This window comes from Pseudomonas sp. ZL2, from assembly GCF_054788455.1.
On the sequence record NZ_JBGOGX010000005.1, the window covers coordinates 1 to 114,688 of the forward strand.

General features: G+C 62.3%; 101 protein-coding genes, 2 tRNA genes and 1 other RNA gene (1 of these 104 cut by a window edge). 44 read left to right on the top strand and 60 right to left on the bottom strand.

From position 1 onward, the window contains the following. Nucleotides 1-62: 62 nt before the first annotated feature. The 9 genes from msrQ to mrcB form a co-directional block, all read right to left on the bottom strand. Nucleotides 63-683, bottom strand: coding sequence for a protein-methionine-sulfoxide reductase heme-binding subunit MsrQ (gene msrQ / locus ABM562_RS07630; protein ID WP_115085265.1), 621 nt, complete (start codon nt 681-683; stop codon nt 63-65). Beyond that, nucleotides 683-1,696 carry a protein-methionine-sulfoxide reductase catalytic subunit MsrP gene (gene msrP, locus ABM562_RS07635; RefSeq protein WP_115085264.1) on the bottom strand — a complete coding sequence of 338 codons (1,014 nt, stop codon included), beginning with the start codon at nt 1,694-1,696 and terminating at the stop codon, nt 683-685. Before msrP ends, msrQ begins: the two co-directional genes overlap by 1 nt. A gap of 63 nt (nt 1,697-1,759) precedes the next feature. Next, nucleotides 1,760-2,617: a CDP-diacylglycerol--serine O-phosphatidyltransferase gene (gene pssA, locus ABM562_RS07640; protein WP_010223018.1), complete on the bottom strand. Its 858-nt coding sequence runs from the start codon at nt 2,615-2,617 to the stop codon at nt 1,760-1,762. Between the two features lie 146 nt (nt 2,618-2,763). After that, nucleotides 2,764-3,780, bottom strand: a complete 1,017-nt coding sequence (gene ilvC, locus ABM562_RS07645; RefSeq protein WP_045199667.1) for a ketol-acid reductoisomerase — start codon at nt 3,778-3,780, stop codon at nt 2,764-2,766. Nucleotides 3,781-3,830: 50 nt separating this feature from the next. Beyond that, nucleotides 3,831-4,322: an acetolactate synthase small subunit gene (gene ilvN / locus ABM562_RS07650; RefSeq protein ID WP_010223016.1), complete on the bottom strand. Its 492-nt coding sequence runs from the start codon at nt 4,320-4,322 to the stop codon at nt 3,831-3,833. Between the two features lie 2 nt (nt 4,323-4,324). Then, a complete protein-coding gene (locus tag ABM562_RS07655) occupies nt 4,325-6,049 on the bottom strand; it encodes an acetolactate synthase 3 large subunit (RefSeq protein ID WP_038999710.1) in 1,725 nt (574 codons plus the stop codon). Between the two features lie 422 nt (nt 6,050-6,471). Continuing rightward, entirely contained in the window at nt 6,472-6,801 is a 330-nt protein-coding gene (locus ABM562_RS07660; protein WP_134061352.1) for a YqcC family protein, read from the bottom strand. Continuing rightward, entirely contained in the window at nt 6,801-7,562 is a 762-nt protein-coding gene (locus ABM562_RS07665; RefSeq protein WP_460421334.1) for a hypothetical protein, read from the bottom strand. Before ABM562_RS07665 ends, ABM562_RS07660 begins: the two co-directional genes overlap by 1 nt. A 24-nt stretch (nt 7,563-7,586) precedes the next feature. Continuing rightward, nucleotides 7,587-9,908, bottom strand: a complete 2,322-nt coding sequence (mrcB, locus tag ABM562_RS07670; RefSeq protein WP_115085261.1) for a penicillin-binding protein 1B — start codon at nt 9,906-9,908, stop codon at nt 7,587-7,589. 116 nt (nt 9,909-10,024) lie between these two features. Between mrcB and ABM562_RS07675 the strand changes: the two genes are divergently transcribed. From ABM562_RS07675 to ABM562_RS07685, 3 genes are all read left to right on the top strand, one after another. Beyond that, on the top strand, nt 10,025-11,587 hold the full coding sequence (locus tag ABM562_RS07675) for a bifunctional aminoglycoside phosphotransferase/ATP-binding protein (protein ID WP_115085260.1): 1,563 nt from the start codon (nt 10,025-10,027) through the stop codon (nt 11,585-11,587). 104 nt (nt 11,588-11,691) lie between these two features. Continuing rightward, the gene (locus tag ABM562_RS07680; RefSeq protein WP_115085259.1) at nt 11,692-12,036 is read left to right on the top strand and encodes a pentapeptide repeat-containing protein; all 345 of its coding nucleotides are present in this window, start codon (nt 11,692-11,694) and stop codon (nt 12,034-12,036) included. Nucleotides 12,037-12,203: 167 nt separating this feature from the next. Beyond that, nucleotides 12,204-12,488 (top strand): TfoX/Sxy family protein, encoded by a 285-nt coding sequence (locus ABM562_RS07685; protein WP_115085258.1) that lies wholly within the window; start codon nt 12,204-12,206, stop codon nt 12,486-12,488. 169 nt (nt 12,489-12,657) lie between these two features. Here the strand turns inward: ABM562_RS07685 and ABM562_RS07690 are convergent, their stop codons facing one another. Genes ABM562_RS07690 through ABM562_RS07705 form a run of 4 tightly spaced genes read right to left on the bottom strand, consistent with a single transcriptional unit; the run spans nt 12,658 to nt 16,237 of the window. After that, nucleotides 12,658-13,557 (bottom strand): ChaN family lipoprotein, encoded by a 900-nt coding sequence (locus ABM562_RS07690; RefSeq protein WP_115085257.1) that lies wholly within the window; start codon nt 13,555-13,557, stop codon nt 12,658-12,660. 12 nt (nt 13,558-13,569) lie between these two features. After that, a complete protein-coding gene (locus ABM562_RS07695; RefSeq protein ID WP_134061350.1) occupies nt 13,570-14,337 on the bottom strand; it encodes a heme ABC transporter ATP-binding protein in 768 nt (255 codons plus the stop codon). Continuing rightward, nucleotides 14,337-15,320: a FecCD family ABC transporter permease gene (locus ABM562_RS07700; RefSeq protein WP_233674467.1), complete on the bottom strand. Its 984-nt coding sequence runs from the start codon at nt 15,318-15,320 to the stop codon at nt 14,337-14,339. Before ABM562_RS07700 ends, ABM562_RS07695 begins: the two co-directional genes overlap by 1 nt. 50 nt (nt 15,321-15,370) lie before the next feature. Next, nucleotides 15,371-16,237: a heme/hemin ABC transporter substrate-binding protein gene (locus tag ABM562_RS07705; RefSeq protein ID WP_115085254.1), complete on the bottom strand. Its 867-nt coding sequence runs from the start codon at nt 16,235-16,237 to the stop codon at nt 15,371-15,373. Nucleotides 16,238-16,390: 153 nt separating this feature from the next. Between ABM562_RS07705 and ABM562_RS07710 the strand changes: the two genes are divergently transcribed. Next, entirely contained in the window at nt 16,391-16,708 is a 318-nt protein-coding gene (locus tag ABM562_RS07710) for a Rieske (2Fe-2S) protein (protein WP_115085253.1), read from the top strand. On the opposite strand, the gene sfsA is transcribed toward ABM562_RS07710, so the two are convergent. Further along, nucleotides 16,698-17,411 (bottom strand): DNA/RNA nuclease SfsA, encoded by a 714-nt coding sequence (gene sfsA / locus ABM562_RS07715; protein WP_115085252.1) that lies wholly within the window; start codon nt 17,409-17,411, stop codon nt 16,698-16,700. The two genes, ABM562_RS07710 and sfsA, sit on opposite strands and share 11 nt — an antisense overlap. Continuing rightward, a complete protein-coding gene (locus ABM562_RS07720; RefSeq protein ID WP_115085251.1) occupies nt 17,411-18,583 on the bottom strand; it encodes a pyridoxal phosphate-dependent aminotransferase in 1,173 nt (390 codons plus the stop codon). The genes sfsA and ABM562_RS07720 overlap by 1 nt, the downstream gene beginning before the upstream one ends. Before the next feature lie 245 nt (nt 18,584-18,828). On the opposite strand from ABM562_RS07720, the gene dksA reads away from it, so the two are divergent. From dksA to ABM562_RS07795, 15 genes are all read left to right on the top strand, one after another. Next, complete coding sequence (dksA, locus tag ABM562_RS07725; protein ID WP_115085250.1) at nt 18,829-19,278, top strand: RNA polymerase-binding protein DksA; 450 nt, start codon at nt 18,829-18,831, stop codon at nt 19,276-19,278. A 78-nt stretch (nt 19,279-19,356) separates the two neighbouring features. Then, the gene (gene gluQRS, locus ABM562_RS07730) at nt 19,357-20,244 is read left to right on the top strand and encodes a tRNA glutamyl-Q(34) synthetase GluQRS (protein WP_115085273.1); all 888 of its coding nucleotides are present in this window, start codon (nt 19,357-19,359) and stop codon (nt 20,242-20,244) included. Between the two features lie 195 nt (nt 20,245-20,439). Then, on the top strand, nt 20,440-20,616 hold the full coding sequence (locus ABM562_RS07735) for a hypothetical protein (RefSeq protein WP_003250005.1): 177 nt from the start codon (nt 20,440-20,442) through the stop codon (nt 20,614-20,616). Continuing rightward, on the top strand, nt 20,600-23,554 hold the full coding sequence (locus ABM562_RS07740) for a sensor histidine kinase (RefSeq protein WP_166675635.1): 2,955 nt from the start codon (nt 20,600-20,602) through the stop codon (nt 23,552-23,554). The genes ABM562_RS07735 and ABM562_RS07740 overlap by 17 nt, the downstream gene beginning before the upstream one ends. Nucleotides 23,555-23,576: 22 nt before the next feature. Beyond that, nucleotides 23,577-25,016, top strand: a complete 1,440-nt coding sequence (locus tag ABM562_RS07745; RefSeq protein WP_115085249.1) for a sigma-54-dependent transcriptional regulator — start codon at nt 23,577-23,579, stop codon at nt 25,014-25,016. 708 nt (nt 25,017-25,724) lie between these two features. Continuing rightward, nucleotides 25,725-27,113, top strand: a complete 1,389-nt coding sequence (locus ABM562_RS07750; protein ID WP_460421340.1) for a polynucleotide adenylyltransferase PcnB — start codon at nt 25,725-25,727, stop codon at nt 27,111-27,113. Between the two features lie 3 nt (nt 27,114-27,116). Continuing rightward, a complete protein-coding gene (gene folK, locus ABM562_RS07755; RefSeq protein ID WP_134061344.1) occupies nt 27,117-27,593 on the top strand; it encodes a 2-amino-4-hydroxy-6-hydroxymethyldihydropteridine diphosphokinase in 477 nt (158 codons plus the stop codon). 252 nt (nt 27,594-27,845) lie between these two features. Further along, nucleotides 27,846-28,646: a 3-methyl-2-oxobutanoate hydroxymethyltransferase gene (panB, locus tag ABM562_RS07760; protein WP_115085246.1), complete on the top strand. Its 801-nt coding sequence runs from the start codon at nt 27,846-27,848 to the stop codon at nt 28,644-28,646. Beyond that, complete coding sequence (gene panC, locus ABM562_RS07765) at nt 28,643-29,500, top strand: pantoate--beta-alanine ligase (protein WP_115085245.1); 858 nt, start codon at nt 28,643-28,645, stop codon at nt 29,498-29,500. The genes panB and panC overlap by 4 nt, the downstream gene beginning before the upstream one ends. A 124-nt stretch (nt 29,501-29,624) precedes the next feature. Further along, complete coding sequence (gene pgi / locus ABM562_RS07770) at nt 29,625-31,289, top strand: glucose-6-phosphate isomerase (RefSeq protein ID WP_115085244.1); 1,665 nt, start codon at nt 29,625-29,627, stop codon at nt 31,287-31,289. A 91-nt stretch (nt 31,290-31,380) separates the two neighbouring features. Next, nucleotides 31,381-33,315 carry an acetate--CoA ligase gene (gene acs / locus ABM562_RS07775; RefSeq protein WP_460421342.1) on the top strand — a complete coding sequence of 645 codons (1,935 nt, stop codon included), beginning with the start codon at nt 31,381-31,383 and terminating at the stop codon, nt 33,313-33,315. Between the two features lie 39 nt (nt 33,316-33,354). Beyond that, nucleotides 33,355-34,224 (top strand): oxygenase MpaB family protein, encoded by an 870-nt coding sequence (locus ABM562_RS07780; RefSeq protein WP_115085242.1) that lies wholly within the window; start codon nt 33,355-33,357, stop codon nt 34,222-34,224. Between the two features lie 112 nt (nt 34,225-34,336). After that, nucleotides 34,337-35,515: an acetyl-CoA C-acetyltransferase gene (locus tag ABM562_RS07785; RefSeq protein WP_460421344.1), complete on the top strand. Its 1,179-nt coding sequence runs from the start codon at nt 34,337-34,339 to the stop codon at nt 35,513-35,515. Nucleotides 35,516-35,594: 79 nt separating this feature from the next. Beyond that, entirely contained in the window at nt 35,595-36,611 is a 1,017-nt protein-coding gene (locus tag ABM562_RS07790) for a class I SAM-dependent rRNA methyltransferase (RefSeq protein ID WP_460421346.1), read from the top strand. Between the two features lie 46 nt (nt 36,612-36,657). Then, nucleotides 36,658-39,639, top strand: coding sequence for a DUF748 domain-containing protein (locus ABM562_RS07795; protein ID WP_460421348.1), 2,982 nt, complete (start codon nt 36,658-36,660; stop codon nt 39,637-39,639). Nucleotides 39,640-39,782: 143 nt separating this feature from the next. Here the strand turns inward: ABM562_RS07795 and ABM562_RS07800 are convergent, their stop codons facing one another. The 16 genes from ABM562_RS07800 to rlmE form a co-directional block, all read right to left on the bottom strand. Continuing rightward, on the bottom strand, nt 39,783-40,133 hold the full coding sequence (locus tag ABM562_RS07800; protein WP_115085238.1) for a BON domain-containing protein: 351 nt from the start codon (nt 40,131-40,133) through the stop codon (nt 39,783-39,785). 258 nt (nt 40,134-40,391) lie between these two features. Continuing rightward, entirely contained in the window at nt 40,392-42,497 is a 2,106-nt protein-coding gene (gene pnp, locus ABM562_RS07805) for a polyribonucleotide nucleotidyltransferase (protein WP_038998668.1), read from the bottom strand. A gap of 250 nt (nt 42,498-42,747) precedes the next feature. After that, nucleotides 42,748-43,017 (bottom strand): 30S ribosomal protein S15, encoded by a 270-nt coding sequence (rpsO, locus tag ABM562_RS07810; RefSeq protein ID WP_010222985.1) that lies wholly within the window; start codon nt 43,015-43,017, stop codon nt 42,748-42,750. A 153-nt stretch (nt 43,018-43,170) separates the two neighbouring features. Continuing rightward, nucleotides 43,171-44,088, bottom strand: coding sequence for a tRNA pseudouridine(55) synthase TruB (gene truB / locus ABM562_RS07815; RefSeq protein WP_115085236.1), 918 nt, complete (start codon nt 44,086-44,088; stop codon nt 43,171-43,173). A 3-nt stretch (nt 44,089-44,091) separates the two neighbouring features. Then, a complete protein-coding gene (gene rbfA, locus ABM562_RS07820) occupies nt 44,092-44,493 on the bottom strand; it encodes a 30S ribosome-binding factor RbfA (RefSeq protein WP_010222983.1) in 402 nt (133 codons plus the stop codon). A gap of 121 nt (nt 44,494-44,614) precedes the next feature. Continuing rightward, the gene (gene infB / locus ABM562_RS07825) at nt 44,615-47,122 is read right to left on the bottom strand and encodes a translation initiation factor IF-2 (RefSeq protein WP_115085235.1); all 2,508 of its coding nucleotides are present in this window, start codon (nt 47,120-47,122) and stop codon (nt 44,615-44,617) included. A gap of 27 nt (nt 47,123-47,149) precedes the next feature. Next, the gene (gene nusA, locus ABM562_RS07830) at nt 47,150-48,631 is read right to left on the bottom strand and encodes a transcription termination factor NusA (RefSeq protein WP_010222981.1); all 1,482 of its coding nucleotides are present in this window, start codon (nt 48,629-48,631) and stop codon (nt 47,150-47,152) included. A gap of 59 nt (nt 48,632-48,690) precedes the next feature. Next, nucleotides 48,691-49,149: a ribosome maturation factor RimP gene (gene rimP / locus ABM562_RS07835; protein WP_038999709.1), complete on the bottom strand. Its 459-nt coding sequence runs from the start codon at nt 49,147-49,149 to the stop codon at nt 48,691-48,693. Between the two features lie 129 nt (nt 49,150-49,278). After that, nucleotides 49,279-49,355, bottom strand: a tRNA-Met gene (locus tag ABM562_RS07840). A 97-nt stretch (nt 49,356-49,452) separates the two neighbouring features. Beyond that, a tRNA-Leu gene (locus ABM562_RS07845) sits at nt 49,453-49,538 on the bottom strand. Between the two features lie 19 nt (nt 49,539-49,557). Further along, nucleotides 49,558-49,944 carry a preprotein translocase subunit SecG gene (gene secG / locus ABM562_RS07850; RefSeq protein WP_115085234.1) on the bottom strand — a complete coding sequence of 129 codons (387 nt, stop codon included), beginning with the start codon at nt 49,942-49,944 and terminating at the stop codon, nt 49,558-49,560. Between the two features lie 3 nt (nt 49,945-49,947). Beyond that, the gene (gene tpiA / locus ABM562_RS07855) at nt 49,948-50,703 is read right to left on the bottom strand and encodes a triose-phosphate isomerase (protein ID WP_010222978.1); all 756 of its coding nucleotides are present in this window, start codon (nt 50,701-50,703) and stop codon (nt 49,948-49,950) included. A 66-nt stretch (nt 50,704-50,769) separates the two neighbouring features. Continuing rightward, entirely contained in the window at nt 50,770-52,110 is a 1,341-nt protein-coding gene (glmM, locus tag ABM562_RS07860) for a phosphoglucosamine mutase (RefSeq protein ID WP_115085233.1), read from the bottom strand. 16 nt (nt 52,111-52,126) lie between these two features. Continuing rightward, on the bottom strand, nt 52,127-52,978 hold the full coding sequence (gene folP / locus ABM562_RS07865; protein ID WP_233674456.1) for a dihydropteroate synthase: 852 nt from the start codon (nt 52,976-52,978) through the stop codon (nt 52,127-52,129). A gap of 8 nt (nt 52,979-52,986) precedes the next feature. Beyond that, complete coding sequence (gene ftsH / locus ABM562_RS07870; RefSeq protein WP_115085231.1) at nt 52,987-54,894, bottom strand: ATP-dependent zinc metalloprotease FtsH; 1,908 nt, start codon at nt 54,892-54,894, stop codon at nt 52,987-52,989. Nucleotides 54,895-55,107: 213 nt separating this feature from the next. Continuing rightward, nucleotides 55,108-55,731, bottom strand: a complete 624-nt coding sequence (gene rlmE / locus ABM562_RS07875; RefSeq protein WP_010222974.1) for a 23S rRNA (uridine(2552)-2'-O)-methyltransferase RlmE — start codon at nt 55,729-55,731, stop codon at nt 55,108-55,110. Nucleotides 55,732-55,831: 100 nt separating this feature from the next. On the opposite strand from rlmE, the gene yhbY reads away from it, so the two are divergent. Then, nucleotides 55,832-56,140: a ribosome assembly RNA-binding protein YhbY gene (gene yhbY / locus ABM562_RS07880; RefSeq protein WP_038606752.1), complete on the top strand. Its 309-nt coding sequence runs from the start codon at nt 55,832-55,834 to the stop codon at nt 56,138-56,140. 12 nt (nt 56,141-56,152) lie between these two features. Here yhbY and ABM562_RS07885 read toward each other — a convergent pair whose 3' ends face one another. The 8 genes from ABM562_RS07885 to grpE form a co-directional block, all read right to left on the bottom strand. Beyond that, on the bottom strand, nt 56,153-56,548 hold the full coding sequence (locus ABM562_RS07885; RefSeq protein WP_115085271.1) for an MFS transporter: 396 nt from the start codon (nt 56,546-56,548) through the stop codon (nt 56,153-56,155). Nucleotides 56,549-56,576: 28 nt separating this feature from the next. Then, nucleotides 56,577-57,053 carry a transcription elongation factor GreA gene (greA, locus tag ABM562_RS07890; RefSeq protein ID WP_115085229.1) on the bottom strand — a complete coding sequence of 159 codons (477 nt, stop codon included), beginning with the start codon at nt 57,051-57,053 and terminating at the stop codon, nt 56,577-56,579. Beyond that, nucleotides 57,050-60,271 carry a carbamoyl-phosphate synthase large subunit gene (gene carB / locus ABM562_RS07895; protein ID WP_115085228.1) on the bottom strand — a complete coding sequence of 1,074 codons (3,222 nt, stop codon included), beginning with the start codon at nt 60,269-60,271 and terminating at the stop codon, nt 57,050-57,052. The genes greA and carB overlap by 4 nt, the downstream gene beginning before the upstream one ends. 106 nt (nt 60,272-60,377) lie before the next feature. Next, entirely contained in the window at nt 60,378-61,514 is a 1,137-nt protein-coding gene (gene carA, locus ABM562_RS07900) for a glutamine-hydrolyzing carbamoyl-phosphate synthase small subunit (RefSeq protein WP_115085227.1), read from the bottom strand. Between the two features lie 336 nt (nt 61,515-61,850). Continuing rightward, a complete protein-coding gene (gene dapB, locus ABM562_RS07905) occupies nt 61,851-62,654 on the bottom strand; it encodes a 4-hydroxy-tetrahydrodipicolinate reductase (RefSeq protein WP_115085226.1) in 804 nt (267 codons plus the stop codon). Between the two features lie 13 nt (nt 62,655-62,667). Then, nucleotides 62,668-63,792: a molecular chaperone DnaJ gene (gene dnaJ / locus ABM562_RS07910; protein ID WP_115085225.1), complete on the bottom strand. Its 1,125-nt coding sequence runs from the start codon at nt 63,790-63,792 to the stop codon at nt 62,668-62,670. A 210-nt stretch (nt 63,793-64,002) separates the two neighbouring features. After that, a complete protein-coding gene (gene dnaK / locus ABM562_RS07915; RefSeq protein WP_115085224.1) occupies nt 64,003-65,922 on the bottom strand; it encodes a molecular chaperone DnaK in 1,920 nt (639 codons plus the stop codon). Nucleotides 65,923-66,023: 101 nt separating this feature from the next. Then, on the bottom strand, nt 66,024-66,578 hold the full coding sequence (gene grpE, locus ABM562_RS07920; protein WP_115085223.1) for a nucleotide exchange factor GrpE: 555 nt from the start codon (nt 66,576-66,578) through the stop codon (nt 66,024-66,026). 231 nt (nt 66,579-66,809) lie between these two features. Here grpE and recN point away from each other — a divergent pair, with 231 nt between their 5' ends. Then, nucleotides 66,810-68,483: a DNA repair protein RecN gene (gene recN / locus ABM562_RS07925; protein ID WP_460421357.1), complete on the top strand. Its 1,674-nt coding sequence runs from the start codon at nt 66,810-66,812 to the stop codon at nt 68,481-68,483. 89 nt (nt 68,484-68,572) lie between these two features. Here the strand turns inward: recN and fur are convergent, their stop codons facing one another. After that, nucleotides 68,573-68,977, bottom strand: a complete 405-nt coding sequence (fur, locus tag ABM562_RS07930; protein ID WP_045199750.1) for a ferric iron uptake transcriptional regulator — start codon at nt 68,975-68,977, stop codon at nt 68,573-68,575. Nucleotides 68,978-69,074: 97 nt separating this feature from the next. On the opposite strand from fur, the gene ABM562_RS07935 reads away from it, so the two are divergent. Next, nucleotides 69,075-69,599: an outer membrane protein assembly factor BamE gene (locus tag ABM562_RS07935; protein WP_115085221.1), complete on the top strand. Its 525-nt coding sequence runs from the start codon at nt 69,075-69,077 to the stop codon at nt 69,597-69,599. Between the two features lie 57 nt (nt 69,600-69,656). Here ABM562_RS07935 and ABM562_RS07940 read toward each other — a convergent pair whose 3' ends face one another. Next, complete coding sequence (locus tag ABM562_RS07940; RefSeq protein ID WP_115085220.1) at nt 69,657-69,974, bottom strand: RnfH family protein; 318 nt, start codon at nt 69,972-69,974, stop codon at nt 69,657-69,659. Next, nucleotides 69,967-70,401, bottom strand: coding sequence for a type II toxin-antitoxin system RatA family toxin (locus ABM562_RS07945; protein ID WP_010222960.1), 435 nt, complete (start codon nt 70,399-70,401; stop codon nt 69,967-69,969). The genes ABM562_RS07940 and ABM562_RS07945 overlap by 8 nt, the downstream gene beginning before the upstream one ends. 161 nt (nt 70,402-70,562) lie before the next feature. On the opposite strand from ABM562_RS07945, the gene smpB reads away from it, so the two are divergent. Next, on the top strand, nt 70,563-71,045 hold the full coding sequence (gene smpB, locus ABM562_RS07950) for an SsrA-binding protein SmpB (RefSeq protein WP_010222959.1): 483 nt from the start codon (nt 70,563-70,565) through the stop codon (nt 71,043-71,045). A 68-nt stretch (nt 71,046-71,113) separates the two neighbouring features. Here smpB and ABM562_RS07955 read toward each other — a convergent pair whose 3' ends face one another. Then, nucleotides 71,114-71,881, bottom strand: coding sequence for a GntR family transcriptional regulator (locus ABM562_RS07955; RefSeq protein ID WP_115085219.1), 768 nt, complete (start codon nt 71,879-71,881; stop codon nt 71,114-71,116). Nucleotides 71,882-72,133: 252 nt separating this feature from the next. Between ABM562_RS07955 and ABM562_RS07960 the strand changes: the two genes are divergently transcribed. The 7 genes from ABM562_RS07960 to ABM562_RS07990 all read left to right on the top strand — a co-directional run bounded on the left by ABM562_RS07960 (nt 72,134) and on the right by ABM562_RS07990 (nt 80,198). Next, on the top strand, nt 72,134-73,801 hold the full coding sequence (locus ABM562_RS07960; RefSeq protein WP_460421361.1) for a lactate permease LctP family transporter: 1,668 nt from the start codon (nt 72,134-72,136) through the stop codon (nt 73,799-73,801). A 68-nt stretch (nt 73,802-73,869) separates the two neighbouring features. Continuing rightward, a complete protein-coding gene (gene lldD / locus ABM562_RS07965) occupies nt 73,870-75,015 on the top strand; it encodes an FMN-dependent L-lactate dehydrogenase LldD (RefSeq protein WP_346617130.1) in 1,146 nt (381 codons plus the stop codon). A gap of 78 nt (nt 75,016-75,093) precedes the next feature. After that, nucleotides 75,094-77,904: an FAD-binding and (Fe-S)-binding domain-containing protein gene (locus ABM562_RS07970; RefSeq protein ID WP_258578415.1), complete on the top strand. Its 2,811-nt coding sequence runs from the start codon at nt 75,094-75,096 to the stop codon at nt 77,902-77,904. Between the two features lie 73 nt (nt 77,905-77,977). Continuing rightward, the gene (locus tag ABM562_RS07975) at nt 77,978-78,256 is read left to right on the top strand and encodes a hypothetical protein (RefSeq protein WP_045199770.1); all 279 of its coding nucleotides are present in this window, start codon (nt 77,978-77,980) and stop codon (nt 78,254-78,256) included. 104 nt (nt 78,257-78,360) lie between these two features. Then, nucleotides 78,361-78,752, top strand: a transfer-messenger RNA (tmRNA) gene (ssrA, locus tag ABM562_RS07980). A gap of 222 nt (nt 78,753-78,974) precedes the next feature. Further along, entirely contained in the window at nt 78,975-79,754 is a 780-nt protein-coding gene (locus tag ABM562_RS07985) for a class I SAM-dependent methyltransferase (protein ID WP_258578416.1), read from the top strand. A gap of 33 nt (nt 79,755-79,787) precedes the next feature. Continuing rightward, the gene (locus ABM562_RS07990; protein WP_258578417.1) at nt 79,788-80,198 is read left to right on the top strand and encodes a DUF4952 domain-containing protein; all 411 of its coding nucleotides are present in this window, start codon (nt 79,788-79,790) and stop codon (nt 80,196-80,198) included. A 7-nt stretch (nt 80,199-80,205) separates the two neighbouring features. Here the strand turns inward: ABM562_RS07990 and ydiJ are convergent, their stop codons facing one another. After that, nucleotides 80,206-83,226 carry a D-2-hydroxyglutarate dehydrogenase YdiJ gene (gene ydiJ, locus ABM562_RS07995; protein ID WP_460421362.1) on the bottom strand — a complete coding sequence of 1,007 codons (3,021 nt, stop codon included), beginning with the start codon at nt 83,224-83,226 and terminating at the stop codon, nt 80,206-80,208. A 158-nt stretch (nt 83,227-83,384) separates the two neighbouring features. Here ydiJ and ABM562_RS08000 point away from each other — a divergent pair, with 158 nt between their 5' ends. Then, nucleotides 83,385-84,269, top strand: a complete 885-nt coding sequence (locus ABM562_RS08000; RefSeq protein ID WP_115085201.1) for a LysR substrate-binding domain-containing protein — start codon at nt 83,385-83,387, stop codon at nt 84,267-84,269. Nucleotides 84,270-84,278: 9 nt separating this feature from the next. On the opposite strand, the gene ABM562_RS08005 is transcribed toward ABM562_RS08000, so the two are convergent. After that, complete coding sequence (locus ABM562_RS08005) at nt 84,279-85,289, bottom strand: zinc-dependent alcohol dehydrogenase family protein (protein ID WP_115085200.1); 1,011 nt, start codon at nt 85,287-85,289, stop codon at nt 84,279-84,281. Nucleotides 85,290-85,429: 140 nt separating this feature from the next. On the opposite strand from ABM562_RS08005, the gene ABM562_RS08010 reads away from it, so the two are divergent. From ABM562_RS08010 to ABM562_RS08020, 3 genes are all read left to right on the top strand, one after another. Beyond that, complete coding sequence (locus ABM562_RS08010; RefSeq protein WP_115085199.1) at nt 85,430-85,930, top strand: sigma-70 family RNA polymerase sigma factor; 501 nt, start codon at nt 85,430-85,432, stop codon at nt 85,928-85,930. A 1-nt stretch (nt 85,931) separates the two neighbouring features. Further along, nucleotides 85,932-86,879 (top strand): FecR domain-containing protein, encoded by a 948-nt coding sequence (locus ABM562_RS08015; RefSeq protein WP_115085198.1) that lies wholly within the window; start codon nt 85,932-85,934, stop codon nt 86,877-86,879. 106 nt (nt 86,880-86,985) lie between these two features. Continuing rightward, on the top strand, nt 86,986-89,457 hold the full coding sequence (locus ABM562_RS08020) for a TonB-dependent siderophore receptor (RefSeq protein WP_460421364.1): 2,472 nt from the start codon (nt 86,986-86,988) through the stop codon (nt 89,455-89,457). Between the two features lie 83 nt (nt 89,458-89,540). Here the strand turns inward: ABM562_RS08020 and ABM562_RS08025 are convergent, their stop codons facing one another. From ABM562_RS08025 to ABM562_RS08035, 3 genes are all read right to left on the bottom strand, one after another. Next, complete coding sequence (locus ABM562_RS08025) at nt 89,541-90,134, bottom strand: HAD family hydrolase (protein ID WP_115085196.1); 594 nt, start codon at nt 90,132-90,134, stop codon at nt 89,541-89,543. Further along, nucleotides 90,131-91,000, bottom strand: a complete 870-nt coding sequence (tesB, locus tag ABM562_RS08030; protein ID WP_115085195.1) for an acyl-CoA thioesterase II — start codon at nt 90,998-91,000, stop codon at nt 90,131-90,133. Before tesB ends, ABM562_RS08025 begins: the two co-directional genes overlap by 4 nt. 77 nt (nt 91,001-91,077) lie before the next feature. After that, nucleotides 91,078-91,647 (bottom strand): GNAT family N-acetyltransferase, encoded by a 570-nt coding sequence (locus ABM562_RS08035; protein WP_115085194.1) that lies wholly within the window; start codon nt 91,645-91,647, stop codon nt 91,078-91,080. Between the two features lie 130 nt (nt 91,648-91,777). On the opposite strand from ABM562_RS08035, the gene ABM562_RS08040 reads away from it, so the two are divergent. Both ABM562_RS08040 and ABM562_RS08045 read left to right on the top strand, forming a co-directional pair. Further along, complete coding sequence (locus tag ABM562_RS08040) at nt 91,778-92,692, top strand: histone deacetylase family protein (protein ID WP_134061333.1); 915 nt, start codon at nt 91,778-91,780, stop codon at nt 92,690-92,692. A gap of 149 nt (nt 92,693-92,841) precedes the next feature. Continuing rightward, on the top strand, nt 92,842-94,077 hold the full coding sequence (locus ABM562_RS08045; protein ID WP_460421365.1) for a TIGR03862 family flavoprotein: 1,236 nt from the start codon (nt 92,842-92,844) through the stop codon (nt 94,075-94,077). Nucleotides 94,078-94,168: 91 nt separating this feature from the next. Here the strand turns inward: ABM562_RS08045 and ABM562_RS08050 are convergent, their stop codons facing one another. The 3 genes from ABM562_RS08050 to yedA all read right to left on the bottom strand — a co-directional run bounded on the left by ABM562_RS08050 (nt 94,169) and on the right by yedA (nt 97,460). Next, entirely contained in the window at nt 94,169-95,500 is a 1,332-nt protein-coding gene (locus tag ABM562_RS08050; RefSeq protein WP_115085192.1) for a DEAD/DEAH box helicase, read from the bottom strand. Nucleotides 95,501-95,574: 74 nt separating this feature from the next. After that, complete coding sequence (locus ABM562_RS08055; RefSeq protein WP_233674464.1) at nt 95,575-96,531, bottom strand: hypothetical protein; 957 nt, start codon at nt 96,529-96,531, stop codon at nt 95,575-95,577. Beyond that, a complete protein-coding gene (gene yedA, locus ABM562_RS08060) occupies nt 96,528-97,460 on the bottom strand; it encodes a drug/metabolite exporter YedA (RefSeq protein ID WP_115085190.1) in 933 nt (310 codons plus the stop codon). Before yedA ends, ABM562_RS08055 begins: the two co-directional genes overlap by 4 nt. A 153-nt stretch (nt 97,461-97,613) precedes the next feature. Here yedA and ABM562_RS08065 point away from each other — a divergent pair, with 153 nt between their 5' ends. Further along, nucleotides 97,614-98,072, top strand: a complete 459-nt coding sequence (locus ABM562_RS08065) for an Lrp/AsnC family transcriptional regulator (protein ID WP_115085189.1) — start codon at nt 97,614-97,616, stop codon at nt 98,070-98,072. Here ABM562_RS08065 and ABM562_RS08070 read toward each other — a convergent pair. The 3 genes from ABM562_RS08070 to ABM562_RS08080 form a co-directional block, all read right to left on the bottom strand. Beyond that, entirely contained in the window at nt 98,069-98,671 is a 603-nt protein-coding gene (locus tag ABM562_RS08070; protein ID WP_115085188.1) for a 3'-5' exonuclease, read from the bottom strand. The genes ABM562_RS08065 and ABM562_RS08070 overlap by 4 nt on opposite strands. Before the next feature lie 19 nt (nt 98,672-98,690). Then, nucleotides 98,691-99,170: a LabA-like NYN domain-containing protein gene (locus ABM562_RS08075; RefSeq protein WP_036996945.1), complete on the bottom strand. Its 480-nt coding sequence runs from the start codon at nt 99,168-99,170 to the stop codon at nt 98,691-98,693. Between the two features lie 101 nt (nt 99,171-99,271). After that, on the bottom strand, nt 99,272-100,018 hold the full coding sequence (locus tag ABM562_RS08080) for a DUF2076 domain-containing protein (protein WP_115085187.1): 747 nt from the start codon (nt 100,016-100,018) through the stop codon (nt 99,272-99,274). 153 nt (nt 100,019-100,171) lie between these two features. On the opposite strand from ABM562_RS08080, the gene ABM562_RS08085 reads away from it, so the two are divergent. Next, entirely contained in the window at nt 100,172-100,840 is a 669-nt protein-coding gene (locus ABM562_RS08085; protein WP_460421369.1) for a YciC family protein, read from the top strand. Nucleotides 100,841-100,902: 62 nt separating this feature from the next. Beyond that, the gene (locus tag ABM562_RS08090; protein WP_460421370.1) at nt 100,903-101,982 is read left to right on the top strand and encodes an endonuclease/exonuclease/phosphatase family protein; all 1,080 of its coding nucleotides are present in this window, start codon (nt 100,903-100,905) and stop codon (nt 101,980-101,982) included. Here ABM562_RS08090 and hrpB read toward each other — a convergent pair whose 3' ends face one another. Then, complete coding sequence (gene hrpB / locus ABM562_RS08095) at nt 101,983-104,508, bottom strand: ATP-dependent helicase HrpB (protein ID WP_460421372.1); 2,526 nt, start codon at nt 104,506-104,508, stop codon at nt 101,983-101,985. A gap of 118 nt (nt 104,509-104,626) precedes the next feature. On the opposite strand from hrpB, the gene ABM562_RS08100 reads away from it, so the two are divergent. After that, entirely contained in the window at nt 104,627-105,046 is a 420-nt protein-coding gene (locus ABM562_RS08100; RefSeq protein WP_115085184.1) for a polyribonucleotide nucleotidyltransferase, read from the top strand. Between the two features lie 25 nt (nt 105,047-105,071). Then, nucleotides 105,072-105,944: a cation diffusion facilitator family transporter gene (locus ABM562_RS08105; protein ID WP_134061329.1), complete on the top strand. Its 873-nt coding sequence runs from the start codon at nt 105,072-105,074 to the stop codon at nt 105,942-105,944. 97 nt (nt 105,945-106,041) lie between these two features. On the opposite strand, the gene ABM562_RS08110 is transcribed toward ABM562_RS08105, so the two are convergent. After that, nucleotides 106,042-106,791 (bottom strand): DUF6515 family protein, encoded by a 750-nt coding sequence (locus ABM562_RS08110; protein ID WP_115085182.1) that lies wholly within the window; start codon nt 106,789-106,791, stop codon nt 106,042-106,044. Nucleotides 106,792-107,201: 410 nt separating this feature from the next. Here ABM562_RS08110 and ABM562_RS08115 point away from each other — a divergent pair, with 410 nt between their 5' ends. Continuing rightward, complete coding sequence (locus ABM562_RS08115) at nt 107,202-107,678, top strand: Lrp/AsnC family transcriptional regulator (protein ID WP_115085181.1); 477 nt, start codon at nt 107,202-107,204, stop codon at nt 107,676-107,678. Nucleotides 107,679-107,733: 55 nt separating this feature from the next. Then, a complete protein-coding gene (locus tag ABM562_RS08120) occupies nt 107,734-107,937 on the top strand; it encodes a DUF2788 domain-containing protein (RefSeq protein ID WP_010222926.1) in 204 nt (67 codons plus the stop codon). Here ABM562_RS08120 and ABM562_RS08125 read toward each other — a convergent pair. From ABM562_RS08125 to ABM562_RS08140, 4 genes are all read right to left on the bottom strand, one after another. Beyond that, on the bottom strand, nt 107,934-108,500 hold the full coding sequence (locus tag ABM562_RS08125; RefSeq protein ID WP_167458859.1) for a pseudouridine synthase: 567 nt from the start codon (nt 108,498-108,500) through the stop codon (nt 107,934-107,936). The two genes, ABM562_RS08120 and ABM562_RS08125, sit on opposite strands and share 4 nt — an antisense overlap. A 69-nt stretch (nt 108,501-108,569) precedes the next feature. Continuing rightward, entirely contained in the window at nt 108,570-110,075 is a 1,506-nt protein-coding gene (amn, locus tag ABM562_RS08130) for an AMP nucleosidase (protein ID WP_115085179.1), read from the bottom strand. A 32-nt stretch (nt 110,076-110,107) separates the two neighbouring features. Continuing rightward, entirely contained in the window at nt 110,108-111,760 is a 1,653-nt protein-coding gene (locus ABM562_RS08135) for an acyl-CoA dehydrogenase family protein (protein ID WP_115085178.1), read from the bottom strand. A gap of 83 nt (nt 111,761-111,843) precedes the next feature. After that, complete coding sequence (locus tag ABM562_RS08140; RefSeq protein ID WP_460421375.1) at nt 111,844-113,835, bottom strand: sensor histidine kinase; 1,992 nt, start codon at nt 113,833-113,835, stop codon at nt 111,844-111,846. Nucleotides 113,836-114,098: 263 nt separating this feature from the next. Here ABM562_RS08140 and ABM562_RS08145 point away from each other — a divergent pair, with 263 nt between their 5' ends. Next, nucleotides 114,099-114,688 carry the 5' portion of a hydroxymethylpyrimidine/phosphomethylpyrimidine kinase gene (locus ABM562_RS08145; protein WP_115085176.1) on the top strand. The gene runs 208 nt beyond the window's last position, so the window shows 590 of its 798 coding nt (coding positions 1-590); its start codon is at nt 114,099-114,101; the stop codon falls past the right edge of the window.

The following is a 114,688-nucleotide window of genomic DNA, read 5'->3' on the forward strand; positions in this document are numbered from 1 at the left end:
TTCCGACTGCGCCGGAAGTGGGGCGAATTATAGACAGATCCACAGGGGCGTCAAGCACTTATTTAAGCTTTTGTTACAGGTGCCGTTTTACGCACTGCCAGGCGCGGGATTCGCCGCTCCAGCGCAGGAATACGCAAGGCCAACAGGAACAAGCCGATAGCAGCGTATATGACCCACTCTTTAAGGTCGGCGCGTACTACCCAGAGAAAGTGCAACAAGCCCAGCCCCAGAATCACGTAAACCAGTTTGTGCAACTTCTTCCAGCGCGCGCCGAGACGGCGCTGACTGTATCGATTGGAAGTGACCGCTAAAACCAGCAAGCCCAAAAAGCCCAGCATCCCGACAATGATGTAAGGACGCTTGCTTAGCTCAACCCCCAACTGCCCCCAGTCCAGCCCCAGGACGAAGAACATGTAGGCACTCAGGTGCAGCACTATATAAGCAAAGCACCACAGCCCCAGCTGGCGCCGCGAGACAATCCAGCCCGCCCAGCCGGTAAGGCGCTGCAAGGGCGTCATGCTCAGGGTTATCAATAGGAAGATCAAAGCCCCCAGCCCCAGGCGATCGACCAGGATCTTGCCCGGATCCGGCCCAAGGGCTTCCATGGCTGCTTCATACAACCACCATAGCGGCCAGACACTGGCCAAGATAAAGATGCCGAGCCTGAAGAGTGGATAACGCATCAGTAGTTCTTCCGCAGGTCGAGGCCGCTGTACAGCCCTGCCACTTCTTCGGCATAGCCATTAAACATCTGCGTGGGCCGCACATTGGGACTGAACAGGCCACTGGGCAGGCGCCGCTCACGGGCCTGGGTCCAGCGCGGGTGATCAACCTCGGGGTTCACGTTGGCGTAGAAGCCATATTCTTCTGGAGCAATCGCCTGCCAGGTGGTGCGCGGCTGCTCTTCGACCAGGCTGATGCGCACGATCGACTTGATGCTCTTGAAGCCGTACTTCCAAGGCACCACTAGACGCAACGGCGCACCGTTCTGGTTGGGCAGTTCGCGCCCGTACATGCCAACGGCGAGGATCGCCAGCGGGTTCATCGCCTCATCCAGGCGCAAGCCTTCTATATAAGGCCAGTCGATCAGGGCAAAGCTTGAGCGCTGACCAGGCATGCTCTTCGGGTCCTGCAGGGTTTCGAAGCGAATGAAACGGGCCTTGGAGGTTGGCTCGACCTGATCAAGCAGCGCCGATAAAGGAAAGCCCAGCCAGGGGATGACCATCGACCAGGCTTCCACGCAGCGCAGGCGATAGATGCGCTCCTCCAGTTGGTAGGGTTTCATGAAGTCTTCCAGGGCATAGCGCCCGGGCTTGCCTACTTCACCATCCACCACCACGGTCCAGGGCTCGGTTTTAAGGCTGCCGGCATTGGCCGCCGGATCGCCCTTGTCGGTGCCGAACTCATAGAAGTTGTTGTAGTGGGTGGCATCCTTGAACGGCGTGATCGCCTCCCCCGGCGCCGTCACTGCTTGCCACTTGGTAGCGACGAGCTTCTCGCTGAACCAGCCAGGCGCCCTGCCCGCCTCGACATCGGCATAGCGCGATGCGTCGGCAGCACTGGCCCACCGCGGCAGCGCGGTTGCCGCGATGGCAGCCAGCGACCCGCCGAGCATGGCGCGGCGCGAGACATAAAGGGATTCAGGGGTGACATCCGATTCTTTGCAATCGGAGGCTTTGGACAGCTTGATGAGCATGATGGCTCCGTAGAACTGGAGGACTGATGCACCAGTAGACTACGGAGCCCGAGCGAAATTACATCACTCGATGTTTTTGCGCCGACGCATGCGCAACAGGTATTGCACAGGGCCGGAGGCCGCATAGCCGAGGAACACCAGCAGCAGGATGCGCGGTGGATCACTGAAGACTACCGCGAACACCAGCACCACGGCGAGGATCGCTACGAACGGTACGCGTCCCTTGAGATCCAGTTCCTTGAAGCTGTTGTACTTGATGTTGCTGACCATCAGCATGCCGGCCGCAGCCACCAGCAGCGCCACCAGGAACGACAGTTTCGAACCCTGGATGCCGTAGTCGCTGAAGGCCCAGACGGTACCGGCCACCACACCGGCAGCAGCCGGGCTGGCCAGGCCGATGAAGTAGCGCTTGTCAGCCTTGCCGACCTGGGTGTTGAAGCGCGCCAGACGCAGCGCGGCGCCAGCTACATAGATGAAGGCGACCATCCAGCCGACCTTGCCCATGTCTCCCAGGGCCCAGCCAAAGGCCAGCAACGCCGGGGCGACACCGAAGGCGACCATGTCCGACAGCGAGTCGTACTCGGCACCAAATGCGCTCTGGGTGTTGGTCATGCGTGCCACACGGCCGTCCAGGCCATCGAGGACCATGGCGACGAAAATGGCGATAGCGGCGAAGGCGAAATACTTGCTCGCCTCACGTGGATCACCCGCGCTGAGGGCCGCCTGGGCACTCATGGAGTTGATGATCGAATAGAAACCGGCGAACAGGTTCGCAGTGGTGAACAGGTTGGGCAGCAGATAGATGCCGCGATGCCGAACCTTGCGTCCTTCGGCGTCATGCCCTTCTTCAACATGCTCATCGATCGGTAGCAGGCTTTCGGCGTCAGAGGCCTTGTTCGGCTCTTCGGGACGTTCGCTCATGGACATTACCTTGCAACGGTGTGGAAAGTTTCGACAGACGTCTGCGACGAGGGTTCGCCGACAAACGATGAAGCTTTATACCAGAAGCTGACCGCCTAAACGAAAAAACGCGGCCGAAGCCGCGTTTTCATCGCATCAGGACAAGATCAGTTCTTGGCCTTGTCGACGATTTTGTTCGCCGCGATCCAAGGCATCATCGAGCGCAGTTGCTCGCCGATGACTTCGATGCCGTGAGCAGCGTTGTTACGACGCTTGGCGGTCATCGAAGGATAGCCGGTGGCGCCTTCGCTGATGAACATCTTGGCGTACTCGCCGTCCTGGATGCGCTTCAGAGCGTTGCGCATGGCCTGACGGGATTCGGCGTTGATGACTTCAGGGCCGGTCACGTACTCGCCGTATTCGGCGTTGTTGGAGATCGAGTAGTTCATGTTGGCGATGCCGCCTTCGTACATGAGGTCAACGATCAGCTTCAGTTCGTGCAGGCACTCGAAGTAGGCCATCTCTGGCGCGTAGCCCGCTTCAACCAGGGTTTCGAAACCGGCTTTGACCAGCTCGACGGTACCACCGCACAGAACAGCCTGCTCGCCGAACAGGTCGGTTTCGGTCTCGTCCTTGAAGGTGGTTTCGATGATGCCGGTACGGCCGCCACCGACGCCAGCGGCATAGGACAGGGCAACGTTCTTGGCATTGCCGGAAGCATCCTGGTAGATCGCGATCAGGTCAGGGATACCGCCGCCTTTGACGAATTCGGAACGCACGGTGTGACCTGGCGCTTTTGGCGCGATCATGATCACGTCCAGGTCGGCGCGTGGGACAACCTGGTTGTAGTGGATGGCGAAACCGTGGGAGAAGGCCAGGGTGGCGCCCTTCTTGATGTTCGGCTCGACTTCGTTCTTGTACAGCTGGGACTGGAACTCGTCCGGGGTCAGGATCATGACCAGGTCGGCACCGGCAACAGCGGTCGCTACATCGGCAACTTTCAGGCCGTGAGCTTCGGCTTTGGCAACGGTGTTCGAACCTTTACGCAGACCGACAGTGACATCCACACCGGAGTCTTTCAGGTTGCACGCTTGAGCGTGGCCCTGGGAGCCGTAACCGATGATGGCAACTTTCTTGCCCTGGATGATGGAAAGGTCACAGTCTTTGTCGTAATAAACTTTCATGAAAATACCCCTGTTATCTCGGCCCATAGGGCCATCGCTAATTTTTTGAGTTAGATGCTGAGCACTTTGTCGCCACGGGCAATGCCGGTAACGCCGCTGCGCACTGTTTCGAGAATGGACGCGGTACCGATGGCCTGAATGAAGCTGTCAAGCTTGTCGCTGGCGCCAGTAAGCTGAACGGTATAGACGCTGCTGCTGACGTCGACGATCTGCCCACGATAGATATCGGTGGTGCGTTTGATCTCGGCACGCTGGGCGCCCGTGGCCTTGATCTTGACCAGCATCAGTTCACGTTCGATGTGCGCGCTTTCCGAGAGGTCGACCAGCTTGACGACTTCAACCAGCTTGTTCAGGTTTTTGGTGATCTGCTCGATCACCTCATCATGACCGACCGTGGTCAGCGTCAGACGCGACAGGGTCGGGTCTTCGGTTGGCGCCACCGTCAGGCTTTCGATGTTGTAGTTACGCTGCGAGAACAGACCAACCACGCGAGACAAGGCACCGGGTTCGTTTTCCAACAGCAGGGAAATAATGTGCCGCATGATTAGGTACGCTCCGTCTTGCTCAGCCACATATCGCGCATAGAGCCGTCTTTGATCTGCATCGGGTAGACGTGCTCGCTGTTGTCGACCTGGATATCGATGAACACCAGCCGGTCTTTCATGGCGAACGCTTCCTCGAGCTTGGGCTTGAGGTCTTTCAGGCTGGTGATGCGAATACCCACGTGACCATAGGCTTCGGCCAGCTTGACGAAGTCAGGCAGCGATTCCATGTAGGAGTGCGAGTGACGGCTGTTGTAGGCCATGTCCTGCCATTGGCGGACCATGCCCAAGACACCGTTGTTCAGGTTGACGATCTTCACCGGCAGGTCGTACTGCAGGCAGGTCGACAGCTCCTGGATGTTCATCTGGATGCTGCCCTCACCGGTAACGCAGGCAACGTCCTGGTCCGGGAAGTTCAGCTTGACGCCCATGGCCGCCGGGAAGCCGAAGCCCATGGTGCCCAGGCCACCGGAGTTGATCCAGCGGTTCGGCTTGTTGAAGCGGTAGTACTGCGCCGCGAACATCTGGTGCTGACCAACGTCGGAGGTAACAAAGGCATCGCCCTTGGTCACTTCGCAGAGGGTCTCGATCACGGTTTGCGGCTTGATCACGCTACCGTCGCCCTTGTCGTAAGGGAACATGTCGCGATCGCCACGCCATTCTTCGATCTGCTTCCACCAGGCATCCATAGCGGCCTTGTCCGGCTGCTCGCCGATTTCGCGCAAGGTCGCAACCATTTCGGTCAGTACGCTCTCGACCGGGCCAACAATCGGCACGTCGGCCTTGATGGTCTTGGAGATCGACGCCGGGTCGATGTCGATGTGGATAACCTTGGCGTTCGGGCAGAACTTGGCCGGGCCGTTGACCACGCGGTCGTCGAAACGCGCACCGACGGCGAAGATCACGTCAGCGTGGTGCATGGCCAGGTTGGCGGTGTAGCTGCCGTGCATGCCGAGCATGCCGAGGAACTGGCGGTCGGTACCCGGATAGCCACCCAGGCCCATCAAGGTGTTGGTGACCGGCAGGTTGAGCATCTGCGCAACTTCGGTCAGCGCGGCAGAGCCGCCGCCGAGGATCACGCCGCCACCGGCATAGACCACTGGGCGCTTGGCGGCCAGGAGCATCTCGGCAGCCTTGCGGATCTGCCCCGAGTGACCACGAACAGCCGGGCTGTAGGAACGCATCTTGACCTTTTTGGGGTAGACGTATTCGAACTTTTCCGCGGGGTTGGTCATGTCTTTGGGGATATCGACCACGACCGGGCCCGGGCGACCGGATTGCGCCAGATAGAAAGCTTTTTTCAGGACTTCAGGGATTTCCGAGGCGTGCTTGATCATGAAGCTGTGCTTCACGATCGGCCGGGAAATACCAATCATGTCGGTTTCCTGGAAGGCATCGGTACCGACCATGGTGCTAGGCACCTGACCGGAGAGGATGACCATCGGAATGGAGTCCATGTACGCGGTGGCAATACCGGTGATGGCATTGGTCGCGCCTGGACCAGAGGTCACCAGTACCACGCCGGCCTTGCCGGTGGCACGGGCATAACCGTCCGCCATATGGGTAGCTGCCTGCTCGTGACGAACCAGGATGTGGCTTACTTCCGGTTCTTTGAACAGGGCATCGTAAACATGAAGGAGAGCACCACCAGGGTACCCGTAGATGTGCTTAACGCCTTCGTCACGCAAAAAGCGGACGACCATCTCAGCGCCAGATAAAAGCTCCACGTTGTTCACCTCTAAAACGCCAGAATACCGTCCACGGTGGACGGGTCTTAATAGGTTTACTGCCAAGCAGAGCATGAGCGACGGAATCGCCGACTACGTCAGCACTGACTGAGCAAGTATTGGGAGCGCCCCAAAGTGTTGCGGGGTTTTCCCACCCAGCGCGAGGTAACGCGTTGCGGGGTGTAACAGGTCGGCGCGGGTATGCGCCTCATGATCTGCTTAGCGGGTCTGCTTCTGGCAGTCCCTCTACAGCGGAATCTGGATTCTTCTTTTTCGGCGCGCGCAAGTCAAGAAAAATTATTGCCAATTTCGCGCAAGGACGATCCGCAGCCACCACTAATGCCAGTGACAGCAGCAGAAAAACAAACAATACAAACAAAAAGAGCCACAATCTGTGGCTCCAAGGGTGAAAAGAGGGAAATTCAGGCAGAAGGACTGATCAATTGGTCAAACTCTGCTAGCAGCCTGCGTAGCTCGCGGCTTTGCTCCGGGCGATCGACGTATACCGTTTCAGCCATGACCAGGATGCCGGAGGCATTTGGCAACGGCAGGCCCTTTTCGAGAATCTCTTTCATTTTTGGCAGGAAGATCCACTGCAGCCACTGATCGAAGCTCATGCTGTCGACCGCGAACGGCACGCTGCTCGCCAACGCTTGAGGCGTCGGTGAAACATCACTCCACCAGCCTTGGGCATGGAGTTCATGCTCGATCAACAGCAGGTGATCGGCAATATCGAGAATGCGTGGATCCATTACAGGTTGACCTGGGCTTTCTGCCGGGCCAGCGCTGCGCCTGCCGAATCACCCTGTTTTTCGCGCGACTGGGCAATGATGTTCCACAGCCCGGCCTGCAGGTCGGGGCGACCGTTGGCGTAGGTCAGCGCGCGGCGCGCCAGTTGCTCGGACTGCGCGGCATCGCCTTGAGCCAGGCGCACCTGGGCCAGACGGTAAAGCACTTGCGGCTCGCGTGGCGCGATGCGCTGGGCACGCTCCAGGCTCGACGAGGCGCCGTTGTAGTCGCCACCGGTCTGTTGCTGCTGGGCGGTGGTCAACAGCGCCAGTACCGGGCCGTCGAGCTGTTCGTCAGCCGAGAGGCCGCCGCTGGCTGCACTGGCGCGCGGAATACCGCTCGGCGCGCTGGGCGCAGTGGTGCTCGGCATGGTGTAGCTGCCGGCATTGGTCGAGCTGCTGTCGAACGGCGCCGAGCTGCTCGGGCCCGGGGTAATCGGGCCGGTGCTGATCGGCGCGGCACCGGTGGACGCTGGGAAAGTCTGGATCGGTGTGGCGCCGGAACCTTGCGGGACCATGACCATCACCCCGGAATCCTGCGGCACGGCCTGAGCCTGACGCGTCCCGCCATTGACCTGCGCAGGCGCACCACGGTTAGCCGTGACCCGCTCGCTGTTGGAAACCCGGGTACTGGAATCGACCACGGGAATGGAGCCGCGCGGATTGCTGGCGCAGCCGTTGAGCAAAGCCAGCGCCGTCAAGGCTGGAAACCACCACTTGTTCACTTCACACCCTCTTTAGGCTAGTGCTTAATTCATCCAACCCTTGACCCAGTCCATGACGGACTCGGCGGGATCCGGCTCGCCGCCACAGGCGGGCCCAGCCGGCGGTTCACTACCGCGAATATACGGCATCTGCACGGCGCCCGGGCAACTGGCATCCGAGCCCTGGCCGCTATGCGGATCGATCCAGGCCTGAACCACGTTATCGGGCAGCGGCATGTCCAGCGGCAAGGGGTCAGCCTTGCGCATGAAGCTGGTCCAGACCTGCAGCGCGCCGGTAGCACCCGTGAACGGTGTTTTACCGTTGTCATCGCGCCCCAGCCAGACCACCGCCAGCAAGTCCTGGCTGAAACCTGCGAACCAGCTGTCACGCGAATCGTTACTGGTACCGGTCTTGCCCGCCAGGTTCAACGAGCTTGGCAGCACACTGTAGACCGAACGCCCGGTACCTTCGCGCATCACCCGCTGCATGGCGTTCTGCACCAGATAGATGGCGCCCGGATCGAAGGTTTGCTGGATCTGGAACGGATAACGCTTGAGCGGCTCGCCTTCGGCGGTCAGCACGCTGCGAATACCGCGCATCGGTGTATTGAAACCACCGTTGGCCAGGGTCTGGTACATGGTCGCGACCTGCATCGGCGACATGCCGCCAGCCCCGAGCATCATCGACGGGAACGCCGGCCAGTCGACGTTCACGCCTAACCGGCCAATAGTCTTGAGCACGTTTGGCACGCCCAGTTCCAGGCCCAGCTTGGCGGTCGACAGGTTGTAGGAGTTGGCCAGGCCCTGGTACAGATAAATCGTACCGTGGGAGCGGCGGTCATAGTTCTGCGGCCGCCACACCTGGCCATCGGCGCCTTTGATCGAGAACGGCTCGTCCTGCACCCAACTGGTCAGGGTGTACTTGCTCGGTTTTTCCAGGGCGGTCAGGTATACCGCCGGCTTGACCAGCGAGCCGATCGGCCGCACCGCATCGATAGCGCGGTTGAAACCGGCGAAACCGGCCTGACGGCTGCCGATCAGGGCCTGGACTTCACCGGTTTCCGGGTTGGTCACGACCATTGCCGCTTCGACTTCATCGGCACCCTTGCGCCCGGCCAGGCGCTTGAAGGTCTCGCCCATGGCCGCTTCCGACTTCATCTGCAGGATCGGATCGAAGCTGGTGAAAATGCGCAGGCCTTCTTCGGTCAAGTCTTCATCACGGTAGTCCTGGCGCAGCTGGCGTTTGACCAGGTCGAGGAAGCCCGGGTACGAACTGTCGGCCAGGCTGCCGCGCTTGGTCACGCCCAATGGCATCTTCTTCGCCGCTTCCACCGCTTCCGGGGTTGCCACGCCCTGCTCGGCCAGCAGGTCGAGTACCAGGTTACGCCGCACCGTCGCCCGCTCCGGGTAACGCCGCGGGTTGTAATAGGAAGGGCCCTTGACCATACCGACCAGCAAGGCAATCTGGTGCAGCTTGAGTTCCGACAGCGGCTGGCTGAAGAAGAACTGGCTGGCCAGGCCGAAGCCGTGCACCGCGCGCTGACCGTCCTGGCCGACGAACACTTCGTTGAGGTAGGCCTCGAGGATTTCGCGCTTGTCGTAATGCAACTCGAGCAGCAAGGCCATCATCGCTTCATTGAGCTTGCGGCTGAGGCTGCGTTCGTTGGTCAGGTAGAAGTTCTTCACCAACTGTTGGGTCAGGGTACTGCCGCCCTGGCGCATGGCGCCGGACGAGGTGTTGACCCACACCGCCCGGGCAATCGACTTGGGCGACACACCGAAGTGGTGATAGAAGTCACGGTCTTCCACCGCCACCAGGGTTTCCAGCAGGTACGGCGGCACCTGGTCGATCTTGATCAGGATGCGGTCTTCGAGGTTTTTCGGGTACAGGCCGCCGATCAGCAGCGGCTCGAGGCGCACCACGTCGAGCTTCGAGCCGTTGGCGCCACTCAAGCCGGCTACATAGTCACCGGAGAAACGCACGCGCACCGCTTGCGCCGTTTCCATGCCTTCATAGAACTGGAAGCCGCGAGTATTCAGATCAACGGTATTGCCATTGACTGCAGCCGCGCCCGGGCCATTGGCAACGCTTTCGCGGCGATATCCGAGGGCATCGAGTTCGATGAGGAAGTCGGCCTTGCTCAGTTTCTGGCCGACGAACAGCTCCAGCGGCCGGGCATACACCTTGGCCGGGATAGTCCAGCGCTTGCCGGAGAATTTCTCCTGGACCACGGCGTCGAGGTAAATGGCATAGCCCGCCACCAGCACAAAGCCGACCAGGCTGAGCTTCAAGGCCCAGCCCAGCCAGGCACGCGAGCGGCCAGACGGGCGTTTTTTAGCGGTACGGGGGGATCGGGATCGAGTCATGGCGGCGGATTATACGCACTTTATCGCACATCGACAGGCGCCCTCCGGCGGTTTGCACCAGCCACGCTTGCAGCCATAATGGCCCATTCGAATCTCCCGACCCAGAAGGATCGCCCGTGAGCCAAGCCTTGATTACAGCCCTGCAGAACCCCGCCCTGTTCCCTCACCCAGTGACGGCGTTTCAGGTTATCGAGACGCATATCTCCTGGGTGCTGCTCACCGGTGAATATGCCTACAAAATCAAGAAGCCGATGAACTTTGGCTTCCTCGACTTCACCGAGCTGTCGCAGCGCGCGCACTTCTGCGCCGAAGAGCTGCGCCTGAACCAGCGCCTGACCGACGGCTTGTATCTGGAAGTGCTGCCGATCACCGGCAGCGCCGAAGCACCGCAACTGGGTGGCGAAGGCGAGCCGATCGAATACGCGCTGAAGATGCGCCAGTTCCCTCAGAGCCAGATGCTCAGCACCCTGCAGGCCAACAGCGAACTGACCGCCGCGCACATCGACCAGATGGCCGAGCAGATCGCCCGCTTCCACCTGGCGGCGCCAAAAGTTGCCGTGGAGCATCCACTGGGCACGCCAGACAGCGTCATGGCCCCGGTCGAGCAGAACTTCGAGCAGATTCGCCCGTTCCTTTCCGACAAGGCCGACCTGCAGCAACTGGATGCCCTGCAAGCCTGGGCCCAGGACAGCTTCAAACGCCTGAATCGCCTGCTTGAGCAACGCAAGGCAGAAGGTTTCATCCGCGAATGCCACGGTGATATCCACCTGGGCAACGCCACCCTGATCGATGGCAAGGTGGTGATTTTCGACTGCATCGAGTTCAACGAACCGTTCCGCCTGACCGACGTTTATGCCGACGCCGCATTCCTGGCCATGGACCTCGAAGACCGCGGCCTGAAATCGCTGTCGCGCCGCTTCATCAGCCAGTACCTGGAACTGACCGGTGACTACGCCGGCTTGGAACTGCTGAACTTCTACAAGGCTTATCGTGCACTGGTGCGGGCCAAGGTCGCCCTGTTCAGCATGCCGGCCAACGCCGATGCCGTGCAGCGCGCCACTACCCTGCGCACCTATCGCAACTATGCCAACCTGGCAGAGAGCTACAGCGCCATCCCTTCGCGGTTTCTGGCCATCACCCACGGCGTTTCCGCTGTCGGCAAGAGCCACGTGGCCATGCGCCTGGTCGATGCCCTGGGCGCCATTCGCCTGCGTTCGGACGTCGAGCGCAAGCGCATGTTCGGTGAGCAAGCCAGCGCCAATGCCGGCCAGCTGCAAGCCGGCATCTACAGCGAAGACGCCAGCCAGGCCACCTACCAACGCCTGCACCAAATGGCCGAAACCATCCTGCGCGCCGGCTTCCCGGTGGTGATCGACGCCACCTACCTCAAGCAAGACCAGCGCCAGGCCGCCGCCGGGGTCGCCAGCGAAACCGGCGTGCCGTTCCTGATCCTCGACTGCAACGCGCCGGATGCGGTGATCGCCAGCTGGCTGGCCAAGCGTCAGGCCGATCAAAACGATCCGTCGGATGCCACCCTGGAGGTGGTCAAGGCCCAGCAAGCCAGCCGTGACCCGCTCAGCGCCGAAGAGCTGCTGCAAAGCAAGCGCGTGGAAACCAACGAAAGCGGTAGCCTCGACCTGCTGGTCAAGCAGATCCGTCAGCGCCTGCCAGGGCTCTGAAGCCTCCCGGGACGTGAAGTAGTCGACACTTCACGCTTGATTCCGGGCGCCTCCGCAATGATGGCCCTATAGTGTCACCATCAGGGCAAACAAGGAGGCGCCTCATGAATCAGCCACGGCAACTGGACAGCGCGCTATATGCGTTGGTGCATGACGAACAGATCGCCAGCTTCAATCGCGAGAAACCCAAGGACGGCGCCGTCGACTTTCGTGGCGGTGATTTCCGCGGACTCGACCTGCGTGAACTGGACACCAGCGGCATCGACTTCACCGATGCCTACTTCCGCGCCTCCGACCTGCGCGGCCTGGACCTGCGCTACAACGGCCTGGAAGGCGCCAGCCTTGCCCATGCGCAGATTTCCGGCACCTACTTCCCCAGCGAACTGAGCGCCGACGAGATCCTGATGTCGGTCAATTTCGGCACCCGCCTGCGTTACCGCACACGCTGACAGCAACGAGTGAAACGCCCGCCGGCTGTGGCCTGGCGGGCAGCTTTCGGCTACCCGTCGGCACATGGATGGCAAAACGCCGCGTATTTTCCAAGTGCCGCTACACTCCTCATTGACCTGCCGCGATTCCTTAATCAAGACCCGTTCAGCCGTCGCAAGGAGGCTTGATGAACGATGAACTCCAGCATCTGAAAAATCTTGGCAAGACTTCTGCGCAGTGGCTGCATGCGGTCGGCATCCACAGTGCTTCGGATTTACGCCGACTGGGTGCGGTGACTGCCTACAAGGCCGTGCGCAGCCGCGGCTTCAGGGCTTCGAAGGTGCTGCTCTACGCAATTGAAGGCGCCTTGCTCGACGTGCACTGGAACGATATTCCGGCCGAGCGCAAGGAAGCCCTGAACCAGCAACTCGACGGCAAAACTGCCGTACAGAAAAATAATCGGGAATATTGAGTCAGGACGCTTGACTACGAAATGAGAATCGTTATGATTATCACAACTGGTCGCGAGACTGGTTGGGTAACCTGAAAGCCCCTGGTTCGGACTCTCAGATTATCTCCTCATCAGGCTAATCACGGTTATTGACCCGGCACTTTGCCGGGTCTTTTTTTGCCTGGGGTTTTTACCCGCCTTTGCGCATCTGCGCGCAGTAGTCCTGCTCCGGCAAAGCCGGGGTGTACCAGACATAATCGGCCATTTGCGCATCAACCACCTGCCCCACCTCAGCGAGCATCAGTACCTGCGTGGTGCCTTCAGCACCCAGATCGGCAAGGTGCAAGGGCACGCCGATGTCCTTGCGCACGTGATAACCGCCGGCCAACAGCAACGCCGGTTGTGGTGCGGCCAGCAGGCGCTCGGCGATGCGTCGGTCGCGCTGTTGCTGAACCGCCAGCATGGCCGGCAACTGGCTTTCGGGCAGCAGGCCGCAATGGGATTCCCTGACTTGCTCCAGCAGCACGGCTTGTACCTTGGCTGCTGCCGAGCGCGGCCCCTTCAACGCTGGCGGCTGGCGATAGATCCTGCGCACTTCGTCGTGGTCGAGGTTGGCGGCCAGTAACGAGTACGGTTGCCCCAGGGCTTCATGGACAATCGGCCCGTACAAGGCCCAATCCCAGCCATCCTGCCAGCCCAGCGCCTTGGGCAGGTCCTGCGGGCGTGTTTGCTGCTGTTTCAGTGCATCGACCTGGCCTTGCTGCACCGGCTGCAGCATCTCCAGCAGCAGGCTGCCCTGCGGCCGTTGCGCGTCCAGTGCGCGCAGCAGCCAGAGCTGCAGGGCATGGTGATCGGGGTTGTCGTGTTTCTCGCCAACCAGCAGCCGTTGAGCCTGCGCGAGCCGCTCCAGCAGTTGCGCGGGCGTCAGCAGCCGGCCGCTGCTCAGTTCACGGATGTGCCCAAGCTCGGCATGCTCACGGCCTTCGGGGCTTTGCCAGGCTGGCAAAGGCGGTGCCTCGGCTCGGGACTGGCAGCCGGCGAGCCCCCAGACCAGCAACAGCAATAACGCGGGCAACCGGGGACGACGCATGGGGCAGTTCTCCTAACGGGCGATGATCAGCGGGTGCCCCCGCTCGGGATGAGGCTGTACCAGCACATCGATGCCGAACACCGCCTTGAGGGAATCGGGGCGCAACACCTGCTGCGGGGTATCCAGGGCGTGGGCGCGGCCCTGTTCGAGCAGCAGGATACGGTCACAGTAGCGCGCCGCCAGGTTCAGGTCATGGAGGATGACCATCACCGCCGCACCACGATCAGCGAACTCGCGGACCGCTTGCAAGGTGGTGTGCTGGTGCAGTGGGTCGAGCATCGAGGTCGGCTCGTCAAGCAGCAGGATTCGCCCGTCCTCCCCTGGCCACAGCTGCGCCAGCACCCGCGCCAGGTGCACGCGCTGACGCTCGCCGCCGGAGAGTGCCAGATAGCTGCGCCCGATCAGATGGCCGGCATCCGCCGCCTGCAGGGCCGCGTCGATGATCTGCTGGTCACGTTCGAGGCCGGTTTTATGCGGCAAACGGCCCATGCCGACCACCTCTTCAACCTTGAAGGCAAAACCCAGGCTGGAGACTTGCGGCAACACCGCCAGGCGCTGGGCGCGCTGCTGGCCTGGCCAGTCGGACAGGCCTCGGTCATCCAGGGTCACCCGCCCCTGGCTGGCATTCAGCTCGCCGCACATCACCCCGAGCAGGCTGCTTTTGCCCGCGCCGTTGGGACCCAGAACCCCAAGTACCTGGCCGGGTTGCAGCGCCAGGCTGATATCGCTCAGGACCTGGTTCGCGCCACGGCGCAGGGACAGGTTCTCGACTCGCAGCATCAGGCACGCCCTCGCAACAGCAGATAAAGGAAGAACGGCGCACCAATGAACGCGGTGACGATACCGATCGGCAGCTCCGCAGGCGCCAGCGCCAAACGGGCGATCAGGTCGGCGAACAGCAACAGCGAAGCGCCAGCCAACAGCGAGGCCGGTAACAGCACGCGGTGATCAGGCCCGGCCAGCAAGCGCACCAGATGCGGCACCACCAGGCCGATAAAGCCGATCAGCCCCGCCGCCGCTACCGCCGCGCCAACCCCCAAGGCGGTACAGAACACCAGTTCGCGCTTGAGCTTCTCGACCTCGATGCCCAGGTGCCGCGCTTCGGATTCGCCCAGCAACAAGGCATTCAAGGCCTGAGCCCGGCGCGGCAGCCACAGTGAGACCACCACGGCGACCAGCACCAGTGGCCAGAGGCGCAGATAACTGGCGCCATTGAGGCTGCCCAGGTTCCAGAACGTCAGGGTGCGCAAGGTGGCGTCATCGGCCAGGTAAGTGAACAGCCCCACGGCCGCGCCGGCCAGGGCGGTCAAGGCGATACCGGCAAGGAGCATGGTCGCTACGTTGGTCTGACCATCACGTCGGCCCAGGCGGTACACCAGCGCGGTCACCCCGAGGCCACCGAGAAACGCACACAGCGATAACAAATAAGGAGCGAATAGCTCGGGAATACCGCCCATCCATGAGCCGCCAACAATCGCCACCGCCGCACCGAGCGCGGCGCCAGCGGACACGCCGACCAGGCCAGGGTCGGCCAGCGGGTTGCGAAACAGCCCCTGCATCGCCACCCCGGACAGCGCCAGCACGGCGCCCACGGTCAGCCCGAGCAAAGTCCGCGGCAAACGAATCTGGCCGAGGATCAGCTCGGCCTGCTCCAGCCCTTCCCCGGCCACCGGCAACCCGATCAGCCGGGCGCCGGCGCGCAGGGTATCGATCAGTGGCAGGCTGACCGGTCCCAGCGCCAGCGACAACCAGATCGCCAGCAGGCACAGCAGCGTCAGGGTGACGAACAGCGTGCGCGGTTTGACCAGCCGGTTCATTGCGCGGTCGGGTAGAAGGCTTGGGAAAGGCTCTGCAAGGTAGACGGCAGACGCGGACCGAGACCACCAACCAGCAGGGTCGGGTCCAGCTCGATCATGCGCTTGTTACGTGCGGCACGCGAAGCATTCAGGGCGGGGTTTTCCTTGAGCAATGCCTGCAAGGCCTGGTCACCGCTCAGACTACGGTCGGCGAATACCAGCACATCGGGATCGAGGGCCGCCAAGGCCTCTACGGAGAAGTTCTTGTAGCCTTCGTTGTCAGCCAGGTTGCGCGCACCGGCCTGCTTGAGCAACCAGTCGCCGGCAGTGCCTTTGCCGGCAATCATTGGTTTGGAGCCGGCATGGCCGACCAGCAGGATCACGCCCGGGGCGGCTTGGCTGTTTTGCAGTTGCTTGATCTTGCCCTGCAGGGCATCGAGTTGCTGACGGTACTCGGCGAACAGTTGCTGGGCTTGTTGCTCATTGCCGAGCAAGCGGCCCAGTTGCTGCAGATTGGTTTCGACTGCGCCAAGGTCGGCCTTGCTCGAAAGCAGTTCGACCTTGACCCCGGCCCCGCGGATTTGCGCGAGCACCGGCGGCGGGCCCATTTCTTCAGTGCCCACCAGCACATCCGGACGCAGGCTCAGCACCCCTTCGGCGGACAGCTGGCGCTGATAACCGATACTCGGCAACGCCTTGAGCGATTGCGGATGCTGGCTGGTGGTATCGACCCCGACCAGCTTCTGCTCGCCGCCCAGCGCCGCCACCCACTCGCTCAGTGCCCCACCGGCGCTGACCCAGCGCTGCGGCAACGTGTCGGCCTGGGCCAAGGTGTTGAACACAAGACCGGCACATAGGGCGATCAGGCGGGCACGTGGGCGCATAACAGGCTTCCTTGAATGAGGAGGAGCGGCAATCCGGGTGGATAATGCCGGGGACGCACGGTATAAAGCGTCCGATACGGCTGACGCAGGCAATTTGATAATTATTTGCATTTGCACGTCAAGCCGTCACTGTGACTTCGAGTAACCCTCACCATGCATTTTCTTTGTCGTTCCGAACACCTGGGCGAAGGCCAGAGCCGAGGCTTCAGTGTCGATGACCTCGGGATTTTCGCGGTTCGGCGCGCAGGCACGGTCTACCTGTACCGCAATTACTGCCCCCATCGCGGGATCCCGTTGAACTGGGAGCCTGACGCCTTTCTCGACAGCAGCGCCAGCCTGATCGCCTGCGGGCGCCACGGCGCGCTGTTTCTGATCGAGTCCGGCGAATGCGTGGCGGGCCCCTGCGAGGGCGAGCAACTGACTGCCCTGGACTGCCGCGAAGACAGCCAGGGCATCTGGTTTATCGACTGAGCAACACCGGTAACGGCCGATCGATATAGACCTGTTCGCCATCGATCCGCGTGCCGTAGGCTAGCACCTCGACGCCATCGGCCACCGCAGCGCGCAGCGCCTCGGCATAGGCACTGTCGATCTCGTCGGCCGGGCGTACGGCTTCGACACCGCTGAGGTTCACGCAATATAGCTGCACCGCGCGCACACCCTGGCGTGCCAGGGTTGCCAGCTCACGCAGGTGCTTGGCGCCGCGCTGGGTCACCGCATCGGGGAAGGCGGCCACGCTGGAGTCATCAAAGCCCAGGGTCACGCTCTTGACCTCGACATAGGCCGGACCGTCAGCAAACTCCAGGCGAAAATCCACCCGGCTGCGTTCTTCACCGTAGGCCACCTCGCGCTTGAGCCCGGTAAATCCGGCCAGCTCGCTGATGACGCCGGCACGCAAGGCCTCTTCTACCAGGGCGTTGGCCCGCCCGGTGTTGACACAGGCCAGGCGCCCTTGCGGCGTTTCGCTGATTTCCCAGGTACCGGGCAGCTTGCGCTTGGGATCGTTGGAGCGGCTGAACCAGACCTGGCCGCCCTCGACCATGCAATTGAACATCGAACCGGTGTTGGGGCAGTGAATGGTCATCTGCTCGCCGTTGGCCAGTTCGATGTCGGCCAGGAAGCGCTTGTAGCGACGCAGTAAGCGTGCGGTTTCAAGTGTTGGAGAAAAACGCATCAGCCTTGCCAGCTCCGCAGTCCACGGGCAATCCGCTCAACCGCTTCCTGCAAGCGCGGCAAGCTCTGGGTGTAGGCAAAGCGCACATGGTGCCCGGCCTGGTGACGGCCAAAATCCAGGCCCGGGGTAAAGGCCACATGCTCGGTTTCGAGGAAGTGCCGGCAGAAGGCGAAGGCATCACCGCCAAAAGCGCTGATGTCGGCATACAGATAGAAGGCACCCTGAGGCTCGACGGCGATCTGGAAACCCAACCCGCGCAATGCGGGCAGGAGGAAGTCGCGACGACGGGCGAACTCGGCACGGCGCTCTTCGAGGATCGCCAGGGTAGCTGGCTGGAAGCACGCCAGCGCTGCATGCTGGGCCATGCTTGGCGCGCTGATGTAGAGGTTTTGCGCGAGTTTTTCCAGGTCAGCCACTGCTGCCGGTGGCGCCACCAGCCAACCCAGGCGCCAACCGGTCATGCCGAAATACTTGGAAAAACTATTAAGGACGAACGCCTCGTCGTCGACTTCCAGCACACTTGGCGCATCCATGCCGTAGGTCAGGCCGTGGTAGATCTCGTCCACCACCAGGTGACCCTTGCGCGCGCGGGTAGCGGCCGACAGGCCGGCAAGCTGGTCGCGATCGAGCACCGTCCCCGTCGGGTTGGCAGGTGACGCCACCAGGGCGCCGACGGTGTCCTGGTCCCAGTAGCGCTCGACCAGATCGGCGCTCAATTGATAATTCACCTCTGGCCCCACCGGCACCAGTTGCGCAGCACCTTCGACCAGGCGCAGGAAATGCCGGTTGCACGGGTAACCCGGGTCGGCCAGCAGCCAGTGCTTGCCCGGGTCGACCAACAGGCTTGCGGCCAGCAGCAAGGCGCCGGAACCACCCGGAGTGATGAGGATGCGCTGCGGGTCGATGCTCAGCCCGTAGCGCTGCTGATAGAACCCGGCAATCGCCTCACGCAGCGCCGGCAGCCCGCGGGCGGCGGTATAACGGGTATGCCCCTGGGCCAGTGCGGCCTGGCCGGCCTCGACGATCGGCGCGGCGGTGGTGAAATCCGGTTCGCCGATTTCCAGATGGATCACGTCGCAGCCGCTCGCCTGCAGCTCGTTGGCGCGGGCCAGCAGGGCCATCACGTGGAAAGGTTCGATGGCGCGGCTGCGCGCACTGTAGGGCTGGGCCATTAGCCTTCTCTCAAAAGGGTCTAGAATAATGATTCTACTCATGCACTGGGTCGAACGTGTGGCAAAAGCTGTGGTCCACTGCAAAGATCGTCAAGGCCTGGCACAGTTGTCCCGGCCTTGACAACCGGGAGTAGCGTACCCCGATTCGATCTGGTAAGTTCGGCGGCTCGCAGTCGCAGGGCCGGCGGGCGCCGGAGATGGAGCAGCCTGCGCAATGGATTAGAAGAGTGAGAGGCGGTCTATTCATGTCCACCCAAGAAAAGCAACAAAGTCAGTCAGTTCTTGTTCATGGCGTCGAACCCTATAAAGAGACAAAGGGTGAGGAATACATGAGCAAAGCCATGCGCGACCACTTCACCAAGCTCCTCAATGGCTGGAAGAAAGAGCTGATGATCAGCGTGGACAACACCGTTGACCACATGAAGGATGAAGCGGCCAACTTCCCTGACCCAGCCGACCGTGCCAGCCAGGAAGAAGAATTCGCCCTGGAACTGCGCAACCGTGACCGTGAGCGCAAGCTGATCAAGAAGATCGACAAGACGCTGCAGCTGATCGTCGATGAAGAATACGGCTGGTGCGAAAAATGCGGTGTCGAAATCGGCCTGCGTCGCCTCGAAGCGCGCCCGACCGCCGACATGTGCTACGACTGCAAGACCTTGGCGGAAATCAAGGAAAAACAGGTCGGCAAAGCCTGACCTGACCAGAACGGGGCGCTCAAGGCGCCCCGTTTCATTTATGGCTATACGTATTCCTCTGCAGTTGCGTCCATGAGCATGAACAACCCTCGCTACATCGGGCGCTTCGCCCCTACCCCCAGTGGTTTCCTGCACTTCGGCTCGCTGGTCGCCGCCCTGGCCTCATGGCTGGACGCGCGTGCGGTCGGCGGCACCTGGCTGGTGCGCATGGAAGACATCGACCCGCCCCGCGAAGCCCCCGGCGCCCAGGCAGCGATCCTCAACACCCTGGAAAGCTACGGCCTGGAATGGGATGGCGAGGTGGTGTACCAGAGCCAGCGCCACGAGGCCTATGCCGAAGTGATCGAACGCCTGTTCCGTCAGGGTCTGGCCTATGCCTGCACCTGCTCGCGCAAGCAGCTCGAAGGCTATCACGGCGTTTACCCGGGCCTGTGCCGCAACGCCGGGCACGGCTGCGAGGACGCGGCCATCCGCGTACGGGTGCCAGAGCTGGCCTACCATTTCGATGACCGGGTCCAGGGCCGTTTCGAACAGCATCTGGGCCGCGAGGTCGGCGACTTTGTCATTCGCCGCCGCGATGGCCTGTACGCTTATCAACTGGCCGTGGTGCTGGATGACGCCTGGCAAGGGGTGACCGATATCGTCCGCGGCGCCGACCTGCTCGACAACACTCCACGCCAGCTGTACCTGCAAGAATTGCTGGGGCTGTCGCAACCGCGTTACCTGCATGTGCCACTGATCGTGCAGCCGGACGGACACAAGCTGGGCAAGTCCTACCGTTCACCGCCACTGGCCGCCGAGCAGGCGACGCCCTTGCTGCTGCGGGCATTGCGCGCGCTGGGCCAGGCGACCGAAGCGGGCATGGAGCAAGGCACCCCGGGCGAAGTGCTGGCGCATGCCGCACTGCACTGGAACCCCGACGCCCTGCCCCGACGCCTGAGCGTGCCCGAGGCCGACCTGCACTGACCCTTGCAGGAGCGGCGGTGCCCCGCGATGAGGGCAATCCGCACTTGATCGCGGGGCAAGCCCGCTCCTACCAGTCATGCAGAAAGCCTAGTAAATTCAATTCTTTGGCAAAAACGCACAAGCCCGTTACCATCGCCGCAGCCATTTGCGCCAATAATAAGTCCAAGCCGCAGCGCCCTAACCTTTGAGGCCAGCATGTATATCTATCGTTTGGTCCTGCTTCTGGTCGTGGGGATCTACCTGTTCTCCCCGGCCATCATGGACTGGTGGATCGAGCCAACCGGTGCCTGGTATCGCCCTTACCTGCTCTGGCTGATCCTGATCGTCGTGACCTTTATCCTGCAGAGCCAACGTGATGCCGATGAGCTTTAGCCTGACCCAGATGATCCTGATCAGCGCCGCCTACCTGCTGGTGCTGTTCGGCGTGGCCTGGGTCAGCGAACGCGGGATGATCCCGCGCTCGATCATCCGCCACCCGCTGACCTACACCCTGTCGCTGGGCGTCTATGCCAGTGCCTGGGCCTTTTATGGCTCGGTGGGCCTGGCCTACCAGTACGGCTACGGCTTTCTCGCCTGTTACCTCGGGGTGTCCGGGGCCTTCCTGCTGGCGCCGGTGCTGCTGTACCCGATCCTGAAGATCACCCGTACCTATCAATTGTCGTCGCTGGCCGACCTGATCGCCTTCCGCTTTCGCAGCACCTGGGCCGGGGCGCTCACCACCATCTTCATGTTGATTGGCGTACTGCCGTTGCTGGCGCTGCAGATCCAGGCGGTGGCTGACTCGATCAGTATTCTTACCGGCGAGCCGGTCAAGGCGCGGGTCGCCTTTGCCTTTTGCGCGCTGATCACCCTGTTCACCATCTTCTTTGGCTCGCGGCACATCGCCACCCGGGAGAAACACGAAGGCCTGGTGTTTGCCATTGCCTTCGAGTCGGTGATCAAGCTGCTGGCCCTGGGCGGTATCGGCCTTTATGCGCTGTACGGCGTCTTCGGCGGTCCGCATGAACTGGAAGTCTGGTTGTTGCAGAACCAGACCGCCCTCGCCGCCTTGCACACACCGTTGCAGGAAGGCCCATGGCGCACCCTGCTGCTGGTGTTCTTCGCCTCGGCCATCGTCATGCCGCACATGTATCACATGGCATTTACCGAGAACCTCAATCCGCGCTCGCTGGTCAGCGCCAGCTGGGGCCTGCCGCTGTTCCTGCTGCTGATGAGCCTGGCCGTGCCGCTGATTCTCTGGGCCGGCCTGAAAATGGGCGCCAGCACCAGCCCGGAATACTTCACCCTGGGCCTGGGCATCGCCGCCAACAACCAGGCGCTGGCGTTACTGGCCTATATCGGCGGGCTATCGGCCTCCAGCGGGCTGATCATCGTCACCACCCTGGCACTTTCGGGCATGGCCCTGAACCACCTGGTGCTGCCGCTGTACCAGCCACCGGCCGAGGGCAATATCTATCGCTGGCTGAAGTGGACCCGCCGGGCGCTGATCGTCGCCATCATCGCCGCCGGTTTCGGCTTCTACCTGACTCTGGGCAGCCAGCAGGACCTGGCCAACCTCGGTATCGTCGCCTTCGTCGCCACCCTGCAGTTCCTGCCAGGGGTGCTCTCGGTGCTGTACTGGCCGACCGCCAACCGCCGCGGCTTCATTGCCGGGCTGCTGGCAGGGATCCTGGTGTGGATGGTGACCATGCTGTTGCCGCTGGTGGGCAACCTGCAGGGCTTCTACATTCCGCTGCTGAACATGATCTATGTGCTCGACGACACCAGTTGGCACATGGCCGCAATCGCATCACTGGCAGCCAACGTGCTGCTGTTCACCCTGATCTCGCTGTTCACCAACGCCAGCAGTGAAGAAGTCAGCGCGGCCGAGGCCTGTGCGGTAGATAACGTGCGTCGCCCGCAACGCCGCGAGCTGCACGCCGCCTCGCCCCAGGAGTTCGCTACCCAGCTGGCCAAGCCCCTGGGTGCCAAGGCCGCACAGAAGGAAGTGGAACAGGCCCTGCGCGACCTCTACCTGCCGTTCGACGAGCGCCGCCCTTATGCCCTGCGCCGCCTGCGCGACCGCATCGAGGCCAACCTGTCAGGGCTGATGGGCCCGAGCGTGGCCCAGGACATGGTCGAGACCTTCCTGCCCTACAAGTCCGGTAACGAAAACTACGTTACCGAGGACATCCACTTCATCGAAAGCCGCCTGGAAGACTACCACTCGCGCCTGACTGGCCTGGCCGCCGAGCTCGACGCCCTGCGCCGTTACCACCGCCAGACCCTGCAAGAGTTGCCGATGGGTGTTTGCTCGCTGGCCAAGGACCAGGAAATCCTGATGTGGAACAAGGCCATGGAAGAGCTCACCGGCATCCCCGCCAAGCGCGTGGTCGGCTCGCGCCTGACCACCATCGGCGAACCCTGGCGCGGCCTGCTGCTGGGCTTCATCAACGTGCCCGACGAACACCTGCATAAGCAACGCCTGGGCCTGGACGGCCAGACCCGCTGGCTGAACCTGCACAAGGCGGCCATCGACGAGCCGCTGGCACCGGGTAACAGTGGCCTGGTGCTGCTGGTCGAAGACCTCACCGAAACCCAGGCCCTGGAAGACAAGCTGGTGCACTCCGAGCGCCTGGCCAGCATCGGCCGCCTGGCCGCCGGGGTTGCCCACGAGATCGGCAACCCGGTCACCGGTATCGCCTGCCTGGCGCAAAACCTGCGCGAAGAGCGCGAAGAGGATGGCGAAATCACCGAGCTGAGCAGCCAGATCCTGGAGCAGACCAAACGCATCTCGCGCATCGTCCAGTCGTTGATGAGCTTTGCCCATGCCGGCAGCCACCAGCACAGCGATGAGCCGGTGTGCCTGGCCGAAGTGGCCCAGGATGCCATCGGTCTGCTGGCCTTGAACCGGCGCAATTTCGAAGTACAGTTCTTCAACCTGTGCGACCCGGAACACTGGGTCGAGGGCGACCCGCAACGCCTGGCCCAGGTGCTGATCAACCTGCTGTCCAACGCCCGCGACGCCTCCCCGCCCGGCAGCGCCGTACGGGTCAAGAGCGAAGCCAGCGAACATACCGTCGACCTGATCGTCGAGGATGAAGGCAGCGGTATCCCGAAAAACATCATGGATCGTCTGTTCGAACCCTTCTTCACTACCAAGGACCCGGGCGAAGGTACCGGACTGGGGCTTGCTCTGGTCTATTCCATCGTGGAAGAGCATTATGGACAAATCACCATCGACAGCCCGGCCGATAGCCAGAGCCAACGTGGCACCCGGATCCGAGTGACCCTGCCGCGCCATGTCGTAGCGACGTCCGCTGTGAACTGAGACCGTCGAGAGAATTGAATCAATGCCGCATATTCTGATCGTCGAAGACGAAACCATTATCCGCTCGGCGTTGCGCCGATTGCTTGAGCGCAACCAGTACCAGGTCAGCGAGGCCGGCTCGGTGCAGGAAGCCCAGGAACGCTTCAGCATTGCGACCTTCGACCTGATTGTCAGCGACCTGCGCCTGCCGGGCGCGCCTGGCACCGAACTGATCAAGCTCGGCCAGGGCACGCCGGTACTGATCATGACCAGTTACGCGAGCCTGCGTTCTGCCGTCGACTCGATGAAAATGGGTGCGGTGGACTACATCGCCAAGCCATTCGATCACGACGAAATGCTGCAGGCCGTGGCCCGCATCCTGCGCGACCGGCAGAACGCGCCCGCCGCGCCCGCTGAACGGGGCAACGGCAAGTCTGCAGGTGGCGACAAGGCCGCGGCCAGCAATGCGGCCAATGGCGAGATCGGCATCATCGGCTCCTGCCCACCGATGCAAGACCTGTACAGCAAGATCCGCAAGGTCGCCCCAACAGACTCCAATGTGCTGATCCAGGGCGAATCGGGAACCGGTAAAGAGCTGGTGGCCCGCGCCCTGCACAACCTCTCGCGGCGGGCCAAGGCACCGATGATCTCGGTGAACTGTGCGGCCATCCCGGAAACCCTGATCGAGTCGGAACTGTTCGGCCACGAAAAAGGCGCCTTTACCGGTGCCAGTGCCGGACGTGCCGGTCTGGTCGAAGCCGCCGATGGCGGTACGCTGTTCCTCGACGAGATCGGCGAACTGCCACTCGAAGCCCAGGCGCGCCTGTTGCGCGTGCTGCAGGAAGGCGAAATCCGCCGGGTCGGTTCGGTGCAATCGCAAAAGGTCGATGTGCGCCTGATCGCCGCGACCCACCGCGACCTGAAGAACCTGGCCAAGGTCGGCCAGTTCCGTGAAGACCTTTATTACCGCCTGCACGTCATCGCCCTCAAGTTGCCGGCCTTGCGCGAGCGCGGTGCCGACGTCAACGAGATCGCCAATGCCTTCCTCGCCCGCCAGAGTGCGCGGGTCGGGCGCAACGACCTGCGCTTCGCCCACGACGCTGAGCAAGCCATTCGGCACTACTCCTGGCCAGGTAACGTGCGCGAACTGGAGAACGCCGTGGAGCGTGCGGTGATCCTGTGCGAGAGCCCGGAAATTTCTGCCGACCTGCTGGGCATCGACATCGAACTCAGTGACCTGGTAGACGACGATCCGTTTGCCGGCCTGCCGGGTACCGGCAGCAACGCCAGCAACACCAGCCACGAGCCGACCGAAGATCTGTCACTGGAAGATTACTTCCAGCATTTCGTCCTCGAGCACCAGGACCACATGACCGAGACCGAGCTTGCACGCAAGCTTGGGGTCAGTCGCAAGTGCCTGTGGGAGCGTCGTCAGCGCCTGGGTATTCCGCGACGCAAGAGTGGCGCCACCAGCGAAAGCTGAGCCGTTTCAGCAGGTTGTGCGGGTGCGCGGCGGTAACACCGTCACCTTGCGACAAACTGTTACCGCAACATGAAGTCGTAACAAAAACCGGGGCTTAAGGTAACGAAGCCCCGGTTTTTTTTCGCCCTCCAGGCCGTCAAAAAACGCTTCAACCCCTTGTTTTACTGGGGTTTGCAAAAGTTGGCACGGCACCTGCTATATGTTTGGTACAAGAACAATAACAAGCACTGCAAAAGACAATAAAAATAAGACGAATCGGCTCACGCACAATAAGAACAAGACGGCGGAGGCGCAGCTAACTGATTCTTTTGGAGAGGAGTTGTATTTGGGGCTTGCCCCACAACCAGGCAGAGAACAATAAAAACTGCACTCAAGCAGGGCCTGAACTGGTTGGATCGCATGATCATTGCAACCTCAGCGACCAAAGCAATCCGTTTGCTCTTGATCCCGATTAGGGAGACCGCCCACAAGCTTTTTTTGTGGGCAGGGCACTCAACAAAAACAAGAAGCCCGGCAAAAAAACAATAAGAGCACGCAACTACTTCTTGGGGAGCTTCGGCTCCCCTTGTAGTTTCTGCCCGCCCCAGCCTGTCCGTGCGTCGTCCGACGCGACCGCCTACACCATCCTCCGAGTAAATGCTAGAATCCCCGCCCATCATGCGGCCATTCTTCGTTTTTGGCCGAACATTCCTTCAAACAGTGCATCCCATGCTGAAGAAGCTGTTCCAGTCATTCCGTCCTACCATGCGTGGCCAGCACCATATTCGCACCACGCCCGAAGTGATCAATAGTGGTCAACATTCGCTGCAACGCGGCCAGTTCAGTCGCCATGCGGTGAACATCGTCGAGCGCCTGCAAAACGCTGGCTACCAGGCCTACCTGGTCGGTGGCTGCGTGCGGGACCAACTTCTGGGCATCACCCCCAAGGATTTCGACGTCGCCACCAGCGCCACCCCTGAACAGGTCCGCGCCGAATTTCGTAACGCCCGTATCATCGGTCGCCGTTTCAAACTGGTTCACATCCATTTCGGGCGTGAAATCATCGAAGTCGCCACCTTCCGCGCCAACCACCCGGAAAGCGAAGAAGAGAACAGCCACACCTCGTCGCGTAACGAGAGTGGGCGGATCCTGCGCGACAATGTCTACGGCACCCTGGAAGAAGACGCGCAGCGCCGCGACTTCACCATCAACGCCTTGTATTACGATCCGGTCAGCGAGCGCATCCTCGATTACGCCAACGGCGTGCACGACATCCGCAACCGCCTGATCCGCCTGATCGGCGACCCGACCCAGCGCTATCAGGAAGACCCGGTACGCATGCTGCGTGCCGTGCGTTTCGCCGCCAAGCTCAATTTCGGCATCGAGAAGCACACCGTGCAGCCGATTCGCCAGCTGGCGCCGATGCTGCGCGAGATCCCCGCGGCGCGCCTGTTCGAAGAGTCGCTCAAGCTGTTCCTCTCCGGGCAGGCTGCCGACACCTTCGAAATGCTCGTCGACCTGGAGCTGTTCGACCCTCTGTTCCCGGCCAGTGCCGAGGCGCTCGAAGAGCATCCGACCTACACCCACACCTTGATCAGCCAGGCATTGATCAATACCGACCTGCGCGTCAGGCAGGGCAAGCCGGTAACCCCGGCCTTCCTGTTCGCCGCCATGCTCTGGCCGGCGCTGCCGGGTCGCGCCCTGCGCCTGCAAAGCCGTGGCATGCCGCCGATCCCGGCAATGAATGAAGCCGCTCACGAGCTGATCGCCGAGCAGTGCCAGCGCATCGCTATCCCCAAGCGCTTCACCATGCCGATTCGCGAGATCTGGGACATGCAGGAGCGCCTGCCACGGCGCAGCGGCAAGCGTGCCGACCTGTTGCTCGACAACCCGCGCTTCCGCGCCGGTTACGACTTCCTGCTGCTGCGTGAAAGCGCTGGCGAAGAAACCGATGGCCTTGGCCAGTGGTGGACCGATTATCAGGACTGCAACGACAGCGAGCGCCGCGACATGATCCGCGAGCTGGGCAACCGCGATGAAGGCGCCGGTGCCGGCCCGCGCAAACGCAAGCGTAGCCCGAGCAAGCGCAAGCGTGCCGACGGCGCAGCAGGCGAGTAACACATGATCCGCGCCTACATTGGCCTGGGCAGCAACCTGGCCGATCCCGAGCAACAACTGCGCAGCGCCGTCGAGGCGCTGGGGCAGTTGCATGAAAGCGCCCTGGCCGGGGTTTCGGCCTTCTACACCAGCGACTCGCTGTCGCCCGGCCAGCCGCGCTACACCAATGCCGTGGCGGCGCTGGAGACCACCCTGGCGCCGCTCGACCTGCTCGATGCGCTGCAGGCCATCGAGGCCGATCAGGGCCGCGAGCGCAAGGAGCGCTGGGGCCCGCGCACCCTCGACCTGGACATCCTGCTGTACGGCGACCAGGTCATCGATGTGCCGCGCCTGAAAGTGCCGCATTACCACATGCAGGCCCGACCGTTCGTCCTTTACCCACTGGCCGAACTGGTACCCGAAGACTTCTGCCTGGCCGATCAGCGGCCCCTGTCCCAATTACTGGCAGATTGCCCGTTCGTCGGTCTGGAACGCCTGTAACCGGGCGATCCCCCAGCCGGTAACGCCCGTAACAGCGCATTAGTAACAATGCGGTAACAGGGTAATTGACTTCAGCCCCCTCGCTCACGACTATAGGCGTCCCGTGGCGCCCCGAGCGCCGCAAAAAGGCGTATATAGGCCTGGAACAGGTCGTATTTCAAACACCACGATCGATGATGTGCTGTTCCAGAAGATGAATACACGCGTTGTACGCAGTCGTTTTTCACAGCGCCTGAACGAGGATTCCTTTTCATGCCAGAAGTAACCCTGACCACCCTGCAGAGCCTCAAGGCCAAGGGTGAGAAAATAACCATGCTGACCTGCTACGACGCGACCTTTGCCCAGGCCGCCAGCCGGGCCGGCGTGGAAGTATTGCTGGTGGGTGACTCCCTGGGCATGGTCCTGCAAGGCCATGACAGCACCTTGCCGGTATCCAATGCCGAGATGGCCTACCACACCGCCTGCGTCAAACGCGGCAACGAAGGTGCGCTGATTCTCGCCGACCTGCCGTTCATGGCCTGCGCCACCACCGAGCAGGCGTTCGCCAACAGCGGCGCGCTTATGCAGGCTGGTGCGCACATGGTCAAGGTCGAAGGCGCCGCCTGGCTGGCGGAAACCATCCGCCTGCTGGCCGAGCGTGGCGTGCCGGTCTGTGCCCATATGGGCCTGACCCCGCAGACCGTGAATATTCTCGGTGGCTACAAGGTTCAAGGCCGCCAGGAAAACCAGGCTCGGCAGATGCGCGCCGACGCCATCGCCCTGGAGCAGGCCGGTGCGGCCATGCTGCTGCTCGAATGCGTACCGACCGAGCTGGCCGCGGAAATCACCCAGGCGGTGAGCATCCCGGTGATCGGCATCGGCGCCGGCAGCGCCACCGACGGCCAGGTGCTGGTGTTGCATGACATGCTCGGCCTGTCGCTGACCGGCCGGGTACCGAAGTTCGTGAAGAACTTCATGGCCGGCCAGAGCGACATTCAAGGCGCGCTCAAGGCTTATGTAGCCGCGGTCAAGGATGTCAGCTTCCCCGGCAGCGAACACGGGTTCAGTGCATGAATACAGTCAAGACCGTCCGCGAACTGCGCGCCGCCGTGGCGCGGGCGCGCAGTGAAGGCAAACGCATCGGCTTCGTGCCGACCATGGGCAACCTGCACAGCGGCCATGCCGCGCTGGTGACCAAAGCCGCGCAACGGGTCGATTTCGTTGTCGCCAGCATCTTCGTCAACCCGCTGCAGTTCGGCCCCAGCGAAGACCTCGACAAGTACCCGCGAACCCTCGCCGCCGACCAGGAGAAACTGCTCCAGGCCGGCTGCCACCTGCTGTTCGCCCCGACCGTCGAGGAGATGTACCCGGACGGCATGGCCGGGCAGACCCGGGTCAGTGTCCCGCAGCTTTCCGACGGGCTTTGCGGTGCCAGCCGCCCGGGCCATTTCGAAGGCGTGGCGACGGTGGTCAGCAAGCTGTTCAATATGGTCCAGCCAGACCTGGCCGTGTTCGGTCAGAAGGACTTCCAGCAGTTGGCGGTGATTCGCGCGCTGGTACGTGACCTGAACATGCCGATCCAGATCATCGGCGAGCCGACCGTGCGCGCCGAAGACGGCCTGGCGCTGTCGTCGCGCAACGGTTACCTGAGCGACGAACAGCGCGCCACGGCGCCAGCGTTGTATCGGGTGCTGAGCCAGATGGCCGCCGCGATTGAGCAGGGTGAACGCAACTATCCGGCGTTGATCGCCAATGGTCAGCAACAACTGAGCGCGGCAGGTTTTCGCCCGGACTACCTGGAAATTCGCCAGGCCCTGAGCCTGCGTCCGGCAGCGTCTGAAGACCGCGATCTGGTGATCCTGGTGGCCGCCTTCCTGGGTGCCACCCGCCTGATCGACAACCTGCACCTGAATCTCGACGACAAGTAAAACGGTCGCCCGCTGGGGACACTCCCTGTAACGCAGGTTGCATGCCTATAATTGGCATCAGCCTGCAAACAGGATGCTTTTTCCAGTGTCCAAGGCAGCTCACGCAATAAGGAAACCTGCAGCGATGGCGTACTACCGCACTCCTCATGATGTCACCGCCCTGCCCGCCTGGCAGGCGCTCCAGCAGCACCGCGAAGCCATGCAGGACTTCAGCATGCGCGACGCGTTCAATGCCGAGCCAAAACGCTTCGAACAGTTTTCCCTGAGTACCTGCGGGCTGTTCCTCGATTACTCGAAAAACCTGATCAACGGCCAGAGCCGTGATCTGCTGGTCAATCTGGCCAACGAGGTCGGCCTGCAAGAGGCAATCAAGGCGCTGTTCGCCGGTGAGATCCTCAACGCCTCCGAAGGCCGCCCGGCGCTGCACACCGCCCTGCGCCGTCCGGTTGGCGACAAGCTGAGCGTCAACGGCGTCAACGTGATGCCCGAGGTGCACAAGGTGCTTAACCAGGTGACCGAACTGGTTGGCCGCATCCATGACGGCCTGTGGCGCGGCTACAGCGAAAAGCCGATCACCGACGTGGTCAACATCGGCATCGGCGGTTCGTTCCTCGGCCCCGAGCTGGTCTCCGAAGCGCTGCTGCCTTACGCCCAGCGCGGCGTGCGCTGCCATTACCTGGCAAACATCGACGGCAGCGAGTTCCACGAGCTGTCGGCCAAGCTGCGTGCCGAAACCACGCTGTTCATCGTCTCGTCCAAGTCGTTCAACACCCTGGAAACCCTGAAGAACGCCCAGGCGGCCCGCGCCTGGTACCTCGCCCAGGGTGGCTCGGAAGCCGAGCTGTACAAGCACTTCATCGCCGTATCCAGCAACAAGGCCGCTGCGGTGGCCTTCGGCATTCGTGAAGAAAACATCTTCCCGATGTGGGACTGGGTCGGCGGGCGTTACTCGCTGTGGTCGGCCATCGGCCTGCCGATTGCACTGGCCATTGGTACTGCCAACTTCAAGGAACTGCTGTCCGGTGCCTACACCATGGACCAGCACTTCCAGAACGCGCCATTCGAACAGAACATGCCGGTGCTGCTGGCCTTGCTGGGCGTCTGGTACGGTAACTTCTGGGGCGCGCAGAGCCATGCGATCCTGCCGTACGACCATTACCTGCGTAACATCACCAAGCACCTGCAACAGCTGGACATGGAATCCAACGGCAAGAGCGTCCGCCAGGACGGCACGCCGGTCAACCACGACACCGGCCCGGTGATCTGGGGTGGCGTGGGTTGTAACGGTCAGCATGCCTACCACCAGTTGCTGCACCAGGGCACCCAGCTGATTCCCGCCGACTTCATCGTCCCGGTGGTCAGCTTCAACCCGGTCGCCGACCATCACCAGTGGCTGTACGCCAACTGCCTGTCGCAGAGCCAGGCGCTGATGCTCGGCAAGACCCGCAGCGAGGCCGAAACCGAACTGCGCGACAAGGGCATGGCCGAAGCCGATATCCAGAAGCTGGCGCCACACAAGGTGATCCCGGGTAACCGCCCGAGCAACACCCTGGTGGTCGAGCGCATCAGCCCGCGGCGCCTCGGCGCACTGGTGGCGATGTACGAACACAAGGTGTTCGTGCAGAGCGTTATCTGGGGCATCAACGCCTTCGACCAGTGGGGCGTGGAGCTGGGCAAGGAGCTGGGCAAGGGTGTGTACCAGCGCCTGACCGGCGGCATCGAAGAGCCTGCCGAGGACGCTTCGACCCAGGGCCTGATCAACTTCTTCCGCAGCCGTCACCGCGGTTGATCGCCTGCGCTGCCCCTGGCCGAACGAACACGGCCAGGGGCAGCGGCTACACTGTCCTGACAAAAACAATCCGTCAGAACAGGACCCCGCCATGTTCGATATCAGCGACTTTCCCCAAGCCGATGCCGTCAGCAAAGCGGCGCAACTGAGCCAGACCGACTATCAGCGCCTGTACCGCCAGTCCATCGATGACCCGGATGCCTTCTGGCCCGAACAAGCCAAGGCCCTGGACTGGATCGAGCCCTGGAGCCAGATCCAGCAGAGCGACATGAAGACCGGCCAGGCCGCCTGGTTCAAAGGTGCGCAACTCAATGTCAGCTACAACTGCATCGACCGTCACCTGGCCACCCGGGGCGATCAGCCGGCGATCATTCGTGAGGGCGACAACCCCACCGATTCCAGTGTCATCACCTACCGCGAACTGCACCAGCAGGTCTGCCGCCTGGCCAATGTACTCAAGCAGCGTGGGGTAAAAAAAGGCGACCGGGTGTGCATCTATATGCCCATGGTTCCGGAAGCGGCCTACGCCATGCTCGCCTGCAGCCGCATCGGCGCCATTCACTCGGTGGTGTTCGGCGGCTTCTCGCCGGATGCGTTGCGCGACCGGATTCTCGACGCCGATTGCCGCACACTGATCACCGCCGACGAGGGTGTTCGCGGCGGCAAGAGCGTGCCGCTGAAGAACAACATCGACAAGGCCCTGCTCAGTTGCCCGGATGTCGGTACGGTGGTGGTGATCAAGCGCACCGGTGGCAAGATCGACTGGCGTGAAGGCCGCGATATCTGGTACCACGAAGCAATCAAATCGGTAGGTGACCAATGCCCACCCGAGCCGATGGATGCCGAAGACCCGCTGTTCATCCTCTACACCTCCGGCAGCACTGGCAAACCCAAGGGCGTGCTGCACACCACCGCGGGTTACCTGCTGCAAGCGGCGCTGACCTTCAAGACCGTGTTCGATTACCGCGAGGGCGAGGTGTTCTGGTGCACTGCCGATGTTGGCTGGGTGACCGGTCACAGCTATATCGTCTACGGGCCGCTGGCCAACGGCGCGATCACCCTGATGTTCGAAGGCGTGCCCAACTACCCGGATACCTCGCGCTTCTGGCAGGTGGTCGACAAGCACCAGGTAAACATCTTCTACACCGCGCCCACCGCCCTGCGTGCGCTGATGCGTGAAGGCCCGGGCCCGCTGGCGAGCACCTCACGCAAGAGCCTGCGCCTGCTCGGCAGCGTTGGCGAGCCGATCAACCCGGAAGCCTGGGAATGGTATTTCGAGGCCGTGGGCGAAAAACGCTGCCCCATCGTCGATACCTGGTGGCAGACCGAAACTGGCGGCATCATGATCAGCCCACTGGTCGGCACCCGGCGGGTCAAACCCGGCTGCGCCACCCAACCGATGTTCGGCGTGCAGCCGGTGTTACTGGACGACAAGGGCAAGCTGATTGAAGGCCCCGGCAGCGGCATGCTGGCGATCAAGGCCAGCTGGCCCGGACAGATCCGCAGCGTGTACGGCGACCCGCAACGAATGATCGATACCTACTTCAAGCCACTGCCGGGTTACTACTTCACCGGCGACGGCGCGCGCCGCGACGAGGACGGTGACCTGTGGATAACCGGACGGATCGATGACGTGATCAACGTCTCCGGCCACCGCATCGGCACCGCCGAAGTCGAAAGCGCCCTGGTGCTGCACGACAGCATCGCCGAAGCGGCCGTTGTCGGGTACCCTCACGATCTCAAGGGGCAAGGCATCTATGCCTTTGTCACGCCCATGAACGGGGTGACCCCGGACGACAGGCTCAAGCAGGAATTACTGGCCCTGGTCAGCAAGGAGATCGGCAGTTTTGCCAAACCCGAGCTGATCCAGTGGGCGCCGGCGCTGCCCAAGACCCGCTCAGGCAAGATCATGCGGCGCATTCTGCGCAAGATCGCCTGCAACGAGCTCGACAGCCTCGGCGATACCTCGACCCTGGCCGATCCGAGCGTGGTCCAGGGCTTGATCGACAAACGCCTGAACACTTAAGCGGCAGCGCTGTTTGGCTGCCTTGCAGACAAGGTAACCATGGAAGCGATTCGCCGCCGTATCGAAACCCAGGTGATGAGCCTGACCGGCTTGTCCCTGGGGCAACTTGACCTGGAAAACCCCAAGGGTGACCCTGGGCTGTTCGGCCCGGGCAGCATCAGCTGGCGCGTGCATGGCGACTTCCCCAGCATGCTGATCGGCGGCATCAGTGCCCTGCTCCTGCAACTGCTGCACCCGCTGGCGCTGGCCGGCGTGTGGGATCACTCCAACTTTCGCCAGGACCTGCTCGGCCGCCTGCGCCGCACCAGCCAGTTCATCTCCGGCACCACCTTCGGCTCGACTCAAGATGCCAACTGGCTGATCGAAAAAGTACGCACCATTCACTTGCAGGTGGTCGGTAGCGCCGCCGATGGCCGGCCTTATGCTGCCAGCGATCCAGACTTGCTGACCTGGGTGCATGTGGCCGAGGTCAGCAGCTTCCTGGCAGCACACATGCGCTACCGCAACCCGCACCTGCCGATCGCCGATCAGGATGCCTACTACGCCGAGATCGCCCTGATCGCCGAACGCCTGGGCGCCCGCAACGTACCGCGTTCGCGCCAGCAGATTGCCGACTACCTGCAGGCCATGCGCCCCCAACTTATCTGCGACACCCGCAGCCATGAGGTAGTACAGGTGCTGCTCGACGCGCCGGCGCCCAGCCGCCTGGCCCAACCGGTAGGCGCCTTGATGCTGCGAGCCGGAATTGACTTGCTGCCCGAATGGGCCAGCACCATGCTCGAGCTGAGCCAGAACCCGCTGCAGCGCCGGCTGATCCGCCTGGGCATCAACAGCACCGCACCGGTCCTGCGCTGGGCCATGCGCGATGGCTCGGCCCATCGTGCACGGCGACGCATGGGTATCGCCTGAGCAGTGCGCCAATAGCCCTCGCCCGGCCATCTATGCCACCATGCGGGTCTAGCCAGGCCCTGGGACCTGAACCGTTCTGACGCCAAATCCAATAAGAATGAGGAGCCGCGCCATGCAAGATGTCGTAATCGTTGCCGCCACCCGGACCGCCGTGGGTAGCTACCAAGGGGCATTGGCCAACATTCCCGCCGTCGACCTTGGCGCCGCGGTGATCCGCCAGCTGCTGACCCAGACCGGCATCGATGCCGAACTGGTCGACGAAGTCATTCTCGGCCAGGTGCTCACCGCCGGCGCAGGGCAGAACCCGGCGCGCCAGGCCGCGATCAAGGCCGGCCTGCCCCATGCCGTCCCTGCCATGACCCTGAACAAGGTCTGCGGTTCGGGCCTCAAGGCCCTGCACCTGGCGACCCAGGCGATTCGCTGCGGCGACGCCGAGGTGATCATCGCCGGCGGCCAGGAAAACATGAGCCTGGCCAACTACGTCATGCCCGGTGCCCGCACCGGCCTGCGCATGGGTCACAGCACCCTGATCGACAGCATGATCAGCGATGGCTTGTGGGATGCGTTCAACGACTATCACATGGGCATCACCGCCGAGAACCTGGTGGAAAAGTACGGCATCAGCCGTGAAGAACAGGACGCCTTCGCCGCCGCTTCGCAGCAAAAGGCGGTGGCTGCCATCGAAGCCCGGCGTTTCGTCGACGAAATCACCCCGATCCTGATCCCCCAGCGTAAAGGCGAGCCGGTTGCCTTCGCTACCGACGAACAACCACGCGCCGGCACTACTGCCGATTCGCTGGGCAAGCTCAAGCCGGCGTTCAAGAAGGACGGCACGGTAACAGCCGGCAACGCCTCGTCGCTCAACGACGGTGCGGCAGCAGTACTATTGATGAGCGCGGCCAAGGCGCAGCAGCTGGGCCTGCCGATCCTGGCGCGCATCAAGGCTTACGCCAACGCCGGGGTCGATCCGGCGATCATGGGTATCGGCCCGGTCAGCGCCACCCGCCGCTGCCTGGAAAAAGCCGGTTGGCAGCTGAGCGAGCTTGATCTGATCGAAGCCAACGAAGCGTTCGCCGCCCAGGCCCTGTCGGTGGGCAAGGAGCTGGGCTGGGACGCCAGCAAGGTCAACGTCAACGGCGGTGCCATCGCTCTGGGCCATCCGATCGGCGCCTCGGGTTGCCGGGTGCTGGTGACCTTGCTGCATGAAATGATCAAGCGTGATGTCAGCAAGGGCTTGGCTACCCTGTGCATCGGCGGCGGTCAGGGCGTGGCCCTGGCGATCGAACGCTGATCACCGCGGGAGGGGCTGCAACGGCCCCTCCCCTGGCTTGAACTGATAAACTGCACGTCCGCAAACCAAGGCCACGTGCATGTCCCTCTTGAATCAGGCGCTGCGCGCCGCCCTCGACGCCCGCCAGGGCCTTCTCGCCGAACTGCATGCCCAGGGCACCGACTGCTATCGCCTGTTCCATGGCAGCCAGGAGGGCGCCAGCGGCCTGACCATCGACCGCTACGGCCCGCAGCTGCTGGTGCAGAGTTTCCACCAGACCCTCGAGACCAGCGCCTTGCTGGAGCTGCACGCGGCAGTGCAAACGCACCTGGGCCAGGACCTGCTGCTGGTCTACAACGACCGCTCCCAGGGCAACAGCCGCATCGACCGCCGCGATCCGGTGTATCAGGCCAGCGAAGCCGCGCTGGCCGATCATGTCGGTCACGAATGGGGTCTGAACTACCGGGTGCGTGGCCGCCATGCCGGGCAGGACCCGCTGCTGTTCCTCGACCTGCGCAACGCCCGTGGCTGGGTCAAGCAACACAGTGCCGGCAAAAGCGTGCTGAACCTGTTCGCCTATACTTGCGGCGTCGGCCTCAGCGCCGCAGCGGGTGGTGCCCGCGAGGTGTGCAACCTGGACTTTGCCGAAGGCAACCTGGCCGTGGGCAAGGAGAACGGCGCGCTCAACCCGCAACTGCTGCCGATGGGTTTTATCCAGTCCGATTACTTCCCGGCGATCCGTCAATTTGCCGGCCTGCCGGTCAGCCAGCGCCGCGGCCACAAGCTGCCGCCGTATCCGCGCCTGAAGCAGCGCCAGTTCGACCTGGTGTTCCTCGACCCGCCAGCCTGGGCCAAGAGCGCCTTCGGCACCGTCGACCTGCTGCGCGACTACCAGAGCCTGCTCAAGCCGGCCCTGTTGAGCACCGCCGACGATGGCGTGCTGATCTGCTGTAACAACCTGGCAAAGGTCAATCTCGACGACTGGCGCGAGCAGGTGCTGCGCTGCGCCGACAAGGCCGGGCGCCCGGTACGCGACTGGCAGGTGCTCAAACCCGACGGCGACTTTCCGTCGCAGGATGGGCAGCCTCCACTGAAGACCTTGATTCTTCAGCTCTGAAACAAATATCCGTTAATTTTCGGGGTAGCTTCGGAACCGTTTTTACGTGCCATACTCCAACCACCTCCGTTCGAGACAGACGACGCCACACATGCCCAAAGGATTGAAACGCGCCCTCGGCGCCATGCTGGCCGCAGTGGCCTTGTACAGCCTGCTAGGCTTTCTGATTCTCCCAGGGGTTGCCCTGCGTATCGCCAATCAGCAACTGGCCAATTACGCCACGGTGCCGGCGCACCTGCAGCGGATCGAACTCAACCCGTTCAGCTTCGAACTGACCCTGTGGGGCCTGCAGATCGGCGAGCCGGGCAAGGAGCAGGTCGGCTTCGAACGCCTGTACGCCAACCTGCAGCTCGACAGCCTGTGGAGCGGTGCCCTGCACCTGGACGGGGTCGAACTGGACAAGGCGCGGACCGAGCTGCTGTTCGCCAAGGACGGCAGCCTCAACCTCACTCAGTTGTTCAAGCTGCCACCGAGCGAGCCCAAGCCTGAAGAGCCCGCCAGCGATCCGTTCCCGCTGCGCATCGGCAGCATCAAGCTCAGCGAAGGCTACCTGCACTTCCAGGACCTGCGCCCGAGCGAGCCGATCGAGTTCCTCTACGACTCGATGAACCTGGAGCTGAAGAACCTCAGCACCCTGCCCGACGACAGCGCCGACATGACCCTGGTCGCAGTAGGCCCCGGTGGCGGCCGCATCGACTGGAGCGGTACGTTCAGCGTGGTACCCCTCGCCTCCGAAGGCACCTTGAAAGTCACCGACGGCAAGATGAAGGCCTTCTGGCCCTATGTTCGCGATGCAGTGCCGCTGGTACTGGAAGACGGCGTGGTCAGCCTCGATACCCGCTACAAGCTGAACCTGTCCAAGGAAACCGAGCTGCTGCTGGACAACACCTCGGTGAGCATCGCGCCCTTTGCCATCAAGGCCCCGGATGGCCGTCCGCTGGCCCGCCTGGCGCGTCTGGATGTCAGTGAAACCTCGATCGACCTGGCCAAGCAACTGGTAACCGTCGGCAAGATCCGCAGCGACAAGCTCGAAACCTGGGCAGCAGTGGAGTCCGACGGCCAGCTCGACTGGCAGAAATTGTTCGCCAGCCAGCCGGCCAAGGCCACGCCAAAAGAGAAAGCCGAACCTGCCGCCGCCGAGCCGGATACCAAGGAGAAAGCCGCCGCCGAAGCGCCGAGCAAGCCATGGCAGGTGCTGCTCAAGGACGTGCAACTGCGCAATTACCAGGTGCACCTGGCCGATCGCTCGCAGAAAGAGCCAGTGGCCCTGGATGTCGGCCCGCTGAACCTCGACCTGCAGAATTTCGACAGCCTCAACCAGTCGCCCTTCACCCTCAAGCTCGATACCGGCGTGGGTAAACAAGGCAAGCTGCAGGCCGCCGGTGAAGTAAACCTGGCGCCCGTTACCGCCAAGCTCAAGGTCAATACCCAGGACATCGACCTGCGCGTCGCCCAGGCCTATATCAGCCCGTACATCCGCCTGGAACTACGCAGCGGCATGCTCGGCAGCGACCTCAACGTCGACCTCAAGAGCATCGAGCCGCTGGCCTTCAGCATCGATGGCAAGGCCCAGGTCAACCAGTTGCACACCCTGGACACCATCAAGGACCGTGACTTCGTCAAATGGCAGCAGCTGAACCTCGACGCCTTGTCGTACCGCCACGGTGACGCCCTGACCATTGGCAAGGTGACCCTCAAGCAACCCTATGCGCGCTTCATGATCAACGAGGACCGCACCACCAACGTCGATGACCTGCTGATCCCGCAACCGGCCACCGCGCAATCCAGGGCGCCCAGCAAAGCCAAGGCCCCGGCCGAGAAGCCACTGGGTATCCGCATCGGTGCAATCGACATCAACGACGGTTCGGCCAACTTTGCCGACTTCAGCCTGACGCCGAACTTCGCTACTGCCATCCAGCAGCTCAACGGCCAGATCGGCACCATCGACAATCGTCAGCCGAAACCTGCCAAGGTCGACATCAAGGGCAAGGTCGATCGCTATGCACCCGTGACCATCAAAGGCTCGCTGAACCCCTTCGACCCGATGGCCGCGCTGGACATCGCGACCAGCTTCAAACGCGTCGAGCTGACCACCCTGACCCCTTATTCAGGCAAGTTTGCAGGTTTCCGCATCCGCAAGGGCCGGCTCAACATCGACCTGCATTACGTGATCACCCAGGGCAAGCTCAAGGCCGAGAACAAAGTGGTGGTCGAGCAGCTGCAATTGGGGGAGAAGGTCGACAGCCCGGATGCGGTGGACCTGCCGATTCGCCTGGCAGTCGCCCTGCTCAAGGATACCGACGGCAAGATTTCCATTGAGCTGCCAGTGACCGGCGACCTCAACGACCCGCAGTTCAGCGTCATGCCGATCGTCTGGCAGACCCTGCGCAACCTGGTGCTGCGTGCGGCCCAGGCGCCCTTCAAGTTCATTGGCGGGCTGGTCAGCGGCGGCGACTCCCAGGACCTGGGTAACGTGGCCTTCGCCGCCGGCTCCAGTGACCTGGGCCCGGATGCGCAAAGCGCTCTGGACAAGCTGGCGACGGCGCTCAAGGAACGCCCGGCCCTGCGCCTGGAGATCGAAGGCACCAGCGCCCAGAGCAGCGATGGGCCGCTGATTGCCCAGCAGCGCCTGGAGCGTGAGTACCAGAGCACCTACTACAAGATCCTCCAGCGCCGCGGTGACAAGGTGCCAGCACAGGCCTCCGACCTGAAGGTCCCGGATGGCGACAAGCCGGCCATGCTCGAAGGCATCTACCGTACCCGGATGAAGAAACAGCCACCGACGGAATGGGAACAGCTGGACCGCGAGCAGCGCACTACCCAGTTGCGCGATGCAGTGCTCAAGTCCTGGGGCGAAAGCGCCCTGCTGCTGCGCCAGTTGGGTCAGGCCAGGGCCAGCAGTATCAAGGACTACCTGGTGGACAAAGGCCAGTTGGCTGATGACCGGGTGTATTTCGTCGATGCCAGCCTGGGCCAGGCTGAGGCGGATGGGCGGGTGATCTCGCCACTGCATCTGGACGCGGAGTGAAGTAGGCCCTTATCGCCGGGCAAGCCCGTTCCCACAAACCGCCCCCAAAAAGAAGCCCCGGCAACCAGTGCCGGGGCTTTGAGTGACCAAGTCCTTTTGGTCGTTCGCATGAACCTGAAAGGTCAGCGAGTCGGAACAAACTATTAATTGGTTTTCAGGCCATCAGCCGAGACGGCTTGAACGCCTTTGATCTTCTTGGCGATAGCGACCGCCATGTCTTTCTGCGAATCCGTCACGGCAACATCGGAAGACAGGGAGACCACGCCTTTGTTGGTTTCGACCTTGATGTCGGTGCCTGGGATGCCTTTCTCGGTCATCAGGTCAGCTTTGACCTTGGTGGTGATCCAGGTGTCGGAGGTCGCTTCTTTTGCTTTGGTAACTTCACCAGCAGCAACGGTCAGCGGAGCCTGGGAAGGCTGTTGGGCAAATGCCGCGTTAGCCATGGTCAGGGTCAGGGCGGTGGCAGTAGCGGCAGCAATAGCGAACTTCTTCATACGAGACACTCCTGTTTTTCGAAAAGTCTGCGCCGTCAGTCCTGGCAGCAGGGGTATGAATACTGTTGCAGGGCCTGTGCCAGCTTTTGCTATTAATTTTTCCCTTATAAATCAGATACTTGTACAAACAGGCAAACACCTGAATCGTGCATTTTGCAAGCAGTGACAAAATCCTGCATGCAAGATGCAAGTCCGCAAGACATTGTGCGCAGGCACAAAAAAAGGACCCCGAGGGGTCCTTCTTCTTAAGCTGCGTGCTTAGACGCCGGATGCCTTGGCAGCGGCAACGTCCTTGATCGACAGCTTGATACGGCCGCGGTTGTCCACGTCCAGTACCAGTACTTCAACTTCCTGACCTTCTTTGAGGATGTCGGTCACTTTCTCGACGCGAGCATCGCTCAGCATGGAGATGTGAACCAGACCGTCCTTGCCAGGCAGGATGTTGACGAAGGCACCGAAGTCGACAATGCGCTCGACCTTACCGACGTAGATCTTGCCGATCTCGGCCTCGGCAGTGATGCTCAGAACGCGCTGACGAGCAGCTTCAGCGGCGTCTTTGGTCTCACCGAAGATCTTGATCGAACCGTCATCTTCGATGTCGATCGAAGCCTTGGTTTCTTCGCAGATGGCACGGATGGTCGCGCCGCCTTTACCGATGACGTCACGGATCTTGTCGGTGTCGATCTTCATGGCGATCATGGTCGGAGCGTTTTCCGACAGTTCGCTACGGGACTGACCAATGATCTGGTTCATCTGGCCGAGGATGTTCAGACGCGCTTCCAGGGCTTGGCCCAGGGCGATTTCCATGATCTCTTCGGTGATACCGTTGATCTTGATGTCCATCTGCAGCGCGGTAACACCCTTGGCGGTACCGGCTACCTTGAAGTCCATGTCGCCCAGGTGGTCTTCGTCACCGAGGATGTCGGTCAGAATGGCGAATTTCTCACCTTCTTTAACCAGACCCATGGCGATACCGGCAACCGGCGCCTTCATCGGTACACCGGCGTCCATCAGTGCCAGGGAAGCACCACAGACCGAAGCCATGGAGCTGGAACCGTTGGATTCGGTGATTTCCGATACGACGCGGATGGTGTACGGGAACACGTCAGCGGCAGGCAGCATGGCCTGAACCGAACGGCGGGCCAGACGGCCGTGACCGATTTCGCGACGGCCAGCACCGCCCATGCGGCCACACTCGCCCACCGAGAACGGCGGGAAGTTGTAGTGCAGCATGAAGGGGTCTTTCTTCTCGCCTTCGAGGGTGTCCAGCAGCTGGGCATCACGGGCAGTACCCAGGGTTGCAACGACCAGGGCCTGGGTTTCGCCACGGGTGAACAGCGCCGAACCGTGGGTCTTCGGCAGCACGCCGACTTCGATGTTCAGCGGACGTACGGTCTTGGTGTCGCGGCCGTCGATACGTGGCTTGCCGTTGACGATGTTTTCGCGAACGGTGCGGTATTCGATTTCGCCGAAGATTTCTTTGACTTCGGAAGCCGAAGGTTGACCTTCTTCACCGGAGAACTTGGCGATCACTTGCTCGCGCAGTTCGCCCAGGCGAGCGTAACGGTCAGCCTTGACGGTGATGGTGTAGGCGTCGGAAACCGCAGCACCGAACTCGCCACGGATGGCGCTCAGCAGTGGGGTGTTCTCGGCCTTGGCAGTCCAGTCCCAAGTCGGCTTGGCAGCTTCGGCGGCCAGCTCTTTGACAGCCTGGATCACGGCCTGGAATTCGTCGTGAGCGAACAGTACGGCGCCCAGCATCTGGTCTTCGGTCAGCTCTTTGGCTTCCGATTCAACCATCAGTACGGCGTCGGAGGTACCGGCAACGACCATGTCCAGGCTCGAGGCAGCCAGTTGCTCGTAGGTCGGGTTCAGCAGGTAGCCGGTGCTTTCGTGGAAAGCTACGCGGGCGGCGCCGATCGGGCCTTCGAACGGAATGCCGGAGATGGCCAGGGCAGCCGAGGTACCGATCATCGCAGCGATGTCCGGATCGGTCTTCTTGCTGGTGGAAACGACGGTGCAGACAACCTGCACTTCGTTCATGAAGCCTTCAGGGAACAGCGGACGGATCGGACGGTCGATCAGTCGCGAGGTCAGGGTTTCTTTCTCGGAAGGACGGCCTTCACGCTTGAAGAAACCACCAGGGATCTTGCCGGCGGCGTAGGTCTTTTCCTGATAGTGAACGGACAGGGGGAAGAAGCCTTTGCCTGGATCGGCCTGTTTGGCACCGACCACGGTCACCAGTACGGTGACATCGTTGTCGACGGTGACCAATACGGCGCCGGACGCTTGACGAGCAATACGGCCCGTCTCGAGGGTAACGGTCGATTGACCGAATTGGAATTTCTTGATTACCGGGTTCACGGTTTCCTACCTTTTTCAGTGGCTCTGGGGGAACTGGTTCTTGCGAATTCTTGGGCAGAACAGGGAATCGGCCCTGTTGGCAGTCCAGATAAAACTAGAGGTTGGAAGCCTGCCCTGCCCTTGCGGTAAACCGCTCAGGCGAGACAGACAGCCAACCTCATAGATACGCAAGGCGTGCTCACCAGCACGGGGGCCAAAGGCTCCGCCTGGTGACTGCAGCACGCCGTGCACACCACTGGCCAGGCCGCTATTAGCGACGCAGACCCAGACGACCGATCAGGGCGCTGTAACGAGTGGTGTCCTTGCCTTTCAGGTAGTCCAGCAGCTTGCGACGCTGGTTAACCATGCGGATCAGACCACGACGGGAGTGGTGGTCTTTGCCGTTGGCCTTGAAGTGGCCTTGCAGCTTGTTGATGTTGGCGGTCAGCAGTGCAACTTGCACTTCTGGGCTACCGGTGTCACCGGCGGCTTGCTGGTATTCGCCAACGATCTTTGCTTTTTCTTCAACGCTGAGTGCCATCTGGCTTCTCCAAATCAAGGGAAACCGAACAAACGGTTTCCAATAGGCCAGGGACTGCTCCCTGTATTCATAAAGTGAGGCGTGACCGTGCCTATTAACAGCCATCCTCTTTACCACCAGTACCAGGCCTGAACCTGACACTGAAGGTTTCGATCATTCTGACCGAATCAAGCGACGCGGCGCGATGCGCCCGTCTTCGCTCACTTCACCGATACCGATGAAGCGACCATTGTGATCCTGTACCCGGACCATGCCGAACTTCGGCGCGTCGGGGGCTCTGACCGGCTGACCATTCAGCCAGTAGAACGCACTGTGCTCGGAGAACTGCAACAGTGGCCAGTCCTGCAGACCGCTGTCCGATGGCATCAGGAAGCGATCGACCGCTTCGTTGCCACCTTCGGCGTGGACCGCTTCGAGTTCTTCGAGGGTCACGGTCTGGGCCAGCTCGAAGGGACCGGCGTGTGTGCGACGCAGTTGGGCGACATAGGCCCCGCAACCAAGCACCTCGCCGATGTCCTCGACCAGGGTGCGGATGTAGGTGCCTTTGCTGCAGCCGACCGACAGCCGGACACGGGTGCCTTCGCACTCGAGCAATTCCAAGCGGTTAATAGTAACAGAACGCGCCTCGCGCTCCACTACTTCACCTGCACGGGCCAGCTTGTACAGCGGCTGGCCGTCACGCTTGAGGGCCGAGTACATCGGCGGTATCTGACTGATTTGACCACGAAATTGTGGCAAAACCGCTTCGATATCGGCGCGACCAACGGTCACGTCACGGGTTTTCAGCACCTCACCTTCGGCATCGCCGGTGGTGGTGGTCTGCCCCAGTTGCATGACCGTCTCGTAGCCCTTGTCGGAATCGAGCAGGTACTGCGAGAACTTGGTCGCCTCACCGAAGCACAGTGGCAGCACGCCACTGGCCAGTGGATCGAGGCTACCGGTGTGCCCGGCCTTTTCGGCGTTGAGCAGCCAGCGGACCTTCTGCAAGGCAGCGTTGGAAGTGAACCCCAACGGCTTGTCGAGCAGGATGATGCCGCTGACGTTACGACGGATACGCTTGACCTGAGCCACCGCTTACTCCTTGGTGTCCAGGGGCGTGTCGGAAGCCTGGTGCAGCTTGTCTTCGGCGACGGCGCGTTCGATCAGGGCCGACAGGTGGGCACCGCGACTGATGCTCTCGTCATAGTGGAAATGCAGTTGCGGCACGCTGCGCAGTTGCATTTCCTTGCCCAGGTGCACGCGCAGGAAACTGGCCGCGCCGTTGAGCACCTTGAGGGTCTGCTTGATGTCTTCCGCGCCTTCCTGGCCCATGGAGGTGATGAACACCTTGGCATGGCCGACATCGCGGCTGACATCCACAGCGGTAATGGTGACCACGCCGACACGCGGGTCTTTGACTTCACGACGGATCAACTGAGCCAGCTCGCGCTGAATCTGATCGCCAATGCGTTGGGTACGGCTATATTCTTTTGCCATTTTTGCTACCTGTAACTAAAGCGGCAAACGCCCGGCCAGGCTAGAGCCGGACCGGGCGTTGCGTTCAGAGCCGCCAAGCGACGCCCTGGGGCGGACAATTGGCGGTTCCCATGCTCGCGGCTTAGAGCGTACGAGCCACTTGGACTTTCTCGAAGACTTCGATCTTGTCGCCGACCTTGACGTCGTTGTAGCTCTTGACGCCGATACCGCATTCCATGCCGGCACGTACTTCGGACGCATCGTCCTTGAAGCGACGCAGCGATTCCAGCTCGCCTTCGAAGATCACCACGTCCTCGCGCAGTACGCGGATCGGACGGTTGCGGTAGACCACACCCTCGACGACCATGCAGCCGGCGATGGCGCCGAACTTCGGCGAACGGAACACGTCACGCACTTCGGCGATACCCAGGATGTTCTCGCGAACATCGCTGCCGAGCATACCGGTCAGGGCTTTCTTGACGTCTTCAATGATGTCGTAGATCACGTTGTAGTAACGCATATCCAGACCTTCCTGCTCGACGATCTTGCGCGCGCCGGCATCGGCACGCACGTTGAAGCCGAACAGTACTGCATTGGAAGCCAGGGCCAGGTTGGCATCGCTCTCGGTGATACCACCGACGCCGCCGCCAATCACGCGAACCTGTACTTCGTCGTTGCCCAGGCCGCTCAGGGAGCCCTGCAGGGCCTCGAGAGAACCACGAACATCGGACTTGAGCACGATGTTGAGGGTCTTCTTCTCTTCCTGGCCCATGTTCTCGAAGATGTTCTCGAGTTTGCCAGCGTGAGCGCGAGCCAGTTTGACCTCGCGGAACTTGCCTTGACGGAACAGGGCAACTTCACGGGCTTTCTTCTCGTCAGCCACTACCGACAGCTCGTCACCGGCGTCCGGAGTGCCATCCAGGCCGAGAATCTCGACCGGGATCGACGGGCCGGCTTCCTTAACAGGCTTGCCGTTTTCGTCGAGCATGGCCCGTACACGGCCATAGTTCGAACCGCACAGAACCATGTCGCCCTGACGCAGGGTACCGTCCTGAACCAGCACGGTAGCCACCGGGCCACGGCCCTTGTCCAGGCGCGACTCGACCACTACACCACGACCCGGGGCCGATGGAGTGGCCTTGAGCTCGAGGATCTCGGCTTGCAGCAGAACGGCTTCGAGCAGTTCGTCGACACCGGTACCCATCTTCGCCGACACCTTGACGAACGGCGTGTCGCCACCCCAGTCCTCGGAAGTGACGCCTTCGACGGACAGCTCGTTACGGATACGATCGAGGTCAGCACCTGGCTTGTCGATCTTGTTCACCGCCACGACCAGCGGAACACCGGCAGCCTTGGCGTGCTGGACCGCTTCGCGGGTTTGCGGCATCACGCCGTCGTCCGCTGCAACCACCAGGATCACGATGTCGGTCGCCTTGGCACCACGGGCACGCATGGCGGTAAACGCGGCGTGACCCGGGGTGTCGAGGAAGGTGACCATGCCGCGGTCGGTTTCCACGTGGTACGCACCGATGTGCTGGGTAATACCACCGGCTTCGCCAGCAGCAACCTTGGCACGACGGATGTAGTCGAGCAGCGAGGTCTTACCGTGGTCAACGTGGCCCATTACGGTCACGACTGGTGCACGGGAGAAGGTCTCGCCTTCGAACTTCAACGACTCAGCCAGGGAATCTTCCAGGGCGGTGTCGCTGACCAGGGTGACCTTGTGGCCCAGCTCTTCGGCGATCAGCTGAGCTGTCTCCTGGTCGAGCACCTGGTTGATGGTCACCGGAGTGCCCAGTTTGAACATGAACTTGACCACTTCAGCGCCCTTGACGGACATCTGGTTGGCCAGGTCGGAAACCGTGATGGTCTCGCCGATCTGCACGTCGCGGACAACCGGACCGGTCGGGTTCTGGAAGCCATGGGCGTTGCGCTTCTTCGGCTTGCCCTTGCCACGGCCACCACGACGGAAGCCATCGCTTTCTTCGTCGGTGGTACGCGGAGCGGCACGCGGGGTAGGCGCCTTTTCCTTTTCCTTGACCTTGACCGAAACGCGCGGCGCTTCGTTGCGGCGCTCGCCGCCACGACGCTCGTCGTCACGCGACTTGTCGCTGCGACGCACGTCGTCTTTCTTGCGGTCGGCAACCGGTGCCGGAGCGGCGTCCGCGGCGGCCTGGATCACTGGCGCTGCAGCCGGAGCCGGAGCGGCAGCAGCCGGCGCGGCAGACGCAGCGGCTGGCTGACGACGGGCTTCTTCCTCGGCACGCTGACGTGCTTCGCCATCGGCTTTTTCACGGGCAGCGTTTTCCGCTGCACGGCGCTCTTCCAGCTCGCGCTTCTGCTCGGCCTGGATTTCTTCCGGGCTGCGCTGAACGAATACTTTCTTCTTGCGTACTTCTACGCTGATGCTCTTGCTACCGGCGACACGCAGGGTGCTGGTGGTTTTGCGCTGCAAGGTGATCTTGCGCGGCTCTTCCACTTTTGCCTTGTGGCTGCTCTTCAAATGAGCCAGCAATGCCTGCTTCTCATTGTCGGTCACTACCTGACCGGCGTCGGTGTGCGGCAGACCTGCCTCACGCATCTGCTGCAGCAGGCGCTCTACCGGTGCAGCGACCTCTTGGGCCAATTCTTTCACCGTGACTTGCGTCATGCACTTCTCTCCTCAGGCCGCGCCTAATTACTCGAACCAGTGGGCTCGGGCGGCCATGATCAACTTGCCGGCACGCTCTTGGTCGATGCCGTCGATGTCGAGCAGGTCATCAATCGACTGCTCGGCCAGGTCTTCGCGGGTAACTACGCCGCGCACCGCCAGTTCCATCGCCAAATCCTTGTCCATACCCTCAAGCGAGAGCAGGTCTTCGGCCGGATGGGCGTCTGCCAGCTTTTCCTCAGTAGCGATGGCTTTGGTCAACAGGCGATCCTTGGCGCGAGCACGAAGCTCGTTGACGATGTCTTCGTCAAAGCCGTCGATGTTGAGCATTTCTTCCAGCGGTACGTAGGCAATCTCTTCCAGGCTGGTGAAGCCTTCATCGACCAGCACCTGTGCCAGTTCTTCGTCGACTTCCAGCTCGTCGATGAAGTTGCGCAGGATGTCACCGGTTTCAGCTTGCTGCTTGGCCTGGATGTCCGATTCGGTCATCACGTTCAGGGTCCAGCCGGTCAACTGACTGGCCAGGCGCACGTTCTGGCCACCACGGCCAATCGCCTGGGCCAGGTTGTCGGCACCCACGGCGATGTCCATGGCGTGGGCGTCTTCATCGACGATGATCGCCGCGACTTCAGCCGGCGACATGGCGTTGATGACGAACTGTGCAGGGTTGTCGTCCCAGAGGACGATATCCACGCGCTCGCCACCCAGTTCGCCGGACACTGCCTGGACACGCGAACCGCGCATGCCGATACAGGCACCTTGCGGGTCAATGCGTTTGTCTTTGGAGCGTACGGCGATCTTGGCGCGCGAACCCGGATCACGGGACGCGGCCATGACTTCGATCAGGCCCTCGGCGATTTCCGGCACTTCGATGCGGAACAGCTCGATCAGCATCTGTGGCGCGGTACGCGACAGGATCAACTGCGGGCCGCGGTTCTCGGTGCGGATTTCCTTGAGCAGTGCACGCAGGCGCACACCGACACGGAAAGTCTCGCGGGAGATGATGTCTTCACGGGCCAGCAACGCTTCGGCGTTGTTGCCCAGGTCAACGATGACGTTGTCACGGGTGACCTTCTTGACGGTACCGGAGATGATCTCGCCCAGACGCTCGCGGTAGGCATCTACCACTTGAGCGCGCTCGGCTTCACGGACCTTCTGGACGATGACTTGCTTGGCGGTCTGGGCGGCAATACGGCCGAACTCGATCGACTCGATCTTCTCTTCGATCACGTCACCGACTTTAGCTTCAGGATGGGTGTCCTGAATCTTCGCTGGCCACACTTCGATCGCCGGATCGTCCAGATCCTTTTCTTCGACGACAGTCCAGCGACGGAAGGTTTCGTAGCTACCGGTGTGGCGGTTGATTTCCACACGCAGGTCGACTTCGTCGTCAAAACGTTTTTTGGTTGCAGTGGCCAGAGCCACTTCCAGCGCTTCAAAAATTACGCCGGCCGGTACGCCCTTTTCGTTCGATACCGACTCAACAACCAGCAGTACTTCTTTGCTCATCGTACGCCTCGCCTTTCGCAAGCCATTGGATCCGCGCGGTCCGCGGGATCCGGCACGTCTCAGTCAAAACTGGGAATAATGTTGGCCTTGTCGATCGAATCGATCGGCAACAGGAATTCGTTGTTGTCTACCTGGACCACAACATCCTGCTCCTCCACGCCACGGAGAAGGCCCTGAAAGTTACGACGACCTTCAAAGGGCGTACGCAGCTTGATCTTCACTTGTTCGCCGGCATGCGAAGCAAACTGTTCCAAGGTGAACAGCGGGCGATCCATGCCAGGAGAGGACACTTCAAGGGTATATTCGGAAGTGATCGGGTCTTCGACATCGAGGATCGCGCTGGCCTGGTGACTGACTTTTGCGCAGTCATCAACAAGCACGCCATCTTCTTTATCGATATAAATCCGCAGGACCGAATGTTTGCCTTGAGAGATGAATTCGATCCCCCAGCATTGATAGCCAAGAGCCTCGACCACCGGGGCCAACAAGGCCTGCAACTGTTCTAGCTTGCTCGACACCTGAACCCCCTCGTGCATGCTATGCAAATAAAAAATGGGCAAAGCGCCCATCCCTGATACGCCGTTGAATACCGGCGTTATGACTGTTCAGCCAAGAAAAAGCCCCTGCAAAAGGGGCTCCGCTGAAACTGGTTGCGGGGGCTGGATTTGAACCAACGACCTTCGGGTTATGAGCCCGACGAGCTACCAGACTGCTCCACCCCGCGACAAAGCTGGGGCGAAAGTATACGACCGAACCCCGACAGGGTCAATCTAACCTCCACCTACAAGAAAGCCCGCTGTAGCGGGCTGTCTTGTTTCAATTGGTACCGAGAAGGGGACTCGAACCCCTACACCCTATGGGCACAACCACCTCAAGGTTGCGTGTCTACCAATTCCACCACCTCGGCAATACTACTTTGAAACCCGTTACTTCTGCTCTTGAGCGGGAGGAACATCACCAGTGTTAGTGGCTTCGCTCTTCTGCTCCTGGAGCACCGGTACATCATCTGTTGCCGGCTTTTGCTGCTTCACTTCCAAGACCGCTGGATCTGGCAACCCTACTTGAGTCAGCTCTTGAGCTTTCTCCTTAGCAAAGTATCCTAACCCAAGAGCAGTTAAGAAGAAAGAGGCAGCTAGTATAGCAGTAAACTTACTCAGAAAGGTAGCAGAACCTTGGCTTCCGAACACAGTATTTGAAGCACCTGCGCCGAAAGATGCACCCGCTTCCGCACCTTTACCCTGTTGCAGCAACACCAGCACTACCAAACCCAGCGCGCCCAACAGATGCAAAACAACGATCACTGTTTCCAGCATTTTTCAGTTTCCTGCGGCGCGACAAATTGCACCGAATTCGTCTGCGTTCAGGGAAGCCCCACCAATCAGGCCCCCATCGATATCCGGCATGCCGAACAGTTCAGCCGCATTGGCCGCCTTCACGCTGCCGCCGTATAGAAGCCGCACACTCGCTGCGACTTCCGGGTTCTTTGCCGCCAGCTGCTCGCGAATGGCCTTATGCACATCCTGAGCCTGCTGTGGCGAGGCTGTCAGCCCTGTACCGATGGCCCATACAGGCTCATAGGCAATCACCGCACTGGCGAAGACTTCGACACCGAACGCTTCGATGACGCTGTCCAGCTGACGCCCGACAATCTCAAGCGTTTTACCCGCTTCGCGCTCTTCGAGGGTTTCCCCTACACAGAGCACCGGCTTCAAACCACAAGCCTGTGCCGCAGCGAACTTGCGATTGAGAACTTCGTCGTTCTCGCCAATGATCTGGCGGCGCTCGGAGTGCCCAATCAGTACCAGCTCGCAACCTGCCTCGGCCAGTTGACTCGGTGCAATTTCACCGGTCAGTGCGCCTTGCTCAGGCTGTACCGCAGAATTCTGAGCGCCGACGGCGATCGCCTTGCCTTGTACGCCATCAATTACCTGATTGATGTACAGGGCGGGGGGAAACACCGCGACCTCGACACCGCTCGGCAGGGCGAGATTACTCAAGCCCTTGATCAGCTCAGCGACGCTGGCGCGGGTACCGTGCATCTTCCAGTTACCAGCTACCATAGGGCGACGCATGCTGTACCTCGTCGGTCAAAGAGGGCGCAGATGTTACCCAACCCAATCACCTCTGGCAAGCGTATTTCAAACGCAAACTTCACTTACCAGTTTTGCCAGGGCTTCGGCGTGGCCGCGGACCTGATTTTCATCCTCGCCTTCGACCATTACCCGCACCAGAGGCTCTGTCCCGGACTTGCGCAGCAGCACACGGCCACGACCGGCCAGTGCCTCGGTAACCTTGGCACTGGCCTCCTGGACAGCCGGATGCTCCAGGGGGTCGACCTTGCTCGCACCGAAGCGCACATTGATCAGCACCTGCGGGCATTTGCGCAGGGCCTGACGGGCCTGGGCCAGGGTCTCTTCGCGGCGCTTGAGGGCCATCAGCACCTGCAGCGCGGCGATGATCGCATCACCAGTGGTGGTGTGGTTGCAGCACACCACGTGCCCGGAGTTCTCGCCACCGATCACCCAGTCGCGCCCCAGCAGCTCGGCCATCACGTAGCGGTCACCGACCTTGGCGCGCACGAACGGGATGTCGAGGTCCTTCAGGGCCAGTTCCAGCCCCAGGTTGCTCATCAGGGTACCCACCACCCCACCCTGCAGCTTGCCACGCTCGTGCAGGTCACGGGCGATGATGAACAGCAGTTCGTCGCCATCGACGATGGCACCGGTGTGATCGACCATCAGCACACGGTCGCCGTCGCCATCGAAGGCGATACCCAGGTCGGCATGACCAACCAGGACCGCCGCCTGCAGCGACTCGATGTGGGTCGAACCACAGTTTTCGTTGATGTTCAGACCATCGGGCTGTGCAGACAGCACGGTGACATCGGCACCCAGCTCGCGGAACACGCTTGGCGCGACCTTGTAGGTAGCACCGTGAGCGCAGTCGACCACCAGCTTGAGACCGGCAAAATCGGTGCTGCTCGGCACGCTGCTCTTGCAGAACTCGATGTAACGGCCAGCCGCGTCGTTGATACGCGACACCTTGCCCAGCTTGCTCGATTCGACCACGGTCATCGGCTGGTCGAGCAGTTCCTCGATCATCAGTTCGACTTCGTCCGGCAGCTTGGTGCCCTGGCCGGAGAAGAACTTGATGCCGTTGTCGTCATGCGGGTTGTGCGACGCACTGATGACAATGCCCGCTTCGGCGTGGAAGGTACGGGTCAGGTAGGCGATGGCCGGGGTCGGCATCGGCCCGAGCAGCATCACATCAGCGCCAGCCGCCGACAATCCGGCTTCCAGCGCCGACTCGAACATGTAGCCCGAAATTCGCGTGTCCTTACCGACCAGCACCCGGCAAGCGCCTTGCTTGCGAAAGGCCATACCCGCAGCCCAACCGAGCTTGAGCATGAAATCAGGGGTAATCGGAAACTCGCCGACACGGCCACGAATGCCATCGGTGCCAAAATATTTTCTGCTCATAGATGCTCCATCACTCTTATTCGGCGGCTTGCACCGCAGCAATCATCCGCACTACATCGGCGGTTTCGGCGACATCGTGAACGCGCAATATGCTCGCTCCCTTGGTCATCGCCAGCGCAGCCAGGGCCAGGCCGCCATAGAGCCGTTCTCCGACCGGGCGGCCCAGGGCCAGACCGATCATGCTCTTGCGAGAAACACCCACCAGCAAAGGACGCCCCAACCGATAGAGCGCCTCCATGTGCTTGAACAGGCTGAGGTTGTGTTCCAGGGTCTTGGCGAAGCCGAAACCCGGATCGAGGATGATCCGCCCGGCCTCGATGCCCACGGCCGCGCAGGCAGCCATTCGCTCTTCAAGATAGCTCGCCACCTCGGCGGTGACATCCTCGTAATGAGGATTATCCTGCATATCGCCCGGCTCGCCACGCATATGCATCAGGCACACCGGCAAACCGGTGGCTGCTGCGGCATCCAGGGCGCCATCACGACTGAGCGAGCGCACATCGTTGATCAGCCCGGCACCAAGCCTGGCCGACTCACGGATCACCGCTGGCGTAGAAGTATCGACCGAGATGATCACATCGAGTTCGCGACTGATCGCCTCGACGATCGGCGCAACGCGCTCCAGCTCTTCAAGCGCCGACACCGCGCGAGCGCCAGGGCGGGTGGACTCGCCACCGACATCGACCAGGGTCGCACCGGCAGCCACCATCGCCTCGGCGTGACGCAAGGCTGCGTCACGCTGGGTGAAGCGGCCGCCATCGGAGAAGGAATCGGGGGTGATATTGAGGATACCCATGACATGGGTACGGGACAAATCAAGAACCCGGTTGCCGCAAGGCAACCGGGTCGGGTACTGCTGTGAGGTCATATGTGCCCTTAGACTTGCGCCGCTGGACCGCCGATCGGCGACTCTGGGCGATCGCTCTGCGGAGCAGAGGTGCCTGGAGTGCCTGACCCACCTTCCCAATCACGCGGCTCGCGTGGCTCGCGACCAGCCATGATGTCGTCGATCTGATCGGCATCGATGGTCTCGTACTTCATCAGCGCATCGGCCATGGCGTCGAGCTTGTCGCGGTTCTCAGTGAGGATCTGCTTGGCCGTGGCATAGCACTGGTCAATGATGCTGCGCACTTCGGAGTCGATCAGCTTGGCGGTTTCACCGGAGACGCTGGCGTGCTGGGAACCGGCACTGCGGCCCAGAAACACTTCGCCTTCTTCTTCGGCATACATCAGCGGACCGAGTTTTTCCGACAGGCCCCATTTAGTGACCATGTTACGGGCGATCTGGCTGGCACGCATGATGTCGTTGGATGCACCGGTGGTGACGCCATCGAAGCCCAGGGTCATCTCTTCGGCGATACGGCCACCGTACAGCGAGCAGATCTGGCTGATCAGCGCGCGCTTGGACAGGCTGTAGCGGTCTTCCTCAGGCAGGAACATGGTGACACCCAGTGCCCGGCCCCGCGGAATGATCGATACCTTGTAGACCGGGTCATGCTCGGGCACGACGCGACCGACAATGGCGTGACCAGCCTCGTGATAAGCGGTGTTCTGCTTCTCTTTCTCGGACATGACCATGCTCTTGCGCTCGGCGCCCATCATGATCTTGTCTTTGGCCAGCTCGAACTCTTTCATCTCGACGACGCGCTTGCCACCACGGGCAGCGAACAACGACGCCTCGTTGACCAGGTTGGCCAGGTCCGCACCGGAGAAACCTGGAGTACCACGGGCAATGACCGCTGGATTGACGTTCTCGCCAATCGGCACCTTGCGCATATGCACTTTGAGGATCTGCTCACGGCCACGGATATCCGGCAGGCCAACCACCACCTGGCGGTCGAAACGGCCCGGACGCAGCAGCGCCGGGTCGAGTACGTCCGGACGGTTGGTCGCGGCGATGACGATGATGCCGTCGTTCATTTCGAAGCCGTCCATCTCCACCAGCAACTGGTTGAGGGTCTGCTCGCGTTCGTCGTGACCGCCGCCCATGCCGGCACCACGATGGCGGCCGACGGCGTCGATTTCGTCGATGAAGATGATGCACGGAGCATGCTTCTTGGCCTGCTCGAACATGTCGCGCACACGGCTGGCACCAACACCTACGAACATCTCGACAAAGTCGGAGCCGGAGATGGTGAAGAACGGCACCTTGGCTTCGCCGGCAATAGCCTTGGCTATCAGGGTCTTACCGGTACCTGGCGGGCCAACCATGAGCACGCCGCGAGGAATACGACCGCCCAGGCGCTGGAACTTGCCTGGGTCGCGCAGAAATTCGACCAGCTCGCCGACTTCTTCCTTGGCTTCGTCGCAACCAGCGACGTCGGCCAGGGTGGTTTTCACCTGGTCTTCGGAAAGCAGGCGCGCCTTGCTCTTGCCGAAGCTCATCGGCCCGCCCTTGCCACCGGCGCCGCCCTGCATCTGACGCATGAAGAACATGAATACGGCAATGATGACCAGGATCGGGAAGCTGGCGACCAGCAGTTGGGTCCAGATGCTCTGCTGCTCTGGCTGCTTGCCTTCGACCACGACGTGGTTGTCGACCAGGTCGCCGATCAGGCCGTTGTCCTGAATGGCCGGACGGATGGTCTTGAAGCTGTCGCCATCGGTACGTTTACCGGTAATGACGTAGCCGTCGACCGCAACGCGCTCGACCTTGCCATCCTTGACCTGCTGAATGAAGTCGGAATAGTTGAGGGTCTGCGGCTCATTCGGGCTGGAGAAGTTGTTCATCACCGTCACCAGGACAGCCGCGATGATCAACCACAGGATCAAGTTCTTTGCCATATCGTTCAATTAGCTACCCTCTGAAGCCGGCTGACGGCGCAGCCGTGCCTCGCATGATATTCACCGGCTTAACTTACTACATAACCTACACATCTGCAGGCGCCGTCTGTAACCCTTTGTGAAACCTAGACTACACGAAGTACATCCAGGTCAGGCAGGAGAGCCGATTGGAAAAAACTATCGGACACCCTGGAAGCCGCCGGCCTGACGCCCCTACTCGCCGCGGTAACCCCTCGCCAGCAAGTACTGTTCACGGGAGCGGTCCCGCGAAGAATCAGGTTTGAGCATCTGGACCTTGTCGAATTTCTGACGAGCGTCCTTGAGGTATACGTCAAACCCTTCGCCCTGGAAAATCTTGATCAGGAAATCACCACCCGGCTTGAGTACCCGGGTCGCCAGATCAAGGGCCAGCTCACAGAGAAACATGGCCTTGGGAATATCCACGGCAGGCGTACCACTCATATTGGGGGCCATATCGGAAATCACAAGGTCTACATGCGAATTACCCACCGCCTCAAGGATCTGTGCCAGCACTTCGTCCTGGGTAAAGTCGCCCTGGATGAAGGTAACGTCGGGAATACTGTCCATTTCCAGGATATCGGAAGCGATCAAGCGGCCCTGACCGCCGATCAGACGACTGGTCACCTGCGACCAACCACCCGGCGCCGCGCCGAGATCGACGACACTCATACCCGGGCGGATAATCCGGTACTTTTCTTGAATTTCCAGCAATTTATAGCTCGCACGCGAGCGATAACCATCCTTTTGCGCTTTTTTAACGTAAGGATCGTTGAAGTGTTCTTTCAGCCAGCCAAGGCTTGTCTTGGAACGCGCCATTGGGCACCTCGATGATAAGGGTCGTGATTAACTGGGCGGATCCACGGGCCCTCGGGTAAAATGGCCGCCATTTTTACAGAATCAGACAAAGGGTCAGATTATGCCGCTCAATAACGAGCAGAAGAAACAGTACAAATCCATTGGCCACGACCTGAAACCAGTTCTGATTGTGGCAGGCAACGGGCTGACTGAAGGGGTTATCGCCGAACTCGAACGCGCTCTGGCCGATCACGAACTGATCAAAGTCGAGATTCGCTCCGAAGACCGCGAAGAGCGTGCTGCCGCAATTGCCGCGCTGTGCAAGGCCGGCCGCGCCGAACTGGTACAGACCATCGGCAAGAAAGCGCTGATCTATCGCCGCAATCCGCAGCCGAACAAACAGCTGTCGAACATCCACCGTTACAAGTGATGTTCGCCCCGGTCAGTGGCGCGCCTTGCGCGCCCTGCCCGGCACGGGTTGCATGACCAGCAGCAAGCCGGTCAGGCCCAGCACCAGGTAGCAGAACAGCTGCCAGCGCAACTCCTCCGGCATGCCCATGCGCAAGGCGAAATACACCACGCACGCCAGCATCGCCATCGACAGCAACTGCCCCCGCATGTCCCGCCACAGACTGGCCAGGCCCTGAGCCTGAATCAGCACCAGTGCCTGCACGCCTGCGCAAAACGCCGCAAACGCCACCAGCAACGATGCCATCAGGCTGCCAATATCCTCGATCAGCAGCGGCGCCAGGCCAATCTGGCCCAACGCCGGCAACAGACCGAAATGCAGCATCCACAGGCCACCAACCCAGAACACCTGGGTCAGTTGCCAGATCACCGGGGCCGCGGCAAAGCCGCGGCGACGGTCAAATGTGGGCGACTTCGACAATCTCGTACTCGACCAGGCCGCTCGGGGTTTTCACCGCCACAACGTCGCCTTCCTCCTTGCCGATCAGAGCACGGGCGATGGGCGAACCCACCGACAGTTTGCCGGATTTGATGTCGGCTTCATCCTCACCGACGATCTTGTACTTCAAGCTTTCGTCCGTCTCGACGTTGGCGATTTCGACGGTAGTGCCGAAGATCACTTTGCCGGTGTGCGCAATAGTGGTGACATCAATGACCACCGCGTTCTGCAGACGCCCTTCGATATCACGGATTCGCGCTTCGACCATACCCTGCTCTTCACGGGCAGCGTGGTATTCGGCGTTTTCCTTGAGGTCACCGAGTTCGCGGGCCTCGCCAATGGCCTGGCTCAGGCGCGGACGCTCGGTCTTGCTGAGGAATTCGTGCTCATCTTCCAGGGCGCGATGGCCCTGGACAGTCATCGGGTATTTGATCATGCCTTGAGTCCTGCATGGAGATCCTGCAAGCGGCGCACGGTCTTTTCCGGACCGAACTTCAGCGCTTCACAGATAGCTTCACCGGCCGCAATGGTGGTGGTGCAGTAGATCTTGTGCTGCAACGCATTGCGGCGAATCGAGTAGGAGTCGGCGATCGACTGACGGCCTTCGGTGGTGTTGATGATCAGCGACACTTCGTCGTTCTTGATCATGTCGACCACGTGCGGACGACCTTCGGTCACCTTGTTCACGCGACGCACTTTCAGGCCAGCCGCTTCGATGACCTTGGCGGTACCGACGGTGGCAACCACTTCGAAGCCCAGGGCAATCAGGTCGCGAGCAACGCCAGCCACTTGTGGCTTGTCGTCGTCACGCACGCTGATGAACGCAGTACCGCCGGTCGGCAATACTTCGCTGGCGCCCATCTGGGCCTTGGCGAAGGCTTCACCGAAGCTGTCGCCGACACCCATGACTTCACCGGTGGATTTCATCTCTGGGCCGAGGATCGGGTCAACACCCGGGAACTTGGCGAATGGGAACACCGCTTCCTTGACGCTGTAGAAGTTAGGAATGATTTCCTTGGTGAAACCGATTTCCTTGAGGGTCTTGCCGGCCATGACCCGCGCGGCAATCATCGCCAGCGAAGTGCCGATGCACTTGGAGACGAACGGCACGGTACGCGAGGCGCGCGGGTTGACTTCGATCACGTAGATCTTGTCGCCCTGCAGGGCCAGCTGCACGTTCATCAGGCCGACAACGCCCAGTTCCAGGGCCATTTTCTTGACCTGTTCACGGACTTCGTCCTGCACATGGGCGGGCAGCGAGTACGGAGGCAGCGAGCACGCCGAGTCTCCGGAGTGAACACCGGCCTGCTCGATGTGCTGCATGATCGCGCCGATCACCACGTCGGTGCCGTCGCAGACCGCATCCACGTCCATCTCGATGGCGCAGTTGAGGAAGTGATCGAGCAGCACCGGGCTGTCGTTGGACACTTGTACCGCTTCACGCAGGTAGCGCTTGAGCTCGTCCAGTTCGTAGACGATTTCCATCGCGCGGCCGCCCAGTACGTAGGACGGGCGAACCACCAGCGGGTAACCGATCACGCCGGCAGCACGAATCGCTTCGTCTTCGCTGCGCACGGTGGCGTTTGGCGGCTGCAGCAGATTCAGGCGCTGAACCATCTGCTGGAAACGCTCGCGGTCTTCGGCGCGGTCGATGGAGTCCGGGCTGGTACCGATGATCGGTACGCCGGCTTCTTCCAGGGCTCGCGCGAGTTTCAGCGGGGTCTGGCCGCCATAATGGACGATCACGCCCTTCGGCTTCTCGACGCGAACCACTTCCAGTACGTCTTCCAGGGTCAGCGGCTCGAAGTACAGGCGGTCGGAGGTGTCGTAGTCGGTGGAGACGGTTTCCGGGTTGCAGTTGACCATGATGGTCTCGTAACCGTCTTCACGCAGGGCCAGTGCCGCGTGTACGCAGCAGTAGTCGAACTCGATGCCCTGGCCGATACGGTTAGGACCGCCACCCAGGATCATGATCTTGTCGCGGGTCGACGGATTGGCCTCGCACTCTTCCTCGTAGGTCGAGTACAGGTAGGCGGTATCGGTGGCGAACTCGGCGGCGCAGGTGTCGACGCGCTTGTAGACCGGGAACACTTCGAGCTTGTGACGGTGACGACGCAGGTTCTTGTCGGTGATACCCAGCAGCTTGGCCAGACGCTGATCGGAGAAGCCCTTGCGCTTGAGGCGCAGCATCAGGTCCTTGTCGATCGCCGACAGGGCCAGGGTCTTGACCTTCTCTTCTTCCTTGATCAGGTCTTCCATCTGCACCAGGAACCAGTGGTCGATACCGGTCAGGGCGAAGATTTCATCGCAGGTCATGCCCGAACGCATGGCGTCGGCGACGTACCAGATGCGCTCGGCGCCCGGCACGGTCAGCTCGCGCTTGAGGATGCTGGCAGCGTCCGGGCTGGCCAGGTCGACTTTCGGGTCCAGGCCGCACACGCCAACTTCCAGACCGCGCAGGGCTTTCTGCAGCGACTCCTGGAAGGTCCGGCCGATGGCCATGACTTCACCCACGGATTTCATCTGGGTGGTCAGGCGGGCGTCGGCTTTCGGGAATTTCTCGAAGGCGAAACGGGGCAGCTTGGTGACGACGTAGTCGATCGACGGCTCGAAGGACGCCGGGGTACGGCCGCCAGTGATGTCGTTCTGCAGTTCGTCGAGGGTGTAACCGACCGCCAGCTTGGCGGCGATCTTGGCGATCGGGAAGCCGGTGGCTTTCGACGCCAGGGCCGAGGAACGCGAAACCCGTGGGTTCATTTCGATCACGACCATGCGGCCGGTGTCCGGGCAGATACCGAACTGCACGTTGGAACCGCCGGTCTCGACACCGATTTCACGCAGCACCGCCAGCGAGGCGTTGCGCATGATCTGGTATTCCTTGTCGGTCAGGGTCTGTGCCGGCGCCACGGTGATCGAGTCGCCGGTGTGCACGCCCATCGGGTCGAAGTTTTCGATCGAGCAGACGATGATGCAGTTGTCCTTTTTGTCGCGGACCACTTCCATCTCGTACTCTTTCCAGCCGATCAGCGATTCGTCGATCAGCAGTTCCTTGGTCGGCGACAGGTCCAGACCACGGGCACAGATTTCTTCGAATTCTTCACGGTTGTAGGCAATGCCGCCACCGGTGCCGCCCATGGTGAAGGACGGACGGATGATGCACGGGAAGCCGAGCTTCTCGAGGACCGCATTGGCCTCTTCCATGCTGTGGGCGATACCGGAGCGCGGGCACTCAAGGCCAATGGCCTTCATGGCGGTGTCGAAGCGCGAACGGTCTTCAGCCTTGTCGATGGTGTCGGCGTTGGCGCCGATCATTTCCACGCCGAACTTTTCCAGGACGCCTTCGCGCTCCAGGTCCAGGGCGCAGTTCAGGGCAGTCTGGCCACCCATGGTCGGCAGCAGCGCGTCAGGACGCTCTTTCTCGATGATCTTGGCAACGGTCTGCCACTTGATCGGTTCGATATAGGTCGCATCAGCCATGGCCGGGTCGGTCATGATGGTGGCCGGGTTGGAGTTCACCAGGATGACGCGGTAGCCCTCTTCGCGCAGGGCTTTGCACGCCTGGGCGCCGGAGTAGTCGAATTCGCAGGCCTGGCCGATCACGATCGGGCCAGCGCCGAGAATCAGGATGCTTTTAATGTCTGTACGTTTTGGCATGGGTTGTCACTCAATTCCGCAGGTCAGTCGGCAAGCCGCATTGAACAATCTTGGGGGCGGCACCTGAACGCGGCTTGCACCGGTCCAGGGCCTTCTCGCCAGATGCTCAGCGGCGCTTGGCCATGGCATCGATGAAACGGTCGAACAGTGGCGCGACGTCGGTCGGGCCCGGGCTGGCTTCAGGGTGGCCCTGGAAGCTGAACGCGCTCTTGTCGGTGCGCTCGATGCCTTGCAGGGTGCCGTCGAACAGCGACTTGTGGATGGCGCGCACGTTGCCCGGCAGGGTTGCTTCGTCAACCGCAAAGCCGTGGTTCTGGCTGGTGATCATCACAACGCCGGTGTCCAGGTCCTGGACCGGGTGGTTGGCACCGTGGTGACCATGACCCATTTTCACGGTCTTGGCACCGGAGGCAAGGGCCAGCAGCTGGTGACCCAGGCAAATGCCGAACACCGGGATCTCGGTTTCGAGGATGTCCTTGATCGCCTGGATCGCGTAGTCGCAAGGCTCCGGATCGCCAGGGCCGTTGGACAGGAACACGCCATCGGGGTTGAGCGCGAGGACTTCGCTGGCCGGGGTTTGCGCCGGCACTACAGTCAGGCGGCAGCCGCGGGCGACCAGCATGCGCAGAATGTTCAGCTTGACGCCAAAATCGTAGGCAACCACGTGGTACGGCAGCTCGGACGCTTCAATGGTGGCGTGGCTGTCGGTCTTCAGCTCCCAGACGCTGGAGCGCCATTCGTAGCTGTTCTTGGTGCTGACGACTTTCGCCAGGTCCATGCCCTTCAGGCCCGGGAAGCCGCGAGCGGCGGCGATTGCGGCCTCTTCGCTGATGTTGTCGCCGGCGAGGATGCAGCCGTTCTGCGCGCCCTTCTCACGCAGGATGCGGGTCAGGCGACGGGTGTCGATACCAGCGATCGCCACCACGTTGTGGGCCTTGAGGTAATCAGGCAGGGATTGCTTGTTGCGCCAGTTGCTCGCGATCAGAGGCAGGTCGCGAATCACCAGACCAGCCGACCAGACGCGGTCGGATTCGGCGTCTTCCGGCGTGGTGCCGGTGTTGCCGATGTGCGGGTAAGTCAGGGTAACGATTTGCTGCGCATAGGAAGGGTCAGTCAGGATTTCCTGATAGCCGGTCATTGCGGTGTTAAACACCACCTCACCAACGGTCTGACCGTCGGCTCCAATGGCTTCACCGCGAAAAATGCTGCCATCAGCAAGGGCGAGTATGGCTGGCTTAGTCAAGAAGACCTCCCGTAAATCTAGCCTGAAGGGGCGATCGCAGGTTGCAAAAAAGCGGAATGACGTATAGACACGTCACCCCGCTTTCTTCGTCGAATTATCTGCGCGCTTTTAGTGGACACACTAAAGCTGTAGCTTACAGAAAAACGCTTTTTTGGTCTACCACTGAAGTGCCTGAACGGCGCAGGAATGCGACAAGGCGTCGCGGGAATGGAAAAGCATCGCTGGCAAGCCAGCTCCCACAGGAGATACTGAGACTCAGGAATTGCAGCCATGGCGCAATTCCTGTGGGAGCTGGCCTTGCCAGCGATGGGCCGCGCAGCGGCCCCTGAACAGCGTTCAACGCAGGTCGAGCACGTCCTGCATGTCGTACAGGCCAGGCTCGCGCCCGTCCAGCCACAGGGCCGCACGTACCGCACCCTTGGCGAAGGTCATGCGGCTGGAGGCCTTGTGGGTGATCTCCAGGCGCTCACCTTCGGCAGCAAACAGCACGGTGTGATCACCGACCACATCGCCGGCACGCACGGTGGCGAAGCCGATGGTCTTGCGATCACGCGCACCGGTCTGGCCTTCACGGCCATACACCGCCACTTCCTGCAGGTCGCGGCCCAGCGCATTGGCAACCACTTCACCCATGCGCAGCGCAGTACCCGACGGCGCATCGACCTTGTGCCGGTGGTGAGCCTCGATGATCTCGATATCGACATCATCACCCAGCACCCGCGCAGCCATGTCCAGCAGCTTCAGGCTGAGGTTGACGCCAACACTGAAGTTGGCGGCGAAGACGATCGCAATGTCCTTGCCCGCTTCGGCCAGCAGTTGCTTTTCTTCGGCCGTGAAACCGGTGGTGCCGATGATCATCGCCTTGCCTGCCTTGCGGCAGAACGCCAGGTTCTTCAGGGTCACCGAGGGATGAGTGAAGTCGATCAGCACGTCGAACTCGTCGGCGACCTTGGCCAGGTCGTCGGACAGCAGCACGCCGATCCGGCCCAGCGCCGCCAGCTCACCTGCATCAGCGCCGACCAGCGAGCTGTCGGGGCGATCGATCGCCGCGGTCAGCCCGGCACCCGGGGCTTGCTGCACTGCTTCGATCAGGGTCTTGCCCATGCGCCCTGCCGCGCCCATTACCGCTATACGTCGCATGCCCTATTCCTTCTTAGAGATCACCGAAGAAGCGCTTCACGCCTTCGAACCAGCCATTGGCTTTCGGCGAATGGGAACTGTCGCCTTCCAGCGAATCACGCAGCTCTTCGAGCAGCTCGCGCTGACGACGGCTGAGGTTGACCGGGGTTTCCACCGCGACCCGGCACATCAGGTCACCGGCACCACCACCGCGAACCGGCGCCACACCCTTGCCGCGCAGACGGAACTGCTTGCCGGTCTGGGTACCTTCCGGGATCTTCAGCTTGACCCGACCATCGAGGGTCGGCACTTCCAGCTCGCCACCCAGGGCAGCGTCGGTGTAGCTGATCGGCACTTCGCAGTACAGATGCTTGCCGTCGCGCTGGAAAATCGAGTGTTCACGCACGTTGATCACAACGTACAGGTCGCCAGTCGGGCCACCTTGCGAACCGGCCTCGCCCTCACCGGACAGACGAATACGGTCGCCGGTGTCGACACCTGCCGGAACCTTGACCGACAGGGTCTTGTACTCTTCGGTGCGGCCTTCGCCATGGCACGAATCGCACGGGTCGGTGATGATCTTGCCCTGGCCGTGGCAACGTGGGCAGGTCTGCTGGACCGAGAAGAAGCCCTGCTGCATGCGCACCTGGCCGATACCGCCACAGGTCGGGCAGGTCGAAGGCGACGAGCCTTTCTTGGCCCCGGAGCCGTCACACGGCTTGCAATTGACCAGCGTCGGCACACGGATATTGACCGTGGTACCGCGGACGGCTTCTTCCAGGTTCAGCTCAAGGGTATAACGCAGGTCGCTGCCACGCTGGGCACCACCACGCGAACCACCACGGCCACCGCCGAAGAAATCGCTGAACACATCACCGAAGATATCCGAGAAGTTCGCGCCGCCGAAACCGGCGCCGCCACCACCCATGCTCGGATCCACGCCGGCATGACCATACTGGTCATAAGCCGCACGCTTGCTGGCATCGGAGAGCACTTCGTAAGCCTCGTTGGCTTCCTTGAATTTCTCTTCCGAGTCCTTGTCATCAGGATTACGGTCCGGGTGATGCTTCATCGCCAGGCGGCGATAGGCCTTCTTCAGGTCCGCTTCACTGGAGCCGCGCTCAACTCCCAGAACTTCGTAATAGTCACGCTTTGCCATAAGTCTTTGCACTCTTGAGGACGTTCGGCAAACCTCTGCGCATTCCGCGCTGTGCCGCCAGCACCCACCTCACCTACCCCACGGGCGGCTGACAGATGCTGTAAAAATTCGGGTATTGCAGACACGCCAACGCGGGAGCAAGCCCCCGCGCGGCGACATCCTACCAGCCAACCATCAAAAAACAGTCAACTGGCCGACAACCTGTAGCAATTACTTGTTCTCTTTGACTTCTTCGAACTCGGCATCGACGACGTCGTCATGCTTGGCTTCCGGCTCAGCTTGCTGAGCGCCGCCCTGAGGTTGTTCAGCCGACTGCTCGGCGTACATCTTCTGGGCAACCGGAGCCGAGACTTTCGACAGCTCTTCGACCTTGGCGTCGATGGCAGCCTTGTCGTCGCCCTTGATGGCGGCTTCCAGGGCAACCACGGCAGCTTCGATCGCGGTTTTCTCATCGGCAGTGACCTTGTCACCGGCGTCTGCGACCATCTTGCGAGTCGAGTGAACCAGTGCATCACCCTGGTTACGGGCAGCGGCCAGCTCTTCGAACTTGCGGTCTTCTTCCGAGTTCGCTTCGGCGTCGCGGATCATCTGCTGAATTTCTTCATCAGACAGGCCGGAGTTGGCCTTGATCACGATCGACTGGGTCTTGCCGGTGGCCTTGTCTTTGGCGCCGACATGCAGGATGCCGTTGGCGTCGATATCGAAGGTCACTTCGATCTGTGGCACGCCACGTGGTGCTGGTGGAATGTCAGCCAGGTCGAACTTGCCCAGGGACTTGTTCTGTGCAGCCTGCTTACGCTCACCTTGCAGCACGTGAATGGTCACGGCGCCCTGGTTGTCATCGGCAGTCGAGAACACTTGCGACTTCTTGGTCGGGATAGTGGTGTTCTTCTCGATCAGCGCGGTCATCACGCCACCCATGGTTTCGATACCCAGGGTCAGCGGGCTGACGTCCAGCAGCAGTACGTCTTTCACGTCACCGGCCAATACCGCGCCCTGGATGGCGGCACCCATGGCAACCGCTTCGTCCGGGTTGACGTCTTTACGTGCTTCTTTGCCGAAGAAGTCGGTAACAGCTTTCTGCACCAGCGGCATACGGGTCTGACCGCCGACCAGGATCACGTCGTCGATCTTGCTGACGTCGATACCGGCGTCTTTCATGGCGATGCGGCATGGCTCGATGGTGCGCTGAACCAGGTCTTCTACCAGCGATTCCAGCTTGGCGCGGGAGATCTTCACGTTCAGGTGCTTAGGACCGGTAGCGTCTGCAGTGATGTACGGCAGGTTGACGTCGGTCTGCTGGCTCGAGGACAGCTCGATCTTGGCCTTTTCAGCAGCTTCTTTCAGGCGCTGCATGGCCAGCGGGTCACCTTTGAGGTTCATGCCGCTTTCTTTCTTGAACTCGTCGACGAGGTAGTCGATCAGGCGGATGTCGAAGTCTTCACCACCGAGGAAAGTGTCACCGTTGGTGGCCAGAACTTCGAACTGGTGCTCGCCATCGACTTCGGCGATTTCGATGACCGAAACGTCGAAGGTACCGCCACCCAGGTCATAAACGATCACGGTGTGATCGCCCTTGGCCTTGTCCATGCCGTAGGCCAGAGCCGCCGCGGTTGGTTCGTTGATGATCCGCTTGACGTCCAGACCGGCGATACGGCCGGCGTCCTTGGTGGCCTGACGCTGGCTGTCGTTGAAGTAGGCCGGAACGGTGATCACCGCTTCGGTCACTGGCTCGCCGAGGTAGTCTTCGGCGGTCTTCTTCATCTTTTTCAGGATTTCAGCCGAGATTTGTGGCGGCGCCATTTTCTGGCCGTTCACTTCAACCCAGGCGTCATTGTTGTCAGCCTTGACGATCTTGTACGGAACCATCTGGATGTCTTTCTGCACCACTTCTTCATCGAAGCGACGGCCGATCAGACGCTTTACCGCGTACAGGGTGTTGTGCGGGTTGGTGACCGCCTGACGCTTGGCCGACTGGCCAACCAGGATTTCGCCATCGTTGGCGTAGGCAATGATCGACGGCGTGGTACGAGCGCCTTCGGCGTTCTCGATAACCTTGACGTTGCCGTTTTCCAGAATGGAGACGCAGGAGTTGGTGGTCCCCAGGTCGATACCAATGATTTTACCCATGTTAACTCTCCCGAAACTTGAATTTGGTTGCCGCAGCAGTGGTGGCTAACTGCGGTAATACTTGAATGCTTGACACCTAGATGGGGGCGCTGAAAACGATTTCAAGCCTGCTCGTCAATCGACGGCGAAACCGTTGCCGGGGCCTTGCTGACCACGACCATGGCCGGGCGCAGCAGACGGCCGTTGAGCTGATAGCCCTTCTGGAACACCTTGAGCACGCTGTTGGGCTCGACCTCGGCGCTTTCCTGCATGGCCATCGCCTGATGGTGCTCGGCATTGAACGGTTCGCCGTGCGGGTCGATGGCCTCGAGGTTGTAGCGCTTGAGGGTGTCGTGGAACATTTTCAGGGTCAGCTCGATGCCTTCGCGCATCGGGCGGATGCTCTCGTCGTCCGGGCTGGACAGTTCCAGGCCGCGCTCGAGGCTGTCGATGACCGGCAGCAGGTCAGCGGCGAATTTTTCCAGGGCGAACTTGTGCGCCTTTTCTACGTCCTGCTCGGCGCGGCGGCGCACGTTCTGCAGGTCGGCGGCGGTGCGCAGGGATTGATCCTGGGCCGCCGCCAGCTGCTCTTCGAGCACCTGCACGCGGGCGCTCAGCTCTTGGTCGCCAGCCGCTTCGGCGTTCAGATTCTGTTCATCCAGCTGTTCGTCAGCCATAAAATCTCTCCTCTCGAATTAGGTCTGCGAGCATTACTCGCGCGTCTGCCGGCTATATGGGGTCGCAAAACCCAGGTTCAAGGGCCTGCAGGGCAGCTTGCTCAGATTCGTTCATAACCCATGGCGATCAGAACCGCGCCCTGATAACCAAATTGAACTAAACATCAGCATTGTCAGCGGATTTGAAAACACTGTATAAATAACCAGACCTAACGCCTGGGAGCCGCCCCAATGCTGGTGCACCTGTCCGTACACAACTATGCCATCGTCGAACACCTGGACCTTGAGCTCGCCCGCGGGATGAGCGTCATCACCGGTGAAACCGGGGCCGGCAAATCGATCATGCTCGACGCCCTGGGCCTGACCCTGGGCGATCGCGCCGACAGTGGCGTGGTGCGCCCAGGGGCCGACAAGGCCGACATCCTCGCCACCTTCGACCTGGTGGATATCCCCGAGGCGCGCACCTGGCTGGCCGAGCGCGACCTCGACAGCGACGGGCCGTGCATCCTGCGCCGGGTGATCACCGCCGAAGGCCGCAGCCGTGGCTATATCAACGGCACGCCCTGCCCGCTCGGCGACCTCAAGGCCCTGGGCGAGCTGCTTATCGACATCCACAGCCAGCACGAACACCAGTCACTGCTGAAAACCGACACCCACCGCCGCCTGCTCGACGAATACGCTGGCGCCACCGACCTCGCCCGCCAGGTACAGCTCGCCGCCCAGCGCTGGCGCCAGACCCGTCAGGAACTGGAGCGGCTGTCCAATTCCGGCGATGAGCAGCGCGCGCAGCACCAGTTGCTCAGCTACCAGCTCGAAGAACTGGACAACCTTGGCCTGGGCGAGAACGAACTGGAGCTCCTGGAACAGGAACACAAGAACCTGACCAATGCCGAAGCGCTGTTCGGCATCTGCCGCCAGGTCATCGACCACTGCAGCGAAAACGATTCGGGCAACGTACTCAACGCCCTGACTGCCAGCCTCAACCGCCTGACCGCCGTGCACAACGCGCCCAAGGCCCTGGGCGAGGCGGCCACCATGATCGCCAGCGCGCAGATCCAGGTAGAAGAAGCCGTTGGCGAGCTGAACCGCTTCCTCGACAACTTCGATGCCGACCCGGCGCGCCTGCAACAGCTCGAAGAGCGCCTCGACACCATCTATACCCTCGCCCGCAAGCACCGGGTGCACCCTACCGAGCTGGCCGGCCTGCAGCAGCGCTTGATGGAAGAGCTGGAAAACCTCAACGCCAACGACGAATCGATCGAGCGCCTGGCTGAAGAGCTGGCCGCCTATGCCCGCCACTACCAAGACAAGGCCGGTGAACTGAGCGCCCTGCGCCAGCAAGCCGCCAGCCAGCTGGCCAGCGCCGTGGAGCAGGAAATCCAGCGCCTGGGCATGCCTGGCGGGCGCTTCAGTATCGAGTTGCGGCCCAACAGCAGCGACGAACTGCAGCCCCAGGGCCTGGAACAGGTCGAGCTGCTGGTCAGCGCCAACCCCGGGCAGCCGCTCAAGGCCCTGGCCAAGGTTGCCTCCGGTGGCGAGCTGTCGCGGATCAGCCTGGCGATCCAGGTGATCACCGCGCAGACCTCGCGCATCCCGACCCTGGTATTCGACGAAGTCGACGTGGGTATCGGCGGGCCAACGGCAGAGATCGTCGGTCAACTGCTGCGTCGCCTGGGCGAACGCGGCCAGGTGCTGACCGTCACCCACCTGCCGCAGGTGGCCGCCCAGGGCCATCACCACCTGTTCGTGCACAAAGTGCGCAACAGCGATACCACCCATACTGCCGTGGCCAATCTGGGCAAGCGCGAGCGTGTTGAAGAGGTTGCGCGCATGCTCGGCGGCATCGACCTGACCAAGGAATCCCTGGCACACGCACGCAAGATGGTGGTCACCAGCAAGGCCTGAAACGCGCAGCTATAAAAAACAATCAGGCAGAAAGCACGAAGGCGACCCCAGGGTCGCCTTCAGTACTTATGCAGCAATGTAATAATTGCTTACTTTTTCTTGCGTACGTACAGAACCAGGTTGTGGTCAACCAGTTCGAAACCGTGCTCTTCCACGATTTGCTTCTGACGCTTCTCGATTTCACTGTCGAAGAACTCGATGACTTCGCCGGAATCGACGTTGACCATGTGGTCGTGGTGACCACCGTCAGCCAGCTCGAACACAGCGTGGCCGCCATCGAAATTGTGGCGCACGACCAGGCCAGCGGCTTCGAACTGGGTCAGAACACGGTAAACCGTGGCCAGACCGACGTCCTCGCCTGCCTCCATCAGCGCCTTGTAGACATCTTCAGCACTCATGTGACGCTGCTCGGTAGAGTCGAGCATCTGTAGAATTTTTACTCGAGGCAGTGTCACCTTGAGACCGGCTTTGCGCAGTTCGCTATTTTCAACCATGGTCAGCTTTCTCGCCGATGCTGCTTCGCAGCTTCTCTGAATACGGGTATGATCGGGGTTTACGTTGTCCAGCCAAGATAGTGGAAGTCGCCCACCGATGCAAAACACCAAGCTCTTGCTAACCAGCCTCACCTTCGTGGGACTGCTCGCACTCGCCGGTTGCTCGTTCCCCGGGGTTTACAAAATCGACATCCAGCAGGGCAATGTCGTCACGCAAGACATGATAGACCAATTGCGCCCCGGAATGACCCGTCGGCAAGTACGGTTTATCATGGGCAACCCGCTGATCCAGGATACTTTCCACACCAATCGCTGGGACTACCTGTATAGCCTGCAGCCCGGTGGCGGTGAGCGCCAACAGGAGCGCATGAGCATCTTCTTCAACGAGAACGATCAGCTCGCCAGCCTGTCCGGCGACTTCATGCCAGGTGTCAGCCGCGACCAGGAAATCCTCGGTGGCAGCAGCGACACCACTGTCAGCCCGGCCGGCACCACCGAACCCGCTGCGCAGGAGAAACCTGCCAAGCCAGGCTCGCTGGAAGACACCATCCAGAAAGACGTGGATACCATCGAGGTCATCCCGGTGCCGGTGCCAGAAGCACTGGACACCTCGCCGCAGTAAACCTGCAGCGCACACAAAAAAGCCCGGACCAGTCCGGGCTTTTTTATTGCCTGCGATTCAGCGCTTGGCTTTCTTGAAGACCCTGGCGACTTTTGCGGCGCGCTGCTTGCGCACCTCTTTCGGGTCTGCCAGCAATGGCCGGTAAATCTCGATGCGATCCCCCGCCTCGACTTTTTGCTCTTCAGGGTTAGCGATTACCCGGCCAAAAATACCGAGCGGGCAGGCTTGAATATCGGCCTCGGGAAAATGCGCGGCGATCCCCGACAGTTTTACCGCTTCATTGATAGTCGCCCCCGCCGGCACCTCAACACTGAGCAGCACCTGCCGCTCGGCCAGGGCGTACACCACCTCGACCGCCAGCAGCGCTTCAGACATGGAGCTGTTTGGCACGCTGACAGAAGGCATCGACCAGGGTATTGGCCGCCTGGTTGAACAACGGCCCCAAGGTGGCGCGCACCAGCGGCCCGGCGTAATCGAACGACAGGTCGAGGCTGATCTTGCAGGCCTTCTCGCCCAATGGCTTGAATACCCAGACGCCATGCAGCTGGGTAAAAGGCCCCTCCTCAAGGTTCATTTCAATGGACTGGCCCGGCACCAGTACATTGCTGGTTACAAACTGCTGGCTCATCCCCCCCTTGGCCACTTCCAGGCGCGCGCGCATGTGCGTGTCGCTTTCTTCCATCACGGTGCTGGACGAACACCAGGGCAGGAATTCCGGGTAGCGCGCTACATCATTGACCAGGTCGTACAGGGCCTGGGCGGGATATGGCAGCAGGGCCGAACGTTGAATATGGGTAGTCATCCAGGGGTCAATTCCAAAGCTGGGCGGCAAACACAACCAGAATGCCGAGGGGCGCCATAGAGCGCATCAAGTGCGCGCATTGTCCGGGATTCACGGCAATGGCTCAAGCGCACTGCTACCCCGTAGCCGACAGCGCGGCGACTGCCTATAATGCCGCCCCTATGGCTAACCAAAAGAAACATCCGACAGGGACTATCGCGCAGAATAAAAAGGCGCGTCACGATTACTTCATCGAACACAAGTTCGAGGCCGGATTGGTCCTGTCCGGTTGGGAAGTAAAAAGTCTGCGTGCCGGCAAGGCGCACCTGACCGACAGTTACGTGGTGCTCAAGGATGGCGAGGCCTGGCTGATGGGCAGCCATATCACGCCACTGACAGCCGCCAGTACTCACGTCATTGCCGACCCGACACGTACCCGCAAACTGCTGCTCAACCGTCGAGAGCTGGAACGCCTGCATGCGGCCGTCCAGCAGAAGGGCTACACCTGCGTAGCCTTGTCGATCTATTGGAGCAAGCACTTGATCAAGTGCGAAATCGCACTGGGCAAGGGCAAGAAGGAATACGACAAGCGCGATACCCAGCGCGAGCGTGATTCCGACCGCGAATTGCAGCGCGCGGTGCGTAACAAGGGCAAAGAAGACTGATTCCAGCCTGAAGCGCCTTTATCGCGGGGCAAGCCCGCTCCCACAGGAGCGGGCTTGCCCCGCGATTGCTAACGCCCGCTACGCCGTTCCGCCCGCGCCACCCGCTGAACCTCCTGGCGCACTTCGTCGAGCACCTCCTGCACATAGGTGATGTGCCGGCTGGACACTTCGCGAGCATCTTCCGCACGCCCTTCGACAATCGCCAGGTACAGCTCACGGTGCTGGCTGATGAGCATGTCGCGAGTTTCGGCGCGCTGTTTGTACATGCCGCCGATGTTGGTCACCACGTTGCGCTTGAGCAGGTCGAACAGGCCACGAATGGTGTGCAGCAGCACCGCGTTATGGCTGGCTTCGGCGATCGCCAGGTGGAAACGCGCATCGGCCGCGCCCTCCTCGGCCCGGTCCACTTCATCGGCGCGGGCGTAGCAATCCTGCAAGGTGTCGAAGGCCGCCTTGAGCCGCTGGCGATCAGGCTCGGTGGCGCGGATCGCCGCATAATAGGCGCAGGATGCCTCCAGGGTATGCCGGAATTCCAGCAAGTCGCGCTGCGCTTCAGGGTTGCTTTCGAGCAACTGCAGCAGCGGGTCACTGAAGGTCGAGCCGAGCGATTCGGCCACATAGTTGCCACCGCCCTGGCGGCTGACCAACAAGCCCTTGGCCACCAGCTTCTGGATCGCTTCGCGCAACGACGGTCGTGACACGCCGAACTGTTCGGCCAGCGCCCGCTCGGCAGGCAGGCGCTGACCGGCCGTCAAGGTGCCTTCGAGAATCATCCCTTCCAGCCGCTCGACGATATCGTCGGACAAACGGCGTTGGCGGACCTGATCAAAAACCATCACATGCTCTCCACATCCCGAGTGCGTTCGGGGCTGTCTATTCTGGCGCATCCGCGACCCGCCGACACCCATCAGTTGGCAAATTTCCCTGCCGCTCAGGCCCGTGCCCCCGCACAAATCCGACGAAAGTTTTCCTGGGACAAATTGACACAGCCGCAGCGAGGCTTTTAACCTAGCGCCTCGACATTGTAAATTGGTCTTACCAATTATCCAATGCCAGTGCTGACCAACAACAATTAGGGGCCACCCCATATGCAAACCTGGCAACAGCTTTACAGTCCGCTTGGTAGTCTTGGCCTGTCCGCGCTCGCGGCAGTCATCCCGATCGTGTTCTTCTTCCTCGCGCTGGCGGTGTTCCGCCTCAAGGGTCATGTGGCCGGCAGCATCACGCTGGGCTTGTCGATCCTGGTGGCGATCTTTGCCTTCCAGATGCCTGCCGACATGGCGCTTGCCGCCGCCGGATATGGCTTTGCCTATGGCCTGTGGCCAATTGCCTGGATCATTGTCGCCGCGGTGTTCCTCTACAAACTGACGGTCAAGAGCGGCCAGTTCGAAGTGATCCGCAGCTCGGTGCTGTCGATCACCGATGACCAGCGCCTGCAGGTGTTGCTGATCGGTTTCTGCTTCGGCGCCTTCCTCGAAGGTGCGGCAGGTTTCGGCGCACCGGTAGCCATTACCGCCGCTCTGCTGGTGGGCCTGGGCTTCAACCCGCTGTACGCCGCCGGCCTGTGCCTGATCGCCAACACTGCGCCAGTGGCCTTCGGCGCCCTGGGCATCCCGATCATCGTTGCCGGCCAGGTTACCGGTATCGATGCGTTCAAGATCGGCGCCATGACCGGTCGCCAGTTGCCACTGCTGTCGCTGTTCGTACCGTTCTGGCTGGTGTTCATGATGGACGGCCTGCGCGGCGTCAAAGAGACCTGGCCTGCCGCCCTGGTGGCCGGCTTGAGCTTTGCCGTAACCCAGTACTCCACCTCGAACTTCATCGGCCCGGAACTGCCGGACATCACCTCGGCCCTGGCCAGCCTGATTTCCCTGACCCTGTTCCTCAAGGTCTGGCAGCCCAAGCGCTCGTTCGCCAGCGCCACCGGCAGTGTCGGCGCTGCCGTGGTCCAGGGCGGCGGCAGCCAGCCTTCGCCCTACAGCTTCGGCGAGATCTTCAAGGCCTGGTCGCCGTTCCTGATCCTCACCGTGCTGGTCACCATCTGGACCCTCAAGCCATTCAAGGCTGCCTTCGCTGCTGGCGGTTCGATGTACAGCTGGGTGTTCAACTTCGCCATCCCGCACCTTGATCAACTGGTGATCAAGTCCGCACCGATCGTTGCCACCCCGACGGCGATCCCGGCGGTGTTCAAGCTCGACCCGATTTCCGCCACCGGTACCGCGATCTTCTTCTCGGCGCTGATCTCGATGCTGGTGCTGAAGATCAATTTCAAAACTGGTCTGACCACTTTGAAAGAGACCTTCTTCGAACTGCGCTGGCCGATCCTGTCGATCGGCATGGTCCTGGCCTTCGCCTTCGTCACCAACTACTCGGGCATGTCCTCGACCATGGCGCTGGTATTGGCCGGCACCGGCGCGGCGTTCCCGTTCTTTTCGCCGTTCCTTGGCTGGCTAGGCGTGTTCCTGACCGGTTCCGACACCTCGTCCAACGCCCTGTTCAGCTCGCTGCAGGCCACTACCGCGCACCAGATCGGGGTCAGCGACACCCTGCTGGTAGCAGCCAACACCAGCGGCGGCGTGACCGGCAAGATGATTTCGCCGCAATCGATCGCCGTGGCCTGCGCCGCCACCGGCCTGGTCGGCAAAGAGTCGGACCTGTTCCGCTTCACCCTCAAGCACAGCTTGTTCTTCGCCACCATCGTCGGCCTGATCACCCTGGTCCAGGCCTATTGGCTGACCGGCATGCTGGTTCACTAAGGTGTCGGGGGCTGGGCGTGTTGTGGCGCGCCCGGCAGCCGCCCCTTTAACCAACGCTGCGAGACCCCATGATCATTTCTGCCTCTACCGATTACCGCGCAGCTGCCCAACGCAAGCTGCCGCCGTTCTTGTTCCACTACGCCGACGGTGGTGCCTACGCCGAGCACACGCTGCGCCACAACGTCCAGGACCTGGCCGGCATCGCCCTGCGCCAGCGCGTATTGAAGAACATGTCCGAGCTGAGCCTCGAGACCCGATTGTTCAACGAAACCCTGAGCATGCCCGTGGCCCTGGCGCCGGTCGGCCTGACCGGCATGTACGCGCGCCGGGGCGAAGTGCAGGCTGCCCGTGCGGCAGCGGCCAAAGGCATTCCGTTCACCCTGTCGACCGTATCGGTGTGCCCGATCGAAGAAGTGGCACCCGCCATCGACCGGCCGATGTGGTTCCAGCTCTACGTGCTCAAGGATCGCGGCTTCATGCGCAACGCCCTGGAGCGCGCCAAGGCTGCTGGCGTCACCACCCTGGTGTTCACCGTGGACATGCCGGTACCCGGCGCTCGCTACCGCGATGCGCACTCCGGCATGAGCGGCCCGAATGCACCGCTGCGCCGGGTCTGGCAGGCCATGACCCACCCACAGTGGGCCGTGGATGTCGGCCTGCTGGGCAAGCCCCATGACCTGGGCAACATCTCCGCCTACCGCGGCAGCCCGACGGGCCTGGCCGACTACATCGGCTGGCTGGGTGCCAACTTCGACCCATCGATTTCCTGGAAAGACCTGGAGTGGATCCGTGAGTTCTGGGAGGGCCCGATGGTGATCAAGGGCATCCTCGACCCGCAAGACGCCAAGGACGCCGTGAAGTTTGGCGCCGACGGCATCGTCGTCTCCAACCACGGCGGCCGCCAGCTCGACGGCGTGCTGTCCAGCGCCCGCGCCTTGCCAGCGATTGCCGACGCGGTGAAAGGCGACCTGAAGATCCTCGCCGACTCGGGCATCCGCAGCGGCCTGGACGTGGTGCGCATGATTGCCCTGGGTGCCGATACCGTGCTGATCGGCCGCGCGTTCCTCTACGCGCTGGCTACCGCCGGCGAAGCCGGGGTGAAGAATCTGCTGGACCTGTTCGAAAAAGAAATGCGCGTGGCCATGGTGCTCACCGGCGCCAAATCGATCAGCGAAATCACCCGCGACTCGCTGGTCCGCGAACTGGGTGCCTGATTGCCGCACCTTCGAATCACAGCCTGATTGACCGGGGCACGCGGCGCACCAGACGCCACGGCCCCGCGAGGAGATTGCATGAGTCTGCCCGCCGCGTTCCTCGACTCGGTAGCCCGCCTGATACCCGGCGAGCGACGTTTCGACGACCCGCTCTCGACCCTGGCTTTCGGTACCGATGCCAGCTTCTACCGGCTGATCCCCAAGCTGGTGGTGCGGGTCGAGTCCGAAGATGAAGTGGTCGCCCTGCTCAAGCTGGCCCAGCGCGAGCGCGTGCCGGTCACCTTCCGCGCCGCCGGCACCAGCCTGTCCGGCCAGGCCATCAGCGATTCGGTGCTGATCGTGCTCGGCGATAACTGGAACGGCCGCGAGATTCGCCACCAGGGCCAGCAGATCCGCCTGCAACCCGGGGTGATCGGCGCCCAGGCCAACGCCTGGCTGGCCCCCTTCGGGCGCAAGATCGGCCCCGACCCGGCCTCGATCAACGCCTGCAAGATCGGCGGTATCGTCGCCAACAATGCCAGCGGCATGTGCTGCGGCACCGCGCAGAACACCTATCACACCCTGGCCGGCATGCGCCTGGTGCTGGCCGACGGCACGCGCCTGGACAGCGAAGATCCGGCCAGCGTCGCCGCCTTCGAACAAAGCCACGCCAGCTTGCTCGATGAGCTCACGCGCCTGGCTCGGGAAACCCGCGCCAACACCGAACTGGCGGCGAAGATTCGCCACAAGTACCGCCTGAAGAACACTACCGGCCTGTCGCTCAATGCCCTGATCGACTACGACCAGCCGCTGGATATCCTCAGCCACCTGCTGGTCGGCTCCGAGGGCACCCTGGGTTTTATCAGTGCGGTGACCTACGACACGGTGGTCGATCACCCGAACAAAGCCTCGGCACTGATCGTCTTTCCGGATGTGGAAACCTGCTGCAACGCCGTCACCGTGCTCAAGAGCCAACCGGTATCGGCCGTGGAGCTACTTGACCGGCGCAGCCTGCGCTCGGTACAGGACAAGCCCGGCATGCCGGCTTTCGTCCAGCAACTGTCCGACGGCGCCTGCGCACTACTGATCGAATCGCGTGCGGCAACCCAGGCGTTGCTGCACGAGCAGCTGGCGCAGATCATGGCCTCGCTGGCGGGCTTCCCGGTGGAAAAGCAGGTCGACTTTACCGAAGACGCCAAGGAGAACGCCAAGCTCTGGGCCATCCGCAAGGACACCTTCCCCGCCGTCGGCGCAGTACGCAAGACCGGCACCACGGTGATCATCGAAGACGTGACCTTCCCGGTCGAGCAACTGGCCATCGGCGTCAATCGCCTGATCGCCCTGTTCGACAAGCACCGCTACGACGAAGCCATCCTGTTCGGCCACGCCCTGGAAGGCAACTTGCACTTCGTCTTCACCCAGGGCTTTAACAGCGCCGAGGAAGTCGCGCGTTACCAGGCCTTCATGGACGATGTGGCGCAACTGGTGGCGGTGGAATTCGGTGGTTCGCTCAAGGCCGAACACGGCACCGGGCGCAACATGGCGCCCTTCGTCGAGCTGGAATGGGGCAGCGATGCCTACCGGTTGATGTGGCAGCTCAAGCGCTTGCTCGACCCCAATGGCATCCTCAACCCGGATGTGGTGCTCAGCGAAGACCCGCAGATCCACCTGAAGAACCTCAAGCCACTGCCCGCCGCCGACGAGATCGTCGACAAGTGCATCGAATGCGGGTTCTGCGAGCCGGTCTGTCCCTCCAAGGGGCTGACCCTGAGCCCGCGCCAGCGCATCGTCATGTGGCGCGATATCCAGGCAAAAAAACGTGCTGGCAGCGATACCCGCGAACTGGAGCGCGACTACCAGTACCAGGGCATCGACACCTGCGCGGCCACCGGCCTGTGCGCCCAGCGTTGCCCGGTGGGTATCAACACCGGTGAGCTGGTGAAAAAGCTGCGCGCCCAGGCGGCGGATCATGTCAAGACCGCCGACTGGCTGGCTGACAACTTCCACACCGCCCTCAGCGGTGCGCGCTTTACCCTGCAGGCGGCCAATGGCGCCCGTCGCTTGCTCGGTGCGCCGCGCCTGAGTCGCCTGAGCGCCAGCCTGAGCACGCTCAGCCATGGCCGCGTGCCGCAGTGGACGCCCGCCATGCCGCAACCGCTCAAGGCCGTGCAGTTCACCCCGGCCAGCAACGACGCGCGACCGCGGGTGGTGTACCTGGCAGCGTGCGTCTCGCGGGTGATGGGCCCGGCGGCGGCTGATCGCGAGCAGACTTCACTGCTGGACAAGACTCGCGCCCTGCTGGAAAAGGCCGGCTATCAAGTGATATTCCCGGACAACCAGGACAACCTGTGCTGCGGCCAGCCATTTGCCTCCAAGGGCTACGCCGAACAAGCCGAGCACAAGCGCCAGGAGCTGATCAACGCGCTGCTCCACGCCAGCCGCGGCGGACTTGACCCGATCTACTGCGACACCAGTCCGTGCACCTTGCGCCTGGTTCAGGACCTGGCCGAAACGCGGCTGGACCTGTATGACCCGGTGCGCTTCATCCGCACCCACCTGATCGACAAACTGGAGTTCACGCCCCAGGATGAGCCGATCGCCGTACACGTAACCTGCAGCACCCAGCACCTGGGCGAAAGCCAGGCATTGATCGACCTGGCGCGGCGTTGCAGCAAGCAGGTGGTAGTTCCCGAAGGTATTCATTGCTGCGGCTTTGCCGGCGACAAGGGCTTTACCACCCCAGAGCTCAATGCCCACTCGCTGCGCAGCCTCAGGGATGCGGTGCAGTACTGCAGCGAAGGGATCTCCACCAGCCGCACCTGCGAGATCGGTCTGTCGAACCATGGCGGGATCGATTATCACGGTCTAGTTTATCTGGTGGACCGCGTGACCCGGGCGCGAGCAATCTGAACCCTAGGCAAGCAGTGCAGTCCATCCATTTAGGCCCCTGTTTCCCGAGGCCTTTCCAGCCAAGGAGATTCACATGAAGCGTACTGCGATTTCCGGTCTGTTCATTGCCGCCGCACTGCTTGCCTCCCCTGTGTTCGCGGAAGAAGACCTGTGTGCCCTAAACCTGCAGAAGATTGAAGATGCCACGGCCACCGCCGGAGCTACCTCCGAAGGTATGGACAATGCCGTGGCCGAGCATGTCAAGGACGCCAAGGCTGCCCAGGCAGCGGGCAACACGAAAGACTGCATTGCTATTACCAGCAAAACTCTGGAGCGCCTGGAGAAAACCGAGAAAGGCAGCAACGGCCAATAACCCGTCTGCCGGGCGATGTTAGGCCAGCAGTCGACGTCGCCCGACCGATGGCGTATACTCGGCCTTGAGCGTTGAAAAACGCTTACAGCTAGAGCGCAGCAAATGGGGCCGATTAGGATTCGACGCCGGTAGTGAAACTCTAGGTGCATGCCGAGTTGGTAACAGAACTCGTAAATCCACTGTTGCAACTTTCTATAGTTGCCAATGACGAAAACTACGAGGGTTACGCTCTCGCTGCGTAAGCAGCTGAGCCCGCTCTCCTGGTAGCTTCGGCTCCAGCAATCACTAGGGGATGCCTGTAAACCCGAAGTGATTGTCATACAGAACAGGATCGCCGTGCAGTACGTTGTGGACGAAGCGGCTAAAACTTACACAACTCGTCCAAAGCACCCTGCCCGTCGGGCGGCTGCGGATTAACTCAATAGACACGGCTAAGCATGTAGGACCGACAGCGGATCACTGGCGGACGGGGGTTCAAATCCCCCCGGTTCCACCAAATACGCAAAACGAAAAAGGCATCTGGCGCTTGCGCCGATGCCTTTTTTGTTGCCTGAAAATCATACCTGTACGCGCTGGCATGTCCGCCTCGACACGCCTTGCAAAAAACCTCGCTCATCCTATCGTGCTAGCGGTCGATAAAAAGGCTGAATGGCTACCCCACTCATCTCTTCGTCGCCTAGGGAAAGGCTGCGCCCACAACACAACAAAAGGAGCAGGTATGAAAGTCTGCATGACCCACCGGGAAACCTTCTACCACCTTCTCAGCGCGGTTTTTAACGCCTACAACAAACAGCCGGTAATCGCCGAGCTCGGCGTCCTGCGCGGTGAAAACGCACTGCGGCTGTACAACGCCCTCAACCCAGAAAAAATGGTCCTGATCGACAGCTGGAGCCCGGCGGCCAATGACGCCTACAGCCCGTTTGACCAGTTGCCGCCTTGGGTAGAAGCCATCGATACCTACGCGTACTACTACGGCGGGCCGATGTACGACATGGCAACCTGGGACAACCTGTATCAGGAATGCCTGAGCAAGTTCGCCGACAAGGAAAATGTGACCGTCATTCGCGCCGAAACCATCGACGCCATTCCCGACATTCAGCCCAGAACCGGTATCGAGAAATTCGACCTGGTGTACATTGATGCCAACCATCAATACGAGTACATCCTGCGCGACCTGATGTACTACCAGGACCTGGTGGCCGAAGATGGTTTCATGCTGCTCAATGATTGCTGCCACAGCCCCAATGGCACCAAGCAGAACCTTGGCGTTCTGGAGGCACTCAGCAGCTTCCTCAAACGCTCGGACTTCGTCCCGGTGGCCGTGACCAACACCGACTGGTCGGATGTGATCCTGGTTAGAAAAAACTCGGTCATGCTGCAGCTCGTGGACATTGCGATCACCAACTCGGATATCCCCTTCGTCGAGATTCCTCATCAACTGATGTCCGCCGCACGCGTTGTCTATGGCGCGCAGCGCACCAACATCAGTTTTGCCTGAGCCGAGACAAAGCCCCGGACATATGAAGAACCAATGCGCCCATTGATTATCCTTACCCTGCTCCTGCTGTGCGGCCCGCTTCAAGCCGCACCGCAGTGCGCAGACTTCCTGGGTGCATTGGGCGCGTACCCAAAGGGCATCGAGTACCTGGGATGCCGCCAGGAACCCGAACTGCAGACGGCCCCCTTAATCGCGACCTATAGGGTCAAAGGTGCCGAAGCAGGGGCTGCCGAGGGCTATCTGCACCACGCCTTCGGCATGCCGCGCCTGCTGTTTATGTGCTGCATGTGGGATTCATTTCGCCACTTCCACCGCGCCCCGCAGAGCGGCATCGGCTACGAAATCCTCATGGCTTCCGAAGAGACACCGGTCAACCAGCGCTCGCAATGGGCACAGATCGAGTTCTTCTACATCACCGTCAGCGTCGATACCCTCGAGCCCTGACCGGGCATCAGCCCTTGGCGTACTGCAGCAGCACCTCCAGCGGATGACGCAACTGGCGGTCTGCCATACGCTTGACCTGGCTGCGGCATGAATAGCCGGTCGCCAACGCCTCCCCCTGTTTATCCAGCTTGCCGGCCCAGGATTGCTCGAAGATGGTTCGCGAGGTGTCCTGGTTGCGCGCTTCGTGGCCATAGGTGCCGGACATGCCGCAGCAACCGGTCGCTTCGGTGAGCAGTTTCAGCCCCAGTCGCGCAAATACCTGCTCCCACTGGCGGGTACTGGCCGGCACGTTGGTTTTCTCGGTGCAGTGGGCCAGCAGACGGAAGGTTTCGCCGACGCCCGCGGCCTGTTCGGGCAGCACGTCGATCAACCATTCCTGCGGCAGCAGCACCTTCGGGCAGTCGCTCAGGCCTTCGACCTTCTGGTACTCCTGGCGGTACACCAGGGTCATGGCCGGGTCGAGGCCGACCAGTGGCACGCCGCAATCGGCCAGGGCCTTGAGCTGGTTGGCGTTGCGAATCGCCGCCTTGGCAAAGGCGCCAAGGAAGCCCTGAACATGCAAGGGTTTGCCGTTGGCGCTGTAGGGCGCGAGGAACACCTTGTGGCCAAGACGGTGGGCCAGCTCGATAAACGACGCCAGCAGCGGTGTTTCGAAGTAGCGGGTGAACGCATCCTGGACCAGCACGATGCTGCGCTCACGCTGGGCCGGGGTCAGTTCGCGCAGCGCCGGTACGCTGGCCGCGCGGACGTTGCAACGGGTCAGGGTGTTCTGCAGGTTGTAGCGGCTGATCAGCGGGCTGTCGAGCATGCCGACATGGCGCTCGAGCAGGCGGCTGACCCACTTCGACCCCATCACCGCGTTGTACAACCCTGGCGCATAGGCCATGTAGGGAATGCTGAACTCCAGCGAGCCGATCAGGTAGTCACGCAGCGGGCGCTGATAGCGACCGTGGTACAGCTCCAGGAAGCGCGAGCGAAACTCCGGCACGTTGACCTTGATCGGGCACTGCCCCGCGCAGGATTTGCACGCCAGGCAGCCGGCCATGGCTTCGTAGACTTCGTGGGAGAAATCGGCTTCGCCACGGGAGCGTGCCTGGTTGTTGCGCAGGCGTTTGGGCAGCTCCTTGAGCCACGAAGTCTTGTTCTTTGCCGCCGCCAATACATCGATGCTGGCCGCACCCTGCAGGCGCAACCATTCACGGATCAGCGAGGCGCGGCCCTTGGGCGAATGCTGGCGCTCACGGGTGGCCTTCCACGATGGGCACATGGCGTCGTTGGGGTCGAAGTTGTAGCAGGCGCCGTTGCCGTTGCAGTGCACGGCGCTGCCAAAGCTTTGCCAGACCCGCTCATCGATCTGCCGGTCAAAATCACCGCGCATTGGCGCTTCGTTGACCTTGATCAGGCCCTGCTCGCTATCGGGCGGGGTGCAGATCTTGCCGGGGTTGAGCTGGTTGTAGGGGTCGAACGCGCCCTTGAGCGACTGCAGTGCCGGGTACAGTTCACCGAAGAAATCCGGCACGTATTCCGAACGCAGGCCCTTGCCATGCTCCCCCCAGAGCAGGCCGCCATAACGCTGGGTCAGTGCCGCCACGGCATCGGAAATCGGCTTGACCAGTGCAGCCTGGGCCGGGTCTTTCATGTCCAGCGCCGGGCGTACGTGCAACACGCCGGCGTCGACATGACCGAACATGCCATAGGCCAGGCCGTAGCTGTCGAGCAATGCGCGGAAGTCGGCGATGTAGTCGGCCAACTGCTCTGGCGGTACGGCGGTGTCTTCAACGAACGGTTGCGGACGCACTTCGCCGTCGACGTTGCCAAGCAGGCCTACCGAACGCTTGCGCATGGTGTAGACCCGGGTCACCGCCTCGGCGCCTTCGGCCAGGGTGTGGCCCAGACGCTCGACGCCGGTGTCAGCCTGCAGGTGGGCGACAAACGCCTGCACCCGCGCGTTCACTTCAGCCGGATCATCACCGCAGAACTCCACCAGGTTGATGCCCAGGGTCGGGCGCTCGGCTTCGGCGGGGAAGTACTCGGCGACGCTGTGCCAGACGATGTCCTTCATCGCCAGCATCAGTACCTTGGAGTCCACCGTCTCGATCGACAGCGGCTTGTGCGCCATCAGCGCATTGGCGTCGCGCAGGGCGTCCATGAAGCTGCTGTAACGCACGTTGACCAGCACAGCGTACTTCGGAATCGGCAGCACGTTGAGCTTGGCCTCGACCACGTAGCCCAGCGAGCCTTCGGCGCCGCACAGCACACTGTTAAGGTTGAAGCGGCCCTGCTCGTCGCGCAGGTGCGCCAGGTCGTAACCGGTCAGGCAGCGGTTGAGCTTGGGGAAGATGGTCTCGATCAGCTCGGCCTGGGTTTCCTGGATCTGCCGGGCCATGCGGTACACCTCACCGCTGCGGCCTGGTTGCGCGCAAGCCTGCTCCAGCGCCTGGTCATCGATGGGCAGGCTGTGCAGGCGCTCGCCGCCGAGCAGCACACTGTGCAGTTCAAGCACGTGATCGCGGGTCTTGCCGTAGGTGCAGCTGCCCTGGCCGCTGGCGTCGGTGTTGATCATGCCGCCGACGGTGGCGCGGTTGGAGGTCGACAGCTCCGGGGCGAAGAACAAGCCGTGGGGCTTGAGCGCGGCGTTGAGCTGGTCCTTGACCACCCCGGCCTGGACCCGCACCCAACGCTCCTCGACGTTGATCTCGAGGATGTTGTTCATGTGCCGCGACAGGTCGACGACGATGCCGTCGGTCAGCGACTGGCCGTTGGTACCGGTGCCGCCACCACGGGGGGTGAGCTTGACCTGGCGAAAGCGCGGTTCGGCCATCAGCGCGGCAACCCGGGCGACGTCCTCGGCATCCAGCGGGAACACCGCCGCTTGTGGCAGGCGCTGGTAGATCGAGTTATCGGTGGCGAGCACCGTGCGGGTGGCATAGTCGGCGCTAATCTGGCCACGGAAACCGTTGGCACGCAGGGCGGCGAGGAAATCGGAATAGTCGGCAGCAGGGGCGCTGGTCGGCAACTGGGCGATCATCAAAGGATGGCCTCTTTAATTTGGCTAATCACGGGATATCGGAACACTTGCTGGCTGAGCATAATTAGGTCAGCCTCAAGACACTGATATGCCAATGATCCCGGAGCGTGCCGCCGCGGACAACTGGATATTTCTGCCGCTATCGATGACTTTTACGAATGAATTACCGCCATCTAACGCCGTCCATGTCATTGCTGCTGGCTTTCGAAGCCGCCGCCCGGCATGAAAGCTACACCCGCGCCGCCACCGAGCTGTCGCTGACCCAGAGCGCGGTGAGCCGCCAGGTGCAGGCGCTGGAGCAGCAACTGGGCCTGACCCTGTTCCGCCGCGAAGGCCGCCAGGTGCGCCTGACTGATGTCGGTCGGCTGTATCAGCGGGAGATGAGCGAAGCCCTCGGGCGGATCCGCAGTGCTACTTTGCAGGCCATGGCTTACCAGTCTGGCGAAGGCAGCCTGCGCCTGGCGACCCTGCCGACCTTCGGCTCCAAATGGCTGCTGCCGCGCCTGCATGAGTTCTACAAGCTGCACCCGGGCATGCTGGTGCACATCAATTCACGCATCGAAGCCATCGATTTTGAAACCAGCGGCATCGACGCCGCCATCGTCGTCGGTAATGCCGACGTACCGGGGCTGGTCTGTCATCGCCTGCATGCCGAAGAGTTGCTGGTGATCCTCTCGCCGGACACCGCCGCCGGCCAGGCCGACTGGTCACCGCCGCGCCTGCATGAGCAGTTGCTGCTCAACGTGGCCAACAACCCCAACGCCTGGGGCGAATGGTTTTCCCACCATGGCCTGGCGCACCGCAGCATGCGCCTGGGGCCCAGCTTCGAGCTGACTTCGCACCTGATCCAGGCAGTGCGCGCCGGCATCGGCATCGGCCTGGTACCGCGCATCCTGGTGGCCGACGAGCTGGCCAGCGGTGAACTGGTCAGTGCCGGTGCACCGTTTGCCAGCCAGCGCAGCTATTACCTGATCTACCCGCCACGCAACCAGTCGCTGCCATCGCTGATGGCATTTCGCGGCTGGTTGCTGGGGCAGATCTGAGGCGCTGGCTCAGATGCTCAGGCAGATCTTGCCGAAGTGCTGGTTGCTTTCCTGATAGCGGAAGGCTTCGACGATCTGCTCCAGGTCGAAGGTCTTGTCCACGACCGGGCGCAAGCCATTGGCATCGATGGCGCGGACCATCGCCTGCTGCTGGGCACGGCTGCCCACCAGCACGCCTTGCAGGCGAATCTGCCGTACCAGGGCCTGGACCAGCGGCAGGTTGCCCGCCACGCCGGTCAGAATACCGATCAGCGACACATGCCCGCCGATACGCGCAGCGATCATTGATTGCTCGAGGGTCGCCGGGCCACCGACTTCGATCACGTGATCGACACCGCGGTTGGCGGTGAGCTGGCGCACCTTCTCGCCCCAGGCCGGAGTCTTGCGGTAGTTGATCAGGTGGTCGGCGCCGAGGGCCTTGAGGCGTTCGAGCTTGTCGTCGCTGGAGGACGTGGCGATCACCGTGGCACCGGCCAGCTTGGCGAACTGCAGGGCGAAAATCGACACGCCACCAGTACCTTGCACCAGCACGGTATCGCCTGGCTTGAGCGAGTCATCGGCCATCAGTGCGCGCCAGGCGGTGAGGCCGGCGGTGGTCAGGGTCGCCGCTTCGGCGTGGCTGTAGCCCTTGGGCGCATGGGTAAAAGAGGTTGCGCGGGCAGTCACCTGTTCGCGGGCGTAACCATCGATGCCGTCGCCCGGTACGCTGGCGAAACCTTCGACCAACGGCTGGCCGTCCAGCCAGTCTGGGAAGAAGGTGCTGACCACCGAATCGCCCACGGCGAACTCGCTCACGCCAGCACCCACTGCGGTCACCACACCGGCGCCGTCGGCCATGGGGATACGCGGCGCAGTCGGCCCCCACATGCCGCTGACCACGGCGAAGTCGTGATAGTTGAGCGAGTTGGCGTGCAGGCGCACGCTGATTTCGCCGGCTTGCGGCGCCGCAGCCTCGCGGGTGCCTACCTGCACCTTGTCGTAACCACCGCCGGTCTGGACGATAATGGCCCTGCTGGTCATGGAAACCTCCTGAGTCGATTGGGCAAATAGCTGACCAGTCTTTGCCTGCCCCTGCCCCAGGTCAAGCACGAGCGCTTGCATAGTGCGCCAGCAAACCACAATAATGCGACTAATTATCAATTACTCGATATTGCCTCACCATGCCCGCTCCCGATCATGCTGCCCTGCACGCGCTCTACAGCGAACATAACGGTTGGTTGAAGAACTGGCTGCGCGCCCGCCTGGGCAATGCCAGCGATGCCGCCGACCTGGCCCAGGACACCTTTATCCGGGTTTTGAACGCGCGCAATGCAGACACCATTCGCGAGCCGCGCAGCTACCTGGGCGCCATTGCCCATGCGCTGATGATCGACAAGTTCCGCCGCAAAGCGCTCGAACAGGCCTACCTGGACGAACTGGCGTTGCGCCCGGAGCGGGTCGCCGAATCGCCGGAAAGCCGCTTGCTGATCCTCGAAACCTTGCTGGCCGTGGACCAGATGCTCGATGGCCTGGGCGAGCGCACGCGCAATATTTTCCTGGCCGTGCAGCTCGAAGGCCTGAGCTATGTGGCCACCGCTGAGCGCCTGGGAGTGTCGGTGACCACGGTGAAGAAGCACCTGATCCGCGCCATGACCCACTGCCTGCTACTGACGGACGACTGACATGGCCCAGCCGCTGGACTATCGCACCCTCGAAGCTGCCGCCACCTGGTACGTGCAGCTCAACGCCGCGCCGCCCAGCGATGCGCAGTTGCAGGCCTGGCAAGACTGGCTGGGCAAGAGCCAGGCCCATGCCCAGGCCTGGGCGCGGGTAGAAAAGCTGCAGCGTCAGTTGGGACGACTGCCGGCCGATGTCGCCCTGCCGGCCCTGGCCGGTGTGCGCGCCCGGCGCCGCGCCGTACTCAAGACCCTGGCCCTGCTCATGGCCGTCGGTGCAACCGGCTGGGCCGTACGGGAAAGCACCCCGGGCCAGGCCTGGATGGCCGAGTTGCGCACCGGCAAGGGCCAGCGCCGCCAGGTACGCCTCGCCGACGGCAGCCAGCTCGAACTCAACACCGACAGCGCTGTGGATATCCGCTACGACGGCCAGCAACGCCTGCTGCGCCTTTACAGCGGTGAAATCATGGTGCAGACCGCACGCGATAGTGCGGCTCGCCCGTTCATTGTCGAAACTGCCGAAGGCCGGGTGCGCGCCCTGGGCACGCGCTTCAACGTCCGTAGCGACAACGGCCTGAGCCGCGTCAGCGTGCTCGAGCATGCGGTTGAAGTACGCCCGCTCGACCAGCCGCTGCTGATGCTGCGCCTGGAGACCGGACAAAGCGTCAGCTTCGACCGCACGCAGATTGCTGCCGCCAGCACCGCCCTGCCCGGCACCGGAGCCTGGACCCAGGGCATGCTGACCGTGATCGAATGGCGCCTGGGCGACTTCATCAGTGAACTGCGCCGCTACCGCCCCGGCGTGCTGCGCTGTGCCGAGAGCATTGCCGACCTGCGCCTGTCCGGCGCCTTTCGTATCGACGACACCGACACCGTCCTGGAAAACCTTGGCGTGTCGTTGCCGGTCAGGGTGCGTTACATGACCCGCTACTGGGTCAGCATTGAAGCAGTCTGAAGAAATTTCACACAAAGGGTTGCCGATTTTCATTCTCATTCGGCTACGCAGTTAAAGCGGCAAATTTCGACCGCCCCTCTGCCCAGCCAATCGAAGGAAATCCTGCATGACCCCGACTTGTCCGCGCGCACCCCGCCCTCTGGTTCGCGCTGTCCACCTGGCGCTGTTCGGCATGACCCTGGCGCCTTTGCCGCTGCTCGCGCTGCTGCCTGCCCAGGCCATGGCGCAGAGCGCCAGCACGCAATTCCAGATCGCCCCGGGCCCGCTGGGCACCACTCTGAGCCTGTTCGCCACCCGCGCCAACATTACCCTGTCGTTCGATGCCCGCCAGACTCAGGGCCAGCAGTCGGCCGGCCTGCAGGGCAACTATTCGGTGGAAGAAGGCCTGGCCCGTCTGCTCAGCGGTACCGGCCTGCAGGCTCAGCGTCAGTCCAACGGCGGCTACGTATTGGTGCCGGCCAACACCGGCGCAGCGATGGAACTGGGCGCCACCAGCATCAACGCCCAGGGTCTGGGTGAAACCACCGAGGGCACCCATTCCTACACCACGGCGGCGACCCGTACCGCGACCAAGCTGCCGCTGTCGATCCGCGAAACACCGCAAACCATCACCGTGGTCACCCGCCAGCAGATGGACGACCAGGGCGCCCAGAGCATTTCCGATGTACTGCGCAACACCCCCGGCGTGTCGGCGCAAACCTATGACAGCGACCGCACCGAGTTCACCAGCCGCGGCCTGGTGATCACCAACTACCAGTACGACGGCGTCAACACCGTGTATGACGGTGTGTATGGCGAAGGCACCGCCCACGTCGACATGGCCATCTACGACCGGGTGGAAGTGCTCAAGGGCGCCACCGGCCTGATGACCGGCTCCGGCGACCCGTCGGCCACGGTCAACCTGATCCGCAAAAAACCGACCGCGCAGTTCCAGGGTTCGCTGACCGGCAGTGCCGGCAGCTGGGATAACTACCGTGGCGAAGTCGATGTCTCCGGCCCGATCAACAGCAGCGGCAGCGTGCGCGGGCGCTTCGTCAGCGCCCAGCAGGACAAGAAGGGCTACCAGGACCACTACCAGCAGAGCAAAGAGGTGTACTACGGCATCCTCGAAGCCGACATCACCCCGGACACCCTGCTGACCGTCGGCATCGACCAGCAGACCACCACCCCGCGTGGCAGCTCCTGGACCGGTAACCCGGTGTATTACACCGACGGCGGCCGCACGGACTTCTCACGCTCGTTCAACCCGGGCGCCGACTGGAGCCGCCGCGACTTCCAGAACCGTACCTACTTCGCCTCGCTGGAGCAGGCGCTGGCCAACGACTGGTCGCTCAAACTCACCGTCAACCAGCTGCAAAGCGACCACGACACCCGCCTGGCCTCGGCCAGTGGCGGTGCGCCGGATCGCAATGGCGATGGCATGTCGTTCTTCTGGGGCCGCTGGGAAGGCCATCGGGTGCAGAACAGCGCCGACCTCAACCTCTCGGGCCCGTTCACCCTGTTCGGTCGCCAGCATGACCTGGTCGTCGGTCTGGACACCAACCATTCGCGCCAGACTGGCGCCACCTGGGACACCAGCGAGTTTGCCATGGTGCCCGGCAGCATCTTTGACTGGGACGGCCACATCGGCGTGCCGGACTTCCCGAAAAACGGCAAGTACGAACAGAAAAAGAGCCAGAACGGCGCCTACATCGCTACCCGCCTGCACCCGACCGACGACCTCTCGGTGATACTCGGCACCCGGGTCAGCACCTTCAAGTACGACGACAACTACGACTACGACGGCCTCAACCCGACCTTCCAGGACAGCCAGTCCGGCTACAAGCAACATGGCGTGGTCACCCCGTACGCCGGTGTCGTCTATGACCTCGACGACACCTACTCGGTGTACGCCAGCTACACCTCGATCTACCAGCCACAGAGCAACAAGGACAGCAATGGCGCGACCCTTGATCCGGTCGAAGGCGACAGCTACGAAACCGGCCTCAAGGCGGCCTACTTCGACGGCAAGCTCAACGCCAGCCTGGCGCTGTTCCGCATCGAGCAGGACAACGTCGCCGAGTCGATCGGCACCAACCCTGCGACCAACGAGGGCATCTACAAGGCCACCAGTGGCGCCACCACCCAGGGCATCGAGCTGGAAATCGCCGGCGAACTGCAGGAAGGCTGGAACCTCTCGGCAGGCTACACCTACGCACGCTCGCGCGATGCCGACGAGCAGCGCATCTATGGCTTCCCGATGAGCACCAGCAAGCCTGAGCACCTGGTGCGGATGTTCACCACCTACCGTTTGCCGGGGGTGCTGGATAAAGTGACCGTGGGCGGGGGAATCAACTGGCAGAGCGCGTTCTACGGCAAGATCTACAATCGCTCGGTGAACGACTACACCTTCATCAAGCAAGGCGGCTACACCCTGGTCGACCTGATGACCCGCTACCAGTACAACGAACAGTTGAGCTTCACAGTCAATGCCAACAACGTGTTCGACAAGCGCTACCTGAGCGGGCTGGGCAACTTCGATACCACCTACTACGGTGATCCGCGCAATGTGATGCTGACCACGCGCTGGGAGTTCTGAGTAAGGTGTGAGGGCCTCATCGCTGGCGAGCCAGCTCCCACAAGGACCGCGTGCAGCCCACCTGTGGGAGCCGGCCTTGCCAGCTATTGGTCGAGCATCACCTGCAGCGCACGACAATCCGCCGCATGCCAGTCGGCCAGTTCCGGCCAGGGATTGTCCGGCAGGTTGACCAGAATCGTCCGCGCCCCCGCCGCCCGGCCGCAATCCAGGTCAAAGCGATAATCGCCGACCATGACCATCTCGGTCGGCGCCACGTCCCAGGCTTCGGCCAGCTTCAACAAGCCACCCGGGTGTGGTTTGGGCGGTGCTTCATCGCGACCGACGATGTGCTCGACGGCAAAGCAGTCAGCCAGGCCGATGGCCTCCAGAGTGATATGCGCCAGCTCACGGGCATTGCGGGTGAGGATGCCCAACCGACAACCACGCGCCGCCAGGTCGCGGACCAGCTCCACGGCGCCGGTAGCCGGGCGCGAGCCGATCGCCAGCTCACGCTCATGTTCCAGCAGCCAGGCGTGCTTGGCGGCGGCCTCGGCGGCCGGCAAAGCCGCCAGGTGGGTAAGGATGTCGTGCGTCTGCGGAATCTCCAGCGCCTCCTTGATCGCCGCAAAATCGTGCACGGCGACGGTCAGGGTACCGTCCATGTCGAACACCCAGTGGCGAATCTGCTGCAGGCTCATTGCCAATCCTTGCGATGACGAATCAGGCCTTCCTGGCACGACGAGGCCACTAGATGCCCGGCCTGGTTGTAGATGTTGCCGCGGGCAAAACCACGGGCATTGCCGGCCCACGGGCTGTCCATGGCGTACAGCAGCCACTGGTCGGCGCGCAGGTTGCCGTGGAACCACAGCGCGTGGTCGAGGCTGGCAATCTGCATGTCTTTCTGCCACACCGATTTGCCATGGGGCAGCAGCGAAGTGGTCAGCAGGCCGAAGTCCGAGGCGTAGGCGAGCATGTACTTGTGCAGCGCCGGCACATCCGGCAGGTTGCCATCGGCGCGGAACCAGACGTACTTCACCGGCTCGCCCGGCTTGGGGTTGAACGGGTCCTCGGCGGTCACCGGGCGCATTTCGATCGGCTTGGCGCAGAGCATCTTGTCGCGGATGGCTTCAGGCAGGCGATCGGCCATGCCCTTGGCCAGCTCGACTTCCGACGGCAGGTTCTCCGGGCCGACCACATTGGGCATCTGGCTCTGGTGCTCGAAACCTTCTTCGTCGTACTGGAACGAGGCGCTGCAGGTGAAGATGGTCTTGCCCTTCTGGATCGCGGTCACCCGCCGGGTGCTGAAACTGCCGCCATCGCGCACGCGGTCGACCGAATAGACCACCGGCATGCTGGCATCGCCCGGGCGCAGGAAGTAACCGTGCAGCGAGTGCACATGACGCGCCTCTTCGACCGTCTGGCTGGCCGCCGACAGCGACTGGCCCAGTACCTGTCCACCGTACAGCTGCCGAAAGCCCAGGTCCTGGCTTCGCCCGCGGAACAGGTTTTCCTCGATCGATTCCAGGCTCAACAGGTCAACCAGATCGTCCAACACGTGGCTCATTCAAGATTCTCCAAGGCAATGCGCAACTGCTGCAAATAATACAGGGTTTGTCATTGCCAGCCCGTATGTTCTGCAATTCAGCCGCGCAGGGTAGCTTGCCACTGGGCGCGGTCGATGCGGTACAGCACGTGCGGGCGCAGGGGGTGGCCAGGCTCTAGCTTGGGGTGTTCGAAGCTGCCTGCCAGGTCCTGCTGCATGCCGATGGCCTGCATGACTTTCTGCGACGCCAGGTTGCTTTGCGTGGTGAACGACACCACCTGCTCCAGGCCCAGTTGAGCGAAGGCGCAGCGCAGGCTGGTCCAGGCTGCTTCACTGGCAAACCCCAGCCCCCAGTGACGCCGGGCCAGGCGCCAGCCGATCTCCACCGCTGGGGCGAAGTCGGCGTCAAAACTAACATTGAGCAGGCCGGTCATGCCGATGAAAGCGCCGGTATCCTTGCGTTCCAGGGCCCATAGGCCATAGCCGTATTCATTGAAGTGACCGCGGATCCGGCCGATCAGCGCGGCGCTCTCGACCCGGGTCAACGGCGCAGGAAAGTAGCGCATGACCATAGGGTCGGCGCACATGGCGGCGAACTCGGCGAGGTCGTCATCCTGCCATTGGCGCAACTGCAGCCGCGCGCTTTCAAGTTGCAGTATCGGGGTCATGCTCGGCTCCTTATCCACAGCCTGCAGTTTACAGCGTAGGCTGTTCATCGGCTGCTGGCGCTTCAGTGCTGGTAGCACAACAAGGCAAGGAGCTGGCAAGATCGATTCCTGCTCTGACCAAGACCCTGCCATGCCCCTGCCGCTGATCTATCACGACGACTACAGCCCGGCGTTCCCCGCCGAGCACCGCTTTCCGATGGACAAGTTCCGCCTGTTGCGCGATCACCTGGTCGCCAGCGGCCTGACCACGGATGCGGCGCTGCTACGCCCGGAAATCTGCCCCAACGATATCCTCGCCCTGGCCCACGACCGCGCCTACATCGAGCGCTACATGCATGGCGAGCTGTCGCGTGAAGACCAGCGCCGCCTCGGCCTGCCCTGGAGCGAAGCCCTGGCGCGGCGTACCGTGCGTGCGGTCGGCGGCTCGCTGCTGGCCGCCGAGCAGGCGCTGGAGCACGGCATCGCCTGCCATTTGGCGGGAGGTACCCATCATGCCCATTACGATCACCCGGCCGGTTTCTGCATCTTCAATGACCTGGCAGTGATCAGCCATTACCTGCTGGAAGCCGGGCGGGTGCACAAGGTGCTGATCTTCGATTGCGACGTGCACCAGGGCGACGGTACCGCGCGCATCCTCCACGACACCGCGGATGCCATCACCGTGTCGCTGCATTGCGAGCAGAACTTCCCGGCGCGCAAGGCTGAAAGCGACTGGGACATTCCGCTGCCGCGCGGCATGGGTGACCAGGCTTACCTGAAGGTGGTGGATGACGCGCTCAACTACCTGCTGCCGCTGTATCGCCCTGACCTGGTGCTGTACGACGCCGGCGTCGACGTGCACAAGGACGACGCCCTGGGGTATCTGCAACTCACCGATGAAGGCGTCGCCGCGCGTGACGAAAGCGTGCTGCGCCACTGCCTGGGGCGTGACATCCCGGTGGTCGGCGTGATTGGCGGAGGCTACAGCAAGGACCGCGAGGCCCTCGCCCGCCGTCACGGGATACTGCACCACAGCGCCAGTCGCGTGCTGGGTTACTCACAATGACTGTGGAACCGCCTGTGGATAACCTGCTGGAAACCCCCTCAAGGCCTTTAACCACCTGGCCTTGAGGCTGCTGTTCATTTTTTGATCAGTGTTTCCGGGCGGCCCGCTAAGGTAGAATGCCGGCTCTTTTTCCCAGCTTGCAGCCGACCATGACCGACACCCGCCCCACCGACCGCCCACACGTTGCCATTATCGGAGGCGGGCCGGCCGGGTTGATGGCCGCCGAAGTGCTGAGCCAGGCCGGGGTCGCCGTCGAGCTGTACGACGCCATGCCCTCGGTGGGCCGCAAGTTCCTCCTGGCCGGGGTCGGTGGCATGAACATCACCCATTCCGAGCCTTACCCGGCGTTCATCGCCCGCTATGCCGAACGCACGAATGAAGTTGCCCGCCTGCTCGAAGGCTTCGATGCCGACGTGCTGCGCCAGTGGATTCACGACCTGGGTATCGAAACCTTCGTCGGCAGTTCCGGCCGGGTCTTCCCCCGCGACATGAAAGCCGCGCCGCTGCTACGCGCCTGGCTCAAGCGCCTGCGCGACGCCGGAGTAGTTATCCACACCCGCCATCGCTGGCTGGGCTGGAACGCCGAAGGAGCCTTGCGGATCGCTTATCCACAGGGCGAACTGGCGCTCAAGCCGACGGCCACCGTGCTGGCGCTGGGCGGCGGCAGCTGGGCGCGGTTGGGCTCGGATGCAGCCTGGCTGCCCTGGCTGCAAGCGCAAGGCGTGCAGATTGCGCCGTTGCAGGCGGCCAACAGTGGCTTCGAGGTCGAGGGCTGGAGCGCTGTGCTCAAGGACAAGTTTGCCGGCGCGCCGCTGAAGAATATCGCCCTGAGCCTTGCAGGCCATGCACCGCGCCTGGGAGAGTGCGTGCTCACCGCACAAGGGCTGGAAGGCAGCCTGGTATACGCCTGGTCGGCGCAGATTCGCGAGGCGATCAACCGCGATGGCAGCGCCAGGGTACTGATCGACCTGCTGCCCAACCGGCCTGTGGATAAAATCCAGCAGGCCCTGGCCAAGCCGCGGGGTTCACGCTCGATGGCCAAGCATCTGCACAGTCAACTGGGGCTGGACGGGGTCAAGGCAGCGCTGTTGCGCGAGCAGACCGATCAGCAGACCTTTGCCGAACCGGCGTTGCTGGCGCAAGCGATCAAGGCCTTGCCGGTCACCCTGGTGCGCCCTCGCCCGCTGGATGAAGCGATCAGCAGTGCCGGTGGGGTGACCTTCGAAGCGCTGGATGAACGCTTGATGCTCAAGCAGATGCCCGGCGTGTTCTGTGCCGGCGAGATGCTCGACTGGGAGGCGCCGACGGGCGGCTATCTGCTGACGGCCTGTTTTGCCAGTGGGCGCAAGGCGGGGTTGGGGTTGCTGGAGTGGCTCAAGGCCTAAGGGAAGGCTTCGCCTTCCATCGCCGGCAAGTCCGGCTCCCACAGGTTATCGCTGCCCTCTGTAGGAGCGGGCTTGACCCGCGATGGCGTACTCAAGGCTTGCGCTTGCGCGGCCCGGTGTTGAAAGTCGGCACCTTGCGCACCGGCTTGGCCTGCGGCGCCGCCGCTGGCGTTTCAGCGCTGTCCAGCCAACGCCCGAGGCTGCGTTTGCTGCTGTTCTCCTTGGGCTTCTTCGGCTTTTTCGGCTTCTTCAGCACCTGGCCATTGGCGTCGGTCATCGGCACCTTGTGGTCCGGAGTGAAGTCCGGCTCTTCATGGCGCGGCAAGGTCTTGCGGGTCAGGGTTTCAATCGCCGACAGCAGTTGAACCTCGTCGGCACACACCAGCGAAATCGCCTCACCACTGTTGCCCTTGCGCCCGGTACGGCCGATGCGGTGGATGTAATCCTCGGCCACGATCGGCAGGTCGAAGTTGACCACCAGCGGCAGGTCGTCGATATCCAGCCCGCGCGCCGCCACATCGGTGGCTACCAGAATCTGGATCTCGCGCGCCTTGAAGCTGTCCAGTGCACGCTGGCGAGTGGCCTGAGGCTTGTCGCCGTGGATACCGTCGGCGTTGACACCCTGGCCACGCAGGCGCTCGACCAACTGGTCAACGCCATTACGGGTTTTGGCAAACACCAGCACCTGCTTCCAGCGCTGTTTGCGCATCAGGTGACTGAACAGCTCTGGCTTGCGCTTCTTGTCCACCGGCACGATCCACTGCTTAACGGTGCTGGCGGTGACGTTGCGCGGGCTGACTTCAATGCTCAACGGATCATTGAGGGTTTGTGCGGCCAGTTGGCGGATCTCGTCGGAGAAAGTTGCCGAGAACAGCAGGGTTTGCCGGCGTGCCGGCAAGGCGGCGTACACCGCGCGCAGCTCTTCGGCAAAACCGAGGTCGAGCATGCGGTCCGCTTCATCGAGCACCAGCGCCTGCAGCTGGTTGAACTTCACCGCGTTCTGGCGGAACAGGTCGAGCAAACGGCCGGGGGTGGCCACCAGCAGGTCGATACCCTTGCGCAGCTTCATCATCTGCGGGTTGATGCTGACGCCGCCATACACCGCGTAGGTACTCAGTGGCAGGTGCTCGGCGTAGTCGCGAATGTTGGCGTGTACCTGTTCGGCCAGTTCGCGGGTCGGCACCAGCACCAGCGCGCGTACCGAGTTGCTGGCGACCTTGGCCCCTTCCAGGGTCAGGCGCTGCAACAGCGGCAGGGCAAAACCTGCGGTCTTGCCGGTGCCGGTCTGGGCGGCAGCCATCAGGTCGCGGCCGGCCAGTACGGCAGGAATGGCCTGGGCCTGGACCGGGGTCGGGGTGTTGTAGTCCAGGCGCTCGAGCGCGCGCAGCAAGGGTTCGATCAGGCCGAGTTTGGCGAAAGTCATGGCAATACCGTCAGGGGAATTCAGCAATGGCGGCAGTTTACCTTGTTCAGGCCCGGCGCGTGCCCCTGTCGGTATCAGCCTGGCGGTTGAAAGCGTACCTTGAGCAGACGATCGACACCTTCCCCCAGATAGAACGAAAAGGGCCTGCCGCTCTGGTAGGCAACCGCTCGACAAGCGTCGAATGCCTCGGGGTCGTTGCGGATGAAGTACATGTAAGGCTGATACCTGACGGTGCCAATCGAGCCGAACTCGAACACCAGACGGTCTACAGTGTCCGGGCGGTCGATGCGTACCCGCATACCGCCCATCTCCAGACGTTCGAGCAACTGCTGATCATCGAAAAATAGCTGCGCCGGCGCCTGGACTTGCTCACCGCTGGCCATGCGCAACTTCATTTCGCCGCGCAGGTCGCTGCCACTGACATCGAACTCGGTCACCTCGAAGGGCAACGCTGCCTGCAGCCTGGCATTGGCCTCACAGATCATATCGGCCTGCGGCTTTTGCGCAGTCGCCTGCTCTTTGCGTCGCAACTGCACATCGATTCCAGAGCGAAAACTGAAGTGCAGTGGCAGCGACACCTCACCGAGTGCGACGATCTCCCTGGGCGCCGGGCCGAAGTCATAAACACCCAGGCCCAGCTTTCGCGCCTGGCGCATGTCGACCATCAGCCGGCCACTGAGCCGGGCCGCTTCACGAGCGGGCTCGAATGACTCGAACAACGCCTGCAGATCCTGGCGCTGCCTGGCATTCAGGGCATCATCGGCAAAGCGCAGCTGCAGTGCCCGCCGGCTGTCGGGATCGAGCACCAGGTCGATCTTTTGTGTATCGATCTGCTGCGTAGCGATGATCTGCTGCAGCGCCTGGACATAGCGCGGGTCGATTTCGTCGCTGGCGCTGGTGCGGGTAACCGACTCCTGAAAATACAGGGTCATGAAGGTGCTTCGGTCGTCGCGCAACATGACCATGCATACCGCGACCACTGCCACGCAACCCACGATCTTCACTGCCGTCCTGGCAAAACGTCCTTTCATTTACAGAGTTCACCTTCCACTTCGCCAACGGGTTTGGCCTTTTCAACTGCCGGTCGGCGCCACTGCGGCACACCGATCAACACCACGGCGCCAATGATAACCGCCATTGCCACGCATTCCTCGAAACCGATCTGTTCGCCGGCAAAAACGATCCCCAGCAGCACCGCCACTGCCGGGTTGACGTAGGCATAGCTGGTGGCTGCGGCCGGACGCACGTGCTTGAGCAGGTACATGTAGGCGCTGAAGGCCAGGATCGAGCCAAAGAACACCAGGTAGGCCAGCGCCCCCCAGCCGGCGGCGGTGGGCATCTGGGTCATGCGTTCGCCGCTCAACGCGCTGCCGAGCAGCAAGACCACGCCACCAACGAGCATTTCCGCGGCACTGGCCATCGGCCCCTGGGGCAGCGGCAGGCTTTTGCTCCATACCGAGCCGAAGGCCCAGGAGGCGGCGGCAAACAGGATCAGCGCGGCACCGACGGGGCTGGCCTGCAGGTTGGAGCCGAGGTTGAGCAAGGCGATGCCAACCAGGCCGAGGACAATCCCGGCCCATTCCAGGCGAGTGTTGCGATGGCCCCAGAGCAGGCCGAACATCAAGGTGAACAGCGGCACTGTGGCCACCGCCAGCGCGGCCACACCAGAGGCCACGCCAGCGTGCTCGGCCAGGGTCACGCCACCGTTGCCACAGCTGAGCAGCAATACACCGATGACACCCGCTGCCCGCCATTGCGGCCAGGTCGGTGCCGGCACGCCGCGCCAGCGCAAAAAGCCGTAGAGCAAGGAACCGGCAATGACAAAACGCACCCCGGCCATCAGCAACGGCGGCCAGGATTCGACGCCGATGCGAATCACCAGGTAGGTCGAGCCCCAGACCAGGTACAAGGCGAGAAAGGCGCCGATCAAGACTAACGGGAAGCGACGGGAGGCAGGCATGGGGGGCTCGAATTATGGGTGTCGGGCGGTTAGTTTAGAAAGGCAGCACGGCAAACATAAGTTACAAAACCTGTTTAAACGAGCCGTACACTTTTGAAACAACGGTTATTCAGGTCTTGCACCTTTGAATCGACAATCAGCCTCTGGAAGCCCATGGACAAGTACGATCGCATGCTCCTCAGCGCCCTGCTGGACAACGGCCGCGCCTCCTTCGCCGAACTCGCGCGCAAGGTCAATCTCTCCGCCCCGGCGGTGGCCGAACGGGTGGCCAAGCTTGAAGCCAGCGGGGTGATTACCGGCTATCAGGCCAAGGTCGACCTGGAGAAAATCGGCCTGCCGATCCAGTGCGTGATCGAGCTGCGCCTGGCCAGCCATGGCAACCAGCAGACCTTTGAGGAGCTCACGCAGATCCCGCAACTGACCGAGTGCCACCGGGTGACCGGCGACCCCTGCGTGATCATGCAGGCGGCCGTGGCCTCGATGCCGGAACTGGAGGAACTGATCAACCGCATCGCCCAGTTCGGCTTCAGCAAGACTTCGATCATTCTCTCCAGCGCGGTGGAGCGGCGCCTGCCGCTGGGCCACCTGGAGCACAACGGCAAGAAGGCCTAGCGATAGTTGTTCAGCGCTTCGCCGATCTTCGCCGCGGGGACTTTCTGCAGGCTGCAGAACAACTGGTGGGAGACGCCGTTGACGCCCTGCTGGCGCAATTGCCCGGCCAGGTGCTGGGCAAGGTTGGCGGCCATTTCCGCATCGGCCATGGCCCGGTGCGCGGTGCCGGTGTCAGGCAGGCCGGCCCAACGGGTCAGGGTGCCCAATTTGTGGTTAGGCGCCGATGGCATCAGGCGCCGCGCCAGCAACATCGAACAGGCGAACCGCTGGCTGCGGCTACGGCCGATCTGTGAAAGCTCGTAGTCCCAGAATTTCTGGTCGAACGAGGCGTTGTGGGCGAGCATCGGCGTATCGCCAACGAACTCGGCCACCTCGTTCATCACCCGGGCGATCGGTGGCGCACTGCGCAGCATGGCGGTGGTGATGCCGGTCAAGCCGGCGACAAACGCCGGCACCGGCACCCCGGCATTCATCAGGCTTTGATAGCGCTCGACGATGCGCCCGCGCTCCAGCATGACCACCGCCACCTCCGTGGCCCGGCAACCGGCCCCTGGTGAAATACCGGTGGTTTCAAAGTCGATGACAGCGATACGTTCCAAAACGACAACCTCGGAAATCTTAATGCTTGAGCAGCAGGCTGCCCTCGATGGGCACATAACGGCTGGCCGCGCGAATCAGTGAATTGGCGGTCAGCCCCGGCACGCCATAGGCGACGGCCTGAATGCCGTGACGGCTGATGACCCGCTCGAGCAGCAGGTCGAAATCGCCATCGCCGGAAGCCAGCACCACCTCATCGACCCGCGCGGCGGCGTCGATCACATCGAGGGTGATGCCCACGTCCCAGTCGCCCTTGGCCGAGCCGTCGCTGCGCTGGATATAGGGTTTGAGTTTGACTGTGAAACCAAGGTTGCGCAGTATCTGTTGAAACTGCTGCTGCTTGCTGTCGCCGCGGTCGATGGCGTAGGCCACCGCTTCGACGATCTGCCCGTGCTGGCTGATGTCGGCCCACAGCGCCGCGTAGTTGAAGTGGCAACCGTAGGCCTGGCGCACGGTGTAGTAGAGGTTCTGCACATCGGCGAATACCGCGATCTTCTTCACCGCTTTTCCTCATGGCGCCACGGCGCTGTTACCGGCCGCCGCACACCGGGGCCGTTTCGGCGCCCAGTATGCCAGCCCGCGAGCCATGCGGGTAAGCGCGGTCAGACGAAGCTGTCGTCGTCACCGCCGAAGAAGCCGCCGTCATCATTGCCGTAGTCGGTGTCCATGAAGCCGCCCTGGTCATTGCCATAGCTGCCATTGTCGGCGGTCAGGCGTTGCTCGTCGTTGCTGCCCCAGCCGCCCGTGTCGCTGGCGGGCGCCGGTTCTTCCTTGATCACCTCGACCACTTCTTCAGGCTGCGAGTGGTGGTTGAACAGGCTGCTGATACCCTGGGCCAGCATCACCCCGCCGGCCACGCCAGCGGCAGTCTGCAGCGCGCCACCGAGAAAGCTGCTGGCACCACCGCGGGCCGGAGCCTGGGCGGGAGCTGCGTTGAAACCCTGCTGCTGGGCAGGTTGGTTGAATGACGGGCGCGACGGTTCGCGCCAACCGCCGCCACGGCTGGGAGTGCTGGCGGGGGCCGGGTTCTGTACCGGCTGTGGATCGCGGGTGCCACTGCCGAATATGCTCGACAAGAAGCCGCCGCCGCTGCTCGGCGCGGTCGCTGCAACCTGGGCCCTGGCCTGTTTCAGCTCGGCCTCCAGCTGTTTGTTCTGTTCGTCGAGACGCTTGAGCGCCGCTTCCTGCACCAGGATCGCCTGGGCCATGTAGTAAGGCGCCGCGGGTTGCTGCTGCAGGTGTTCGCCGATGCGCGCCTGGGCCTGGGCGTCGCGCGGCACAGCCGGGTCCTCGGCTTGCTTGAGCCGACCGAACAGGCCGTCGATCAGGGTTTGTTCTTCACTGTTCATGGGCAACCTCACTGCAAAACCGGAAAATCGAGTACGGGTAAAATGGGGTGCCGGGGCCGTAGATTCAACACAAGCCGGGATTAAACTTTCTTCAGGTTGGCCTACGGCTGGGCTAAAGTGACGCCCTGCTTTTTTTCAATGCGATATCGACCGATGAATCCGCTTAGTGTTCTGCGCGACTCCCTGTATTTCTTCCGCCGTCACCTGCTGAGCATTGCCCAGCTGTGCCTGCCGCTGGTGGTGCTCGAAGCACTGTGCACCCAGCTGCTGAACCAGCAACTGGGCGAGGATGCCTCGCCAGGCTACGGCATGCTGGTCAGCCTGCTGTTCTACCCGTTGTACAGCGCCGCGCTGATCCTCTACCTCGACACCCGCAGCAACGGCTACACCCCGCTCAAGCGCAACCTGCTGGCCATGGCCTTGCGCCTGTGGCCGTCGTTCGCCCTGATGGTGATGCTCAGCTCGTTGCTGATCATGGCCGGCGCCGCGCTGTTCATCATTCCCGGCATCTGGGTGATGATCCATCTGGTGTTTGCCGAATACGTCCTGGTGCTGCGCGGCCTGTCGCCAATCGAAGCCATGCGTGAAAGCTTCAAGCTGAGCACCGGTAATTTCTGGCGCATTTTCAGCTGCATCCTCGGCGTGCTGGCACCGCTGTGGCTGATCGACGGCCTGAGCATGATGCTGGTGCCCGAGCCTTCGGCGCTGGTGCAACTGGCCCTCGACAGCGCCAACGGCTTCCTGCAGCTGTTCAGCACCGTGGTGATGTTCCGCCTGTACATGCTGGTCAGCGAACCGGTTGCAGAGCCACCGGTATCCTGACTGGTTAGCGGACGAACGGCTCGGGTATGCTTGGCGGTGACCTGCCAAGCCAAGCCGAGCCGATGACCCGACTACTGCGCAACGCACTGCTGACCCTGCTTGTTCTGTTCGCCCTGCTGTGGCTGCTGGCCACGCAGCTGAGCTGGCAACCCGAGCCACGCGAAACCCTGCCGGTCAGCTGTCGCGCCGGCAACGCAACGCTGGTGCCGGGCCAGGTGCTCAAGGTGATGACCTGGAACGTGCAGTACCTGGCCGGCAAACGCTACGTGTTCTGGTACGACCAGGGCCGTGGCGACGACACCCGCCCTACCCCTGAAGACCTCGCCTTCAACCTCGATGAAGTGGCGCGGGTTATCCGCGCCGAGCAGCCGGACATCGTCCTGCTCCAGGAACTGGACAACAACGCCAAGGCCAGCGACTACCAGGACCAGCTGGCACTGCTGCGCGAGCGTCTGGTGGATATCTATCCGTGCGCGGTGCAGGCCTACGACTGGAAAGCCGATTTCGTCCCCGACTGGCATATTTTCGGCAGCGTCGGCCGCAGCCTGGCGACCCTCAGCCGCTACCCGATCAAGCAGGCCGAACGCGTGCAATTGCCGGTCGCCGCCGGCAACGCCCTGCAGCGCTTGCTGCAACCTCAGCAAGCCATCCTTGCCAGCTACCTGCCACTGCGCGACGGCGGCCAGTTAGCGGTACTCAACACCCGCCTCGCCCCCTTCGAGGCGGGCAGCGATATCCAGCGCCAGCAGGTGCAACAGCTAACGCGGCTGCTCGACAAACTGGAAAGCCAGGGCACCCCCTGGTTGATCGGCGGCGACTTCAACCTGCTGCCGCTCGGCCAGTACCGGCGCCTGCCGGCCGAACTGCGCGGTCAGTACAGCGCCGACAGCGACTTGCACCTGCTCTGGGACAAGTACCCGATGATCCCCAGCAATGCCGAAGCCAGCGGCGCCGACCGCGCGGCCTGGCTGACCCACTACCCCAACGACCCTAATCTGCAAGGGCCGGACCGCACCCTCGATTACCTGTTGCACAGCCCGAAGCTGCAGCGTCTGGGGGCACGGGTGATTCAGCAGGACACCCTGGAGATCTCCGATCACCTGCCGGTGACGGCGCGCTTGCTGTTGCCTGCGCAGCCGTGATTATTTGCGTGGCTTGGCCCGCGCGGTGGCCTCGGCTACCAACGGGTCATCCGGCCAATAGTGCTTGGGATAGCGCCCCTTCAGATCCTTCTTCACCTCGGCATAGGTACTGCGCCAGAAGTTGGCCAGATCCTGGGTCACCTGCACCGGCCGCCGCGCGGGCGACAGCAGGTGCAACAGGACTTGCTGTCGGCCCTGGGCAATACGTGGGGTTTCGGCCAGGCCGAACAGCTCCTGCAGGCGCACGGCGAGGATTGGCGGGGTTTCGCTGTAGTCCAGGCGGATGTTCGAGCCTGAAGGCACGCTCAGGTGGACCGGCGCCTGTTCATCCAGGCGCTGAGGCAGTGGCCAGGGCAACAGATTGCGCAGGATCGACGAGAGGTCGAGCTGGGCGAAATGGCTCAGACGGGTGACCTTGCCCAGGTAGGGTTGCAGCCAGTGCGAAAGGCTTGCCAACAGGGTGGCGTCGCTCAGGTCCGGCCATTCACTTTCACCCAGGGTTGCCAGGTCGAGCTGGCGCAACAGTGCCACACGCGCCTGCCACTGGCGCAGCTCGGGGGTCCACGACAGCAGCTCCAGGCCCTTGCGCCGCACCAGTTCCAGCAGGGCCTTTGCGCGGGCGTCTTCGTCCAGGCCGGTCAGTGGCTCTCGGCTGAGCACCAGCTCGCCGACCTTGCGCTGACGCTCGGCACGCAAAACGTTTTCGCGTTCGTCCCAGTCAAGGATATCCAGGCTGCGCACCTGTTCGGCCAGCACCCCGTCGAACAGTGCCGGGTCGAAGTCGGCGGCGAGATAAATGCGCTCCTCGCGCTGGCCCTGGCGGCTGCCCAGGTCGGCAATCACCAGCCACGAATGTTTCATCAAGGCATCGGCTTCGCCGAACAGCGCGGCACGGCCGTTAGCCAGCCGATATTCCGCACCGCCGGCACGCCGCTGTTGGCCGACCCGGTCCGGATAGGCCAGCGCCAGCAAGGCGCCCAGCCAGCGGGAATGGTCAGGGTCGGCAACAGCTGAAGTGGCTTTGCCACGCAGATAACCACGGTACTGGCGAGCCAGTTGCCGGGCGCGCTTCACGCCGCCCTGCCCGCCTTTGGCTGCGCGGGTTTCGCCGCTGAGCAAGGCCAGGCGACTGTGCAGGTCGGCACCGCCGCCGCGCAGAATGTCGCGTTCACCGAGCAATGCGGCGACGTCGCAAGCCATGTCGGCCAGCCCCAGGTCCTGGCCGCGCAGCAGCAAGTGGGCGATGCGCGGATGCGCCGGCAATTCGGCCATGGCCTGGCCGTGGGCGCTGAGGCTGTCCTGACTGTCGGCCTTGAACGCGCCCAGACGCCGCAACAGGTCCAGCGCCTGGCCGTACGCGGCAGCAGGCGGCTGGTCGAGCCAGCGCAATTGTTCGGGGGTGACGCCCCAGCGCGATAGCTGCAGGGCCAGCCCGGCCAGATCGGCCTGGAGGATTTCGGCCGCGCCGTACGCCGCCAGTTGCTCATGCTGGGCTTCGGACCACAAGCGATAGCACACGCCGGGCTCAAGGCGTCCGGCACGGCCGGCGCGCTGGGTGGCGCTGGCGCGAGAGATGCGCTGGGTGTCCAGGCGGGTCATGCCACTGCCAGGATCAAAACGCGGTACCCGCGCCAGGCCGACGTCGACCACCACGCGCACGCCGTCGATGGTCAGGCTGGTCTCGGCGATGTTGGTCGCCAGCACCACTTTGCGCAGGCCGGCAGCGGGCGTGTCGATGGCGGCGCGTTGGGCATTGAGGTCGAGCTCGCCATGCAATGGGCATAGCAGGATATCGCGGCGATCACCGAGGGCCTCCTGCAAGGATTGATGCACCCGGCGAATTTCCGCCTGACCCGGCAAGAACACCAGGACACTGCCCGACTCGTCAGCGATGGCCTGCAGCACCGCATCGACCACCCGCGGCTCGATGAACTCGCCCGCCTGGAAGGGGCGGCCCCACCGCACATCGACCGGGTACATGCGCCCTTCGCTGCTGACCACCGGGGCATCGTCGAGCAAGCTCGACAGACGCTCGCCCTCAAGGGTCGCCGACATCAGCAGGATCTTCAGCGGCGGCTCGTCACGCAACAACTCGCGACCATTGAGGCTCAGGGCCAGGGCCAGGTCGGCATCGAGGCTGCGTTCGTGGAATTCGTCGAAGATCAGCAAGCCCACACCGTCCAGGGCCGGGTCGGCTTGCAAACGACGGGTGAGAATCCCTTCGGTAACCACCTCGATCCGCGTGTTCGGGCCGACCTTGCTGTCCAGCCGAATGCGATAACCGACCGTTTGCCCGACCTGCTCGCCCAACTCGCTGGCCAGCCGCTCGGCTGCCGCCCGTGCCGCCAGGCGCCGCGGTTCGAGCATGAGGATGCGCTGCCCGGCCAGCCACGGCTCATCAAGCAGCGCCAGCGGCACACGGGTGGTCTTGCCGGCGCCGGGGGGCGCTTCGAGCACCGCTTCGTGGCGCAGGCTCAAGGCTGCGCGCAAGGCTGGCAGTACGGCATCGATCGGTAATGATTTCATGGTGGCCCTCAAACAATCCGCCGAGTATAACGGCGAACCGAGCCTGCCTTATCATGGTCTTAGCTGTAGATACCGGCTCTTTGCCTGTATCGTTGTCGCCTTCATTCCGGAGATTTCCATGCGTATTCCCTCCCGTGTCATTGGCGGCGTCGTGATCGCCACCCTGCTGACCCAACTGACCGCCTGCGGCACCCTGTTCTTCCCCGACCGACGCGGCCAGATCGAGGGCAAGATCGACCCGGTGGTCGCCGCCCTCGACGCAATCGGCATCCTTTTCTACGTGATCCCGGGCTTGATCGCCTTCGGTATCGACTTCGCCACCGGCGCTATCTACCTGCCAGGCGGCACCACTGCCCAGGTCGCGCCCGAGAAGCTCAATGAAGCCATCAGCGCCGACGGCAAGGTCGACAACAGCAAGCTGCAGGCTATTCTCGAGAGCGAACTGGGCCAGCGCCTGCCGCTCAATGACCCACGCCTGATCCAGCACAAGGGCAGTGTCGAGCAACTGGCCATGTACGGCCTCAAGCCCGCTGCTTGATCTTTGACAGGAAGCCACCTTCGGCATGACTCCCTCGGCTGAACACCAACGCCTGCTGCGCCTGGCCACCCGCGCCTCGCTGGCGGTGGCCAGTATCCTGATCCTGACCAAGGCGGTGGCCTGGTGGCTCAGCGGTTCGGTCAGCCTGCTGGCCGGGCTGACCGATTCGGCGCTGGATGGCGTGGCCTCCTTTCTCAATCTGCTGGCCGTGCACTACGCCCTGCGCCCGGCCGATGACGACCACCGCTACGGCCACGGCAAGGCCGAAGCTATGGCCGGCATGGCCCAGGCGCTGTTCATTGCGGTCAGTGCGGTGCTGATCGGTGTACAGGCGGTGGAACGGCTGCAGAACCCGCAACCTTTGGGTGATACCGGCATCGGTATCGCGGTGATGCTGTTATCGCTGGTGCTGACCGTTGCCTTGTTGATGCTCCAGGGCAAGGTGATCCGCATCACCGGCTCGACCGCGGTGCGCGCCGACTCTCTGCATTACCGCTCCGACCTGCTGCTCAACGGCAGCATCCTGGTGGCGCTGGTGCTGGCGCGCTTCGGCTGGCCGCAGCTCGATGCGATTTTCGGTCTGGGCATCGCCCTGTACATCTTCTGGAGTGCCTTGCAGATTGCCCGGGAGAGCAGCTCGATCCTGATGGATCAAGAGCTGCCCAGCGACATCAGCGAGCAAATGCTGGCGCTGGCCTGCAGTGTGCCGGGGGTACGCGGCGCCCATGACTTGCGCACGCGTGTGTCGGGCAGTCACTGGTTTGTGCAGTTGCACCTGGAACTGCCCGGGGACTTGCCGCTGACCCAGGCCCATGCCTTGTGTGACCAGGCTGCGGCGGCGATCAACAGCAAGTATCCGAAGGCTGAAGTGCTGGTGCATGCGGATCCGGTGATGTGAGGCCATTGGCAAGGCCGGCTCCCACAATGGAACTGCATGCACCGTTAAACTGTGGGAACTGGCCTTGCCAGCGATGGGCTGCGCAGCAGCCCCCGGTTCAGTTGACGCTATACCCCCGCCCGCTCAAACAAGCACCCTGCGCCCGCCGATAGTCATCGGCCACTTGCGCCGCTGGCGCATAGCTGGCCGCCGCCGGGTCAAACCCGGTCTGCTGCACCGCCCAGCGATGGCATTCGTAACGATCACGATCAAGCTGCTGAGGGCTCTGGCCCTGGGCCGGATAGGCGATCACGTCATAACCGGGGCTACTCTGTACCGGCGCACTGGCCGTCGGTGGATTGACCACCACGTACTCGCGGCTGTCCTCGAGGTACTGGTAGTAAGTACCCGCCGCGAGGAACAACAGCGCGCCGCCACTCCATACTTGCCGGGCATAGTCGGGCAGGTAGTTGACCCGTGCACCATAGGGCGGCGTCACCACCACATAGCGCGGGCCTTGCGGGCGATACCAGTAGCCGCCGGAATAGAAGTAGTCATCCCCGCGATAGGGCACTTTCCAGTAGCGATCGGGGAAGCGGTCGATTGTGTGCCCCGGCCGATACTGCGGGCCGGGCCCCCAGCCATTGCCGTGGCCATCCGGACGCCCGGCGCCACCGGCCTGGTAGTAGCGATTGTCGTTACGCCGCGGAATGTCCTGGTAGTAACCGGTACGCGGCTCCTGAGTCTGACGCACTTCATCGGGCCGCGACTGCAAAGGTGAAGCTCCCTGCCCTTCGGCCAGTAGCGGCAGATTGACACTCATGCACAGCAAACCAACACCTGCCATACGCCAGACGCGCGACTTCATGCTTTTCCTCTCGGACCGGTAACAAGGGGCCTGGGATTACTTTATCAGGCCGTCTGCAACGGGGTATCGGCCGCCAGATGAAATTTGCCAGGCAATAAAAAAGGGAGACCCTGGGGTCTCCCTTTGAGAATTTTGTCCGTGCTCGGCGCTTGTGACACCGGCTCACCTCACGCCGTCTTGTGGACAGTGTGTAGCCCGGGGGCCGAGCACAACCTGGTGGGGTTGCTGGCCGCAGCTGGCCTGATTCGGCCCGCCGCACTGGACTGATGTCCGGGCAGTGATTCTGGTGATAAGAATACGGCGAAGGCAGCGGCAGAGGATTGCGAAGATTGCTCAATTAAATATCACTTGCGCAATTTTTGCCTACAGATTGATAATTCAACGCAATCGAAACAGAAAAGGCCAACCCCATGAGCAAGCTTGACCGCTATGACCTGAGCATTCTTGCTGAATTGCAGCGCGATGCGCGTATCTCCAACCAGGAACTGGCCGAACGCATCGGTCTTTCACCCTCGCCTTGCTCGCGCCGGGTCAAGCAACTGGAAGACGACGGTTACATTGCCCGTCAGGTCGCCCTGCTCGACCGCAAGAAGCTCGGCCTGAGCCTGACTGCCTACGTATTGATCGGCATGGACCGCCACACCCCCGAGCGCTTCGAGACCTTCGAGTCGGCGATCCGCAGCCTGCCGCAAGTGCTCGAATGCAGCCTGGTTACCGGGATGGATGCCGACTACCAGTTGAAAGTCGTGGTGCCCGACATGGACCATTACCAGCAGTTGCTGCTGGGCCACCTGACGCGCATTGAAGGCGTTACCAGCGTGCGTTCCAGTTTCGTTCTCAACCAGGTACTGGCCAGCACCGAAATGCCGCTCACGCACCTGCGTTAGTCAGGCTGGCAAGGGGGGCGTATAATCGCGCGCCTCAACCTGCCGGAGAAAATCGATGGATCCTGCGTTGTTCGAAGAGTGGATGATGACCATCCTGGTCACCATCCTGATTGGTTTCATGGGCTTTATCGTCTGGGACCTGGCGAAAAAATCCAAGGCCGGCAAGTTCGGCACCTTCATCCTGTTTTTCGTGCTGGGCCTGGGCATCCTCGCCTTCATCATCAAAAGCGTGGTGATCGGCTTTATCGAAGGCGTTTAAAGCCTGGCCGGCACTTCCCGCCACTGGCCCTGATCGAGGCCATCCAGGCTCCAGTCGCCGATCCGCACGCGCACCAGGCGCAGGGTCGGCAGGCCGACGGCAGCGGTCATGCGCCGCACCTGACGGTTGCGCCCTTCCTTGATCACCAGCTCCAGCCAACGGGTCGGCACGCTCTTGCGAAAGCGTACCGGCGGGTTGCGTGGCCAAAGGTCTGGCTCGTCGAGCTGACGGGCCTGGGCCGGCAAGGTCGGGCCGTCGTTGAGTTCGACGCCATCGCGCAAGCGCTGCAACTGCTCCTCGCTCGGCTCACCCTCCACTTGTACCCAATAGGTTTTCGCCAGCTTGTGCCTGGGGTCGGCAATGCGTGCCTGCAACTGGCCGTCGTTGGTCAGCAGCAGCAAGCCTTCACTGTCACGGTCCAGGCGCCCGGCCGGGTAAATGCCGGGGATGGCGATGAAGTCCTTGAGGGTCGCGCGCCCTTCGCCGTCGCTGAACTGGGTCAGCACGTCAAAGGGTTTGTTGAACAGGATCAACCGCGGCTCGGCCGGCGGCGCCTTGGGCAGGCGACGCGGGCCGGCGGGTTTGGCCGCGGGACGCCGCGGCTTGGTGCGTGGGGGTAACGGCATGGGGCCTCAGCGGAACGGCGGCTCGTCAAAACTGCGCAGTTTACGCGAGTGCAGCGAGTTGAGCTCGGTACGCAGCAGGTCGAGGGCGGCGATGCCGATCTTCAGGTGCTGGCTGACTGCCCGGTTGTAGAAAGCATTGGCCGCCCCCGGCAATTTGATCTCGCTGTGCAGCGGCTTGTCGGAGACGCACAGCAAGGTGCCGTACGGGACCCGCAGGCGATAGCCCTGGGCGGCGATGGTGCCGCTTTCCATGTCCACCGCCACTGCCCGCGACAGGTTGATCAGCGGCCGTTCCTGCGCCCAGCGCAGCTCCCAGTTGCGGTCGTCGTAGGTCAGCACGGTACCGGTGCGCAGGCGCTTTTTCAGCTCGTCGCCGCGCTCGCCCGTGACCTGCGCCGCCGCTTCCTGCAACGCCAGTTGCACCTCGGCCAGGGCCGGAATCGGAATGTTCGGCGGCACCACCCGGTCGAGAATCCCGTCGCGGCGCATATAAGCGTGGGCCAGCACATAGTCGCCGATGGTCTGCGATTGGCGCAGGCCACCGCAGTGGCCGATCATCAGCCAGCAGTGCGGACGCAGCACCGCCAGGTGGTCGGTGATGTTCTTGGCGTTGGACGGGCCGACACCGATATTGACCAGGGTAATGCCGTCGCCATCGGCAGCGATCAGGTGATAGGCGGGCATCTGGTAGCGGTGCCAGACCACCCCGGCGACCAGCGCCTGGGCTTCGCCGTTGTCCATGGCCTTTTCGATGATCACATTGCCGGGCAGGACCATGCGCACAAAACGCGGGTCATCACGCAGGCGCTCAAGGCCGTGGCTGATGAACTGGTCGACATAGCGGTGGTAGTTGGTCAGCAGGATCCACGGCTGCACTTGTCGCCAGTCGCTACCGGTGTAATGCACCAGGCGGCGCAGGGAGAAATCCACCCGCGCGGCGTCGAACAGCGCCAGCGGCAGCGGATCGACGTTGGCCCAGTCATACAGGCCGTCGGCGATGCCGTCGGTGGCGGCGGAAAGATCGGTACTGGGGAACACCCGCGCCAGCGCGGCGGCAGTGATGCCGGTGCCGGCCAGCTCGTCGCCCTGCTCGACCACATAGGGGTAAGGAATGTTCTGCTGGCTGACGCCCACTTCGACCGTGACGGTGAAGTCGCGCATCAGTGGCTTGAGCTGCTCGAGGAGGTAGCCACGGAACGCCGCCGGCTGGGTCACGGTCACGCTGTAGGTGCCAGGCAACTGGACCTTGGCGTAGGCGCGGGTGATCGCCGGAACTTCACCATGGTACTGGTAGGTCAGACGCAGTTCGGGGTAGCGGAACAGCGCCCGCTCCTCGGCATCCGGCTCGGTGCGGTCCTTGAGGTAGCGCTTGAGCGCCTGGCTCAGGGCCGCGGTGGCTTGTTCGTGCAGGGCCGCGAGGCGATCGACGGCCTGCTCGGCGGTTTCTACGACAACGAAGGCTTCATCAGTACGGCTCACAATGTACTTCCTGTCTGACATGCATGCGCCCATCTTGCCTATATCCAGCGGCAAAGGCACGCACGTTAGAGCGGCCAGTTCGGGGTCGAGCGCTGCACCAGCGCCGCGACGTCGACGCCACGGGGCAGCACGCCGTATACCCGGCCGTTGCCACTCAGGCGGCTGGCGATAAAGGCATCGCTGACCGCCGTGTTACCGGCTTCGAGCAGCAGCTTGGCCTGCAGGCCGACGGCGATGTCTTCGCTGAGCTGGCGGGCGCGGTACTGGATGTCGGCGGTGTCGGCAAAGGCCGCCTTGAGGTTGCCAATATGCGCGGCCAAGCGTGGATCGCCGTGACCATCACCCAGCTCGGCGAACAGCGTGTCGAGAACGCCCGGCTCTTTGGACAGTGCGCGCAGCACATCCAGGCACTGGACGTTGCCCGAGCCTTCCCAGGTCGAGTTGACCGGTGCTTCGCGGTACAGCCTCGGCAGGATGCTGTCTTCGACATAACCGGCGCCGCCCATGCACTCGGCCGCTTCGTTGATCATCGCTGGCGCCCGTTTGCAGATCCAGTACTTGCCCACGGCGGTGATCAGCCGGGCAAAACGCGCCTGATGCGGATCATCCGGCTGGTCGAGGGCCCGCCCCATGCGCAGGCTCAAGGCCAGCGCCGCCTCGCTTTCCAGGGCCAGGTCGGCCAGCACGTTCTGCATCAATGGCTGCTCGGCCAACAGCCGTCCGCCGACCTGGCGATGAGCGCAGTGGTGGGCGGCCTGGGTCAGGGCCTGGCGCATCAGGGCGCTGGAGCCAACCATGCAATCGAAGCGGGTCATGGCGACCATTTCGATGATGGTCGGCACCCCCCGGCCTTCCTCGCCGATCATCCAGGCCAGGGCGCCGCGGAACTCGACTTCGCTGGACGCGTTGGAGCAGTTGCCGAGCTTGTTCTTCAGGCGCTGGATATAGAACTGGTTGCGGCTGTCATCAGGGCGGTGGCGCGGCAGCAGGAAGCAGCTCAGGCCCTTGTCGGTCTGGGCCAGGGTCAGGAAGGCGTCGCACATCGGTGCCGAACAGAACCATTTATGCCCGACCAGCTCATAAGCCTGGCCCGGGCCGGGCGCACCGACCGGGTAAGCACGGGTTGTGTTGGCGCGTACATCGGTGCCGCCCTGCTTCTCGGTCATGGCCATGCCCAGAGTCACGCCGACCTTGTGGCGATCGCCAACGTTGCGCGGGTCGTATTCAGTGGCCAGCACTTTCGGCAGCCAGTACTCGGCCAGTTCCGGCTGCAGCTTGAGCGCCGGCACCGCGGCAAAGGTCATGGTCAGCGGGCAGCCACTGCCGGCTTCGGCCTGGCTGTGCAGGTAGGTCATCGATGCGCGGGCGACATGGGCGCCCTCCCGCGGGTCGGTCCAGGGCAAGGACGGCAGGCCATGCTCGATGGCCGTGCGCATCAGCTCGTGATAGGCCGGATGAAACTCCACCAGGTCGATGCGATGACCATAACGATCATGGCTGCTGAATTGCGGCTTGTTCTGGTTGGCCAGAAAGCCCGCGGCCATCAGCGGCCCGCCAGCCAGAGCACCGTACGCATCGATGCGCTCCTGCGCCCAACCCGCCCCGTAGCGCCGCGACCATTCCTGCAACGGCAGGTCGATGCGGTACAGGTTGGCGCCGTCCAGGGATGGCGGCTGGTTGGTGACCTCATGGGTTTCAGCGTACTGGTGCAGGTTCATCGAGGGGCCTCCTGGATCCTGGCGTGACTGAAATTTCAGTGAATCACGCCCTGCCCCCCTGTCAAAGTGACAAAAACGCCTAACTAGCCGTGATTTAGCCCTGGCCTGACCATGCCCAGCTGCGCCTGGGGCGGGCTCAAGGGCACGCTCAGGCTCAGTTCGAAACGGCTGCCCAGCCCCGGATTGGATTCGTGCTGCAGGCGCGCGCCGATCAGCTCGGCCAACTGCCGACAAATCGCCAGGCCAATGCCCAGGCCGCCGTATTCACGGGTCATCGAACCATCGACCTGGAAGAAGCGCTGGTACAGCGTGGCTTCATCCAGGCAGTCGAAACCGATGCCACTGTCGCTGACGCTGATGCTCAAGCCCAGTTGGTCCGGCCCCAGGCGATCACCGCGTACCTGCAACATGACTCCGCCCTGATGAGTGAACTTGATGCCGTTATCCATCAGGTAACCCAGACACATGGCCAGCTTGTGCCGATCGCCGATCAGCACATCCGGCAGCTCCGCCGGGGTATCCAGGCTCAGGTACAAGCCCTTGGCCATGGCGGGAGCAGCGTATTCGGCACGCACCTCCTGCAGCAGCGAACGCAGGCTGAACGGGGCGTTCTGGGCGCTCAGGCGGCCGGCCTGCAGCTCGGTGAGGATGAGAATGTCATCGACCATGCCCATCATGTCCTGGGCCGCCGAAGTAGCGGTGTGCTGATACTGGGCCAGCTCGCCGTCCAGCGGCATGGTCTGCATCAGCTCCAGCGAACCGATCACACCGTTCATCGGCGTGCGCAGTTCATGGGTGACGGTGGCCAGGAACTGGTCCTTGAGGCGGTTGCTGTTGGCCAGCTGGACGTTGAGCTGCTCAAGGGTCCGGCCGGTTTCGCGCAGGGTCTGGGCCTGCTCTTCACGCATACTGTTTATGCGGTCGGCCAGGGCCAGCGACAGCAGGCCGACCTCCAGCGCCGAACCGATCTGGCTGGCATACATGGTCAGGAATACGTTGGGCAAATAGCCCAGTACCATCAGGGTGTTGACCAGGCCGCCGAGCAAGAACGCCGACCAGGCGATGATGAAGTAGCGAGCCACGCGCAAACCACGGTGCCAGGCATAAATCCCGGCAGCGAAGATGCATACGGTAAACAGCAGCGCCAACGCCGTGGCCAGACGCAGGGCGACGCCGTAGCTGCTGGTCAGCGACAGCAACATGACCAGCGCACCACCGCCCATCAATACCTTGAGCACCCCATCGAAGGCACGGCTGTGATTGCGCAGCTGCAGGAAACTGCGGGCAAACTGGCAACCGAACAGGCCGGACGCACCGATGAACATTGGCGTGGCGGCGTTCGCCCACCAGGGGCTGTCCGGCCAGAAATAGGCCACCCCGGCGCCGTTGACCGAGACCTGGTAAAGGCCGAACGAAGCGATATAGAGGATGTAATACAGGTAACTGGTGTCGCGCACGCTGAGGTAGATGAACAGGTTGTACACCAGCATCCCCAGCAACACGCCATAGATCAGGCCCAGCACATACAGGCGGGTCGGCTGTGCTTCCAGGTAGGCCTGGGCCGACCACAGGGTCAGCGGCGCCTGCACCGAACCCTGGCTGTGCAGGCGCAGGTAGGCGGTGGTGGTCTGGCCGGGAGTAAAGGGCAGTTCGAAAAGGTAGTTGTTCTGCTTGATTTGCCGACTGGCGTAAGGCAGGGCGTCGCCGGTGCGCTGGGCCAGGCGGAAGGTGCCGCTGGCGTCCGGCAGGTAGAGCTCAAGGTGATCGAGGGGTGGATAGGCCAGCTCCAGCAACCAGGTGCGTGGCGCGGCCGACGGCAAGGCGGTGTAGCGCAACTGGATTTTCAGCCAGAACACCGAGGTGGAATAGCCGGCATTGAGGACCTCGGCCCGGTGCGGGCGAAAATGCTCGCTGAACGACGGCGCACTGACCTGCGCAATGCTGGCATTGCCATCGCGGTCTTCGAACACCTGCATCATCTGCCCCAGCGGCAAGCTGCGGGTGGAGTCGTCGAAATCGACCGCCGTGGCCAGTAACGGCAACCAGCCCAGCACAACAATCAGCAAATAGCGCATACAGCCCCAGCATGGTCTGTCCCGGTCGCGTCGCGTAGCCTCCTGTCCGTTTGAGGCGACGCAATCCGGCAGTAACCGTTATCGGTTTATTCGAGCACTCTAGCATAGCTTTCCGAGCCTGCCAGACGCCACTGAAAACTTTGCGCCAAAGGCTCTAGAACGGCACTTTCAGCGTTTTTTTAACTGCAGCTCAAACGCCCGTTGAAAAATCCGCGGCGCCGGGGCGGACCCAGCAAAAGCGTTTGGTGATAAGCTCGCGCACCATGAATACCTACAGCTCCCGCCCCGTTGTCCTCTGTCTCTCCGGCCACGACCCCAGTGGCGGCGCCGGCTTGCAGGCAGATATCGAAGCCCTGATTGCGCAAGGCTGTCATGCCGCTCCGGCCGTGACCGCCCTGACCGTCCAGGATACTGTCAATGTCAGCGACTTCCGCGTCCTCGACCGCGAGTGGGTACTGGCCCAGGCCAATGCCGTGCTCGCCGATTCGACGGTAGCGGCGGTCAAGCTGGGCATGCTCGGCTCTACCGAAATGGTCGATACCGTGGTCGAACTGCTCAGTGCTCATCCGCATCTGCCGCTGGTCTGCGACCCGGTCCTGCGCGCTGGCGGCGGTGGCCGCCTGGGCAAGGATGAAGTCGGCTACGCCATGCGCGAGCGCCTGCTGCCCTTGGCAACCATCGCCACCCCTAACCTTCCCGAAGCGCGCATCCTGGCCGAACTGCCCGAAGGCAGTGCCGATGAATGCGCAGAAAAGCTCCTGCCGTTTGTCAGACACCTGCTGATCACCGGCGGTCACGGCGACGAACACGAAATCCATAACCGCCTGTACAGCCGCGACGGCCAGCGTCACAC

Bases quoted from the DNA above. Each gene is read 5' to 3' on its own strand.
- msrQ (WP_115085265.1), bottom strand. From the start codon at position 683: ATGCGTTATCCACTCTTCAGGCTCGGCATCTTTATCTTGGCCAGTGTC.
- msrP (WP_115085264.1), bottom strand. From the start codon at position 1,696: ATGCTCATCAAGCTGTCCAAAGCCTCCGATTGCAAAGAATCGGATGTC.
- pssA (WP_010223018.1), bottom strand. From the start codon at position 2,617: ATGAGCGAACGTCCCGAAGAGCCGAACAAGGCCTCTGACGCCGAAAGC.
- ilvC (WP_045199667.1), bottom strand. From the start codon at position 3,780: ATGAAAGTTTATTACGACAAAGACTGTGACCTTTCCATCATCCAGGGC.
- ilvN (WP_010223016.1), bottom strand. From the start codon at position 4,322: ATGCGGCACATTATTTCCCTGCTGTTGGAAAACGAACCCGGTGCCTTG.
- ABM562_RS07660 (WP_134061352.1), bottom strand. From the start codon at position 6,801: ATGGATCCACGCATTCTCGATATTGCCGATCACCTGCTGTTGATCGAG.
- mrcB (WP_115085261.1), bottom strand. From the start codon at position 9,908: ATGACTCGATCCCGATCCCCCCGTACCGCTAAAAAACGCCCGTCTGGC.
- ABM562_RS07680 (WP_115085259.1), top strand. From the start codon at position 11,692: ATGAATCAGCCACGGCAACTGGACAGCGCGCTATATGCGTTGGTGCAT.
- ABM562_RS07685 (WP_115085258.1), top strand. From the start codon at position 12,204: ATGAACGATGAACTCCAGCATCTGAAAAATCTTGGCAAGACTTCTGCG.
- ABM562_RS07690 (WP_115085257.1), bottom strand. From the start codon at position 13,557: ATGCGTCGTCCCCGGTTGCCCGCGTTATTGCTGTTGCTGGTCTGGGGG.
- ABM562_RS07695 (WP_134061350.1), bottom strand. From the start codon at position 14,337: ATGCTGCGAGTCGAGAACCTGTCCCTGCGCCGTGGCGCGAACCAGGTC.
- ABM562_RS07705 (WP_115085254.1), bottom strand. From the start codon at position 16,237: ATGCGCCCACGTGCCCGCCTGATCGCCCTATGTGCCGGTCTTGTGTTC.
- ABM562_RS07710 (WP_115085253.1), top strand. From the start codon at position 16,391: ATGCATTTTCTTTGTCGTTCCGAACACCTGGGCGAAGGCCAGAGCCGA.
- sfsA (WP_115085252.1), bottom strand. From the start codon at position 17,411: ATGCGTTTTTCTCCAACACTTGAAACCGCACGCTTACTGCGTCGCTAC.
- ABM562_RS07720 (WP_115085251.1), bottom strand. From the start codon at position 18,583: ATGGCCCAGCCCTACAGTGCGCGCAGCCGCGCCATCGAACCTTTCCAC.
- dksA (WP_115085250.1), top strand. From the start codon at position 18,829: ATGTCCACCCAAGAAAAGCAACAAAGTCAGTCAGTTCTTGTTCATGGC.
- gluQRS (WP_115085273.1), top strand. From the start codon at position 19,357: ATGAACAACCCTCGCTACATCGGGCGCTTCGCCCCTACCCCCAGTGGT.
- ABM562_RS07735 (WP_003250005.1), top strand. From the start codon at position 20,440: ATGTATATCTATCGTTTGGTCCTGCTTCTGGTCGTGGGGATCTACCTG.
- ABM562_RS07740 (WP_166675635.1), top strand. From the start codon at position 20,600: ATGCCGATGAGCTTTAGCCTGACCCAGATGATCCTGATCAGCGCCGCC.
- ABM562_RS07745 (WP_115085249.1), top strand. From the start codon at position 23,577: ATGCCGCATATTCTGATCGTCGAAGACGAAACCATTATCCGCTCGGCG.
- ABM562_RS07750 (WP_460421340.1), top strand. From the start codon at position 25,725: ATGCTGAAGAAGCTGTTCCAGTCATTCCGTCCTACCATGCGTGGCCAG.
- folK (WP_134061344.1), top strand. From the start codon at position 27,117: ATGATCCGCGCCTACATTGGCCTGGGCAGCAACCTGGCCGATCCCGAG.
- panB (WP_115085246.1), top strand. From the start codon at position 27,846: ATGCCAGAAGTAACCCTGACCACCCTGCAGAGCCTCAAGGCCAAGGGT.
- panC (WP_115085245.1), top strand. From the start codon at position 28,643: ATGAATACAGTCAAGACCGTCCGCGAACTGCGCGCCGCCGTGGCGCGG.
- pgi (WP_115085244.1), top strand. From the start codon at position 29,625: ATGGCGTACTACCGCACTCCTCATGATGTCACCGCCCTGCCCGCCTGG.
- acs (WP_460421342.1), top strand. From the start codon at position 31,381: ATGTTCGATATCAGCGACTTTCCCCAAGCCGATGCCGTCAGCAAAGCG.
- ABM562_RS07780 (WP_115085242.1), top strand. From the start codon at position 33,355: ATGGAAGCGATTCGCCGCCGTATCGAAACCCAGGTGATGAGCCTGACC.
- ABM562_RS07785 (WP_460421344.1), top strand. From the start codon at position 34,337: ATGCAAGATGTCGTAATCGTTGCCGCCACCCGGACCGCCGTGGGTAGC.
- ABM562_RS07790 (WP_460421346.1), top strand. From the start codon at position 35,595: ATGTCCCTCTTGAATCAGGCGCTGCGCGCCGCCCTCGACGCCCGCCAG.
- ABM562_RS07800 (WP_115085238.1), bottom strand. From the start codon at position 40,133: ATGAAGAAGTTCGCTATTGCTGCCGCTACTGCCACCGCCCTGACCCTG.
- rpsO (WP_010222985.1), bottom strand. From the start codon at position 43,017: ATGGCACTCAGCGTTGAAGAAAAAGCAAAGATCGTTGGCGAATACCAG.
- rbfA (WP_010222983.1), bottom strand. From the start codon at position 44,493: ATGGCAAAAGAATATAGCCGTACCCAACGCATTGGCGATCAGATTCAG.
- infB (WP_115085235.1), bottom strand. From the start codon at position 47,122: ATGACGCAAGTCACGGTGAAAGAATTGGCCCAAGAGGTCGCTGCACCG.
- nusA (WP_010222981.1), bottom strand. From the start codon at position 48,631: ATGAGCAAAGAAGTACTGCTGGTTGTTGAGTCGGTATCGAACGAAAAG.
- secG (WP_115085234.1), bottom strand. From the start codon at position 49,944: ATGCTGGAAACAGTGATCGTTGTTTTGCATCTGTTGGGCGCGCTGGGT.
- tpiA (WP_010222978.1), bottom strand. From the start codon at position 50,703: ATGCGTCGCCCTATGGTAGCTGGTAACTGGAAGATGCACGGTACCCGC.
- glmM (WP_115085233.1), bottom strand. From the start codon at position 52,110: ATGAGCAGAAAATATTTTGGCACCGATGGCATTCGTGGCCGTGTCGGC.
- folP (WP_233674456.1), bottom strand. From the start codon at position 52,978: ATGACCTCACAGCAGTACCCGACCCGGTTGCCTTGCGGCAACCGGGTT.
- ftsH (WP_115085231.1), bottom strand. From the start codon at position 54,894: ATGGCAAAGAACTTGATCCTGTGGTTGATCATCGCGGCTGTCCTGGTG.
- rlmE (WP_010222974.1), bottom strand. From the start codon at position 55,731: ATGGCGCGTTCCAAGACAAGCCTTGGCTGGCTGAAAGAACACTTCAAC.
- yhbY (WP_038606752.1), top strand. From the start codon at position 55,832: ATGCCGCTCAATAACGAGCAGAAGAAACAGTACAAATCCATTGGCCAC.
- greA (WP_115085229.1), bottom strand. From the start codon at position 57,053: ATGATCAAATACCCGATGACTGTCCAGGGCCATCGCGCCCTGGAAGAT.
- carB (WP_115085228.1), bottom strand. From the start codon at position 60,271: ATGCCAAAACGTACAGACATTAAAAGCATCCTGATTCTCGGCGCTGGC.
- dapB (WP_115085226.1), bottom strand. From the start codon at position 62,654: ATGCGACGTATAGCGGTAATGGGCGCGGCAGGGCGCATGGGCAAGACC.
- dnaJ (WP_115085225.1), bottom strand. From the start codon at position 63,792: ATGGCAAAGCGTGACTATTACGAAGTTCTGGGAGTTGAGCGCGGCTCC.
- dnaK (WP_115085224.1), bottom strand. From the start codon at position 65,922: ATGGGTAAAATCATTGGTATCGACCTGGGGACCACCAACTCCTGCGTC.
- grpE (WP_115085223.1), bottom strand. From the start codon at position 66,578: ATGGCTGACGAACAGCTGGATGAACAGAATCTGAACGCCGAAGCGGCT.
- recN (WP_460421357.1), top strand. From the start codon at position 66,810: ATGCTGGTGCACCTGTCCGTACACAACTATGCCATCGTCGAACACCTG.
- fur (WP_045199750.1), bottom strand. From the start codon at position 68,977: ATGGTTGAAAATAGCGAACTGCGCAAAGCCGGTCTCAAGGTGACACTG.
- ABM562_RS07935 (WP_115085221.1), top strand. From the start codon at position 69,075: ATGCAAAACACCAAGCTCTTGCTAACCAGCCTCACCTTCGTGGGACTG.
- ABM562_RS07940 (WP_115085220.1), bottom strand. From the start codon at position 69,974: ATGTCTGAAGCGCTGCTGGCGGTCGAGGTGGTGTACGCCCTGGCCGAG.
- ABM562_RS07945 (WP_010222960.1), bottom strand. From the start codon at position 70,401: ATGACTACCCATATTCAACGTTCGGCCCTGCTGCCATATCCCGCCCAG.
- smpB (WP_010222959.1), top strand. From the start codon at position 70,563: ATGGCTAACCAAAAGAAACATCCGACAGGGACTATCGCGCAGAATAAA.
- ABM562_RS07955 (WP_115085219.1), bottom strand. From the start codon at position 71,881: ATGGTTTTTGATCAGGTCCGCCAACGCCGTTTGTCCGACGATATCGTC.
- ABM562_RS07960 (WP_460421361.1), top strand. From the start codon at position 72,134: ATGCAAACCTGGCAACAGCTTTACAGTCCGCTTGGTAGTCTTGGCCTG.
- lldD (WP_346617130.1), top strand. From the start codon at position 73,870: ATGATCATTTCTGCCTCTACCGATTACCGCGCAGCTGCCCAACGCAAG.
- ABM562_RS07970 (WP_258578415.1), top strand. From the start codon at position 75,094: ATGAGTCTGCCCGCCGCGTTCCTCGACTCGGTAGCCCGCCTGATACCC.
- ABM562_RS07975 (WP_045199770.1), top strand. From the start codon at position 77,978: ATGAAGCGTACTGCGATTTCCGGTCTGTTCATTGCCGCCGCACTGCTT.
- ABM562_RS07985 (WP_258578416.1), top strand. From the start codon at position 78,975: ATGAAAGTCTGCATGACCCACCGGGAAACCTTCTACCACCTTCTCAGC.
- ABM562_RS07990 (WP_258578417.1), top strand. From the start codon at position 79,788: ATGCGCCCATTGATTATCCTTACCCTGCTCCTGCTGTGCGGCCCGCTT.
- ydiJ (WP_460421362.1), bottom strand. From the start codon at position 83,226: ATGATCGCCCAGTTGCCGACCAGCGCCCCTGCTGCCGACTATTCCGAT.
- ABM562_RS08000 (WP_115085201.1), top strand. From the start codon at position 83,385: ATGAATTACCGCCATCTAACGCCGTCCATGTCATTGCTGCTGGCTTTC.
- ABM562_RS08005 (WP_115085200.1), bottom strand. From the start codon at position 85,289: ATGACCAGCAGGGCCATTATCGTCCAGACCGGCGGTGGTTACGACAAG.
- ABM562_RS08010 (WP_115085199.1), top strand. From the start codon at position 85,430: ATGCCCGCTCCCGATCATGCTGCCCTGCACGCGCTCTACAGCGAACAT.
- ABM562_RS08015 (WP_115085198.1), top strand. From the start codon at position 85,932: ATGGCCCAGCCGCTGGACTATCGCACCCTCGAAGCTGCCGCCACCTGG.
- ABM562_RS08020 (WP_460421364.1), top strand. From the start codon at position 86,986: ATGACCCCGACTTGTCCGCGCGCACCCCGCCCTCTGGTTCGCGCTGTC.
- ABM562_RS08025 (WP_115085196.1), bottom strand. From the start codon at position 90,134: ATGAGCCTGCAGCAGATTCGCCACTGGGTGTTCGACATGGACGGTACC.
- tesB (WP_115085195.1), bottom strand. From the start codon at position 91,000: ATGAGCCACGTGTTGGACGATCTGGTTGACCTGTTGAGCCTGGAATCG.
- ABM562_RS08035 (WP_115085194.1), bottom strand. From the start codon at position 91,647: ATGACCCCGATACTGCAACTTGAAAGCGCGCGGCTGCAGTTGCGCCAA.
- ABM562_RS08040 (WP_134061333.1), top strand. From the start codon at position 91,778: ATGCCCCTGCCGCTGATCTATCACGACGACTACAGCCCGGCGTTCCCC.
- ABM562_RS08045 (WP_460421365.1), top strand. From the start codon at position 92,842: ATGACCGACACCCGCCCCACCGACCGCCCACACGTTGCCATTATCGGA.
- ABM562_RS08050 (WP_115085192.1), bottom strand. From the start codon at position 95,500: ATGACTTTCGCCAAACTCGGCCTGATCGAACCCTTGCTGCGCGCGCTC.
- ABM562_RS08055 (WP_233674464.1), bottom strand. From the start codon at position 96,531: ATGAAAGGACGTTTTGCCAGGACGGCAGTGAAGATCGTGGGTTGCGTG.
- yedA (WP_115085190.1), bottom strand. From the start codon at position 97,460: ATGCCTGCCTCCCGTCGCTTCCCGTTAGTCTTGATCGGCGCCTTTCTC.
- ABM562_RS08065 (WP_115085189.1), top strand. From the start codon at position 97,614: ATGGACAAGTACGATCGCATGCTCCTCAGCGCCCTGCTGGACAACGGC.
- ABM562_RS08080 (WP_115085187.1), bottom strand. From the start codon at position 100,018: ATGAACAGTGAAGAACAAACCCTGATCGACGGCCTGTTCGGTCGGCTC.
- ABM562_RS08085 (WP_460421369.1), top strand. From the start codon at position 100,172: ATGAATCCGCTTAGTGTTCTGCGCGACTCCCTGTATTTCTTCCGCCGT.
- ABM562_RS08090 (WP_460421370.1), top strand. From the start codon at position 100,903: ATGACCCGACTACTGCGCAACGCACTGCTGACCCTGCTTGTTCTGTTC.
- hrpB (WP_460421372.1), bottom strand. From the start codon at position 104,508: ATGAAATCATTACCGATCGATGCCGTACTGCCAGCCTTGCGCGCAGCC.
- ABM562_RS08100 (WP_115085184.1), top strand. From the start codon at position 104,627: ATGCGTATTCCCTCCCGTGTCATTGGCGGCGTCGTGATCGCCACCCTG.
- ABM562_RS08105 (WP_134061329.1), top strand. From the start codon at position 105,072: ATGACTCCCTCGGCTGAACACCAACGCCTGCTGCGCCTGGCCACCCGC.
- ABM562_RS08110 (WP_115085182.1), bottom strand. From the start codon at position 106,791: ATGAAGTCGCGCGTCTGGCGTATGGCAGGTGTTGGTTTGCTGTGCATG.
- ABM562_RS08115 (WP_115085181.1), top strand. From the start codon at position 107,202: ATGAGCAAGCTTGACCGCTATGACCTGAGCATTCTTGCTGAATTGCAG.
- ABM562_RS08120 (WP_010222926.1), top strand. From the start codon at position 107,734: ATGGATCCTGCGTTGTTCGAAGAGTGGATGATGACCATCCTGGTCACC.
- amn (WP_115085179.1), bottom strand. From the start codon at position 110,075: ATGGGCGCATGCATGTCAGACAGGAAGTACATTGTGAGCCGTACTGAT.
- ABM562_RS08135 (WP_115085178.1), bottom strand. From the start codon at position 111,760: ATGAACCTGCACCAGTACGCTGAAACCCATGAGGTCACCAACCAGCCG.
- ABM562_RS08140 (WP_460421375.1), bottom strand. From the start codon at position 113,835: ATGCGCTATTTGCTGATTGTTGTGCTGGGCTGGTTGCCGTTACTGGCC.